Genomic DNA, 115,343 nt, shown 5'->3' on the forward strand with positions numbered 1-115,343 from the left:
GTTCCACAAATGTAATCATTATTTTTAAAATTGGCAACTTAGTTGCTCTATTTGTTATGCACTTTTTTAAGAGGCTAAAAAATGAAAAAACCTTTAAAATTGTATTGACTTCATATAGTTAGTCTCTGTACTTTAAATTAATAATGTAATTATAGCACTGCATAAGAATTTAGGCCAATAGACATTGTAATAAGAGCAGCATCTATTATATAGTTTCGTTTTATTTCCAGTAAAATTATTTGTCTGATGGCTACCTACTGTAATACTCCCACTTCTATCAAAGTGGGAGCTAACATTAGCTACGCCCCTAGATAATTCATCTAAACTTAGTGGGAGGAACAAAACTCTAAAGAGAAAGCGATTCACTTTAAATCGAAGATTTAAGTTCTCTGCTTTTCTCACTAAGTAAGATTCATTGATAATTGAACAAAAAGAATTTTTAGCTTATAATAATATTAGTCCATAAATAGACTAATATTATTATAAACAGTGAAAGAAGGTTTTATAGTTGGAATGGATTTACCTGATTGGAGCTATTATACTTGAAACAATAGGAACAACTTGTATGAAGATGTCTGATGGATTTACAAAATTACTGCCAGCTTTAGGGACAATTCTAACGTATGGCTTGTGCTTTGTACTTTTTTCAATATCATTAAAAAAGATACCTGTGAGTGTGGCATATGCTATATGGGCAGCTGCGGGAACTACTATTATATCAGTAATAGGAATTTTTATTTTTAAAGAAAATATAAGCATTTTAAAAGTTTTGTCTATATTTTTTATTATATTAGGAGTTGTAGGATTAAATCTTAGCGGTGTTAGTCACTAATTTTTTTACTATTAGAAAAGAGTGTATGAAATATGAATGAAGAAAATGAAGTTACTGAGTTATTAAGTGATTATTATGAATCCTGGTTTAAAATTAATGAAATTTATCGTATCTGGTCAAAAAAACATGGTATTCAGGATACGGTTTTGTTTATTTTATATGTAATAGAAGTTTCTCCTTGCTGCAGTCAAAATGAAATTTGTGATAAATTATGCCTGCCAAAACAGACGGTTTCTTTAATATTATCCCACCTTGAGAAAAAAGGATACATTTCTAGAAGATTAGATCCTAAAGACCGCAGAAATAAAGTAGTCAGCTTTACAGAACAGGGAAGTAAATATGCAAAAGGGATATTAGAACAACTTAAAGCATCGGAGATAGAAGCTCTCAGTAATATGTCTCAAGAGCAAAGAAGGACTATGATAGAAAGTTTTTGCTTGTTATCTGATTTATTATCTAAAAGCCTTTCTAAATAATTATAACAATTTATAGTATCAACTTATAAGGCTTCAAAACTCAAGCCAATTGATGCACTCAGATTTGAATAATAAAAAATTCTCTGCATTTTGCAGAGATTTTTTATTGACATTGACGCTGCGTATAAGTTTATAGTTAAATTGTCAGGAGGTGATAGCAGTGGAATATACAGTGCAGAAATTAGCTCATATGGCAGGTGTCAGTGCACGGACCCTTAGATATTATGATGAAATTGGAATTTTAAAGCCGGCAAAAATCAATTCATCAGGATATCGTATTTATGGTGAAAATGAGGTTGATAGGCTTCAACTAATACTCTTTTATAGGGAATTTGGCATAAAGCTTGAAAATATAAGAGAGATCATAACCTCTCCTGATTTTGACAGGGTTAAAGCACTGAGAGAACATCGCAAAAAGCTTCTTGAAAAAAGAATTGAACTGGATTTATTGATTTCTAATGTTGAAAATACAATTAAATCCATGGAAGGGAGAATTGTAATGAGTGATAGAAAAAAATTTGAAGGATTCAAGAAAAAACTTATTGATGACAATGAAAGAAAATATGGAGAAGAAATTAGAAAAAAATACGGAGATGAAATTGTAGATAAAGCAAATAACAATCTTAAAAATATGACACCTGAGAAATATGAAGAGCTAACTGGACTTGAAAATGAAATACTTGAAGCACTGAGTAAAGCTTATAAAACAGGTAATCCTGCAGGTGAACTGGCTCAAAGGGCTGCTTCTCTTCATGCAAAGTGGATAAGTCTTTATTGGGGAAATTATAATAAAGAAGCTCACGCAGGCCTTGCTAAAATGTATGTAGAGGATGAAAGATTTAAAGCGTATTATGACAAAAAGCAGCCAGGAACAGCAGAATTTTTAAGAGATGCAGTTTTAGTTTATACTGGAATGAAAAAATAAATTTAAATATAATATATAAATTGTAGGAGTTATTATAAAAAATACTCCAAAAGGAGTATGTTCAAAAAAAAAAGTTCTTTGATACAATTCTAATGTATCAAGGAGCTTTTTTAATAGTTTGATATCCTATTTGAAACAACTTGTTTCTATGGTACAAATCTCAAGAAATAAATATTAAAAAACATATTATGCAAACTTTGTAATAATAGTATAAATAAAAAGTAATTTATGCTTTTTAAAATTTAAATATGCAAAAATTATTGATTTTCTAAAAATATCGTAGTATTATTACATATAATACAAAAATATAATGCAAAAAATATAATAATGATAAAAACTATGCAATGGAGGGGTTATATGTTAAATTTTATTGCCAATTTGAGGATAAGACATAAAATTTTTGCAATGATAAGTTTATTCATAATAGGATTTATTGTTTTTGGAACTTATGCCTTTTATTCACTTTCTAAGATAAAGATAAATGGGACTACCTATAATAATATTATAGAGAAAAAAGATCTTGTGTCAGATGTACTGCCGCCGCCAGAATACATAATTGAGTCATATCTTATATCATACCAGCTTGTGGGAGAGAGTAATTCTGCTAATGTATCTGACCTTATAAAACAGGGAGACAAACTAGAAAAACAATATTACGAGAGACATAAATATTGGGAACATACTCTTTCTCAAGGTCAATTAAAACAATATCTTGTATCAGATTCCTATAAGTACGCAGATGAATTTTTTAAAACAAGGGATAGCGACTTTATTCCACAAATAAAAGTAGGAAATAAACAAAAAGCAGAGAGTATTCTGAATGGTTCCATGTCAAAAGCATATAGAGAGCATAGACAAAGTATAGACAAGGTGGTGAACTTAGCTGATAAAGATAGCCAACAGATTGAAAAACAAACTTCAAGTTACGTATATAAAATGACTGTTATTTTAATTTTAGTTGCAGTTTTTGTAAGCATAATTGTAATCCTATTTTCTATAATTATAAGCAAAAACATAACAATTCCACTTAAATCTGCTGTAAGTAAATTAAAAATTATCTCGCAAGGCGATTTTTCCAAGGACATTTCTAAAGTATCATTAAAAAGAAAAGATGAAATAGGTGATATATCAAGGGCAATATATACTATGCAGTTATCCTTGAAATCTTTGATAAATAGTATAAAGAAAAAGTCACTGCTCATTGAAAATGTAGTACAAACTGTTTCTAAAAATATGGGAGCTTTAAACATAAATGTAGAAGAAATATCTTCAACTACAGAAGAAATTGTAGCTCAAATGGAAGAAACATCAGCATCTTCTGAAGAAATTTCTGCAAGTGTTCAAGAACTTACTAAGGGAACTAAATTTATAGATAATAAGGCATTAGAAGGAAAAAATTCTGCAGCTGAAATAAGCAGCAGGGCTGACAAGATAAAAGTAAATATTACTGGTTCCAGGGAAAAGGCAAATGAAGTTTTTATAGAGACAAAAGAAGAACTTGAAAAGGCAATAAAGGATTCAAAAGTGGTAGATAAGATAAGCATTTTGTCTGATACTATAATACAAATTACAGATCAAACAAATTTACTGGCTTTGAATGCAGCTATAGAAGCTGCCAGAGCTGGTGAACAGGGTAAGGGGTTTAATGTAGTAGCAGATGAAATAAGAAAACTAGCAGATGAGTCAAAAACTACTGTAGTAAAAATACAGAATTTAACTGCAAAAGTAGTGGAATCTGTAAATAAATTATCTTTGAGTTCCAATAAGTTACTTGATTTTATGCTTACAGATGTGAATGGTGATTATAATAAAATGTTAAATGTATCTGGAAAATATGATGATGATGCAAAGTTTATAGATACACTTGTATCTCAGTTTAGAATTACTACAAGTAATCTTTTAAATTCAATTGAAGATGTTTCAAATACTATAGAACAGGTAGCAAAAGCAAATAATGAAGGTACCCTTGCTACTACTAACATAAGTGATAGAATACTTGACATAATAGAACAGGTAAATTCCATAGTTGAGAGTACAAAAGTATCAAAGGAAATTTCTAAGGATTTAAAACAGGATATAAGTAAATTTAAAATATAAGCGGGCAAAATAGATAAGTAACAAATCCAAATTTACACGCATAAAAAACGCCGTAAGTTTTTTATTACAGCGTTTTATAAAATGCTTATTTAATGATTTTCCTTAATATATGAAGCAGCTTTTCCTATATCTACAACATTAGAACACTGGAAAGTATTTAATCTAAAAGGATCTTTAAAAGTAGTTTTATAACTGGTCTTCTTCAAAATCTGCCTATATTCATCCGGCGTAAGCTTATTATTTATGCTTTTCAATATAGCTATAAAGCCTGCTGTAACTGGTGAAGTTGATGAACACGAATAATATGGAATATCATCGCCATCAGCATTAGAAACATTATTTTTTAATTTCTGATATGTAGTGTAAGTCTCTATCATGAGATCACTATAGTCATAAGGAAATATACTAAAGTCTGGTTTTCGCTGACCTTTTTCTATAAATTTAGGATCAGACATTTCTTCTGGCCAAATATTATTAGGATTATCATAATGTATAAAAGTAGTTACAATATTATTTTTTACTGCCTTATTTACAGCATTATCAAATCTTTTACGATTTTTATCCGATATAGGCATTTGAGAATAGGTTAAAATATCAATGTGATTTTTTATTGCCCAATCTATTGCCTTTATCATGGCAGTAACTCTTTTATCTTCATTCATGCTATCTGCAGTATTTAATGCATATACTTGACATTCTGGAGCAATTTCTTTTAAAGTGCTCGCCATCCAGTAACCATGTTCACTTGATTTATTTAAAGCATAAGGACTATTCATAAAATCAACAGCGCCAGCATATAAATCTTTATGATATTCATATCCGAAACAGTGATCTAAAATTCCTACTTTAATTCCCTTTCCTTTACTTATGCTCTGAGCTTGTTTTACATTGTGTATTGTAAAATAATTATCTCTTGAATTTGCATTTGTAAAATGAATATTCCATGGCTGATTGTGCACTTTTAATAGTAAAAGCACATTGAGCGTTATAGAAACTATGAGTATAGTTATTAAAATTTTTTTAGGTTTACTTTTCATGTTTTAATGCCTCCATATTATAAGTAAAATTAATTTTAAATGTCAATTACAATTGTAATCCTAATTTTTTAAAAAAGCAAGATAGTTTTAAAGTGTTAAGGCTTGTACTTAATGAATTAAAAAGATATAATGGAGAAAATTTTAAAATAATTGGTGTAAAATATATGAAATTAGATGTTTTAAGTGAGGCGTATAGATTATGAAAAGTCATGGATGTCCCCTGGACTGTTTTGGATGCTGCAAATTAAATGTATATGTGGAAGATAATAAAGTAGTTAAAATAGAGGGGGATAAAAACCATCCTTATACAAAGGGTATAGTATGTGAAAAAGCAAAAAATCATTTGAAGAGGTTAAATGCCAGGGATAGATTGTATTCACCTATAAAAAAACAAAATGGTAAGTGGGTAAATATAACTTTTGAAGAAGCAATAAATATAATCTCAGATAAATTGAGATATTACAGAGAAAAATATTCTTCAAACTCTGTAATTCATTATGGTTCATCTGGAACGGGAACTATACTAAAAGGTATAGAAGATATATTTTTTAATTTTTATGGTGGCATAACTAAAATAGAAAATGAAATATGCTGGAGTGCAGGTAATAAGGCCCAAAAGTATGATTTCGGGGATAATAAATCCAATTCCATAGAAGACATTTTGAACGCAAAAAATATAATACTGTGGAGCAAAAATCCAGCAAATTCTCATATTCAGCTGCTGCCATTTTTGAAAAGAGCAAGGCAAAATGGGGCAAAAATAATAGTTATAGATCCTATTTCTACTGACAGCACAAATTTTTGTGATATTCATATAAAGATAAATCCAGCATCGGATGCTGCTATGGCTTTAGCTATGGCAAAAGTAATAATAGAAGAAAATCTGCAGGATGCAGAATTTATAAAGAAAAATGTAGTAGGATTTAAGGAATATAAAGCTTATTTAGATACTCTTAGTATGGAGTATTTGTCTAGAGAATGCGGCGTTAGCATAGACACTATAAAAGAAATTTCTCATATTTATGCTGAAGAAAAGTATAGTACTATATGTATGGGATATGGACTTCAAAGGTATAAAAATGGAGGAAATTCCGTAAGGAGCATAGATGCTCTTGCTGCTATAACGGGAAGCATAGGGAAAAGAGGTGGTGGAGTAAATTATTCCAACAAAGTGTATCCTAAAGTATTAGATTTGGACCCCTATGGCAGTTATAAATATTCATTAAAGGATAGAAACTGGAATTTTAATAAATTACTTAAATGCTCGAAAGATATTAAGGCTATATTTGTAAGTAAGGCTAATCCACTAAACCAATGGCCTGATTTAAATAATTTTGTAAAGGCTTTTGAAAATATAGAGTTCAAGGTGTGCATAGATATGTTTATGACCGATACGGCTAAACACTGTGATTTGATTATTCCATGTACTAATACCCTGGAGAGCGAAGACCTGCTATATTCTTCTATGAGTAATCCCTACATAATATATAATGAAAAGTGTGTGAAACCAAGGCATGAATTAATGGATGAATACTATTTTTTTATGGAACTTGCAAAAAAGATGGGGATGAAAGAGTACCCTTACGTACCTAAAAGGGAATACTTAACCCAAGTAATAAAACCTTTGGAAAAGAAGGGAATAACTCTTGAAAAAATAAAAAATGGATATGTAACCATACAGGAAAATTCTATTGCCTGGAGTGATCTAAAATTTAAAACACCATCAAAAAAAATAGAGATATATTCTAAAGATGCTGAGAAAGACGGATTGAGTCCAATACCAGTTTATGTTAACGACAAAAAAAGTGATAGATTGAGACTTTTGACTACTCATCCTAAAAAATCACTTATGTCTCAAAGCTTTAAAGACGTAGATACCATGGCTGCAGCTAATATAAGTAAAAATACAGCAGAGAAACAGGATATACATAATGGTGATATTGTTAAATTAAGATCTCCAAGGGGAGAAATACGCGTAAAGATAAATATAACGGATAAAGTGCCAGATAACCTTATCCATATGAATGTAGGTTGGTGGGAAAAAAGTTCAAATCCAAATTTTCTAACGGAAAATCAAATTGCTGATATGGGTAAGCAGGCAGCTTATTATGATACTTTTGTAGAAATTAAAAAAAGGGGGAGATAAAAACAAAATGGTTCAAAATAGGAACGTTACTAAAGTACTAAAGCCAAAGATTCAAGACAATCTACCAGAGTTTGATTTATTACAAGGAGGAATATCTGATTATGATTCTATTTCATCTGTATTGGTGAATGAATGCTTGGTGGAAAATTTTAAGGCAAGAAGAGTATGCTTTAATGAAGTAATATTCAGAAATGTAAAGTTTATAAATATATCGTTTGAGCAGGCAGAATTTTTAGATGTAAGATTTGAAAACTGTGACTTATCTAATGTTAATTTGAATGAATCCTCAATACATAAAGTAGAGTTTATAAACTGTAAACTCACAGGAAGTAATTTTACGGAAGCAGTTTTTAGAAATGTTATGTTTAATCAGTGTAGTGGACAATATACATGTTTTAGATTTACAGATTTAAAGCAGACAATCTTCAGTAATTGTCAGCTTCCATATGTTGATTTTTACGAGAGTAAATTTTCTAAATTGGAGCTTAAAGATACTGATATTACGCAGGGGCAATTCTTCAATACTAAACTAAAAGGAATGGATTTTACAAGCTGCAGAATTGACGGTATTGCTGCAGGTGTGGAAGATATTCGCGGCGCAATAATCTCATATACTCAGGCTGTTTCGATTATTAGCCTACTTGGAGTTGTGTTAAAGGAATAGTGTTTTTGTTTATTTTATGGAGTTAGGAGATATCCATATGAATATAAAAAATAAAAGCATAATAGGTATATTGGCAAAAGTTTAATAGGAGAGGTTATATAAGTTTCCCATACTTTTAATCAAAGTTATATTTGGTTAGAAGTATGAGAAAAGAATGCAGATGCAATACGGTTTAAACTTAAAAATAGAAAGATAAATTTAAACAATCAGTTGCATATTACAACAGTTTTATGTTACAATTAATTTGAGGTGATCAAATGAAAAACCAAGGAAGTAGCTATTTGCGTGAATTAATAAGAATATTGGTGAGAGATTTAGGTATATTAGAAAAATCAGATACAAGCTGCTGTGGTGTAACAATTTCTCAATGCCATGCTATTGTAGAAATTGGAAGATCAGAAGAAATTTCCTTAAATGAACTTGCTAAGACACTGAATTTAGACAAAAGCACAATGAGCAGAACAATAAATAATCTTGTAAAAAGTGGATTGGTAATTAGAGAGATGCATCCAGAAGACAGACGATATGTAACTATAAAACTTACTGATGGGGGAATGGATACATTCAAAAATATTGAATCCAGAATGAAAGAATATTACAAAAACATATTTCAATCTATTCCAGACAATAAAAGAGAACAGGTACTTGAAAGTTTGAAATTGCTAACTGAAGCTGTAAATAAAAATAAATGTTGTTAGGAGGATCAATTATGGGAAAAAATATTAAGGGTCAAGTTAAGGCATATTATGGAGGTATAGCTAAAAAAGTAAGTGCTAAATCTGAAACTAGCTGTGGTTGCGGTACATCTTGCTGTGGTGATGCTGCAGGTAATTCAAATTTATATACAAAAGAATTTATAGAGGGACTGCCAGAGGAAGCTGTCAATGCATCTCTTGGATGTGCTAATCCTGTTGTACTTGCAAATCCTCAAAAGGGTGAAATTGTTTTGGATTTAGGAAGTGGTGGAGGAATAGATGTATTTATTTCATCTAAATATGTTGGAGACAGTGGAAAAGTCTACGGACTTGATATGACTGATGAAATGCTTGAGTTAGCAAATAAGAATAAAGAAAAAATGGGAGTTAGGAATGTAGAATTTCTAAAGGGATATATAGAAGATATTCCCCTTAAAAATGAAACCATAGATGTCATTACATCAAATTGTGTAATAAACTTGTGTGAAAGTAAAGAAGCAGCATTAAAAGAGGCCTATAGAGTGCTTAAAAATGGCGGCAGGTTAGCAATAGCAGATGTTGTAGTGCTTAAGGATATACCATTAGAAATGAAGCAAAGTGTGGAAATGTGGGTTGGATGTATTGCAGGTGCATTGCCAATTAGGAAATACAAAGAAATATTAGAAAGAGTCGGATTTAAGAACATTGAAATAACGCCGGTAAATATATATACCAAAGAGGTTATAGAAGACATTGCAAAGCAGAAAAATTTAGGTGATGTATATAGTAAAATAGATGCAGAACTTGTTGACGGTGCTTTTGCAGGAGCACATGTAAAAGCATACAAACTTTAAAAAATACATTATAAATAAGTGGGGGGTAGAGAAAGATGGACTATAAAATTGAAGATATGAAGAAAGAAGATTGGGAAGAAGTATCGAAAATATATTTAGAAGGTATTAATACAAAAAAGGCTACATTTCAGACACAGGTACCTACATGGAAGGATTGGGACAGCAGCCACCTTAAATCTTGCAGGTTAGTAGCTAGATTAGGAAATGCAGTGTTGGGGTGGGCAGCTTTAAGTCCAACATCAAGCAGATGTGTTTATGCAGGTGTTGCAGAAGTCAGTATATATATAGGAGAAGAATATAGGGGAAAAGGTATAGGAACCTCCCTTTTAGATAATCTAGTTAAATTATCTGAAAAAAGTGGACTTTGGACTTTACAATCTGGAATTATAAAAGAAAATTTACCAAGCATAGCACTGCATAAAAAATGTGGTTTTAGAGAAGTAGGTGTAAGAGAGAAACTGGGAAAGATGTGCAATAAGAAATGGTATGACGTAGTTTTAATGGAACGAAGAAGTGATACTGTAGGAATAGATTAGCTGTTTTGTGAGATCTATTATAAATAATAAGGGGGTTATAATGTGAATAAATTACAAAATGTTGCTGTTAATTTTAAAGAAGGATTTCACTGCTCTCAATGTGTCCTAGAAGCTTTCAGTGAGGAATTAGGAATTGACAAAGAGTTAGCCTTAAAGATTTCCTCATGTTTTGGAAGAGGAATGTGCTTTGGTGAGACTTGCGGTGCTGTAACTGGTGCTGTAATGGCTTTAGGCCTTAAATACGGAAATATTAAAGCAGATGATAAGGCGGCAAAAGAAAAAACGTATGATGTTACAAGAGATTTTTGTGAGAAATTTAAAGAAATTAATGGTTCCATAATATGTAGAGAGCTGATGGGAGTTGATTTTGCTCATAAAGAAAATAGAATGGTGGCAAGAGAAAAAGGGTTATTTAAAGAAAAGTGTCCTAAGTATATTAAAGATGCGATCAATATAGTGGAAACTATGCTGTAGGAAAGTTCATATATAGATTGTTAAAACTCCCAAGATTGGTATTGGGAGTTTTATACTAAATGGATTAATTATTTCACCTTTAGGTTTAATTCTCTAGCTATTATTTTCGCTGATTCTTCTGCAACCTCTCCTGTAAAGTAAATGCATTGTTTCATATGTTCTTCAGAACCAAGGGTCATATCTTTTGTTAAAACTCTGCAGCATAAGCATTTATGTTTATCTTTAAAAATATCATGCAGTTCTTTAGATAAAGCCATAGCTTTATTAACCCTTTCATCTTTGGGTTCGCATCTTCCGAAAAATAAGCCTATTGCCATAATGCCTCCGGTTACTGCACCACAAGTACATCCAGATCCACCTATACCTACTGGAAAACCCGAAGCCATTTTTATAATGTCATCGGATACTGGCAGGTTAAATTCATCCTTAATTGTTTTTACTATTGATTCAGAACAATAAAAATCCCCATTACGGTAATAATTTTCTGCCGTAGTTTTTATTTTATGTAAGTCAATAATCTTATTCAATGTAATTTCCTCCTATAGTATTTTTATAATATTAAAACTGCCATGTAATTGTAAGCAGTTTGATATAACTCCCCCTAATTATATATTAAATTCAATAAATTTATCTTGCAATAATTATTATTTATATTAATAAAAGGGCACTTTTGTATAAGCAAATATTATAGGATTGCTTAGATATAGTACAATAAATAAAATCGTATTTGGAAAATGATAGGAACACTTTGCAATTAAATACATAAAATGTGTGTATAGATTATCATTTATATATGAATACTAATTTTAATTGATAATGTTACATGTTTATTGACTATATATAGATTATAGTTTATATTATATATAGATAATTGTCTATACACGAGGTGATACTATGGATAAAAACTATGAAACTAATGCTAAGATATTTAAGGCATTATCAGATCCCAGCAGATTAAAAATTCTTGATATATTATCCTGCGGTGAAGAATGTGCTTGTGACATACTAGAATATTTTGAGTTTACACAGCCTACTTTATCTCACCATATGAAAGTTTTGATGGAATGCGGACTTGTAGAATCTAGAAAAGAAGGTTTATGGAGTCATTACCGTTTGAATAACAATAATGCAAACAGATTAATGTTATTTTTAATGAATATCATCACTGATACAGATGATTGTATTTGTAAAGGAAAAAGTAAATCTAATTGCTGCAAATAATAATAAAATATTACTTTAATTAAAGGGGAGATTAATTATGAAACCAAAAGTGGCATTTATATGTGTACACAATTCCTGCAGATCACAAATGGCAGAAGCCCTGGGAAAGTTATTTACAAGTGACACCTTTGAATCCTATTCTGCTGGTATGGAACTTAGAGATAATATAAATCAGGATGCAGTTAGAATTATAAAAGATTTGTACAGCATTAATATGAATGAAACTCAAAAATCAAAGCTGCTAAAGGATTTACCCAAGATGGATGTTGTAGTAAAAATGGGCTGTAATGTAGTTTGTCCTTTTCTTCCTGCAAAGCATACAGAAGATTGGGGGCTTGAAGACCCTACAGGTAAAAGTGATGAAGAGTTTATAAAGACAGCAAAAACCATTGAAGAAAAAGTTAAGAATTTAGCTAGAAGAATTAAAAATAATGAAATTAAATTATAGGGAGTGCGATATTAAATGAGTAAAATAGAGATTTTTGATCCAGCTATGTGCTGTTCAACAGGTGTTTGTGGACCAAGTATAAATAAAGAACTTTTAAGAGTTGCAGCAGTTATAAATAACATGGTTAAAAAAGGTGCTAATGTAGTAAGGCATAATCTTTCAAGTGAGCCGCAGGCATTTATAGACAACAAGAAAATCAATGAATATTTAAACTCAAAGGGTGCTGATATACTTCCAATAACCCTTGTTGATGGCGAAGTTAAAAAAATTAAGGAATATCCAACAAATGAGGAATTTGCGGAATGGTCAGGACTGTCTAAGAAAGAAATATCTAATGTAGCAATAAAAAAACCTACTAAAAGTTGTGGCTGTAACCATAAAGGCTGTTGCTAGAAAGAAGGAAGGGATTAACCCATGATGAGGACTTTTAACTTGAATGATATACATTTAACCAAATATATATTTTTTACAGGAAAAGGTGGCGTTGGAAAGACGTCAGCAGCATGTGCAGTTGCAGTTAACTTAGCAGATCAAGGTAAAAAAATCATGCTTGTAAGCACAGATCCAGCTTCAAATCTGCAGGATGTATTTAACACAGAGTTAAATAACAAAGGAACTGTTATTAAGGAAGTACCAAATTTAGTTGTAGCAAATTTTAATCCAGAAGATGCTGCTAAAGAATATAGAGAAAGTGTTATTTTACCCTATAGAGGAAAACTTCCAGATGCAGTAATAAAAAATATGGAAGAGCAGCTATCAGGTTCTTGTACTGTAGAAATTGCAGCCTTTAATGAATTTTCTAATTTTATAACTGATGGAAAAATACAAAAAAAATTTGATCATATTATATTTGATACAGCACCAACAGGGCACACACTGAGAATGCTGCAGTTGCCGTCAGCATGGAGTAATTTTATAAGTAAAAGCACCCATGGAGCATCTTGTTTGGGACAACTGGCAGGGCTTGAAAGCAAAAAGGAAGTGTACAAAAATGCTGTAAAAACTTTAGCAGATGTAGAAAAAACTACGCTTATACTTGTATCAAGGCCTCAAAGTACACCTTTAAAGGAAGCAGAAAGGGCATCTAAGGAATTACAGGATATAGGAATAAATAATCAGATATTGATTATAAATGGAGTCCTAAAAAAACATGATGACGGTCTTTCAAATGCAATTTATGAAAAGCAGCAAAATGCTTTGAGATATATACCAGAATATTTAAAAAAACTAGAGACTTATGAGATTCCACTAAGGCCCTATAATGTAACAGGACTTGAAAATGTAAGAGCTTTTTTAAAGGAAGATAACATTGAATATAGTAATGAAACTTTAAATGATGAAAAGATATCTAAATTAAAGGATGTTATTGACGATTTATACAATAGAGATAAAAAGGTGATTTTCACAATGGGAAAAGGTGGCGTTGGGAAGACCACTGCAGCAGCAGCTATTGCTTTAGGAATTGCAAAGAAAGGCAAAAAGGTACATTTAACTACTACAGATCCAGCAGCGCATTTAAAGTTTGTTTTAGATGACAGCTTTGGTATCACTTTAAGTCATATTGATGAAAAGAAGGAACTAGAAAAGTATAAAAAAGAAGTTTTGAGTAAAGCTAGAGAAACTATGGGTGAAGAAGATATAGCTTATGTAGAAGAGGATTTAAGGTCTCCATGCACTCAGGAAATAGCTGTATTTAGAGCTTTTGCAGAAATAGTTGAAAAATCTGAAGAAGAAATAGTAGTTATTGATACTGCACCAACAGGGCATACACTACTGCTACTGGATTCTACTCAAAACTATAATAGAGAAATAAAAAGATCACAAGGTGATGTGCCAGAATCAGTTAAAAAACTTTTACCAAAGCTTAGAAATGCTGATGAAACAGAAGTCATCATTGTAACTTTAGCTGAGGCTACACCTGTATATGAAGCCATGAGATTAGAGAAAGATTTAAAGAGAGCAGGAATCAATAGTAAGTGGTGGATTATAAATTCAAGCTTGTTTGCCACTAATACTACTAACAATATCCTCAAGGTAAAAGCAAACAGTGAGATATTCTGGATAAATAAAGTAAGTGAAATTTCTAAAGGAAACTTTGCGGTTATCGAATGGAAACCAGAAGAAGTGAAAGGTGATAAGTTGTTAGATCTGATTAAATAAAGACTAAGTTTGATAAAAAGATATACATTCTCAATGAGATATTAAATGGTATTAATGATTAGGAAAATTTAGGAGGAATTATTATGAGTAATCAATCATCAAGATTATCATTACTTGATCGTTATTTAACATTGTGGATTTTTATAGCAATGGCCCTGGGAATATTTTTAGGATGGGCTTTGCCTGGTTTGTCTAATACACTGTCAAATTTATCAGTTGGAACAACATCTATTCCTATAGCTATAGGTCTTATAGTTATGATGTATCCACCACTTGCCAAAGTTAACTATAAGGAACTTGGAAAGGTTTTTCGTAATCCTAGGGTATTAACTCTTTCATTAGTTCAAAATTGGGTTATAGGACCTTTATTAATGTTTGCCTTAGCAGTTATATTTCTTAGAAATTATCCGCATTTCATGGTGGGGTTAATTCTCATAGGACTTGCAAGATGTATTGCTATGGTAATTGTATGGAATAGTCTTGCAGATGGCGACAGCGAATATGCAGCAGCGCTAGTTGCATTTAACTCTATATTCCAGGTGGTATTTTATTCTATATTTGCGTATATATTTATTACTGTGCTGCCAAAGGCAATAGGATTACAAGGTATGCAGGTTCATGTTTCTATGGGTGAGGTGGCCTCTTCTGTGGCAATTTATTTAGGCATTCCTTTTATTGGAGGTATGCTTACAAGGCTACTTTTGGAACCTAGGAAAGGGACAGAATGGTACACTAAAACTTTTGTACCTAAAATAAGCCCTTTAGCACTAATAGCATTATTATTTACTATAGTTATAATGTTCATGTTTAAAGGAAAATACATTATTGAGCTTCCAATGGATGTTGTAAGAATTGCTGTTCCTTTGATTATATACTTCATAATTATGTTCTCTGTATCTTTCTTTATAAGTTATAAGTCAAAAATAGATTATCACAAAACAGTTAGCTTATCATTTACAGCTGCAAGTAATAATTTTGAACTGGCAATTGCTGTAGCAGTAGCAGTTTTTGGCATTCAGTCCCAGGAAGCTTTTACTGCTGTTATAGGGCCATTAATTGAAGTACCTGTTATGATTGGACTCGTTAATGTAGCTTTGTTGTGGGGAAGAAAGTATTTTGGTTTAAAACAGGAAAAGTAAATATTGAAGACTATGCAGCTTCTTTTGCTAATGCTGGTATATTTGGCTGGGTTAAAGGTGCAGTTTTATCATGGTTAAGTGCAATGGCATGTACTGCATTTTGAGATATCTTTTAATTTACTAAAAAGCTGCTAAAAAATTAACTGATATATGGTTTATTTTTAGCAGCTTATTTGTTTTAATATGTTATCATATTAATATTGTAATTTTATTGTTTTTCTCAAAGATTCTAAAGCAAGTGATGCTATAGCAAATTTAACGATAAATTGATAAATATAGGGACAAACCTTAGATTTAAAAATTAAAGAACATTGTTACCTTTGTTGAAATCACTTTCATTTTTTGAAGGAATCATGGATAGTTGTTCAGATTGGTGCCAGAGGTTTTTTAAATTATTTTTTTCAATAAAAAGATCCATTTCTTGTTTGGTTTGAAAATCTTTAAATTGAAATTCTCCTTCTTTGTCCATAAATCTTAATCTGTAAATCATTTTTCAATCTCCAGTGTTATTTTATCAAACTTCTGACATATCTCATCTGCAACCTTGTCAACCATTTGGTAGTGTTCTTTTTTTAAGTCTTTAGAAGAAACAATTTTACTTAAAGCAGCATCTTCGCCTAATACATCAGAAACAATTACAGTATCACTTACTTTTCCGCTGTACTTTTCTGTTGCTCTTTTAGCACAGCATTTGCTGCATCCATCTACAGTAATTACAGGATAATCTTTTGCAAAAGACCTTTCTTCTTCTCCACCAGCAAGATATAAAGGCAGGCATAGAGTAACAGTTTTATCCTTACGGAGTTTTTCTAACATTTTCCTAGTAGCTAATCTTGCAATCGTACCTCCCAAACATTCTTCACCACTACAGGATAATACTCCAATTTTTAAATCTGACATATTATTCATCCTCCTTTAATATTTCATCAACTTTTGTACAAACTTTTTCGGATAACTCATCAATTATTTTCCAACCATCCTCTGTTAGTGCTGTGGCAGTACCAGCATCTACACCTTTGTGGTTTCTCATTTCATCAACAGTTCTATACTTAGCTTTTACTATTCCTCCGGCTAGAGATACATTTTTAGCAGAGCAAAGTCTTGGACACCCATCTATAGTTATACAGGAATGGCCCTCTATTTTTTCTTTAGCATCAGCATCACCTGTTACTATATGGCCAAGACAAAGGATTTCAGTTTCACCAGTTTTTAACTCGTTTGTAATCTTTAGAGCAGTTTCTCTTGCCATAAGGCCAAAAACCTTACCTATACCACTACATGGAATAACTTTTACTTTAGACATGAAATTCATCCACCTTTCTTTTTAATACTTCAAAATATTTATCAAAATCATAAAGAAGATCTTTATCACTTTCAAAATCACTTAATTCTATTTCCGCAATCCAGCCTTTTTCATAAGGACTTTCATTTATTAGTTCAGGGGATTCAATTAAATTTTCATTTATTGCTGTAATTGTACCGCTTACAGGACATACTACTTCAAAAACAGCCTTTCCTGATTCTATGGTACCTGCTTCGCCAAATTGTTCTATTTCACTGCCTGTTTTAGGAGGTTCGAAGAATATTATATCCGATAGACTATGTTGGACATAATCAGCAACACCTATTCTTGCTCTGTTACCTACAACATATACCCAACAATCATTTTCGTTAAACAAAAAACCTTCTTTTGGAACTTTGAATGTAAATTTATCTTTTTTATAAATTTCATATTCAAAGGTTTGAGGAAATACAGTAGAACTAGCTCTTTTAACTTTTTCTTTTTCTTTTGTAAGTTTATCTGTGATAATGTCTACAAGTTTAAGTTCATCTTTGCCAAGTCTCAGATTATTTTCAATAGTGATGTTATTTGATTTTGCTTCATCGCTTATATTAATTTTTTGATCAACTTTTAAGTTCTTTTCAGAGGCAATTTTACTGGCACACCTTGTACCGCAGCCATCAATTACAAGAAGAGGTTTTTCTTTAACTATTTTATTGTATCTTATATCAACTGTTCTGTATAAAACAGGACATATAATTTGGCTATCTGTAGTTTCCGTAAGTTTTATAGCTAATTCTTTTGTAATACATCCAGCACATTTATCAAGACCATTACAAGGGAGAATGGCATAAGATTTACTCATCACCTTCCATCACCTTTCGTATTTCTTTTATCTTTTTTGTCGTTTTTCCCTTATTAGGAAAAGTTAGTGCATCAACACCACAGGTTTTACCACAAGCACGACAGAAGACAACGCAGTTATTAGGATTTTTTACAATAAGTTTTTTATCATTATTTTCTCTAACTTCATAAACGTTGTGAGGACAAAATTTTACACATTCCATGCAGTAATTGCATTTATCATAATCTATTCTAGGGCTCCAATCTATTTTTTCCCTTGGAACTCCCATAAAAGTTGATTCACTCATAACTTATTCCTCCTCAATACCTAATTCTTTTAAAGCCTTTTCAACTATTCCAAAGGCTTTTTCATTAGTCATGTCTCTTATGTCCAGCATAACTGCATCCTTTTTAATATCAAGGCCTGCATCTTTAAAAGCTTGTTTAAACATTTTTCTTTGCATATTTGGAGCACAGGCACCAATTATTAATTTTCTATGAGATTTTAAAAAATCAGCAAGAAATCTATCACCATCTTCTTCACAAAGTTGTGGATGGATAAATCCATATTCTACAGGTAATTCTATTCTAACCTGATTAATAAAATCCCAGATATCCATTGCCTTAAAGCCTGGGCACTTTCCAGTGCATACACACATAATAAAACCTGGTAATTGCCTTTCTTCCATAATAAAATCCTCCCTAATATTGGTTTATTTCTAGTCTTCCTTATTACATACAATAATAATTTAATTAAATAGTTATATAATTATAATACTACTACAAATTTTTGTAGTCAACATTGAAATTTTAATCAAGATGATTTAATGATAAAAATATTTAAGATGATTGGACATCCAATAAAACTTGAAATAATGAAATTAAAAAAATCTATAAGAATGCTGAAAGTTTATAAAAAAAGTAGAATGTATCAAATTTTAAGAAAATAAATGTTATTAAATATATTGACATAAAAATGTGTTAAACTATATAATTAAATTATAAAATAGTTATAAGCTATTTAATGAAAACTAGTTATTTTTAAACGCTATTGTAAATTATTAGACTTGTCAAATAGAGGTACTTATAAGTACTATATAAGAGAGGTAGTGTTTTATTGGGTATATATTTAGATAATGCAGCTACATCTTTCCCAAAACCATATTCAGTAATGAAAAAGATGATGGAATACATGCAAGATATTGGGGCAACATCTGGGAGAGGTGCTTATAAAACTGCTATTGAGGCAGATAGACTTATTTATAACTGTAGAAAAATGATATGTAAGCTATTTAATGGTAGTGATCCAGCAAAAGTAATATTTACTTCAAATATTACAGAAGCGCTTAATGTGGTGATTAATGGCTTTTTAAAAGAAGGGGATCATGTAATAACAAGCAGCTTAGAGCATAATGCCGTGTGGAGACCATTAAAAACTTTAGAGAGAGACAAAAATATAGAAATATCAACAGTTTGTTGTACTGATGAAGGAATTACTGATTATAATGATGTAGAAAAACTTATAAAATCTAATACAAAACTTATAATTTTTACTCATGCGTCTAATGTATTAGGAGCAATTCAACCAATAAGAGAAATTGGTAGAATAGCAAAAAAACATAAGGTGAAATTTCTAGTAGATTCAGCTCAAACTGCAGGGGCCTATCCTATTGATGTTGAAAAAGATAACATAGATATTTTAGCTTTTACAGGTCACAAAGGTCTTCTTGGTCCAACAGGAACAGGAGGATTTATAGTGAATTGTTACATTGATATAAATCCTTTAAAATCTGGTGGAACAGGTGGAGATTCTAAATATCCATACCAGCCTGACTATTTTCCAAATAGATATGAAGCTGGTACTCCAAATGTAGTTGGAATTGTTGGATTAGGGGAGGCATTAAACTTCATATATTCCGTTGGAATTAAAAATATAAGAAAAAAAGAAGAAGAGATTATTGAATATGCAATTGAAAGACTTAAAAGTGTTAAGAAAATAGAGATATATGGACCTAAAAAGTCAGATAAAATAGTAGGTGTAGTATCATTTAATATAAAGAATATAAAGGCTGAAGAAATATCATATGAACTTGATAAACAGTATGATATTATGGTTAGGTCTGGATTACATTGTGCACCTACAGCACATAAAATTATGGGTACAGAAAATATCGGAGCTGTTAGAATTGGCATAGGATATTTTAATGAAAAAGAACACATAGATACTCTTGTAGAAGCTTTAAATAAAATACAAAATAAGTATATGTAATTTGTCAAATTATACATAACTTATTGGATATGATTAAAATAAAATGGAAAGGGTAGTGATGATGTGTATCTAAATAATATAAAACTTTTATTTATACAACCCTGCGTAGCTGAAAGTAAAAAAATAAGATTTAAAGCAGAGTTTTCATCAGATGTTTCCAACATAATGCCATATCTAAATTCAGTTGTGAAAAGTGGAAGTTACAATAGTAATATGCCTAGCTTTACATTTAAGAAAGATAGTAGACTAATAAATATTTACGCCAATGATATGACTGTTGCAAAAGCAATTAATGAAACCGATGCATATTCTATAATGGATTTTGTAAAAGATTTAATAAATGAAACATATGATAATAAGAATAGTATAGAACCAAATTATGAAATGAGAAAAAAACCATCGGCTTTTAAGATTTATTCATATTTACCTAAAAAAAATTGTAAAAAATGTGGGGAAACTACTTGTATTGCTTTTGCATCAAAGTTATTAACAGGAGTAAAAACACTAAACCAGTGTGATGTTCTAGAAGAAGAACAATATAAAGAAAAACTAAAAAGTTTAAATGATTTATTAGAACTTGTATAGTAGCGAAACATGAGAATAAGAATCTATACATTTTCTATACTAAAACGGAAAGCTCCTATAGAAGATCCCATTAACTAAAGAATGAGATCTTCTATAGGAGCTTTTACAGTTAACATTGAAATTTTAATGAAAATAACCTATACTATATAAAGTATATTAGTATTTAATTAAAAGAAATTATTCTTTATAGTTTAGTGTGAAAAAAGATAAATATAAATAGAAGATATTAGGTGGATAAGGAGGAGAAATTTTGAATCAAGACGATTTAGCAGTAAAAGTGTTTAAGGCATTGGGCCATCCAGTAAGATTTAAAATAATGAAGTTTTTATGTGATGGACCTAAATGTGTGTGCAAACTAAATGAGAAGTTTGAATATAGTCAGGCAAATTTGTCTCAGCATTTGAGAATTTTAAAAGATGCAGGATTAGTTAAGAGTGAAAAGGTAGGACTTGAAATGCACTATGGATTATATAGCAATGACGTTAAAAATATTATTGAAGATGTTGGAAAGTATGTATTAAATTATATAAATGGTATTAAGGAAACAGAATCGTTGTAAAGTTAAGAAAATTAAATTAGAATTGCATAGATAAACATGGTTAAAAAGGGTTAGTTTAATACATATTAAACTAACCCTTTTTAATTGAGCATTTAGTTTAACTAAAAAATTTGTAAATTGAACCTTTTAGGCGCAGCATGTGTCTTATATGTTGAAGGATGCTGTACTAAAAAGTACTTAAGAAAAACAAAAGTTGATATTTTAAAATAAAAGGAGAAGAAAGATGAAGATTAAATTTGATAAAACCAGGTTGTTAAAAGTAGTAATGGGAATTTTATTTATAGCATATATTGCTGCTTTGTTTAAAGTTTTAATATTTAGATATCTTTCAATAAGTCAATTATTCAGTGGAAGTTATGGAAAAATGAGGTCAATTAATTTAATTCCATTTAAAACAGTTATTCAAGATCTTGTTAATAGTAGGACAATGGGATATATGAGTGCTGTATCTAATACTTTTGGCAATATAATAATATTTATACCATTTGGTTATTTTATACCTTCTTTAAATGAAAAATATTCAAAGTTAAGTAATGTGTTAATATCTACAGCCTGTTTTAGCTTATTTTTTGAAATTTCTCAGTATATTTTAGGTGCTGGAAGTAGTGACATTGATGATGTTATTTTGAATACTATTGGAGGAATTATAGGATGTATTTTATATAAATACATCAATAAGCTGATACCAAAAAGAAATACTTTTTATGTGAGCATAATAATAACAACCTTTATATTCTTTATTGGTGGAGGTATTGTTGCTGTAGATCAATTTGGGACATACCTAGGAATTAGTAAATTGCATGAACAAGTTATTGGTGGAGAAAATGTTCCAAAAGGCAAGGCTGATATATTTGGAAAATTGGTGAATAGTAGTGGTGATTTAGTTACTGTAGACAAAATTATTAGAAATAATAAGAACGGCAGTACTGCAGTAAGTTCTAATTATACTAAAAATGCTAATGAAGAGAATGTTCAAGTAATGTTAAGTAAATCTACTAAGGTTTATTTGGAAAAAGGTGTTTTAAAGAAAAAATTTTTAAAAGGATATAGTTTAACTGTTACCTACAGTAAAATTCCTACTGAGAATATAAGTAAGTTATCCTCTGGTACAAAAATATCTGTATGGGGAAAATATGATAAAGGGAAATTTATTGCAAATGTAATTAGTATTCTCGATGAATCTAGGGAACAGCAAAAATTTTGAACCTTTTTTGTATATGATGTCTCTTAAATAATAGAGTTCTAAAAAATAAAAGGGGGATTAAAAATGAGATGAATAAATATATTTTAGCATCATTAAAGTATATAGATACGCTGAGGGATCCTGAAGGTAAAGCTTCTGCAGCTGATGATATGTATATCATTGGTATAACACAGGAAGATGTTCAAAAGTATCGTGATGAAATTCTTTCAACTACAGCAGATGATATACGAAATTATGCGCCTATGATGGATGGCATCATGAAGCAAAATAATCTGTGTGTAAGTGGAAATGAAAATATAATAAATTCAAATAAAGCATTGTTTCAAAGTATAAAAAATTTATGTAATAATTAAAAGGACTAGATAATTGGATGAGAGTATAATTAGAAGTGATATAATAGTATGTGTAATTAAAAATTATTTATATAAGGTTTATCCGTTTTTAATTGGGGGGAATTTATGTGGTTAAATCAAAAGTGTTTATACCGGTTTTAATTTCAATTATACTTGCAACCGCAGGTTCTGGATATTATATGCAAAAGGTAAAAGCTAGTGATGCAGCGGGAAATGTAAAACAGTGGACAGAGCAAAAGGATGTTAGTACAGAAAAAGTGTGGAAATTAACTTTTAAGCAGGGTTTGTTAGTTGATTGGCCATCTTTGGACAAGGCTATTACTGTAACAGATTCAAAGGGTAACATAATTGATGTAGAAATTAATGAGGCAAACTATGGCAACAGTATTTTAATATATCCTCCGAAGGATGGATATAAGGCAGGAGAAACATATTATTTGAATGTTTCTAAAGACTTAAAACTTTATAGTAAAACAGGTTCATCCACAAGTAATCTTAAGCAGCCAATTACTATGAAGTTTACGGTTAATGGTATTAAAACAATAGATATAAATAAGGATAGTTTAGTAAGTGTATCAAATAATAAGTTTGCATTTGATTTAATGAACCAATTGACAAATAAGGACAAGGATAAAAATATAATAATATCGCCCTTAAGTATAGGAACCATATTAGCTGAGACACAAAACGGAGCGGTAGGAGATACAAAAAATGAAATGTTAAGGTCTATAGGATTAAGTAATGCAGACGATAAAACTATAAATGAACAATACTATAGTTTATTGGATTATTACAATAATTTGAAATCAACAAAGCTAAAAACAGCGGATTCCATATGGGTTGATAAAGACACAATTTTAAATAAGCAATTTGTTGATACTTCACAAAAATATTATAATTCAGAAGTAAGCACGTTAGACTTCAAAGATAATAATTCAGTAGATATTATTAATAATTGGGTAGATAAAAGTACAGATGGACAAATAAAAAAGATAATAGATAATATTAATAAAGAAGATGTGGCAATTTTAATCAACTCTGTAAACTTTAAAGGAACCTGGTTAGATGAATTTCCTAAAGATAATACAAAACCAGAAGAATTTAATTTATCTAGCGGTCAAAAAATAAAAGTAGATAATATGGAAGATATACGTGTAAATAGTTATTTAAAAGGAAATAATTTTGCAGCTGTAAAAATTCCATACTATGATGGGTTAGAAATGGATTTGTTTTTACCGGATAAAGGAGTAGATATAAATAAATTTGTATCAAGCTTTAGTAAAAGTAACATGGATAAATGGATGAATGACTTCTATGATGCAAGAGTTACTATGAAAATACCTAAATTCAAGCTGGAATATGAAGAAGACAACATGGTTGATATACTTAAGAAGTTAGGTGTAGTTACAGCTTTTGATAGAAATAAAGCTGATTTTAGTGGAATTTCACAGCAAAAGCCGCTATTTATAAGTAAAATTACACACAAAACTTCTATCAATGTAGATGAAAAGGGAACGGCAGCAGCAGCAGTAACTGCTGTAGAAATGGGTGCTACAGCATCTATGCCGCCAGAATACAAGAATGTTGATTTTACTATTGACAGGCCTTTTGTTTTTGCAATAAGAGATTGTAATACAGGAGCAATAGTATTTATGGGAAAAGTTGAAAATCCACAAAAGTAGTTAAAATATATCATATATAAAAGAAGTAAGTTCGAGAGAGCTTGCTTTTTTTACGTAGACAACTTATACACTACAAGTTGTTTTAGAAATTTTTTTAAATTTGTGTAATGAAATTAGGGGTTATACGTATTAACATATGATGAATTACTTAGCTAGGTAAAAAAATCAGAGAAAGGGGTGGTTTTAAAATATATGGAACAAACTACATTAATTAATGCTTTAGATGAAAAAAAATCTAGAGATAAAGATTTTACTTATATTTTTGAAACCTACTATAAAAGAATTTACAACTATATATATTACCGGATTAATTGTAATGAAGAAGCAGAAGACTTGGCAAGTGAGATATTTGAAAAAGCAATGATTAAAATCAACACATATAGTGAAGATAAATCTCCTTTTGAAGTATGGCTTTTCGCTATAGCAAGAAACGTGATAAATGATTATTTTAGGAGATTAAAAAAGCATAAAGTGCTTTCTATGGATAAATTGCAAAAGTTAATATCTACAGAAAAGAATCCGGAAGATGTATTTGTAAAATCAGAGACTAATGATGAACTTGTAAAAGCACTAAATATTTTGAATACGAAAGAAAGAAATATTATAGCATTTAAATTTGGAGCAGATTTAAAAAATAAAGAAATTGCAGAAATTATTGGCATTACAGAAAGCAATGTGGGAGTAATACTCTATAGAACAATGAAAAAGTTAAAAAGAGAATTGGAAAGAGAGGTATAGATATGAACAAAAAAAGTATTGAGGATAAATTTTCTATGAATATGGATGCTTATCTTAATGGAATACAAAATGTTGATGAATCAAACAGTGAAGAATTCAATGAACTTTTAGAAATCGGAAAAACTTTAGCAAATAGAGATTTCAGTGAAAATAGTAATAAAGAAGCTGTTTTTAATAAAACGTTGAAAAATATAAATAAATATAAGGGAGATAATATTATGAAAAAATCAAATAGAATAAAAAAGACAGTTGCTGCAGCAGCAGTATTTTTAGTAGTAGGCGGTGTGTTTATCCAGACTTCTTTTGCTAAAGGTTTAGCAGAAAAAGTAACAAATAGAATATCTCTTGGTCATATAACAGTGGAACAAATACAAGAACCTTCGCAAGTGGTAATTCCAACCGATTTAAAAGGCAAAATCTTTGATAAAAATAAAAATCCTGTAACAGTAGTTACAAAAAATACTGGAAAATTATATACAAAATCAGGTGAAGAAATTGCTACAATTTTAAACGGAAAGATAGTAACAGTAAGTGAGGCAAAAGTTGAAGATGAAAAAATTCAGAACAATATGCTAATAGTTAAAAATTCTAGCAGTTTAAATAAATATACTTGTTTTAATGTTAAGCTGCCTGCCTATTTACCAGAAGGTTATAAATTTGATAGGGCAGAATTTTATAAAGATAACGATGGAAGCGTAAGTAAAAAATATATTGATTTATATTTTACTAATGCAAAAACAGGAAAGTATATTCACATGCAGCAAAGGTTTGCTTGCAAAGAAACTAAATATGAAGATGGAACAGATGGGAAAATTGAAAAAGTAAAAGTTAATGGAAAAGATGCAATATTATCTGATAACAAAAACATGGACTGGGAGAATAATGGGGTACTTTATAGTTTATCAGGCAGAGGAGCATTTGGAAAAACTGAATTAATAAAAATTGCAGATTCTATTAAATAAACAGGTTTTATAAGAATAAGCATAATACTGAAGTAGTTCAGTATTATGCTTATAACATTTTTAATTGAACCTTTTTTGTATAAGATGTGTCTTACATAGTAGAGTTAACAAAATAATTAAAAGTTGTGGAGGTATATAAATTGAAAAAGTTAGTTGTAATACCACTATTGTTGGTAGCTGCAGTAATAATTTACTCAGTATGTAATTTAAGTCAAGCTAAAAGTGATCATGTATACTCAAATAATCAAAGTTCAAATAAATTTTTAATTTTAGTAAATAAAAATCATCCTCTATCATCAAGTTATATACCTGAGAATTTAACAATGCTCAATGTGGAATTTTCACCAAGTGCATCTCATGAAGAAAAGATGATGCAAGATGAAGCAGCTGAACAGTTGGAAAATTTATTTAAGTATGCTCATAAAAAGGATATGAATTTATATGGTGTATCAGCTTATAGATCTTATAAGTCACAAAAACAAGTATATGATGAGAGAGTTCGACGGGTAGGCAAAAAGCAAGCTGATGAATATGTAGCACATCCTGGTACAAGTGAACATCAAACAGGTCTTGCTATAGATGTTACAAATGAAGCTGGTTTCAAAGGCATGTTAACAGTAGATTTTGGACAAACAAGAGAGGGAAAGTGGTTAAAGGCTAATGCCTATAGATTTGGATTTATTATGAGATATCCAAAAGAAAAAGAAGCTATAACAGGTTATAATTATGAGTCCTGGCATATACGATATGTTGGAGCAAAAGCAGCAAAAGAAATATATGGTAAGAATATGGTGCTGGAGGAGTATTTAGGTGAAAAATAAATTTGATATAATTGATGAATCTAGCAATAATTATTTTAATCAGTAGATTATCAATAAAAATTATACAATTTGTTGAAAAAATAGATTTGTAAACCTAAGCATAATGCTGTAAAATTACAGTGTTATGCTTATGGTATTGCTTTTAAATAAAAGGTAGACACAAAAATTGGAATAATGTAAAATAAAGAAGAGAAGTTTTCCTGAGATGTGTTTATAACTTTTTATTTGAATTAGCTATAATTTTAGAAGTTGCTATATGATTTTGAGCTGAATAAATAGTTAATATCCGTTCTTTTAGTTTATTTATTTTTTCAGTTTTATAAAATAATAATTGTTTTAATTATGAGTTTTATTACACAAAATATAATGTAGCCTTTATCTATATAAGTTAATTAATATTAAAGACTATAAAGCCTTAATTTTTAAATTTTTATTGTAATTATAGAAGGGATGGGTATTATGGAAAATGATGCAGAAAAGGAAAATGAGAAGGAGGGACAAAGTAAGCGCAATAAAATTATCAAAGGTACTATCATTTCTATTTGCATTTTACTTATTATATATTTTGGGATGGCAGCGTACTTCACAAAGCATTTTTATTTTGGATCTGAAATTAATGGTGTGAATGTTTCAGGTAAAACTGCGGAGCAATTAAATACGGAATTGATATCTCAGATAAAATCATATAAGTTAAATTTAAAAGAGCGAGGTAGTAAAAGCGAACAAATTAGTGGATCTGACATTAAGTTAAAGTATAATTCAGATGATGAATTTAGGAAACTTAAGGATAAGCAAGGCAATTATAAATGGATTATAGCATTTTTAGATACAAATGATACTAAAATGACAGCTGAAGTTTCATATGATAAGCAGATATTGGAAGATAAAATAAATAAACTGTCTTGTCTTGATAATAAAAATGTAATTGAACCTAAAAATCCTAGCTTCAAATACTCAGATAAAGGTTATAATATTGTAAGTGAAGTATATGGAAGTAAAGTAGATAAAACTGCATTATATAATAATGTAGTAAAGGCAATATCTAAAGGTCAAACTACGTTGGATTTGGAAGCAATGAATTGTTATGTAAATCCAAAGTATACTGTAAAATCAGCAAAAACTACCCAAATTAGGGATCTTCTTAATAAATATGTATCTTCTAAAATTATCTATACATTTGGAGATAAAAAAGAAACTATAGATGGTTCTAAGATAAATAATTGGCTTACAGTTAATGATAATTTCGAAGTTGAATTTGACAAAGACAAAATAAAAAATTATATGCTTGATCTTTCAAAAACTTACGATACAATTGGTAAGACAAGAAGTTTTGTTACAACTTCGGGAAGAACAATAAATGTTGGCGGCGGTGATTATGGTTGGGACATTAATTCCGCTAAGGAAACAGAAAATTTGATCACCTACATTAAACAAGGTGGAACTGTAAAAAAAGAACCAACATATAGTCAAACTGCGGCATCTCATGGAGCTAATGATATAGGAAATACCTATGTAGAAGTAGATTTGAGTGATCAACATTTATGGTTTTATAAAAATGGTTCATTAGTAGTACAAGGGGATGTTGTTACAGGTAATGTAAGTCAGGGACACCCAACACCAGAAGGCGTTTATTGGGTGAAATATAAAGAAAGACATGCTACTTTAAAAGGTGAAGGATACAGTTCACCAGTTGATTTTTGGATGCCATTTAATGGAGGTATTGGAATTCATGATGCAAGTTGGAGAAGTGAATTTGGTGGAAGTATATACATGTCAAGTGGTTCACATGGTTGTGTAAACTCACCGTATTATTTGGCAAGGACAATATTCCAGAATATTGATAAAGGTACTCCAGTTGTTTGTTATTATTAGTATAATACTATACGATTTTAGAAATATGTGTGATTAAATAATAATTTATATGATTAACATAGGATGAATTAATTGAAAAGGTGATAATTAAAAAAGTTATCACCTTTTTTAATTTTTTGATATAATGTAGTTAAAGAATTTTTGTTGTATTTTATCGAAATAAGCAGCATATAAGGGGATATTAAAATATAAATCCAATAATATTTTAATGTCAATAAATTGAGCGGAATTGTAGAATTATATTACAGATGGGGGTATAGTATGCTTGTATCAATAAGAAAAAAAATCTACTCAATTTTTAATAAAGACAATAAGTTGTGGAAATACGAAAGTATAAGAATATGTTTAATATTTTTAGGGATTAGTTTACCTTGGGTTTACTTTTCTGATAGAATTGTAATTAAATTTGCTAGTGATGATAATATGCTCCTAGCTATAAATATATATAAGGGATGTCTATATGTTGGTATAACTACATTTGTTTTATATTTATTAATAAGCAATCTTTTAAAAAAGGTTGATCTGGTAGAAAAGAAACTTAATGAAAGCTATAAAGAAATATCATTAGTTAATGAAGAACTTAAAACATATGTAAAAAAATTGATTGATTCCAAGGAAAAGTTAGGACTTCAATATAATAAAATCATTAAAAGTGAAAAGAAATTAAGTAAAAGTGAAGAAAAAAACAGGGCTATTATTAAGGCATTACCCGATGCATTATTTGTTGTTAATGATAAAGGGTATCTGATAGATTGTATGTCAAGTGATAAAAAATATGTGCTCATGCCGAAAAAAGATTTTATAGGAAAGAATATTTTAGAAATTTTTCCTAGAGGGATGTCAGAAAAACTCTATGAAAAAATGAAGGTAGTGCTTAAAAAAGGAATACTGGATAGTTTTGAATATAAGGTGTGGATTCGTAATAAGGAATATCATTTTGAAATTAGAATGGTAAAAAATAATGAAAAAGAAATACTTGCCATATCGAGAAATGTTACTGATGAAAGACGAAACGAAATGGAATTGAAATTAAGTGAAGCCACTTTTAGAAACCTCTTTGAAAACTCATCGGATGCTATATTTATAATTTCAGACGGAAAGATAGTTGATTGTAATCTAGCCATGATTAAAGCATTAGGATATGATTCAAAGACATTTATACTAGGTAAGAATCCACTTGAGTTTTATCCTGAAAAACAGCCAGATGGAGAAATAACCAGAGAAAAAGTTATTAGAATGCGTAAAAATACTATAGAAAATGGAAAATGTAAATTTGAATGGTGGTATAAAAAGGCCGATGGGAATGTATTACCAGTAGAGGTTATGTTAACAACTATTTTTCTTAATGGAAAGAAAGTTTTTCATTCCCTATGGAGGGATATTAGAGATAGAAAGGAAATGGAACTTAAATTGGAATATTTGAGTTACCGTGATCAATTAACAGGGTTGTATAATAGAAGGTTTTTTGAAGCAGAATTAAATAGACTAGATGTGGAAAGAAGTTTACCACTCACAATTGTTATGGGAGATGTAAATGGCTTAAAACTTGTGAATGATTCTCTTGGACATGTTATGGGAGATAAACTCCTTAAAAAGGTGGCAGAAGTCATAAAAAAGGGGTGTCGGAAGGAGGACATTGCTGCTAGATGGGGAGGGGATGAATTTGTAATCTTATTACCTAAAACAGATGCTTTTCAAACAGAACAAATTCTTAAACGTATTAAATCCATAGCATCAAAAGAAAAGATAGGTGCCATTGACATATCTATTTCCTTTGGATATGAAACTAAGAAGAGTAGAAAAGTAAAAATTCAAGAAACTTTCAAAAAAGCTGAAGATTACATGTACAAAAAAAAGCTTTTTGAAGGGCCAAATATGATAGGAAAAACCATAAGTGCTATAATTACTGCACTTCATGAAAAAAATAAAAGAGAAGAAGAACATTCTCATAGAGTTTCAATATTATGCGAGGATATGGGTGAGGCTCTCGGTTTACTTGAACACGAAATTAGGGAGTTAAAAACTGTTGGATTGCTTCATGACATAGGAAAAGTAGCTATAGAGGAAAATATACTTAATAAGCCTGGAAAACTTACAGATGAAGAATGGCAGGAAATAAAAAGGCATCCGGAAATAGGATATAGAATACTTAATACAGTAGATGATATGTCAGAAATGGCATACTATGTATTGGCTCATCATGAGAGGTGGGATGGAAAGGGATATCCAAAGGGTTTGAAGAAAAAAGAAATACCACTTCAATCGAGGATTATAGCTATAGCAGATTCTTATGATGCTATGACAAGCGAAAGAAGTTATCGAAGTGCTTTGCCAGAAGAAGTTGCTATAGGGGAACTAAAACTTAATGCAGGCACTCAGTTTGATCCAGAACTTATAGGTGTATTTATTGAAAAAGTATTAGATAAACTGCATTGTTAGAAGGCATAATACTAGTATGCAAATTAAAAATGATTTGTAAAAGAAGGTATGGCAATGAAAAAGGTTGTAATTTGGGGTGTAGGACAAGGCGGACAAATGATGAAAAATCTCTTAAGTCCAGATATGAAAGTTGTGGCGTATTGTGACAATAATAAAAAAATGCAAGGGACTAAGATTGACAGTGTACCTGTTATTAATGAACAGCAACTTTTGGATATAGAACCAGACTATGTTTATGTAGCAATTTTAAACAAGGATGCCTGCAAGGAAGTAAAGCTACAAATTGAAGCATTAGGACTCAAATGCAGTATTATTAGTATTACTGAATATCGACAGCAGTTAGATATTCGTCTTGCAGTTTTAAAATTGATTGCTAGAGAAGTGAATCAGAGAGATATTCGAGGGGATGTAGCAGAATTAGGAGTATATCAAGGCAAATTTGCAGCTGAAATAAATGCTTTATTTCCAAAGAGAAATATATATTTATTTGATACTTTTGAGGGATTTGATGGGCGTGATATAGAAATTGAAAAGAAAAATGAATTTTCCCGTAGCGAAATTGGGAAATTTAATGATACCAGTATTGACATGGTATCCAGTAGGCTGCCTTATAAAGAACAGGCTATATTTAAGAATGGATACTTCCCTGATACTGCACATGGAATAGACGTAAATTTTGCAGTGGTTAGCTTAGACGCAGATTTGTATCAGCCAATATATGAAGGATTAAAGTTTTTTTATCCCCGTATGAGTATAGGCGGATATATGATCATACATGACTATAATAATACTCAATTTTCTGGAGTAAGGAAGGCAGTACAACAGTTTTGTGGGGAAGAAAATGTCTTTGTAGTTCCAATATGCGATTTACATGGAACTGCTGTAATAGTTAAACAGTAGATATAAACAAATTTTATATAGAGTTCTAGGAAAAAAATAACCTTATGTTCCGAATAATTTTTACAACCACAAGTCCAGTTAAATATTTTGATAAGCCTAAGTGAAAAATTTTAAAAAATCTAAGAACTTTTGAAAACTCGTACCTCAAACAATTCAAAAATTCTAAGATTTTTATGAATTTTTCACTAAGCCTTATACACAAAATATTTAAATGTTCTTGTTTATTGTAAAAATATTTCTACACATAAGGTTATTTTTAAGCTACAAAATCCATATAAGGTTTTTTATAATTAAAACTTGAACTCATATGCAAATCTGTCTATATTCTTGCAACTAAAGTTAAAATCACTTTAAAAAGCAGCTGTCTAATATGCAAAATTGCCATTTATAAATACGGGAATTTCTCTTCCATCTTCTGTAATTCCTGTTATATCTAGATCCTCTGTTCCAACCATAAAGTCAACGTGCTCTAGAGAAGAATTTATACCTGCATTTTTTAAATCTTCTTTACTCATATTTTGACTATCTTCTAAACAGGTAGGGTAACCTTCACCTATAGCTAAATGGCAGGATGCATTCTCATCAAAAAGTGTGTTGTAAAATAATATATTTGAATTGGAAATAGGTGAATTAAAAGGTACTAATGCAACTTCACCTAGGTAATGAGAACCTTCATCTGTTTCAATAAGATTTTTTAGTGTTTCATAACCTTTTTCACAGGTAAAGCTTATAATTTTGCCATCCTTAAAGGTTAAAGAGAAATTTTCTATAAGATTTCCATTGTAATTTAGAGGTTTCGAACTTACAACTTTTCCGTTTACACCCCATTTTAATGGAAAAGTGTACACTTCTTCTGTAGGTATATTTGCCATGAATTCTATACCTTCAGGTGTAGATGATGAACCACCAAGCCATATGTGATCTTTTGAAAGTTCAATCTTTAAATCAGTACCTAGTGAATTTTTGTATATTAGATATTTAAATTTATTTTTATTGAGAAAATCCATACTTTTTTTAAGATTTGCTTTATGGGTATCCCATGCCTTTATAGGATTTGATTCATCTGCCCTTACAGTCTTAAATATAGTATCCCACAGTTTTTCAACTGCTTTTTCTTCTGAAAGGTCTTCAAAAACTTTTTTTGCCCAAGATTTAGTTGGAACTGATATAACACACCAAGAATTTTTATCTGTCATAATCCTTTCTCTATATTCAGAAAGTGCAATATTTTGGGCTTTGCTTGCTCGCATTAATCTTTTGGAATTTACGTCTTTCATAAGTTCTGGATCTTGGGCATAAATACTTAAGAATGCAGCTCCGGATTTAGCATAGGATGTATATAATTCCTTTTTCCAATTTGGAAACTCATCAAAAATTTCGTCTTTTCCATTTAAATATTTAATCTTTGTTGAAAGTTCATCACTCCAATTTATTATTACATCTCGTGCACCTTCTTTGTAGGCAGCTTCAGAAATTAATCTGGTAAATTCAGCACATTCTATTGGTGAATTTATAACTAATATTTGATTGTCTTGTATATTAAGACCTGCGTTTACAACTATTTTTGAATAATTTTCTAAGTAATTTTTATTCATGTCTATATCTCCTTTATCTTCATAATTGTTCTGAGACAATTAATTCTATAGAACTTTTTTCAATTAATTGGTTATACGCTTCAGGTGGAAATTTATCTGTTATTAAGTAATCTATATCATCTAAATTACAGTAAGTTACTAGAGAACAAATATCAAATTTTGAATAATCTGCAAGTATAAATACCTCACTGCTTTTTTTTACTGCAATTTTTTTAATTTCACTTTCAAGTGGAGAAGAATTTGTAACCCCATTAGTTAAGGATATTCCTGTGGCATTCATAAAAGCTTTATTTATATTATAATTTTTAAGCAGGTTTAAAGAATCTATTCCTGAAAAAGAGTTTGTCTTTCGATTTAATGTTCCTCCAGTTGAAATTATGTTCAAGTTAGTATATTTTAAGCAGTTTATGATAAAGTTTAGATTATTTGTTACTATAGTAAGGTTATTTTTATCCTTTAAAAAATCGCCCATATTTAAAGTTGTTGTACCTGAATCTATAAATATTATATCTCCATCTTTAACGAAACGTGAAGCAGCTTTTGCTATTAAACCATTAGTGTAGGTATTTTTTATTTGATTTTCATTAAATGGTGATAACAGTTTAGAATTTGATGCAACACCCCCGTATACTTTTTTTATGTTCCCTCTTTTAATTAGTTCCTGTATGTCTCTACGTATAGTGTTTTTGGATACATTAAAAACATCAGTTAAGGTATCTAAGGTTACAGTATTTTTATTTAACACATATTCCTCTATCTGGTTTATTCTCTTTGATTTCATAATACCATACCTTTCAAAAATCTAAATTTAATATATTCATATTCTAAATATAATTATATATAAAAATTATTAAAAGTAAATAATTGAGAAGATGTTATTTATCCGATTGCTACCATTGCTAATACACCCAGCTTCTTCAAAGTGGGGTATAAGCACTGCTACGCACCTGGATAAGTTCTTCTAAGGTTCAGATGGAGAAAAGGTATTCCTTATAAGCAAACTCCACCTGAACCTAAGAATAACTTGATAAGTTAAGCAGAATAAATCTAGTTATGAATAAATAAAAAGGATATAATGGGGAAATGTTGACTAAGTTATAAGAAAAGTGATAATATTTAATCAAAAGGTACTCAACATATAATAAATAAATGACCATTCAAAAATGATAGGAGAGATGATTTAAAATGATACAAGCTTCTAATATACAAAAATCAAGGTTTTTGAAAAAAATATCTATTATATCAACATTCGGAGGACTTTTATTTGGATATGATACAGGAGTTATAAATGGTTCACTTACTTTTATGTCAAGAAAAGATCAATTGAATTTAACAGCTGTTACCCAAGGTGCTGTTACAAGTTCTCTAACTTTAGGAGCAGCTTTAGGGGCGGTGTTTACAGGACGTTTATCTGACAAATATGGAAGAAGAAAACTGCTTAGAACACTTGCGGTAATTTTTTTCTTTGCAACTTTAGGATGTGCGCTTTCACCAACTGCATCAGTTATTATTATCTGTAGATTTATACTGGGATTAGCAGTAGGTGGAGCATCAGCTATTGTACCAACATTTTTATCAGAAATGGCTCCTTCAAGTATTAGAGGAAGTATTGTTTCACAAGATCAATTTATGATTGTATTAGGACAGCTGCTAGCTTACATATTTAATGCTATTTTAGGAAGTATTTCTGGGAATCCTGGAATATGGAGATATATGATAGCAATAGCTACTATTCCAGCAGTTATCTTATGGTTTGGAATGTTATTGGTTCCAGAAACACCAAGATGGCTTGCTGCAAAAGGAAGAACTGCTAAAGCACTTGAAGTTTTAAAAATGATTCGCGATGAAATGGAAGCACAAAAAGAACTTAAAGTAATACAAAGTAACATAAATAAAGAGGAAAATTTGAAACGAGTAACTTTTAAGGATTTAGATATTCCGTGGATTCGTCGTCTTGTATTAATTGGAATTGGCATAGGTGTAGCACAGCAGATTGCTGGAGTAAATATAGTTATGTATTATGGTACAACAATTTTAGAGAAGGCTGGATTTGGAGTTAAAGCAGCTTTAATTGCCAATATAGGAAATGGAATGGTGTCTGTTATTTCGGCATTGGTTTATATGAAATTTTTGGCAAATAGGTTTAATCGTAGGACTATGTTATTATTAGGGTATACTGCTACTACTTTATCAATGGCTGCATTGTCTATAGTTACGTTTAAGTTAACAGGATCGGCATTACTTCCTTTCATAGTTATTGCTTTAACTATGATTTTTTTGGCTTTCTTTCAAGGAACCATTGGTCCTGTAACGTGGTTAGAAATGTCTGAAATTTTCCCACTAAAAGTAAGAGGCTTAGGTATGGGAATTGCAACATTCTTTTTATGGATAGGTACGTTTTGTATTGGGTTTATGTATCCTATATTATTGAAGACAGTTGGATTAACTTGTTCATTTATTGTATTTGTAGTATTTGGCATTATTGATATATTGTTTACTTATAAATTTGTACCAGAAACGCGCGATAAATCTTTGGAAGAATTAGAAGAATCCTTTAGAAACTATAATATGAAAAATTGTAAGGAGGCATATGTACAAAGTTAATTTTTATAATTTTACAAGAAGGATTTATGGAAAAGGTTGCAATGTTTTATCAAAATATATTATAGAAAAATTGTTTTTAATGCTTATTAATTATTTTGTATAAGGGAGCATAACTTAATTTTATAACAATTTTTATTTAAGGTGTATAAAAATCCTTATCTTGTAATCCTGAATGCACCTGCTGCATATAATTATGCCAAATTTGTCCCGGGTATGTTCCACCATATAAGTTATCAACATACCTTGGTATATCATATCCAACCCATACTACTGTAGTATAGTAAGCAGAATATCCGCATAACCATCCATCCTTCTGGTTACTTGTTGTACCAGTCTTAGCAGCACTAGTAATTCCATTAAGCCTTACATTATATGCAGTACCCCAAGTATTTTCTAAAGTACCTTTTAAAATATCCGACATTAAATAACTTGCATCATAAGTATATACCCTTCTCTTTCCTAAGTTATTTTCATAAATAGTTTGTCCCTGGCTATTTACAATACTACGTATGCATGTAGGAGCAATAAATTCTCCTCCCCTTGCAAGTGTTGAATAAGCAGAGGCCATTTCTATGGGAGTTACTCCATAAGTTAAACCGCCTAATGCAGCAGATAGAGTGTAATCTTTTTTTACAATTTTATTAAAATCCATATCCCTTACGAAGGATAATCCATAAGTAGGCGTTATGTCATTAAATACTTGGTATGCAACACTATTTAATGACATTTGCACAGCTGTTCTTATAGATATATCTCCCATATAAACATCACCATCATTATGAGGACCTCCATTTATATAATGGTCATTTATAATAGTTGTGTCATCATATCCTTTTTCAAAGGCAGGGGTATAAACTGCCAAAGGTTTAAAAGATGAACCAGGCTGTCTAAAGCACTGAAATGCCCTATTCAAATAATCTTTCTCAGGACTTGTTCTACCACCCACTATTGCTATAACATATCCAGTTTCATTATCTATTGAAACAGATGAACCCTGCAGAGAATATATTCCTTTATTTTGCTCTGTAAAATCTAGGAGCCCAGTATCTAAGGAATCTTGTAAAAGTTTTTGTTTATCCATATCTATAGAAGTATAAATTTTATATCCATTAGTGCGGATGTCATTTATACATTCGTTATATACATTAGAATAATCTTTATCATAACTAGCCATATCCTGCTGTGTATCAAATGTATTTTTAAATTGGAACCCATTTAGCTTCATAAGCACCCTTGAAGCACAATTAAGGGCATAGGATTCAACCCATACATTTCCATCATATTTTTCTGGATTTAATACAATTTTATAGTTAATTGCTGTAGTGTATTGATAATCTGTAATATAATTATTTTCCCTCATTGATAATAGGATAAGATCTCTACGTTTTAATGTATTGTTTATATTCTTTATAGGGTTATAGTAAGTAGGATTATTAGGTATTGCAGCTAAAAAGCATATTTCTGATAAATTAAGTTCATTACAACTTTTGTTAAAATATCTCCTTGAAGCTCCCTCAATTCCATAAGCATTATTGGCAAAATTAATATTATTAATATAAAATTCTAGGATTTGTTGTTTAGTATATTTTTGATCTAATTTTATAGCAATTAATATTTCTTCTAATTTTCTTTTATAAGTTTTGTCAAAATTTAAAAACACAGTCCTTGCTAGCTGCTGTGTAATTGTACTTCCACCCTGTGTAATTTTTCCCTTGTTTTTTATAATAGAATATAAAACTCTAAGATTTGCTTTTATACTAAGAGCACCATGATTAAAATAATCTTTGTCCTCTATAGATATAAAGGCATTTTTTACAGCTTGAGGTATATAAAAAGATGTTAAATATAGAGAATTTTTTGAACCATATAGTTTATTTATTACAGTGTTCTTTGAATCGTACAAATAAGTTGTTTGATTTCCATGAAAAGTACTATATGATATAGAATTTACTTTAGCTGACGCATCATTATAGAGTGATACTGCTATAAATAAATACTTAATACAAAAGAGTAATATAACTATTATAAATACAGAAAAAACTTTGAGTAGTGTATGCTTTTTTACTTTATGAGTTCTTTTGCTTTTTTGCTTTTTTCGCAATTGAGTCACTTCCATTTTTAATTGTGTACTTATAATATCCCCAGTAAATTTTTTATATATACTTTATCTTGGAACTGCAATGTATTTAAAACATCTCCTTTTCTTGAACTCCTAAGCACACTAAAAGTTTAAAGTCATATACTAAAAAGGAAAGAATAAAAAAGGGGACTATGCATGACATTAATTTTATCTGCATTATTGTTTAGTTTATCCTCTAACCTAGATAATGTAGTTGTAGGTATTGCTTATGGAATAAAGAAAATAAAGATAGGAGTAGTTCCTAACCTTGCAATAGCAGTTATAACTTGTACAGGAACATTTCTATCAATGTCACTTGGGGTGTATATATCAAAATTTTTACCTCCCAATATAGCAAATGCATTAGGTTCTATAGCCATTGCTATATTGGGAGTATATTTTATAACACAAAGTATAATAAAACTTATAAATAATAAAAAATCAAATGAACTTGCTTTAAAAGACATTACTGATATGATTGAATATGCCGAAAAGTCAGATTTGGACAACTCCGGTGATATAAATATAAAAGAAGCTCTTCTTATAGCATTTGGGTTGACCTTTAACAATTTAGGTACTGGCATAGCAGCTAGTATAACAGGAGTTAGTATTCAATTTACAGTCATATTTACATTTATATTAAGTATTCTTACAATTATAATTGGTGAAGTTGTAGGTAATCATGTATTGGGTAAATTATTTGGTAAATATGCACCATTAATTTCAGGCATATTGTTAATAGCACTTGGTATAATTGAATTCTTTAATTGATATTATTTTACTAATTGTTATATAAAAGTAAATTAGAAGAATTAGATGCTGTCTCAAAATACATTTTGAGGCAGTATATTTTCTAAGTAACATATTTTTAACATTTGATTTCTTAAAAAATATTTACAACTAAGGAATATATGTATATAATAAGAAACGGATTATTACTAATTAAAAATATAATTTAATAACATTGTTAGGTGAGATTACTGTACAGACATACGCTACTGCCCAGAAATGTCGAGAGACGCCAATGGGTGAGCAGGTACTACCGGATTAAGGTTTTACTTAATGTAGCTGACAACATTCATAGAAATATGAATGCTTATGATCTAAGCTTTACAGAGTCAAAGCTCAACGAGTGAAGATGTACTATTTTTTGTCTTGGAATTTATTAAGAATCCAATCTCTTCATTTTGTTGCGAAGAGATTTTTTTATTGGATAAATTACCAAGTTAAGGAGAGTGATGAATTTAATGGACGGTGACCCGTGTCATAAATGCAATGATATAAAACTTAAAGATTTATTGGTAAAAATATTATAGGGGATGTACTTGCATTAAAAAATTTGCATTGTGCATCCTGAAAGCAAAGGAGTGTATACAATGCAATTTACAAGCGTTTATTTAAGCAGAATATTGGGTAATAAAATTTATACGACTAGTAAAGAAGTAATAGGAACTTTAAAGGATGTAGCTGTTGATGTGAATTTTCAAAATCCAAAAGTTACCATAGCTGTTGTTAAAACAAAAGAAGGAATAAAATTTATTGGTTTTGATAATATCAGTGTTTCTAAGGAAAAAGGACAGTATGTTTTAATGTGTAGTGAAGTTCAAGATAAAGATTTAGGTGACTGTATGTTACTGAAAAAGTATGTTTTGGACAAACAGATTGTTGATGTTAATGGAAGAAAGGTAGTTAGAGCTAACGATGTTAGGTTAGTTATATTACCATCAGGTATGTTTATTGCAGCAGTAGATATTGGTATGGATGGGCTATTAAGAAGGATTGGAATTGCTAAACCATTAAAGAGATTAGGATTTAAAATATCAAGTAAACTAATGTTATGGGATGATATTCAAACGGCTTTTACCTCAAAAGACATTTTACTTTCAAAAAGTTATAATAAACTATCCACAATTCATCCTTCAGATCTGGCAGATATAATTGAGGACTTTGATGTAAATACAGGTGCAATTATTTTCTCTAACTTAGATGCTGCATCAAAATATAACCTATGTTCTATACCCGTAATTGATGAACAAATGCATATCATAGGGATTGTTAATATAAATGATATTTTCTATGAAATTACTAAGTCCAATAAAAGGTATAGATAATGGAGGCACTAATGATGAATGCAAAGAGAAAAACATGGATGGCAAATTTATTAATATTTTTAAGTGTTTTAGGTCCTGGAATTATAACAGGTAGTGTAGATAATGATGCAGGTGGTATTACAACATATTCTGTAGCAGGTGCTACCTATGGTTACAAATTACTTTGGTCATTAATCCCATGCTTTATTGTGCTTCTTGTAGTGCAGGAAATGAATGCTAGAATGGGAATAGTTACAGGTAAAGGGCTGGCAGATTTAATTAGAGAAAATTTTGGTGTTAAGGTAATTTCCTTTATGTTTATTGGGCTAGTAATTGCAGATATAGGAAATACAGCTACAGAGTTTGCAGGTATAGCAGGTAGCATGCAGATTTTTGGAGTAAGTAAATATATATCGGTACCACTAGCTGCTGTTGCAGTATGGATTTTGGTAGTAAAAGGTACATATAAGACTACTGAAAAGTTATTTTTGGTTTTTAGCATATTTTTATTATCCTATGTTGGCTCTGCATTTTTCGCTAGACCAGACTGGCATGAAATAGGACATGCATTAATTCATCCTGCTATTGAAACTAATTATGACTATATAAGTACGGTTATTGGTATGGTGGGAACTACTATTGCACCCTGGATGCAGTTTTATATGCAGTCAGCAGTTATAGAAAAAGGACTTAAGATGGAAGAATTTAAATACGAATTTTGGGATGTTGTTGTTGGAAGTGTTATTACAGTAGTAGTTGCTTTCTTTATAATCGTAGCTTGTGGGGCAACACTTCATAAAAGTGGAATCCAAATAAATGAGGCTAAAGATGCTGCATTAGCGTTAAAGCCACTTGCTGGAGCCTTTGCTTCTCAAATTTTTGCTTTTGGATTATTTATAGCTTCTATTTTTTCGGCTGCAATACTACCTTTGGCTACAGCATTTTATATTTGTGAAGCTTTTGGGTTTGAAGCTGGTATAAATAAAACATTAAAAGAAGCACCACAGTTTTTTACACTGTTTACTATAATAATTATTATTGGGATTGGTATTATATTAATTCCAGGAGCACCTTTAATTCAGATAACATTATGGTCACAAATAATAAATGGTGTGTTACTTCCCGTAGTTTTAATTTGTATGATGCTTATGGTAAATAATAAAGATATTATGGGCGAATATGTAAATGGTAGAACTAAAAATGTAATAGGATGGGTAACTATTATAGTGTTAATTATATTAACAGTTATTTTAACTTTTGAACCTATTTTAACTGCTTTAAAAAAATAGAGTAAAAAAATAAAAGCCATCATTGGAGAATGGCTTTTATTTTTAAGTAATACTTACTTTTTAATTTATGCCATCTGTTTCGTTCTGTGCTGGTTAATAAGTGCGATAATGCATCCTATTGCGGCAATCAAAAATATTATTGCCAATACACCTATGCCAACAGAATAGCTGTATATGTCGCTGATCCCGCCAATAACCGGAGGACCGAAAGTTTGACCGACATCCATAAGAGTACTCATTATCCCAAGAGAGGCCCCTAGTTGTCCCTTGTGAGCAACATCTGCAGCTAGTGCACTGGTACTTGCAGTGATTAAGGCAAAACCAAGTCCATATATGAATATTAAAGGAATAATGGCAAATGTGGATTTCAAAATGGCCAGAAGAAAGAAGGATATACTGCATGTTAGCAGACCTGTAACCATCATAGGCAGACGTCCCAATTGATCTGATGCTCTGCCAAACAGTGGTTTGAACAGAATTATTCCAACTAATTGTATACCCAGCAGAATACCAATTTCACCTGTAGACATATAAAGTTGTTTTGCATATAGTGGAAATATCATTTCAAATGCACCGTAGGCAAAGTACGTACAAGCTTCAAGTATTCCCACTAGAAGAAGTGGACGATAGTTAAGCAATCTCCATAATTTTTTAAAGAAAGAAATATTTTCTGACTTATATTTTTTTACTTTAGCAGTTTCTTTATTTTCGGTATCTTTTGATTTATGAAAAAACCGAATTGCAAAGGTTAAAGCCAAAATACCTGCAATACCTGCAATAAGATAGACACTTACATATCCACCATTTTGATAGGCTGTACCACCAACAGTTGGAGCCAAGGCACGGCCAATTATTGTTGCAGAGGAATAAAGAGATAAATTTTCTCCAGTATTCTTACTGCTAAAGGCGGCAATAGTAGCCATGGCCACAGGACCAAATGCAGCTGTTGCAAAACCGTGATAGAAACGAACAACGCCAAGCTGCAAAGGATCATTCACCAGTAGATAAAGAAAAGGTGCACTGGCAAATATTAATAAGGAACCTATAAGAATTTTCTTGTATCCAAAACGATCAGCCAAATCTCCTGCGAGATAGCTTATCAAAATTCCGGGTATAGTCGATGCTGATGCAATCCAGCCAATTTGTATACCAGTTGCTCCTAAACTTTTTGCAAATATGGGTAAAATAGGAGATTTTGATATGGTAGAACTAAATATTGCCAGAGCTCCACAGCATCCAATCATAAGAATCATGCGAAGCCCGTTTGAAATGTTTTTCAAAATTCATTCCTCCTAAAATTTAATATGAAGGTATCTCCTTCTGAGTTGGTTCTAACTTATAATCCTCACGTAAATTTCAAAAAATTTTAAACTGCAGTTTTTCAATATCTCTTTGCTGTTTATAGCTGATGCGAAGAACAGCATTTTCAGGAATTCCAATATCCTTGTCTATGCCATCCCAAATATATTTTAAGTATACTACTTTCTATAGCTAAATTAAATATAAGACAGCAATTGATTGATATTTAATACACATTTAACAGTATTTAATAGTCATATAATAGTTTAATACTTAAGCCATTGATGTTACTATGATTAAATTATTATTTGTAAGTACTGTTATTAAAATTTAGTTTAAATATTGATTTATTATATCACTATGATATAATAAATAGCATAATATATCATAGTGATATAAAAACAGAGGTGAAATTAAATTGTCAAAAGTAAATAAAACAAAATATGCTATTTTGGGGGTACTTAGTCATATATCAGGATCTGGATATGATATTAAAAAATTTTGTGATTCTTCTATAAACTATTTTTGGAATGAAAATTATGGACATATATATCCTGTACTAAAGAAAATGGAAGAAGAAAAACTTATAACAAAACAAGTTGAGCAGACAGAAGGAAGACCAAGTAAAAATGTTTATTCCATTACAGAAAAGGGCAAAAAGGAACTAAAAGAGTGGATTATGCTTCCTGTGGAAAGTATTCCTAACAGGTCAGAGCTTTTGCTTAAGATATCTCTTTCAGGAAATGTACCTACACAAAATGTTATTCAAAAAATTGAGAGTGTAAAAGAAGAGTGCGAAAAAGAATTTGAGGAATATTCGAAAATTGAAGATGCATTTAACACAGGAAAGATAAAATTGGATGAAAAAAATTTAGCTTTGTGGAAGTCGACTGTTAGGTTTGGAAAATATATTGAAGAGGCAAAATTAAAGTGGTGTGATGAAACACTGAAAAGTTTAGAAAATATAAAAGATTTATAGATTAAGGAGATGTATAAAATGAAAGTGTTAGCTTTAAATGGAAGTCCAAGGGGAGAACAGGGAAATACAGAGGTTATTTTAGAAAATTTCCTTAAAGGATGCTTGAAAGCAGGAGCAGACGTAGAAACTATATATCTTAAGGATAAAAAGATAAATCACTGTAGAGGCTGCTTTACATGTTGGACAAAGACTCCTGGAAAATGTGTTTATAAGGATGATATGAGTGAATTGCTAGACAAAATAAAAGAAACAGATGTAATGGTATATGCAACTCCTCTATATTATTTTACTGTAACTGGAATAATGAAAGATTTTATGGATCGTATGCTGCCTATGAATAAGGGTGAAATGGTTAAAAAAGATGAAAAATATTCTCATATTCGTCGATTTAGAAAAGATCCAGTAAAGACTGTTTTAATCTCAAATTGTGGTTTTCCCGGCAGATATAATTTTTCCGGTTTACTTGAAACTTTTAAAGTTATGACTAAGGGAAATCTTGCAGCGGCAATTTTAAGTGATAAAGGTGGAGTACTTGCAGCTTCTAAAGATAACGATATGTTGAAAAAATTGTATGAACCTTTCTTTAAGGCTGTAGAAAAAGCTGGAGAAGAAGTTATAAAGTGTGGATATATAAAAGATGATACACAAGCTATACTTGACAGGGATGTTATTGATACTGAAATGTATTTAAAGAATGCAAATAGAAGTTGGAATGAATAAATTGGAGGTTAGCTATGCAAAAGTCATATGCCAATGGTGTGAAAAATAAAGGTTCAATATTGAAAAATATATTAAATAAGAATTTTATTGTAAGTGCTATAGTACCTGTTGTAATATTTTATGTCTTTGATAAATTTGAAATGACTCTTAGTGGAATCATATTTTCTGGTTTGTGGAGCATAGGTGTTGTTATAGTAAATTTTATTAGAACAAGAGAACTTAATGCTTTAGCAGCAATTGCGGCAGCTTTCTCAGGAATTGGTTTGGTGGGAAGTGTTATTTCTAAAAATGCTGCCTTTTATTTTGTATCTCCTTTAGTCGGAAACGCCTTGGTTTCTTTAATCTTCTTTTTGTCCTTATTGTCTAGGAAATCTTTGATTGAAGTAATAGTAGATCAAAGTTATTTAAAAAATGCTCCAGAAAAGATAAAAAATGATAAAGACCATAAATTTGTTTGGAGATTTCTTAGCGCAATATGGGGATTTGGTAATTTAGGTCAAGCAATTTTGGGAGCTGTACTTCTTAAAGTTGTATCCATGAGTTTATACTATGCTGTAATTAATATATATGGAAATATTTTAACTATTTTGCTCTTGGCATTTTCCATCACATTCCCAAAAATATATTTCAAAAAGAAAAGGCAAAAGATTTAAAAATTAGTATTGACAACGGGGAAAAAAAGCTTTAATATATAAAACAAGTTAGTAATATAAAACCTGTGAAAAGAAATAGTAAATATAGAAATTTAGTTTAAGCGAATTTGGGGTAGTGTAAGCCAAGTACTGTAGTCTGTATTGAATGGGTCTTGGAGGTGTAATGCAAAATTATAGTAGCAAAAACCGGTAGTCTACCGTTAAAAGGACAGGGTATCGAGTAAATCTGTACCTGGAAAAGATAGTTTGTATTTAGGTGGCATAACGAAATTTAACATTTCGTCCTTTAAGGATGAGATGTTTTTTATTTTTCAAAAAATTTACCATAAATAGAGGCTAATTTGGGTGGCAACGCGGTCATTTCGTCCCAGTTTAAGGATGAAATGGCCTTTTTTGTATAAATTTAAATCAAAGAGGTGGTATTTTGTGATCAATCTTAAAAAGGAAGAATTTTATTATTATAAAAATTTGAAAAAGACCTTCCCCTTATTTATAAAGATAAATGGAGATGAGATTACCCCTATAGGTATTTACTACAGCTTGGAAGGAAAAAATAAATTCTTATTTGAAAGTATATATTCTGAAAATGAAATAGGAAGATATTCTTTTGTAGGAATGAATCCCTATAGGAAGATAAAAAGCTGCGGAAATGAAATATGTGTAGAAGATGAAAGTGGAGTAAGAAACGTTCAGGGAAAAGTGTTGGATTATATAAAGAAATATTTAAATGTACCTTATGATAGCCTTGGACTTTCCATACCATTTACAGGAGGAGCTATAGGTTATGCAGGATATGATGTAATAAGACAGTATGAAAAGCTGCCAGTGGAAAATGAAGATGTTTTAAAAATACCGGAAGCATATCTCATGTTTTATAGATCTTTTGTGTGTTATGACCATTTTAAACATGAAGTTTATTTTATTTACAATGTGGCAGAAGAGGATGAAAGTTCTTACAAAAGTATTGTAGACTCTCTGGAAAGTTTGAAAGATATGATATGTACAAGTAATGTTATTCATAAACTTTCAGAAGTTAAAGAACGTAAAGAATTTGCATCAAATGTTTCAAAAGAAAAATACTGCAGTATGGTAGAAGAAGCAAAAGAATACATAAAAGCTGGAGATATATTTCAGGTAGTTTTATCACAAAGGCTGAAATTTGAAAGTACCTCAGAACCTTTTGAAGTGTACAGAAGATTAAGAGCTAAAAATCCTTCACCTTATCTTTTTTATATAGATTTTGAAGAATTTAAATTAGCAGGTTCCTCACCGGAAAGCTTAGTAAGTGTAAAGAATGGGCGGGTTATGACTAATCCTATAGCAGGTGCAAGACCTAGGGGAAAAACTTTAAAAGAGGATTTAGAATTAAAAAAGGAATTATTAGAAGATGAAAAGGAAAGAGCGGAACACGTGATGTTAGTGGATCTTGGGAGAAATGACATAGGGAAAATAAGTGAGTTTGGAAGTGTAAAACTAGATAGATTTATGGATGTAGATTTTTATTCTCATGTTATGCATATAGTTTCCAAGGTTTCAGGAGATTTGAGAAAAGATTTGGGATACTTAGATGCATTAATATCTTGTTTGCCTGTAGGAACCGTATCTGGAGCACCTAAAATAAGGGCTATGGAGATAATTGATGAGCTTGAAGACACTAAAAGAGGTATATATGCTGGTGCAGTTGGATACTTTTCACTTAATGGAAACATGGATACTTGCATTGCAATAAGAACCATACTCTTTAAAGATGGTCATGCATATGTTCAAGCTGGTGCAGGCATTGTGTATGACTCTGTTCCGGAAAGAGAATATGAAGAAACATTAAATAAAGCTATGGCTATGATAGAGGTGATATAAAATGATACTTTTAATAGATAATTATGATTCATTTACTTATAATCTTTACCAGTATATTGGTGAAATATATGAGAATATAAAAGTTTTTAGAAATGACAAAATATCACTGGATGAGATAGAGGAGTTAAAACCTGAAGGAATAATACTTTCTCCGGGACCAGGTATTCCTGAAAATGCAGGTATATGTATAGAGGTTGTAAAAAAATTTGGAGGTAAAATTCCTATTTTGGGAATATGCCTTGGTCATCAGGCTATTGGATGCGCTTACGGTGGAAAAGTAGTGAGAGCAAACAATATAATGCATGGAAAGACATCAGAAGTAAGCATAGTTCCAAATGAATTATTTAAAAATTTGGAAAATTCTATAAATGTCATGAGATATCACTCTCTTATAATAGAAAAAGCCACTTTACCAGAAGAACTTGAGGTGACTGCAGAAAGTTTGGATGACAAAGAGATAATGGCTGTGAAGCACAGAAAATATGAAGTCTATGGACTCCAATTTCATCCGGAATCAATTCTTACAGAGAAGGGAAAGCAAATAATAAAAAATTTTTTGGGGGGGATTTGTAATGTTACAGCAGACAATAGAGAGAATCATATGTAAAAGTAATTTGGAGGAAAGTGAAGCCTATGAAGCTATGAATGAAATAATGCAGGGAAATGCAGAAGATTCCCAAATAGGAGCTTTTCTAGCAGCCTTGAGAATGAAAGGTGAAACTTCAGAGGAAATAACAGGATTTGCAAGGGCGATGAGGGATAATGCGGAGGATTTAAAACTCAAGTCCGAGTATGTTATTGATACTTGTGGAACAGGAGGGGATGGAGGAAGAACATTCAATATATCAACGGCAGTATCATTTGTAGCTGCAGCTGCAGGAGTGAAAGTGGCAAAACACGGCAACAGAGCAGTATCAAGTAAAAGTGGAAGTGCAGATGTACTTGAAAAGCTGGGTTTCAATATAAACTTAGAACCAAAATATGCTTCCAATTGTATTGATAAAAATGGTATGGCATTTTTGTTTGCTCAAAAGTATCATCGTGCAATGAAAAATGTAGCCGGTCCAAGAAAACAATTGGGTATAAGAACTGTATTTAATTTACTAGGCCCTCTTACAAATCCAGCTTTTGTAAAAGGTCAGGTACTTGGAGTATATGATAAGAATTTAACTCATACAGCTGCAAAAGTGCTTTCAAACTTAGGCTGTGAAAGAGCTATGGTAGTTTGCGGAGAAGATGGACTTGATGAAATAACTACTACTTCTAATACCTATGTGAGTGAATTAAAAGATGGAAAAATATCAGATTATAAAATAAATCCAGAAGATTTTGAAATTAATGTATGCAGTATGGATGCCATAAAAGGATATACTGCTGAAGAAAATGCAGCACTTATACGCAAAATTTTTCAAGGAGAAAAAGGTGCCAGAAGAGATATTGTAGTTTTAAACAGTGCAGCAGCTTTATATGTTGGAAAAGCATGTGAAAGCATAGAAAAAGGAGTGAAGATGGCAGAAGGTATTATAGATTCTAAAAAAGCTTATGACAAAATGAATGAACTCATAAAGTGCAGTAATAATTTTTAGGAGGCATGAAAAAATGATACTTGATGAAATAGTGAAAGCTAAAAGACCTCAATTGGAACTTGAAAAACAAGATATGCCTCTTACTAAAATAATAGAAGGATGCAGTAGCAAAGTTACAAGAGATTTTAAAAAAGTACTTGGCAAAAAGGAAATGTCTATTATTGCAGAGATAAAGAAAGCATCACCTTCAAAAGGTATTATTGTAGAAGATTTTGATCCTGCCAGCATAGCTAAAATATATGAAAGCATAGATATAGATGCGGTGTCTGTACTTACAGAAAAAAATTTCTTTAAGGGAAGTGATAAATATATAAGTAAAGTAAAAGGGGTAAATTCAAAGCCCATTTTGAGAAAGGATTTTATAATTGATACCTATCAAATATATCAATCCAAATTTATAGGTGCAGATGCTATTTTGCTTATAACAGCCATCTTAAAAGATAAATTAAAAGATTATTACAATTTAGCACAAAGTATTGGACTTCAATGTCTGGTGGAAGTCCATGATGAAGAGGAACTTGAAATTGCACTTGAAGCTGGATGTTCCATTGTAGGAATTAACAATAGAAACTTAAAAGATTTTACAGAAGACTTGAAAAATACAGAAAGAATTATAAAGAAAATACCGAAGGAAGCTTTAGTAGTTTCTGAAAGTGCCATAAAGTCTCCAGAAGATATAAGATATTTAAAGGGATTAGGTGTAAATGCAGTGCTTATAGGAGAAACTTTTATGAGAAATATTAAAGATGAGTACAAGTTAAGAGATTTTGTAAAACAGTCCAAGTTTTGAAAAGGGTGAATTTATGACTTTAGTAAAGATATGTGGTATAAGGCGAATTGAAGATGTAGAAATTTTAAACAAGCTCCTTCCAGATTACGCCGGATTTGTGTTTTGTAAAAGCAAAAGGCAGGTTACTTTAAAATTAGCAGAAGAGCTTATTAAAAATTTAGATAAAAAGATAAGGCCAGTGGGAATTTTTCAAAACAATAGTTTGGAAGAAGTGAAAAATACAGCAGAAATGTTGAAGTTAGATGTAATCCAGCTTCATGGAAGGGAAGATGAAAGTTATATAAAAAGCTTGTATCCATTTAAAATATGGAAAAGTGTAAGTGTTGATGGAAAAGATATATTAGATAATGTAAAACACAAGATAGATAAAATATCAAATTATAATGTGGAAGCAGTGCTTGTAGATAGCAGTGTAGGAGGAAAGACTGGAGGAACGGGCATAAACTTTAATTGGAATGTATTGAAAAACTTAAATATAAATAAGAAATTGGTACTCGCAGGAGGTCTTAATCAAGATAACATAAATACTGCTTTAGAATGTGTAAAGCCCTATGCAGTAGATGTATCCAGCGGGGTTGAAGAAAATGGTATAAAGAGTTTTGAAAAAATAGATGAATTTATAAAGAAAGTGAGGAATTTTTAATGGATGGAAGATTTGGAAAATTTGGAGGACAGTATGTACCAGAAACAATAATGAATGCAGTTATGCAGCTTGAAAAGGAGTTTAACAAAGCAATAAAAGATGAAAAATTTATAGAGGAATATAAGTACTACCTTAAAGATTATGTGGGAAGAGAAAATCCACTGTATTTTGCAAAGAATTTTACTAAAAAATTAGGTGGAGCAAAAATATATCTTAAAAGAGAAGACTTAAATCATACGGGAGCACATAAAATAAACAATGCACTAGGACAGGTGCTCCTTGCAAAGAGAATGGGTAAAAAAAGGGTTATAGCTGAAACAGGAGCCGGACAGCATGGGGTAGCTACGGCTACGGCAGCTGCTATCTTTGGCATGGAATGTGAAGTATTTATGGGTGAAGAAGACATAAGAAGACAAGCCCTTAATGTATTTAAAATGAAAATATTAGGATCAAAAGTAACTTCTGTAACTTCGGGGACTGGAACCTTGAAGGATGCTGTAAATGAAGCTATGAGAAATTGGGTGTCAAATATAGAAGATACCTTTTATGTAATAGGTTCTGTAATGGGACCGCATCCTTATCCAACTATGGTTAGAGATTTTCAAAGGGTAATTGGAGATGAAGCTAGAAAGCAGATTTTGGAAAAGGAAGGAAAACTTCCTGATTATATCATAGCTTGTGTAGGCGGCGGGAGTAATTCTATGGGAATTTTTTATCCATTTGTAGAAGATACTTCTGTAAATTTGGTAGGGGTAGAAGCAGCAGGAAAAGGACTTGATACGGATGAACATGCAGCCACTATATCAAAGGGCTCTGTAGGGGTAATTCATGGTATGATGACTTATGTACTTCAAGATGAGGATGGTCAAATACTTCCTGCTTATTCTATATCAGCAGGACTTGATTATCCGGGAATAGGACCGGAACACGCATATTATCATGATATAAAAAGGGCAACTTATGAATCGGCCACAGATAAAGAAGCAGTGAATGCATTTACCTACTTGTCGCAGGTTGAGGGAATAATTCCAGCACTTGAAAGCTCTCATGCCCTGGCTTATGCAATGAAGCTTGCTCCAAAACTCAGCAAGGATAAAATAATCATTGTAAATTTATCTGGAAGAGGGGACAAGGATATAAATACTATAGCTAATATAATGGGGGTGGAACTATAATGAATAGAATAGACTTAAAGTTTTCAAAACTAAAGGAAAGAGGAGAAAAAGCTCTAATACCGTTTATAACTTCCGGAGATCCAGATTTAGACACTACTGTAGAATTAGTAATTGCAATGGAGGAGGCAGGAGCAGATATAATAGAACTTGGAATACCTTATTCAGATCCTCTGGCAGATGGACCTACTATACAGGCATCTTCAAATAGATCACTTAAAGGCGGAACTAAAATAGTAAATATAATGGATACGGTGAAAAGGATAAGAGAAAAAACAGAGGTACCTCTAGTGTATCTTGTTTACTATAACTCCATATTCAAGTATGGCATGGAAAAGTTTATAAGAGAGTGCAGTGAGTGCGGTGTGGATGGAATTATAATACCAGATCTTCCTATAGAAGAGAGAAAGGACATCGCAGCTATTGGAAAAAAATATAATGTACATCTTATTCCACTAGTAGCACCTACTTCAAAGGAGAGAATAGAAAAAATAGTAAAAGATGCGGGTGGGTTTGTATACTGTGTTTCCGTAAATGGTGTTACAGGTACGAGAAGCAGCATAAATACTGATATTGAGGAATATATGAATATAATTTCAAGCTATACGAATGTTCCAAAGGCACTTGGATTTGGAATATCCTCAGCAGAAATGGCTGCAAAATTCAAGCCTTATTGTGAAGGGATAATTGTGGGAAGTGCAGTAATTAAAAAAATAGAAGCTGGAAAAAGTAAAGAAGATATAATTGAAAATGTAAAAAAGTTCATTAGAGAATTAAAATTAGCTTAGAATGAAAAAAATGCTATTTTCACATTGTTAATAAATTTGACACTCAAATAACATATTTGTAATGTAAATTTAATTAGAATAAATTAGAATTAGATTATTTATATTTGCTTGGAAGAAGGTTGGTATAGTGAATAAAAAAATTAAATTTACAAGAGAAAGCATTTTTTTATCATTAATTTTAATATTATCTGCAGTGTTGAATTTTGCCAATTTGGGTATAGAAGGAAATGCAAATACTTTTTATGCTGCAGGTGTGAAAAGTATGATGATGAATTTTAAAAATTTCTTTTTTGCATCCTTTGATCCAGCAGGTTTTGTAACCATTGATAAACCACCGTTAGGCTTTTGGATTCAAACTATATCTGCAAAAATATTTGGATTTAGTGGATGGAGTATAATTCTTCCACAGGCTCTTGCAGGAGTAATTTCTGTTGCAATTATATATTATCTTGTTAAAAAATCTTTTGGAGCTTCGGCAGGACTTATTGCAGCATTGTGTCTTGCAGTAACACCAATATCTGTAGCATCAGCTAGAAACAATACTATTGATAATTTGCTTGTTATGTTTTTATTGCTAGCATGTTTAACTGCACAAATAGCTGCTGAAAGAGGCAAAATTAGTTATCTTATATTGAGTTTGGTTCTTATAGGCATAGGATTTAATATAAAAATGGTTGAAGCCTATATGGTAGCACCTGCTGTATATATAACATATCTTCTTGCTTCTACTATGAGATTTAAGAAAAAAATAAAGGATCTTATTTTAGGTACAGTTGTACTTTTAGTAGTATCACTATCCTGGGCTATAGCTGTGGATTTGGTACCAGCAAGTAATAGGCCTTATATAGGAAGCAGTACTAATAATACAGTTATGCAGCTTATAATAGGTCACAACGGCCTGGAAAGAATTGGAATAAACGAAAAGAATGCTGCTAAAGGTCAAAAACAGCAAAAAATATTAAAAAATCAATTTAATAAAAACAATACTAAAAGAACAGCAGGTTGGGATGACTTTGGAAATAGATCTAATGGATCAAATAAAAACAAGTCATATGTTAATAATGCACAAGGTGGTATGAGATCTAATTCAAAATCCGGTATTTTTAGATTATTTGGTAATGGCAATATGTCAGATCAAATATCCTGGTTTTTATTATTTGCTGTGATTGGGTTTATTGTTGCAGCAATAAAGGAAAAGTTAAAGGCTCCCTTTGATAATAAAAGAAAGTTATCATTAATATTATGGTTTATGTGGTTATTGCCTGAGTTCATATATTTTAGTTTTTCAAAAAATGTAACGCACACATACTATTTAACAACAATGGCACCGCCTATTGCAGCTTTGACTGGAATTGGATTGTCAGCTATGTGGACATTTTATAAGGAAGGTGGCTTAAAATCCTGGATTTTACCAATAGGCCTTATTTCAAATGGCTGTGCTGAGATACTCATTTTATCTTATAATTATAATAGATCAAATGGGTACAAGATTATAATTATAATAACAGGGATTTTATGCATTATATCTTCACTAATATTATGTATAATTAATTTAATTAGAAGTAAAGAGAAAAATTCAGGTTTTAGTAGTAATACAGCATTGAGTAAAATGTTGGTTAGTATTGCTTTTATAGGAATTTTAGTTGCTCCTACAGTGTGGTCATTTACTCCAATGATTTACAAAATGAATGGAAGTAGTCCATCAGCTGGATTGGAGCTTGCAAGGAGTAATCAGCAAAGAGATAAGGGTAACACCAATAACTCAAAACTCATAAAATTCTTAGAGAATAATAAAACAAATGAAAAGTATCTTGTTGTAGTGCCTTCAGCTAATTCTTATGGTTCGGATTTAATACTTAAAACTGGCCAACCTGTAATGGCACTTGGAGGATTTAGTGGATCAGATCCTATACTTACAGTAGACCAGTTCAAAAAATTAGTTAGTGATGGAGCTGTAAGGTATGCTTTGGTAAATACAGGCAATGGCAGAGGCTTTATGGGTTTCGGGGGTTCTGGAAGCAACTCGAATAATGATATTGCCAATTGGATTAAGCAAAATGGAAAGGTTGTTCCAGATAGTAAATGGAATAATTCTAATACGTCTAAGAGCAAGGCTAAAAATCAGAGAACTAATGGATTTGGTGGAGAAAACAATTCTATGAAATTATATGATTTAGGTATATGACGCAAAATAGGGACATTGCAGTAAAATAAACAGAGTTCTTGGCATAAGATAGAGTATCTATAGTATAAAATAGGTGCAGCTGTGTAAAATTAGCTGCACCTATTTTTATTATTTTTGAAAAGTTTTATATGTATAAACAATAAAAGAAAATTTTTACAAAAGTACTTGATAATATTAAGTAGTATGCCTTATAATATAGTAAAGAGCTATATTATACTATGACGTACTTTGTATGATGAACTAATTTAGTTAGGAGTGCTGTTCTAATGGAATTTGAAAAGGAATTATTAAAAGGATATATTGATATAATCGTTTTATCAGTTTTAAAACATAAAGATATGTACGGGTATGAAATTGGAAAAACAATAAAGCAGGCAAATAAAAACTTTCAGATGAAGGAAGCAACTTTATATGTATCCTTAAAAAGAATGGAAAAGAGAAATTACCTGGAAGGATACTGGAATGACGATGAAAATACTGGCGGTGGAAGAAGACGTTATTACAGAATTACACAAGAAGGTTTGAATTTTTTTAGAGAAAAAGTTCAGGAATGGATGGCTCTTAGGGAATTATTAGATCATTTTTTGGGGGTGAATATTAATGAATAAAATTGATTTGTATGTAAAACGTATTTGCAGCAAATTCAATGGATCTGACAAGGATATCCAAATACTTAAGGAGGAACTGACGTCAAACCTGAATGATGAGGTGTCAGAGCTTCAAAATCAAGGTTTCAGTGAAGAAGAAAGTATACAAATCGCTTTAAAAAATTTTGGCGAAGAAAACAATGTTATTTTAGAAATGAACAGCATATGGACAAGAAAAAGTGAGGCTACTTTGAAGATTATAAAAACAGCAATTGCCATTTTTATCATTGGCTGCATTTTTCTTGCCATTCACATCATTTTTAATAATGGCAGTTTCAATTTTCAAAACTTTATTTCTTTGCTTTTTAACATTTCTTGGATTATTGGGTGCATTGCTTTTTACCAATATATTAATATTGAGAACAAAAGCGGATTCTTAACTCTAATAGTCCTATGTGATATCATTTTTAGCGGATTTTTTGTTTCTTGTATACTTTTTCCAGAGCACATAAAAGACACCTTAATCGTTATATTCGCTATTGTATTAATTACAGTTTTAACTATGAAAGTATATTTCATTAAGAATAAACTTCAAAATCTAAATTGAAAGTATGCTAAAATAATAAAATTTAATTTTTATGGGGAGGTTTTATTATGTCTAACTTAAATCCTTTTAAAATTTTATCAAATCTTGAAAATGAAAAATCAGAAGTTAAAAAGCTGAGTATTACAGATGCAGTAGTTGCTGTAATTTCGTATATGCTTATATCGTTGTTTACTTTAGAAATCGGTTTCAGTGTGATTCGTTCATCCAGCAATAGTATATTACAATTGTTACTATCTATTTTTGCAGTAGGAGTTACTTTTTTTGCAGTCACTGCAGTATTTTATGCATATTACATTACTAATCTTAGTAAAGATAAAATCAAAGAAAGACCAGTAAAAAAATTCACTTTAATTAATGTATTACTTTTAATACTAATTGTTTTAGGTTATCTTATGTTATTTGATTCACTTCTGATGCCAATAGATAAAATTCTTCCAGGATTTAGTTCATTTACGGAAGGCATACAACTTATTAGTAAAAATCCTATATTTCTTATTGGATATTTAGGTATTATTGGACCTTTATTAACAGAGTTTGTATTTAGAGGGATTATTGTCGGTGGACTTTCAAAAAAATATTCCAGTTTAAAAGCAATACTGTTATCTTCACTTCTATCCGGGATATCTACGTTTAACCCGGCAGGATTTATGTGCATTTTTATACTTGGAATCTTATTAGGTTATCTTTATATAAAAACTCATTCATTATATTTGTGTATAATTGGAGATATATTTTATAGCGCAATTACAAGCATTTTGCTTCAATACTATCCGCAGTTTTTATTGCTAATTAGTTCAAATACTCTTATTATAGTCCTATTAACTGTCATTGGACTTTTGATAATATATTTTGGCATGAAAAAACTTTTCTCAAATATTGAAAATCAATACAAAATCAATAGTGATTTAAATAAGAAATAAGCATTGTAAAATTCTTATAAACAAAAAGATACAGGCTTTTATTAGCTGTATCTTTTTGTTTGAGTATTTCAATATTACCAAAATGTCACCTTAGATGGCAAAATGTAAGCTAATTCCATGGAATAATATACAAAAATGGATTAAAATAAGTGTATGAATACAGTTATAGAAACAAAAAACTTAAAGAGGTTCAAATTCTTGGACATATAGGGGGTATTTATGAAATTAAAGAAAAGAAAATTAGTGGTTATACTAGTAATAGCAGCTGTTATAATTGCTGCAGCAGGAATATTTGCTTACAACTTGTTTAATAGGAAAGTGAGTTCGCCTGTACTCAATAATGCAAATAGAAATGAGAAGTGGACAGCAGATTTAAAGTTTGTAAAAAATGAATTGCCTAAAAAACATAAAAATCTGTTCTTTTCAAAAAGTAAGGTCGAATTTGACAGGGATATGGATTCACTTATAAATAAAGTTGACAAATACAATGATATGCAAATTAAATGGGAACTCACAAAAATAATAAGTTCTATAAATGACAGCCACACATCTGTTGTTATGCAATCCAAATCAGCGTATCCCGTAAGCTTTTTCCAATTTGAAGATGGAATTTACCTGATAAATTCATCTTTAGCATATAAAGATTTCTGGGGTAAGAAATTAGTGGCAGTAAATGGGTATTCTATAGAACAATTACATTCAAAACTGGATCCCATTATATCTAAGGATAATAAAGCTATTTTGAAAAATCAATTTTGCAGTTTACTTAGGTTTCCTGGTGTGCTTAAATTTGCAGGAATAGCAAAAAATGATGATACAGTTTTTACTTTTGAGGGATCATCAAATACTAGTGTTACTGTAAAGTCTTTAAATAAAGAAGAATTTGATAAAACTAAATTTTTATCTGACGATCCCAAATATATAAATAATATTCCACTTTCAAAACAAAACCCAGATAAAAACTATTGGTTTAAGTACATTGAAAAAAGCAGTACCATCTATGTGAAATACAATAGTTGTTCGAATATGAAAAATTATTCATTTTCAAGTTTTACAAAGGATGTATTTAAAACTCTTGACAGTAAAAAAGCTAAAATGTTGGTTATAGATTTACGTGACAATGGTGGTGGAAATTCTAAAATGTTTGATTCTTTTCTAGATGAAATAAAAAAGAGAAGCAATATAAATAAAAAAGGAAATTTATTTGTCATCATAGGCAGAAAGACATTTTCCTCTGCAATATTGAATACTATGGATTTAAAAAACAGTACAAATGCCCTGCTTATTGGGGAACCAACTGGAGGCAAGCCAAATCATTTTGGTGAGGTTAAGGTGATACATTTATCAAATACAAATGTAGATATACAGTATTCTAGTAAATATTTTAAAACAACAAGTAAAGATACGGACTCCATTTATCCTGACGTAAATATTACTTTAAAAGCATCGTCTTATTTTAATGGTAAGGATGACTTTTTAAACTATATTTTAGATAAACAAAGTATTAAGTAAAAAAAGTGTACCTGCATTTATGAAAAATACGGGTACACTCTTTTTTAACTATTTGAGTCAAGTAAATTCACATTGAGATTATTAAACAAGTTATTATTGTAACTTTTAGTAGCTTGCTTTTGTAAATTTGCTTTCCTAATATCTTCTGCAGCTACTTGTGAGAGCATTCTATTTTCTGCTTTTCTCTGTTCCTTCAGTCTCTTTAACCTTTTTTCTAATAATTCATCAAACTGGGTCATAAGTGATGTGCTGCTTTTTGAAGATGAATTGTCAGTTGCAAGGCTACCAGCACTGCACATATCACCATTTGCATCATAATAGCTGCCAAGACTTGTCACTTTGTTACCACCCATTTTAGCTGCATTTTTCAGCCAATTTAAAGCCATAGGTTCATCGCCAAGGTTTTTCTCAAGTTCTGCTGCAACTTTTGGATCGTTTGCTGCTTTTTTTAGATAAGCTGGATCAATTGTAATGGGTGAATGATCTATGTTGGTACTTGTTGGTATCATTGCTCCCTTTGAAAAATGACCAACCATGATGTTTAAGTTTGGAAATTTAGCACAAAGCTTTTTATAATATTCGTCTACAGAATTACTTGTAGTTTTAGATGTTGAGTTAGACTCAGTAACTGATTTTGAAGCATCAGTTTTTGTATTAATATTTGATTGATTGTAATTATTTAAAGCATAATTAGTATATAGTCCTAAAGACATAAAAATTCCACCTTTCTTTTAAAAATATATCTTTAAAGTTTTTTAACATTGCAGGAAACTTTCTGTGATAGTATTAATGATTTTATGTAATCCCTTGTGCTTTTTTCATCATGGCAAATTGCTATATTTAACATTGTTTTTATGTACTCCCTCTCTTGCACTATCGAAGTAAAAAATATATACTTTAACAAAATGTAATAAATGGATATTTTTTTGTAATGAAATTGTTGATATGATATAAAAAAGTATTCAATCTATATTTAGATTGAATGCTTTTTGGGAGTTAATCGATCTGATAATTTAGCTAACAGCTTTTGAATACAATTTTATATTTTAAATTTTTGAACTAGTTCGCTTAATTTTTGAGATAATTCTGCTTGACCTTGAGCAGTTAATGCAACTTGAGATACTGCTTGTACTGTTTCATCAAGACTTACTTGTATTTCACTTGCATGTTCAGATGAAGTTTGTTCATTAGAAGCCATATTTTGCATAGCACTGCTTATTTGCTCTGTAGTAGCTGATAACTCTTCAGCCATGGATGCTATTTCTTCTGATATGCTACTTACAAATTCAGCATCACTATAATATTGATTTCCCATGTTTTCAAATGATTTAAGTTGAGGAACCACTTTTTCATTCATAAATGCCAAAACTTCATTACTATTATTTGAGAGATTTTTAAAGGCTTCATTTACTTTATCGATAGTAGTTTGAATAGAAGACACTGCATTTGAAGATTCTTCAGCAAGTTGTCTAACTTCATCAGCTACGACAGCAAATCCTTTTCCATGTTCACCGGCTCTGGCAGATTCTATTGCTGCATTTAGGGCAAGAAGGTTTGTCTGATCTGCTATACTTGCAATAGCTTTAGCCATTTCGTCTATATTTTTAACTACTTTGCCATCTTCAATAGATTTAAGTATTTTATTCTTTTTATCTATATATATTTTATTAACTGTTTCTACGGCAGATGCACTTTCCATTTTAGCAGCTTTAGCAGTACCTTTTGACTGATTTGAAGAATTACTTCCATCAGCAGCTTTTTGTGATAACTCATTTATGCTTGAATTAATTTCCTCTATGGATGCAGTTATTTCTTCTGACGAAGCAGTTGATTCCTGTATGCCGGCATTTATAGTTTTTGCTGCGTTATCCATATTTTCAGATTTTGCAGAAAGTTCGTCTGAAGTTGCAGATAATTTCTGACTGGAACCACTTAGTTCTTCTGAATTTTCCGCAATCATTTTGACTAAGTTAATTATATTTTGTTGTGATGTATTGAGAGCTTTTATGGTTTGTCCAAATTCATCTTTACGGGATGTACTTATTTTTGTAGAGATATCGAATTCTGAAAGCTTTTTTGCAAATTCCTTGATTTGGGAAAGAGGATCATTTATATGTTTTGAAATAATTATTCCTAGTAGTATAGATATTATTACGCTTAGTATAATAATTATTATTGCAAATATAATAGCTGAATTATATTTTTTAACACTAGAATTATAGTCATTTGAAGCATAGGCCATATTTAGAGCTATATCTTTATCAAGGCACTTGAACATTTCGTCTCTGCCTTTTGATGCTGCATTAAGTTTTTTTTGAGCATTTGTGTAGTCACCAGCTTGTACTAATTTAATACATTCTTCGTATGAGTTCCTCCATGTTTCCATATATTGTTTAAATTCATCAAATAGCTGTCTATCATTATCTGATATAACTGTAGAAGAACATTTAGATATAATATCATTGTTTTGCTTTTTCAATTTGTTTATGTCATCAATTTTTGTATTTAAGCTATCTTTTTTTGATGAATCTATTATGCCTAACATATCAGCTTTTATATTCATTGTATTTGTCTTTAATTCCTGTAGATAGTTTGTACCTTTTAAATCCATATTATAAATATTATTTAGATTGTTGTTTATAATTCTCATGTTATTAAGAGAAAAAATACCGACTATAGAGCAAAATAGAGCTACTATAGTAAATGATAACAATAATTTTTTTAAAATGTTTAAATTTGACAATGCTTTCATAAATTTTATCACTCCAACTATTAAATTTTGCAATGCTGATTATAACATAAGATGTATTAAAATCCAAATTTCGACAACGTTTTCAAATAAAAAATATGAAATTCAATATAAAATTACATTTTATGTAATAGATTTTTAAACTATGCTTTTGATAAAATGAAAAATTATTACCCACCAATGTTATCCCAGTGCTCGTAGGCTTCATTGAGCTCCATAAATGCATTTGCTTTGTTTCTGGTAGCAATTGCACCCTGCAGTCGTGCTACGTTCATGGTAAATGCATCAATCTCATCTTTTTCTGCACTAAATTGAACTCTAGTGACTACTTTCTTCCATGCATTTGACAATTGATCACTTTTCTTATATGCATCATCCCATTTATTATTTTTTACATCATCCATAACTAGCTGAATACACTTAGGTACGTTATCATTTTTGGTCAAAGGCTTTTTTAAAAAATTATCGCTAATCATCACTAATACAAATAAAGTTAATGTTACTATAGGAATGGTTTTAACTAAAAAATTTCTCATATAATAGCTCCTCCTTAATAAGGTCCCTTATAATCACCGATATCGGTTATCTTGACCATATGGTCATCGTATTTATCTACATAAAGAGATCCACCAGGGTTTAAAGTAGCTAGAAAAACATCAGAGATATTATTGATTTTTTGTAATTTTAATTGGTGCATAAGCCATTGCTTGGTTTTATTTAGTTGTTTAAGATTTTCTTCAATAAGTATTCCATCATAAATGAGTTCTGTACTTATACCTGATGCTTTTTTAGAAATATTCATGTCTTTAGTTGTTACAGGTTCACATTCAGGCTTTTTAAGTACAGAAAGTTGTCCGTTAGGTTCAATAATGGCAAAGTCTACATCTGATAAATCAAATACATCTTTATTTCTTAAAAGTTCCATAAGATCAGATACTGTATACTTCATCTGTCTCAAAGTATCTTCCATTATTTTGCCATTCATTATAACTATAGTGGGTTCACCGCCTATATATTTTGCCGCATATCGCCATTTTATTGTTATATACTCCATTAAATAACTTAAAGCTGCCCAACAAAATAGACCTACCCAATGAGGCCAAGCTCTGCTTGATAAGTCTGTAGTGAGGCTTGCAGCAATAGATCCTATTGTAATACCTACTACATAATCAAAAAACGTTAACTGACTTATTTGCTGTTTCCCTAATATTTTGGCAAAGATAAGTAAAGTAAAAAAAGCGATAATGGAACGTACTAAAACAACTAATCCTTCATTCAATGTTATTTTCCTCCTGTGTTACTATTGTTTATACAGTAGTTATTATCCGATATAAGTTGAATTTTATTCTGTTTCTGTGGAAAAAGGTTTATTGTATTTTAGATATAGTTGTACTCGTAATTATTAGATTAATTGTTTATTAGTTGACTTTTTTCAATATTTATCATATTATATACTTAATAGCTAACAATTAATAATTAAACTTAATTTTCAGTTAATGAGATGATTTTATGTATATGGAAAATACGGTATATGTAGTTGGAAATGCCAAAACTAATGAGGATAATGCTATTACCATTAAATTTAATTCTTTTTACATAGGTTTTGTAGTAGATTTAAGTACAGATAAAATAATTGATTTAAATTCATCTTCTACACTAAGAACTACGGATGAATTTATAAGATCTCTTTTAATAGGTAGAAACCTTAGAATATTTGATGATAAACTAAAAGAAGAAGTTATAAAAAGATATCACGGTTCATCTCAAAAAGCTATTATTGTAGCTTACAGAGATGGAGTTAAGAAATATAATGAAGTGAAAAAAAAATATTTTTAAATTACTGTTTTGTTTATGGTAAATAAGTTACCCTTATTTTAAAGTGAATGAAAGCCAGTAAAAGCAATATTAATGTGCTTTTGCGGGCTTTTTTTGTATTAATTTCAAGGAGGTTCTCTAAATGAAAATAAGAGATATAAAGATAAAAAGAATATCCGTTCCGCTGAAGACACCATTTAAAACAGCACTCCGTACTGTGGAAAGGGTAGAGGATATTATAGTTGAAATATACACAGATACAGGAAATATTGGCTTTGGAGAAGCCCCGCCTACTGGAGTCATAACAGGAGATACTACTGGATCTATAATAGGAGCCATAGAAGATCATATAAAAAAGTCTATTATAGGCATGGATATGGAAAACTTTGAGACTGTAATACAGAAATTAAATAAGTGTATTGTAAAAAATACTAGTGCAAAAGCTGCAGTGGACATAGCACTTTATGATTTATACGGTCAGTTATATAAAGCACCATTGTATAAGCTTTTGGGTGGGTTTAGAAAAGAAATAACAACAGATATAACTATAAGTGTAAATGAACCTGAAGAAATGGTAAAAGACAGTATAGATGCTATAAAAAGAGGATATAAAACTTTAAAAATAAAGGTAGGTAAAGATTCTAAAAAAGATCTGGAAAGAATGAAAGCTATAAGACAGGCTATAGGATATGATGTTGACCTTAGGATAGATGCAAATCAAGGATGGAAGCCTAAAGAAGCAGTAAAAGTATTAAGAGAAATGGAAGATGCAGGGCTTAATATTGAGTTTGTGGAGCAGCCTGTTATAGCACATGATATAGATGGATTAAAGTTTGTTACAGACAACGTATCTATACCAGTTTTAGCAGATGAGAGTATATTTTCACCAATGGATGCCCTAAATGTTCTAGAGAGAAGAGCAGCAGATTTAATAAATATAAAACTCATGAAAACAGGCGGAATATACAATGCATTAAAAATATGTTCTTTAGCAGAAATACATGGAATTGAGTGTATGATAGGGTGCATGTTAGAAGCAAAAGTAAGTGTAACAGCTGCAGTGCACCTAGCTTGTGCAAAGAGTATCATAACTAAAATCGATTTGGATGGACCTGTTTTATGCAGAGAAGATCCAATAAATGGTGGGGCAATATTCAATGAAAGCAAAATAACGCTTACAGATAAACCTGGACTTGGAATAGAATCTATCAATTATTAATAAGTTAAAATGAAGTCCTTAGGCTAAATCCCTAAGAACTTCTATATAAATATTATATTTTAATAAATTTAGGAGGGGAAAAATGGGTACAAACAATTTAAAAAAACTGTCACTTGTAGCACTAATTTTAATGATTTTTACTGAAGTGTTTGGCTTTGCTAACATGCCAAGAGCATTTCTCCTTATGGGATATTCATCTATTCCATGGTATATAATATCGGGAATAGCATTCTTTATTCCATATGCATTTATGATGGCTGAATTTGGTTCTGCATTTAAGGATGAAAAAGGTGGAATTTATTCATGGATGAATAGATCTGTAGGACCTAAATATGCTTTTGAAGCAACATTTATGTGGTATGCTTCATATGTTGTCCTAATAGTTGATATGTGTTCTCTTATATGGATTCCACTTTCAAATCTAATATTTGGGAAAGATGTAACAGCTACTTGGGGATTTTGGGGACTTAAATCTACCCAAGTTATAGGAATTTTTAGTATTATTTTTATAGTAGCCATAACATTTATAGCTAGTAAGGGATTGAAAGACATTTCAAAAGTTACCTCAATTGGAGGTACTGCAGTTATGTTGTTGAATGTTTTTTTGATTATAGGAGCTGTAATTGTGCTCATAGCAAGCCATGGACATCTTGCACAGCCTCTTAGTTTTACAGTATCTCCTAATCCCAAATATGGTAGTTCTCTTTCAATTTTATCATTTATAGTATTTGCTATATTTGCTTATGGTGGAATTGAAGTTGTAGCAGGACTTGTAGATCAGACTGAAAAACCTGAAAAAAATTTCGCAAAAGGAATGGCTATATCTGCAATAGTCATAACACTAGGATATTCTATAGGCATATTTATGTGTGGTATATTCACAAATTGGAAACAGGTACTTTCAAACCCGGATGTTCATTTAGCTAATGTTGCATATGTTATAATGCAAAACCTGGGGTACCAGTTAGGAGTTAGCTTTAATTTAAGTCAATCTGCAGCACTTACATTAGGTGCCTGGATAGCAAGATTTGTTGGACTATCAATGTTCCTTGCACTGACAGGAAGCATCATAACTGTATTATATGGTCCGCTTAAACAGATAATAGAAGGTACTCCAAAAGGGTTATTTCCTGAAAAACTGACAGAAATGAAAGATGGTATGCCTAAAAATGCAATGTGGGCGCAGTGTATTATAATCGTTTTATTTTTAATATTGCTCACAGTTGGTGGAGAAGGAGCATCCAAGTTCTTTAATATAGTTGTAAGTATGACAAACGTAGCATTGACAATTCCCTATATGTTTATAGCAGGAGCTTTTGTTCCGTTTAAGAAGAAAAAGGAAATTAATAAACCATTTATAATTTTTAAAAGCCACAGATCTTCATTGATTTGGGAAATAGTTGTTGTATTTACTATAGGTTTTGCAAATTTATTTACAATAATTGCTCCAGCATTTCAAGGTGATATGCAAAGCACCATATGGATGGTTGTAGGTCCTATATTTTTCTCAATTGTAGCATTTATACTGTACTCCAATTATGAAAAAAAGAATAAGGTTTCAAAACAAAAAGTAGAATCTTAAAGAGTTAGGAGGCATAAGACATGCTGTATGAAAAAATATTAGATGTAATAGATTTAAAAAAATTGAATTGTGCATTTGTCATAGAAAATCTTAAGACAGGAGAAAAAATTGCTTATAATGAAAATGTGGTAGTACCTTCTGCAAGTCTTATAAAGATACCTATAATGATGGAGATATTGAATCAAGTTAAAGAAGGAAAACTTTCACTTAAACAGAGAATAACGGTAAACGATAATGTAAAAGTACCTTTTAGCATACTTAATCTTTTGGAAAGTGGAAACAGCTATACTCTAAAAGACATAATAACCTTAATGATAATTCAAAGTGATAATACGGCTGCAAACATACTGATGGATCTTGCAGGTATGGACAATGTAAACAATTATGTTAAAAATTTAGAAATAAAAAATACAGTACTTCAGAGAAAGATGATGGATTCACAGGCAAGAAAAGAAGGCAGGGAAAATAAGACTACTGCTGCTGATATGGCAAAATTTTTTGAAATTATCTATAAAGGTGAAAAGGCTAAGGAATCCCACAGTGTCATTATGAAGAACATATTGACTGCTCAATTGGATAACAGTGTTATGAGACTTAATATTCCGGATGATACACTTATTGCCCATAAGACGGGGGATTTAGATGGAATAAGCCATGATGCAGGTATAGTATATCTTCCTAATGTTGATTATATTTTTTGTGGACTTACCTGGGATGCTGTTACAAATAATTTTGCTAGAGAAACAATTGGAAAGATTTCTAAAATAGCTTATGATTATTTTATATCTTTATAATAGAATGTTAAATGATAATGGACTGTCTATGAAGGCAGTCCACTTTAATTGTAAAATTTTAGTTTCTAACTACCTAATTTTCTAGCCCAGGCTATGATAAAGGAGATAGAAGGAAATAAGATTATATATGGGATAACATATATAGGATATATAGAAGACGCTACATATGCATGATCTGCTGGTGAACTGAACATGATAATTGAAAATATAATGCTTATAATTCCAACAGGAGTAACTAAAGGTTTATAAGACTGTAATTTGAAAAATTGGGCTATGGATAGAACTGTTGCATAATAAAAGATACATGTTTTTACAAATTCATTAAATAATAGTATTAGTGCAATTAATATTTCCATTCTCGTAATAATTTCTCCCACATTTATTGATCTTGCTACTTGATAAGATGGAAGAAAATGAATAGAACTTATATTCCCAAGCATTGCTATATTTCGCAAGATAACACTTAAAAAAAATATACTTCCTGCAATTAAACCTATAAAAGCATATTTTTTTACTTTTTTTATATCATTAACGTGTGGAAAAATCATTAGAAATACAACTATTTCACCAAAAGGAATAGATATCATAAGATTGGTTCCTTGAACAAATTCTTTTAAGTTTATTTGAAAAAGAGGTAAAAAATTTGATAAATGCATATCTTTAATAGTAAGTATTGTAATAAATACAGCCGTAATAATTGATACTATACCTAAGATGAAACTAACCCTAGCTATAACTTCCAATCCTTTTTTTAGAGTATATATGCAAGTTATTGTAAGTATTACTATAAATACACTAATATCTACTTCTGTAAAAAGATATGTAGAAAAAAAGTCTGCAGTAAATCTGAAATTAGCTGAGACTACATACCAAAAGTAGGAAATATATAATATAGATATAATTTTTCCTAAGCAGGGCCCATACAATACATTGTTTATCTCTATCAAATTTTTATCAGGAAATCTTTTATTTAAAGATGTATAAATTAATAAGAAAGGCAGCATTATAGTAAAGCCTGCTAATAAGACTATCCAAGTATTTATTTTTGTTATTCCGCTTATAAAAGCTGCAGTAAGTGTAGAAGCTTGAAGTAAACCAATAATTAAAAATGATAATTGGGAGCCTGATATTGTACCTTTTTCAATTTCCATGAAAAGTCACTACCTCTATAATAAAAATTAGTTTTATTTATAATTTAAATGCAATAAATCTTTCACTACAAATTCCATGCCTTTTACAGGATTAGGAATAGGTATGCCTAAGATATAGGATAGGCTTAGTATAAAAGCTATAATTAAGAATATAGAAAATATTTTTAATTCACGCCAATATTTATTTTTAATCATCTCCGGAACTTCGTAAAATGTCATACTTATAAAAATGATTATCAATAAAAATATCATTTTTTATACCTCATTATAATTAGTAATGTTAATCTTTAGACATAATGGGTTTAGTAATTCTGCCTGTTCGTCTCAATTTTGCATCTACATTTATGCTTACAGGAATGTTTTGAAAAGTTTCTTCCCAGTTTTTTTCAATCTTAGTCCAATGACCAGGATAATGTTGATATATAGCATCTCCAAAACCCAATATATCTGCATTTAATCTTCGAGATTTTTTTAATGCAAGCATTATTTCTTTTTTTATAGTATCTTCCTCACGTTTTTCAAGAATTGAAAAAGCTTTTGGATTTGATAAGTCTTCAGAAGAGAGTTGCTCTTGCAAATCTCCTTCTTGCTTAATTTTTATTTGTATACTTAGGACGCCCTCTTTTACTTGTGGAATTATTTTACCTGTTGCGTGAGTTGTTATTATGTTTACTTTGTCATTGATGTTCTTATTTGATGCATCTATACTGACAATTCCATCCTTCATTTTATTAGTACACCATAAGAGTCCCCGGGTTTCTTTTTCATTAAGGCTTCCAACCATCTTGCCTTTTTTAAATACTGCTGTTTCTGAAAGGTATGCTATTTTTCTATTATTGTCATTTGAAATTTCAACTATAGGTGCAGTGGGCGCTGTAGTTTTACTCATCAATTTAGATGAAAAGTCTTTTAAATTTACAGCTGGTATCTGAGATACTTGCTGTTGGTTTTTAATCAATTCTCCTATATTTCTTCCAGGAGTGGCTTCAAGTTCTGGTTTTACATTTAATATTTCACTAGCAGGCTGTTTAGATACTAAAATCCATGTCAAGAGACGAGTTTCACGATATCGCAAGAAGAAATCCATGTAATTTTCAATACTCTCTTCTGCAAAGTCTTTTCCGAATATAACCACTTGATTATGTGAAAAAAATAAATTACGATTTAGTTTACGATTAAAAGCTTTTGCTGTATCGGAGATACTTTTCCCCTTTTCTTTTAAATTTAAGTAACCGGTATTATTTGATCCAGCATCCTTTCCTTTTGAAGAACTTTTAATACCTGATACATTAGCTAGTTGAACAGTCATTTCTACAGGATAGCCATCTTCTTTTCCTTTGTCAATTCCCATTCCTATTACTATGGCTAATTTATTTAACTCATGGGCACTCCAACAAGAAGTTAAATTTAAAGATACCAAAATACATATAATTATTTTTATTACTGCATTTATGTATTTTTTCATTAGATTCACCTCATAAAAATGTGATGGTATTTCTAATTGCTATTTTCTTTTAATGGTGGTTCTGGTTTTGATCCTGGTTTTTGTCTTCTCAAATTGTGCCACCCTATAGTTTTAGGTCTAGTAGACATATTCCACAAGTTAGTTCTTATGAAACTATCTTTTAAGTCTTCTTTGTTTAATGGGGCAAGAGGAGCTAAATATGGGGTGCCAAAAGATCTTAAAGATGCGATGTGTACAAGTAAAATCAATATGCCAATACCAACCCCAAATATACCTAGCATTCCAGCTAATATAAGAAATATCATTCGTAAAATAGCAGCTACATCTGTATACACAGGAACTACAAAACTGGATACAGCTGTTAATGCTACTACAATAACCATAAGGCCTGATACTAATCCTGCTGTTACGGCAGCTTCACCTATTACTAAAGCACCTACAATGCTTACTGCCTGACCTACTGGACGAGGTAATCTAACGCCTGCTTCTCTTAAAATTTCAAAGGTTATTATCATAAGGCCAGCTTCCATAACTGCTGGAAAAGGAACTCCTTCACGACCTGCTGCCATAGTAAATAATAAAGTAGTAGGTATTAATTCTTGATGAAAGGTGGATAACATTACATAAGTAGCCGGAGAGAATATACTTATGAAAAAGCATAAAAATCTTAAAATTCTTAAAATACTTGCAAAATAGGTTCTAGAATAATAGTCTTCTGAACTTTGAAATCCTTCAATAAAGAGCATTGGTATAGTAAGTACAAAAGGAGTACCATCAACTAAAATAGCAGCTCTTCCTTCTAATATTTTGGCAGCTGCTGTGTCTGGTTTTTCCGAATTGCCTATAGTAGGGAAAATGGAATAAGGGGCATCTTCTATAAATTGCTCAATATATCCTGACTCCAAAATAGCATCTGTATTAATTTTATTTAATCTTTGCTTTATTTCTTTTATAAGCTTAGGATTAACAATTCCCTTTAAGTAAACAATGCATATACTGGTGTTTGTTTGAGTTCCAATTTCCATTGTTTCAAAGGTTAAATTAGGATTTTTGATTTTACGCCGCAAAAGTGTCATATTTGTGGCCATAGTTTCACAAAAACCTTCCCTAGGCCCTCTTACTACAGCTTCAGTTTTAGGTTCTTCTACACCGCGGGTTTCCCATCCCTTTGAATGAATAACTAAAGCTTCTTCACAGCCGTCCATCAGAAATATGGTATCACCAGATAAACAACCATCTATTATTTGATTTACTAATGCAACTTGTTTAACATTTCCAACAGAAAGCATACAGTTTTTTATAACGCTCATACTGTCTAGCTTTAATTTATTTTCTAAATTGCACAGCTTGCTGTCGTACATAAAAGGTTTAATTATAAGTTCATTTATAGTTGCTTTTTCTGTCATACCTTCTAAAAATATAATTGCAGCATTTATTTGAAGTTTAGAACCAAAGGAAAATTGACGGTAAATTATATCACTGCTTGAACCTAAAATATTTTTTAAAACATTTAGATTATCTTCAAGGCTAGTAGAAAGTTTTGGTTGTGGAATTTTCCCCTTTGAATTTTCACCGCTTACATTAGTATTTTTAAGCTGCATGAATTTAAACTTTTTATATATATAATTAAACACTTTATTTACCTCTATTTTTATTTTATAGCATTAGTATTTGTTTACTGACAGGACATTATTCATTGTTCCTTTTTCTTCTCAGATGTCTCTTTGCCGAAGGTATCATTATTGTATTTTATTCCTAAGAGGTAGAGAAAAAGCTGGCAAAGTAATATTCCTACTACCACAACAGTATACGACCAAGAAAGTATAACCATTAAGGTAGGATAAAACCCTCTTCCTTCTAATGCTTTTTTAAAAAATTCTATAATCCACATATTTTTACCACCTTGAAATAATATTTATACTTATAATTTAGCTCTTTTCTTTTTTATCCAATAAATCATTAATAGCAGAAGTGGAAATATATTAGAATAAATTATGGTAAAATAATGAACATCAAAGGGAAACATCCATATATGATAGGCATAACTAGGTTCAAATGCAACAGAAAACCAGAGCAAAAAAATACTAAATAAAATAAGAGTTAATTTATAAGTTTTTAGTTTAAATATAGTAGTTAACATTGTAATAATGGCATATAGGTATATAGACATTTTGAAAAATCCCCCAAAAAATATAATAATTATACCTATAGTATCTATATTGGTTATTATATTTCCTATATTAATTAACCTTAAGGTTTCTACAAAAGGTATGGTTGCAATGGAAGTAAACTTAGGACCCAATACTGTAATATCGATTATTAAAGAAAAGCAAAGAAGCATTCCTGAATATAAAACTGCTTTTGCTGTAGTTTTTCGTACAGAACTTTTATCATTAGAATAATGCCAATACATTAAGAAGATAAAGATTTCTCCAAAGGGGAACATTACTACGCTGGGTAGGGTTTGCAAAATAGGTTTAATGCCATTTCCTAAAACTGGTGCTAATTTTTTAAAATCTACATCTCCTGATATATAAATCAATATGTATATACTTAGCATAAATATTATAAGAATAGGAAATATTATTTCACTTGCACGAGCTAAAGTTTCAACCCCTTTTAATAGAGTATATACACTAACAGACAGGAATAGAGAAAGTATAATCCATAATGGAGTTTCAGGAAGAGTTGTCAAATTTATTAGTTCACCAAATTCTCTAAGATTACGAGCTGTATGCCAAAGGCAATCTAATATGTAAAATAAAATAAGAGGTATGCCAAAAGATTTCCCTAATATGGAGATAATTATTTCAGCATAATTTTTATCAGGAAATGCATTTTGAAGTTCTGTGTAGATCCATACAAATACTAAGCCAATCAATAATGCAATTAAAATGACAATCCATGCATCTTGTTTTGCATTGATACCTAGAGCAAAGAGCGTAGTACTTCCCACTTCAAATATAAACATTAATGTAAATAGTTGGTGGTTACTTAAGTTTGTCATGGTAACTCCTCTAAAAAAATTCTTCATATTACATGTTTTTAGTTATATATATCTTAACCAATGAAATTTTTAGTATGTATAATAAACAGAATTCTAAGCATCAGATGGAGTTTTAACTCCACCTGACGCTTAGAAATCGTTATCCAGGGACGTAGCTGCTCTTTACTCCCACTTGGAGAAGTGGGAGTATTAGAGCAGCTAGTCATCGGATAAAGTGCTTTTTAAGTATTTTTGATATTGTATTTTTAAATTAAGTGAACTGAACCTATATTATAAGTCCAGTTCACTTAATTTAAATCTATATAATAGCTAAATTATAGAGGTTCCTCCCACCAGCCTAAGGCAACATCAGTTTTAATATGCTGACTACCAGGAGAATGCAGATATACGATGAGTGATCCTCCTGAAGGTATGACAATTTTACCATAATAATTTCCCACTACTGTGGAATTTGCTTCCACAATTCTGTTAAATAAACTTATTCCACTGGAAGGTGAGTGTTTTACATGCTGCGCAAAACTCAATAAAATGTTTTCATTTTCCATAAATATGACCTCCTAGCATTTAGTATTATTTTATGTGAATATAGCTGTAGGAGTGTAACATTTGTGCAAGATTTCCATAAACGGTGTAATGTATTTATTTCTTTTAGGATAAAAAGTGCAAAAAATATGAACAAAAGTAGAGTTCCTATGTATTAAATTGTAAGATATCCACTAAAAAATAAAATTATAATAAAAAAATGCAAAAAAATAATTGACAAGATATAAATAATTATGCATAATTATATCATGATAACAATTAGTTAAGCATAATTACATATATATGAATATAATATGACATCTTAGAAGCATATCTTTCGTTAGTAATAATATAATTTCCTTTAGAAGAAAATGATTTATTTAAAATAAATAGTGTAATGTTTTTATAATTTTCGGAAAATTCCCAAATTTAGCATACTAGGCACGGTAAAAATAGCTGGAATAAGTGCCTACTATTATTTATTGATACATAGAGAATTCCGCTCTTTGCATTTTATCTAACATCAAGGGGTTTATTTGTCACAAAAAATGTAAAAATAAAACAAAGATGTAAGGAAATTCTATGATATAAATTTTGTAAACATAATAAATTGACTTTGATAAGATTGGAAGAATGATAGTTAATACTTAGAACTGCTAAAAATTAGAAAAGAGGTGTCGTTAATTAATGAAAGTTACAAACGTGGAAGAATTAATGAAAAGACTAGAAGAGATAAAGGATGCTCAAAAGAAATTTGCTACATATACTCAAGAACAAGTGGATGAAATTTTTAGACAAGCAGCTATGGCAGCCAATAGTGCTAGAATAGAACTAGCTAAAATGGCAGTGGAAGAAAGCGGAATGGGAATTGTAGAAGACAAGGTTATTAAAAATCACTTTGCCTCAGAATATATATATAACAAATATAAGGATGAAAAGACCTGTGGAGTTTTAGAAAGAGATGCAGGCTTTGGTATAGTTAGAATTGCGGAACCTGTAGGGGTTATTGCAGCAGTAGTTCCAACAACTAATCCAACATCTACAGCAATCTTTAAATCACTAATAGCTTTAAAAACTAGAAATGGTATAATTTTTTCACCGCATCCAAGGGCAAAGAAATCAACTATTGCAGCAGCTAAAATAGTACTTGATGCTGCAGTTAAAGCTGGTGCTCCCGAAGGAATTATAGGATGGATAGATGAACCTTCCATTGAACTTTCACAGGTGGTAATGGGAGAAGCAAATTTAATTCTTGCAACTGGTGGCCCGGGTATGGTTAAGGCTGCCTATTCTTCAGGAAAACCTGCTGTAGGAGTTGGCCCAGGTAATACACCTGCTATAATTGATGAAAGTGCCGATATTAAAATGGCAGTAAATTCAATATTACTCTCAAAAACTTTTGATAATGGTATGATTTGTGCCTCAGAGCAGTCAGTAATAGTTTTAGACTCAATATATGAGGAAGTTAAAAAAGAATTTGCTTATAGGGGAGCTTATATATTGAGTGAGGATGAAACAGATAAGGTTGGAAAAATAATTTTAAAAAATGGAGCCTTAAATGCTGGTATTGTAGGACAAAGTGCTTTTAAAATAGCACAGCTGGCAGGAGTGAACGTACCAGAAAAAGCTAAAGTACTTATAGGAGAGGTAGAATCAGTAGAACTTGAAGAACCATTTTCTCATGAAAAGTTATCTCCAGTTTTAGCTATGTACAGGGCAAGAGATTTTGAGGATGCCATTGCAAAAACTGATAAACTGGTTAGGGCAGGTGGATTTGGACATACATCTTCATTATATGTAAATCCAATGACAGAAAAAGCAAAAGTAGAAAAATTTAGTACTATGATGAAAACATCAAGAACTATAATTAACACACCTTCATCTCAAGGTGGTATAGGTGACATATATAACTTTAAGCTAGCTCCTTCGCTGACGCTAGGCTGCGGATCTTGGGGAGGAAACTCTGTATCCGAAAATGTTGGGCCTAAACATTTATTAAACATAAAAAGTGTTGCTGAGAGGAGAGAAAATATGCTTTGGTTTAGAGTGCCTGAAAAGGTTTATTTCAAATACGGTAGTCTTGGAGTTGCATTAAAAGAATTAAAAGTTATGAATAAGAAGAAAGTATTTATAGTAACAGATAAAGTCCTTTATCAATTAGGTTATGTGGACAAAGTTACAAAAGTTCTTGAGGAACTAAAAATTTCCTATAAAGTATTTACAGATGTAGAACCAGATCCAACCCTTGCTACAGCTAAAAAAGGTGCAGCAGAATTGCTGTCATATGAACCGGATACAATTATATCAGTTGGTGGTGGTTCAGCAATGGATGCAGCCAAGATTATGTGGGTAATGTATGAGCATCCAGAAGTAAAATTTGAAGATTTAGCTATGAGATTTATGGATATAAGAAAGAGAGTATATGTTTTCCCTAAGATGGGAGAAAAAGCAATGATGATTTCAGTAGCAACATCCGCAGGTACAGGATCAGAAGTTACTCCATTTGCAGTAATTACAGATGAAAAAACAGGAGCTAAATATCCATTAGCTGATTATGAGTTAACTCCAAACATGGCTATAGTTGATGCAGAACTTATGATGGGAATGCCAAGAGGACTTACGGCAGCGTCAGGTATAGATGCATTAACTCATGCACTGGAAGCTTATGTATCAATAATGGCTACAGAATTTACCAATGGATTAGCCCTTGAAGCAGTAAAGTTGATATTTGAATATTTACCAAAAGCTTATACAGAAGGTACAACTAATGTAAAGGCAAGAGAAAAAATGGCTCATGCTTCATGTATTGCTGGTATGGCTTTTGCAAATGCATTCTTAGGGGTATGCCACTCTATGGCACATAAATTAGGAGCACAGCACCACATACCACATGGAATTGCTAATGCACTTATGATAGATGAAGTTATAAAATTCAATGCTGTAGATGATCCAATAAAACAAGCTGCATTTCCTCAATACGAGTATCCAAATGCCAAGTATAGATATGCTCAGATAGCTGATTGTCTCAACTTAGGAGGAAATACAGAAGATGAAAAGGTGCAATTATTAATAAATGCTATAGATGATCTAAAAGCTAAGTTAAATATTCCAGAAACGATTAAAGAAGCAGGAGTTTCAGAAGAAAAATTCTATACTACTTTAGATAAAATGTCAGAATTAGCTTTTGATGATCAATGTACAGGAGCTAACCCAAGGTATCCACTAATAAGTGAAATAAAACAAATGTATATAAATGTTTTTGATAAAACTGAACCAATTGTAGAAGATGAAGAAAAGTAATTATTAAATAAGATAGAAATGGTGTTCAAATAAAATTTGAACACCATTTTTATTTTTAAAGAGCAATTATGAATAATAATAACATAGAAACAAACAATAAAAGTGAGAATCTTGTTTATCCGATGACTACTCGCTCTAATACTCCCACTTCTGCAAGTGGGAGTAAAGAGCGACTACGTCCCTGGATAACGATTTTTCCTAAAGGATAACGTCTTCTAAGTGCTGAAGCACTAAGAATACTGTTAATAAGCATCAGGTGGAGTTAAAACTCCATCTGATGCCAAGAAATCTGTTTATATTTAACAGCATGAAAAATAAGAAAGAGGTGTCATTAATGAAGGTAACTAAGGTAACTAACGTTGAAGAATTAATGAAAAAGTTAGATGAAGTAACGGCTGCTCAAAAAAAATTCTCTAGTTATAGTCAGGAACAAGTGGATGAGATCTTTAGGCAGGCAGCTATGGCAGCCAATAGTGCTAGAATAGATCTAGCTAAAATGGCAGTGGAAGAAAGCGGAATGGGAATTGTAGAAGACAAGGTTATTAAAAATCATTTTGTTTCAGAATATATATATAACAAATATAAGGATGAAAAGACCTGTGGAGTTTTAGAAGAAGACCAAGGTTTTGGTATGGTTAGAATTGCGGAACCTGTAGGGGTTATAGCAGCAGTAGTTCCAACAACTAATCCAACATCCACAGCAATCTTTAAATCTTTAATAGCTTTGAAAACTAGAAATGGTATAGTTTTTTCACCACATCCAAGAGCAAAAAAATCAACTATTGCAGCAGCTAAGATAGTACTTGATGCAGCAGTTAAAGCTGGTGCTCCTGAAGGAATTATAGGATGGATAGATGAACCTTCCATTGAACTCTCACAGGTGGTAATGAAAGAAGCAGATTTAATTCTTGCAACTGGTGGCCCGGGTATGGTTAAGGCTGCCTATTCTTCAGGAAAGCCTGCTATAGGAGTTGGCCCAGGTAACACACCTGCTGTAATTGATGAAAGTGCTGATATTAAAATGGCAGTAAATTCAATACTCCTTTCAAAAACTTTTGATAATGGTATGATTTGTGCTTCAGAGCAGTCAGTAGTAGTTGTAAGCTCAATATACGATGAAGTCAAGAAAGAATTTGCAGATAGAGGAGCGTATATATTAAGTAAGGATGAAACAGATAAGGTTGGAAAAACAATTATGATTAATGGCGCTCTAAATGCTGGCATTGTAGGGCAAAGTGCTTTTAAAATAGCACAGATGGCAGGAGTGAGTGTACCAGAGGATGCTAAAGTACTTATAGGAGAAGTTAAATCAGTAGAACCTGAAGAAGAGCCCTTTGCTCATGAAAAGCTGTCTCCAGTTTTAGCTATGTACAAAGCAAAAGATTTTGATGAAGCACTTCTAAAGGCTGGAAGATTAGTTGAACGAGGTGGAATTGGGCATACATCTGTATTATATGTAAATTCAATGACGGAAAAAGTAAAAGTAGAAAAGTTCAGAGAAACTATGAAGACTGGTAGAACATTGATAAATATGCCTTCAGCACAAGGTGCTATAGGAGATATATATAACTTTAAACTAGCTCCTTCTTTGACGCTAGGATGTGGTTCCTGGGGAGGAAACTCTGTATCAGAAAATGTTGGACCTAAACATTTATTAAACATAAAAAGTGTTGCTGAGAGGAGAGAAAATATGCTTTGGTTTAGAGTACCTGAAAAAGTTTATTTCAAATATGGTAGTCTTGGAGTTGCATTAAAGGAATTGAGAACTTTGGAGAAGAAAAAGGCATTTATAGTAACGGATAAGGTTCTTTATCAATTAGGTTATGTAGATAAAATTACAAAAAATCTCGATGAATTAAGAGTTTCATATAAAATATTTACAGATGTAGAACCAGATCCAACCCTTGCTACAGCTAAAAAAGGTGCATCAGAACTGCTTTCCTATGAACCAGATACAATTATAGCAGTTGGTGGTGGTTCGGCAATGGATGCAGCCAAGATCATGTGGGTAATGTATGAGCATCCAGAAGTAAGATTTGAAGATTTGGCTATGAGATTTATGGATATAAGAAAGAGAGTATATGTTTTTCCTAAGATGGGTGAAAAAGCAATGATGATTTCAGTAGCAACATCCGCAGGAACAGGATCTGAAGTTACTCCATTTGCAGTAATTACGGATGAAAGAACAGGAGCTAAATATCCACTGGCTGATTATGAATTGACTCCAAACATGGCTATAATTGATGCAGAACTTATGATGGGAATGCCAAAAGGGCTTACAGCAGCTTCGGGTATAGATGCATTAACCCATGCACTGGAGGCGTATGTATCAATAATGGCTTCAGAATATACCAATGGATTGGCTCTTGAAGCAACAAGATTAGTATTTAAATATTTGCCAATAGCTTATACAGAAGGTACAACTAATGTAAAGGCAAGAGAAAAAATGGCTCATGCTTCAACTATAGCAGGTATGGCTTTTGCCAATGCATTCTTAGGGGTATGTCACTCTATGGCACATAAATTGGGAGCACAGCACCATATACCACATGGAATTGCCAATGCGCTTATGATAGATGAAGTTATAAAATTCAATGCTGTAGAGGCTCCAAGGAAACAAGCGGCATTTCCACAATATAAGTACCCAAATGTTAAAAGAAGATATGCTAGAATAGCTGATTACTTAAATTTAGGAGGAAGCACAGATGATGAAAAAGTACAATTGCTAATAAATGCTATAGATGACTTAAAAACTAAGTTAAATATTCCAAAGACTATTAAAGAGGCAGGAGTTTCAGAAGATAAATTCTATGCTACTTTAGACACAATGTCAGAACTGGCTTTTGATGATCAATGTACAGGAGCTAATCCAAGATATCCACTAATAGGAGAAATAAAACAAATGTATATAAATGCATTTGATACACCAAAGGCAACTGTGGAGAAGAAAACAAAAAAGAAAAAATAAACATATAATAAATTGAATATAGTAAACTAAAAAGGACATATTTATAATATGTTCTTTTTAGTTTAATACTCAATTTTTGCACATAAGAAATTAACTTAATATAAAAAAATTTGCGAAGCAATAGTTTTAATTAATAGTTAAAAATGAAGAATTAATAGTTAATGTGGATTTTTTCCGTTACACTACAAAAAATCTTTGATTAAGCTTTTCACCACTCGTTTTGCTAAAGCGAAACATTGTTGATTTATATAAATTTAAAGATTTTTGCGAGAGCTAAAAATCATCCTTTACTATTAATTTTTCATTATTAATTCTTAACTTGCGAAGCTTAACTTCGCAGTTTAATATTGTTTAGGTGGTTAAATTATGAATCTGGAAATGTTAAAAATAGAGTTTAAGTATTTGAGAGATAAAATACTTGAAAGGCAATATGAACATCTTGATCCTATGCAAAGAAAAGCGGTTTTAAATGGTGAAAATAACTGTATTGTCATTGCTTGTCCTGGAGCAGGAAAGACCCAGACTATTATTAATAGAGTGGACTACTTGTGTAGATTGGGACCTATATATAATACAGATTATGTTCCCAATTGTATAAAGACTGATGATTTACAGATTATGAAGAAATATTTAAAGGATGGTTCCTTTAAAGACGTGACTGCAGTAAACAAAATTGAGCATTTGTTAAATGGCAATAAAATAAATCCACAGAACATAATTGTTATAACTTTTACTAGGGCAGCGGCCCTCAATATGAAAAGCAGATACATATCTATAGGAAATAAAGAAAAATCACCTTTTTTTGGAACATTTCACTCCCTATTTTATAATATATTGAAAAAACACAATAAAGAAATAAATATTATAGATCCTTACAAGGCACATGAGATAGTTAAAAGTGCACTTATGTATTATCTGGACTTTATAGGAGAAGAGAAAGTAAAGGAAGTTTTAAATGACATATCTCTTTTAAAAAATAGTGAAACTAACATAGATTTATTTAAAAGTAAAATTGACAAAAGTGTATTTTTAAAATGTTTTAATGAATATGAAAATTATAAAGCTAGAAATAAGCTTATGGATTTTGATGATTTACAGTTAAAAGTTAAAGATATGTTTCTAAATCAAAAATGTATTCTAGAGAGTTATCAGAATTTGTTCAAGTATATTTTAGTTGACGAATTTCAGGACTCGGATAACCTCCAAATAGAACTTTTACAACTAATAGGAAGTAAGGGCTTTATATTTGCAGTAGGAGATGAAGATCAGTGCATATATTCTTTTAGGGGATCTAAGCCAGAGTGCATGGTAAATTTTGATAATTATTTTAAAGATGGAAGAAAAATTTACCTAAAAATAAATTACAGAAGTGTTAAAAATATAGTTGAATTGTCCAAAAAGATTATATGTAATAATAAAAATAGGAATGTAAAACTTATTGAAAATAACAAAAAAAATGAAGGAAATATAAGGTTTAAGATATTTGAAAGAGAAAAAGAACAGGCCGTTTTTGTATCAAATTTAATCAAAGAAATTATAAACAAAGGAAAATATCAATATAGTCACATAGCTGTATTTTATAGAACTAATCTAGAATCAAGAAGTATAATAGATGCTTTTTTAAAATACAATATAAAGTTTAAACTTTTGGATGGTCAGTATAACTTCTACGAACATTTTATATGTAAGGATTTAATAGCATATCTTAAATTGGCTGTAAATATGTGTGATAAGAACAGTTTTATGAGAATAATAAATAAGCCTTTTAGATATATTGGGAAAGTAAATATAAAAAAAGTTATAGATAATAGAATAAAAGAAAATTGCTTTGATATTTTAAGGCAAGTAGGTGATTTACCCATTTTTCAGCTTAAAAATATAACTGTGCTTGAAAGAAATATTAAAAAATTAAACAGGATGAAGAAGCAGGATAGAGTAGATTATATATTGGACAAATTAGATTACATGGATTATTTAAAAAATTACTGCATGAAATTAAATAGGGATATGGATGAACTTCAAGATATTATAGGAGAGTTTAAGGAAGCTTGTGAGGAATTTGATAGTATAGAATTATTTCTAGATAATATTGAAAAGGTGGGGCAAACTTTAGAGAAAGTTGAGAAGAAAGATAATGCAGTTACTTTGAGTACTATTCACGGCGTGAAAGGTATGGAGTTTGAGAATGTGTTCATAATAAACTGCAGCGAAGGATTAATTCCTCATGCAAATAGCATACAAAATAATCTGGAAGAAGAAAGACGGCTTTTTTATGTAGGGGTTACAAGAGCCATAGATAATTTGACTTTATGTTATTCAAGTACTATTAGGAAAAAGGCAGTAGATGTATCCAGATTTATAAATGAATGTGATTTGCTAAATTCGGGAGAGCTTATGAAAAATTGTGGTTTAGAAGTAGGGGATTATGTGGTGCACAAAGTATTTGGAAGTGGAAAAATAATAGATAAGGGAGATAATTGCTTAAAAGTATTATTTTCAGATAATAGAGAGATAGGATTTGACTTTTCTGTTCTTTATAATGGACAGTTGATGAAGGATGCTGCTAGAAAATGTTTGTGATTAAAGGTAAATGTATCCTAAATAATTCGTTCCATACACGTAACTACTAAAAAAATGGTTGGGGGTATGGAATAAAAATGGCTAAATTAAAGTTAAAAAACATTAAAAAAACAACAAATAAAAATATAAGGGAAATATATAAAGATTATTTAGAATATTGCATAAGCATAGGTCAAAGGGAAATGACAATCAAATCTAAACAAAGATTTGGAACATATGTACTAAATAAAGTTGTTAATTTAGAAGATAAAATAGAAACATTAACAAAAGATAAAATAGAAAATTATGTGAATAAAATGCGTAGAGAAGGATATAAAGGGAATACTTATCAATCTTTTGTAATAAAAACGAGAGCTTTTTTAACTTATTGTTTTAATCAGAATTATTTAAAAAGATTTGATGTAAAAATACCAAATATTTTATTAGAAAAAAAGCAAATTTATATGGAAGAGGAAATATTAAAATTATTAAAAAAACCTAATATAAATGATTGCTTAGTAGGGGATTTTAGGTCATGGGCTGAAATAAGCTTTCTATTAGGTACAGGATGTAGAGCTGAAACTTTATTAAATGTACATGTAGAAGATGTAGATTTTAACACAGATAGTATATTATTTAGGCATATGAAAACAAAAAGGCAAATTACAGTACCATTGTCTAATACTTTAAAAGTAACGTTAATAGAATATATACAAAGAACAGGGTTAAAAAAAGAAGATTACTTATTTCCGCTACTAAATGGAGAAAAAATGAATTATGATACTTGCCATCAGAATTTGCTTAATTATTTTAAACATAGAAAGGTAAAATTTCATGGTATTAATACTTTTAGGAATACCTTTGCTACTATGTTCATTAAGAACGGCGGCGATATCTACCGATTAAAAATTATATTAGGTCATTCTGAGATAAAAACCACAGAAAGATATATAAATCTATTGCCCCTAGAAGTAAAAAATGATATACAAAAATTTAATCCTCTCGATGTCCTTTCTAAAAAAAATATAAGAATGTCCGTTATGAGAGGAGGTAAAAGATAATGATTAATTATACGGTTATTGATAATGCTACTATTACCTCTAGCATCTCGGATAACAGTTTTAGAATTTATAATTTTCTTTTATCTATGTGCTATGGAAAAGACAAGGATTATTGTTATCCATCTCAAAAATATATTGCTGAAGAGCTCCATAAAAGCGTCAGAACCATACAAAGAGGTATACAGGAACTAGTCAAAGCCAAACTTATTAAAGTACGTAGAAGGGGCAGCATATCTAATGTATATACTATGCTGAAGAAAGCATTGCTTAATACTATAGATAAAGCAAAATCTGCCGTAAATAAGATTAAAAAGAATTATTCTAGTAAAAAGAAAAGTTTGTTCAATGACTATCCACAAAGAAACTACAATGTTAATGAGTTAGAAAGTCAGCTACTTGGGAAATCTGGTTATGATCCTGAAAAATTATTAATAGAATAAAATGAAAAGTAAAAGTCCCTCAAATATCTTGCAGGATATTTAAAGGACTAACAAATAAAGATCAAGAATTACTATCTACTTATATTGTACACCCAAATTTTGAAAATATAAATATATTGGGTTTATTAAAGTCACACTTTTTTAGATGCTTTTTTAGATGGATATTTTTGTAGGGCAATTAATTATTAAATCATTTTACAAAAATATCTTATTTTTTATATTCACAATTCTAAATTGAACCAATGGATATCAAATACATAGGTTAATACGACAAATCAAAAATTTCTAATACGAAATTAATAACAATTCTTAAACGACATGAATTATTTACAAATAAATACAATATAAGAAATATAAACTTAATAATATATATTTGAAAATTTTATATAAATAATTTACATTTTAAATATTAGATATTGATTCAAATATAGAATTATATGGATGCTTTTTTCTTATATTTTCAGCATTACCTTTCTGTTTAATCTCATCTTTTAAATAATCATCTATTGTTGATAAAGATAAACCAGTGAATTTTACAAGATCTTCAATCTTAATACCATTATGAAATAACTTTTTAATTAAAGACCATTTTATAAAAGAAGGAGTTAGCATTTTTTTCCTTTCATCAGATATCTCTTTTATATTATTAAATTGTTTACTTATTAAGTTATTAAATCCAGATTGATCCATTGATGAATATTCATCATGATATTTGCAGCAAATTAGATAGTTACTTTTAATATTTTCCTTTTTCCTTTTATCAATATATTGTTTAATAAGTTTAGATAGATTTTCATGTATGGGTATACACCTATCTTTAATACAAATTTGAGATTTCTCAAAATTTATATTTTGGATCTCAAGTTGTTGTATCTCTTTCAAATCTAATCCAGTATAAACGAGTAAAAGTAAAATTATTTCATTTCGTAAATAATTACGTTTATTTTTATAGCTTTTTAATAGTAAATATATTTCTTCTTTTGTTAAAGGTTCAATACTTTTATTATGTTCTATTTTTTTTAGTTCAAGGTTTAAGTCACATAATATACTTTCTTTATTTAATGACTTAAATGGATTTATATTATTTCCTTTAGCTAAAATCTTATCATAAAATCCTCGTATATAAGCATATTTATTAGTAAGTGTTGTAAGATAGTTTAAATTTCTTTTGCAATTATCAACTTTTTTCTTCTTAATTGTTTCTATTATAAACTTTTTAAAAGTGTTAGGTCTTATATTTGCTAGGTCAAAATCAATACCTTGCTCAGATAAATAATCAAAGTAATTATATAAAACGCTGTCATACTGTCTAAAGGAGTGAAAATTATCAAAAGTTAATCTATATTGTTTTAAATATCTAAAGTAATTAGTAACTTTTGTTTTAAATAAATATTTGTAAGAAAAGTACTTCAAATTATTTTTATTTCTAATTTTTGAATAATGTTCATCTTTTTTAATGGGTTGAAATAAATAGAATCTTAGAACTTCTTTTTGGTAACAATCACCATCTATATTATTATTATATAAAATGAATAAAGTTCCGTTTGTAAGTATACCCCATTCTATATTTTTACTATGCATATAAGATGTTAGTTGGGAACAATTTATATCTGTTAATTTATCATAACCATTTTTAACTTCTATATAAAATAATTTTTTGAAATTTTTATTTATATATATTGATATGTCTATTTTTTCTCTTGTCTTTTTATTGGCATTATCCTCATTTTTAATCCAATCTTTTTTATAACCTAATCCTTCTAAAAGTGGAAGCACAATTTGATGTCTTATATCTTCATGTCCTTTACTTAACATATTATTGTAATCATTTTTTACAACCTTTAAAGTTTGTTCTAACATATATATCAAGTCCTTTCTGTAATAATTTTTATTGATAAGCTATAGTATATTTGAATTTAAGATAAATTATGTATTTTATCGAAAAATAATTAGTGGAAATGTAGTTAAATATATGTAAAAGTATGTAGAGGATTTTTTCTGTGATTTGTAGAATAATTACAGAATGAAGAAGATGTTTTTATGGAATTAAAATTTAACAGCTTAGATGATATAAATAACTATTATAAAACCTTAAATATAAAACCTTATTGGGTAGAAGAATCGCTAGGATTCAATATTATAAGAGAGATAATATTAATATTTAATGATTTACATAATATATATCCTGATGTTGTAATTAAAGAAATTGGAGATTGTTATTCTTATGATAAAATTAGTAATCGGATTTGTATAAATAATATAAAAAATGTTATAGACAATGATAAATTATCAGATACTTATGAAAATGATACTGATGCAAAATTAAAAGCTAAGGAATATTTACTAAAGCAATTATCTATATATACTAACGTTAGAATTACAAAAAATTTGATGAAAATGGAAACAAATATTATGATTTGGGATATTGTGCTGTATATCATGCAGATAAGCAGAGTATAATTTTCAATCATGCAACATTATGAGATCATAAAGAAGATACTATACACGAATTTAGTTATGCATATTTGGTATATACTAGGTCGCCAAATTATGCAGTTTACAATTGCCGAAAACAGGGCGGTGCTTATAAGTGAATAGGTGGCTTCTTTATTGTGAACCGATAGTTTCAATAATATGAACAACCTATGGTTCTAATGGAGCGTAATATTCAATAGTCAAGTGTTTAATCAAAATTTAGTAATAATTCCTTAATAAATTTATTAGAAATCAAAGTAGCAAATCTGATATAGGTATAGTTGGTATATTGGATGGTTAGTGTAATGACTTTATATGAACTATTGTAAAAATTAATTATGTAGTATGTACATGAATTGTAAATCAAGGTAAAATAATAATTACAAGGATATCTATTATATTTTATACAAGGTTTAGAAAAAATTTAATTGGAGAAATATAAATGACTATAAAAAATAAATTGTTACAAATAAGATTACAAAAGGGATACAAGAAACAGAAAGATTTTGCAGAGTTTTTAAGTTTAGACAGTAATGATTATAATAGAATTGAGAATAATAAAAAGCAAGTGAATTTAGAAACAGCTTTTAATATTGCGCAAAAACTAAATATGAAAATAGAAGATATATTTTATAAGTCCCAAGACGAGAATTAGGGCTTATTTTTTATTATAAAAAAACTTAATATAAATACAATTTTACATAGTACAAATAAAGTTTTGCTTTATGGACATGCAATATTTAATATCTTACACATATATTTATATTATAAGAAACAGGTATATGTAGGAGGTATTAAAAATGGTACAAAAGATTATCAATCTATTATTAAGAAAGGTTGTTCCAAAACCAACAGACAGTAGGTATGTGGAGGACATTTTATATAATCAAATGGTTTACCCTATTTATTCAGAAGTCCAACATAAGCTTATTTATTGTTTAAAAAACAAACAAATTACAAGAGATCAATTAATAACTTTTAAGAACATGCTAAATGCGTGTGTCAGAAATCCTTATACTTATAAAGATAGAGATTGGAAAAATGATGCTCATGAAATATTTACAAAACTTAAAAGTCATTATATCAAACCAAAAGAAATGAAAAAGCTACTGAAATATATCAACCAATTTTACGCTGATATTCCAGAGCCAATACAAGAATTCAAAACAGTACCTTATTTAAAGGTAATTAAGTAAGCATATCATAGCTTATTGTTATTGAGGAAGAACATAGATTATAATATTGCATATCATAGCTTTATTTTTCTGTTCTTTCTCTTTATCTCTACATAGTATAAACAATTTCAGGGAGGTTTATTCAATGCTAGAAATTTTAGATTATTATTTATTTTATTCAGATCGATTATTAATTAATTTTCTTATACAGCATATATCAGCACAACAATTTTTTATGGGAACATTATTTGTTTCATTAGCAATGGATTGTACTTTAGGAAATAGTAATAAAAAGAAGAAGGTAAGTAAATAATGTTTGTAGAAATGGGTTTAATTGGTGGAGGTTGGTATTGTTACGATAGGATAAAAAATAAAGATATATATTATGTAAAAAGTAAAATTAAAAAAATGTTTGAAAAGAATAATATTGGTTATTACCCTATTTATAAAGTTAATCGTAAATTACCTTGGGGATATGAAGTATTAATAACATTAGGTGAACATGGATTTAATAAATTAAATAATTTGCAAGATGAAATACAAACTTCTATAGGCTATCCAATTATTATAGAACAAAGCTTAAATTATGAGTTGGGAATTATAAAAGTAATTGTAAATCAACCTGATACAGAGACAGTATTTGTACCAGTTAAAGTAAAACCTTATGAAATATTTGTATCTTTAAATAATACTAATCAAAATCTTATCGTTAATCTACAAAAATTCCCTCATGTCTTGGTTAGTGGGCAAACTGGTTGTGGCAAAACCGAAGAAATTAGATCTATACTTACTAATTCAATTTATTTTCATACTGCAAGAGATTTAAATTTATATTTTGCAGATTTAAGTGATATGTGTGATTTTGATATATTTAAGAATTGTAAACAGACAAAAGGTTATGTAAAAAATATTAATGACTCGTTAAAACTATTTGAATATTTAGATCATATGTACACTAAGAGATTAAATATATTCGAGAAAAATAATTGTAAAAATATCCAAGAATACAATAGTAGATTTTATGGTAAAAGAATGGCTTACAATTTTATCGTACTAGATGAATTTGCAGATTACTTTCCAACGACAAAGTTAGATAAGAATTATGAACAGAAGGTATTGTGTTACAACTATTTAAAGGAATTCTCACGTAAGTTTAGGAAAGTAGGTAGTTTCCTAATTATAGGAATACAAAGACCAGATACAACAGTTCTTGATCCAAATTTAAGAAGCTGCTTATGTACAAAACTAGGATTCTCACAAAATTCAGATGCTTCAAGTTTAACTGTATGTGACACCGCAGAATTAACCAATATAGAGAATAGGAAAGGATTATTGATGTATGGTAATAAGAGAGAATGGTTTTATAGTTTAGCTATAGATGATAATTTAATAAAAGAAAATATTAAAAATAGCATACTTGAGAATAGGAGTTCTTATACAGATTACAATAAATTTTTAAATACAAATAATAATGTAGTACCAATGAAAACCAAAAAATGTGAAAAGGATGATAATCCAGGTATTAAGAAAGATAGACCTAAAACTAAAATAAAGTTAAAGGTGAAAAAGAATGTTAAGTAAGCATAAAAGGGAAATATTAAATTTTATACAAGAGGAAGGAAGCATAACCATTCACCAATGTGCTAAAATTATATATCATGGACGGAAATATGGCTACGACATGGCAAGAAAAACACTAAGAAGTTTATATCAAGATAAAGCAATTGCACGTTATAGATATAATATGACAGCAGAAACAATTTATTATATTAACCAACGGTTAGGTATTCATGCACTGAAACTGTTAGATGTATATGCAGAATTTATTAATTTAGGTTGTACAATTGAAACTTTTAAAAAGAAATATAGAATTTATACTAATGGTAAAAAGTATAGAGAAATTGATGCACTACTAGAATTGAATTACCAGGAATATTTTATACCAATTATATTAGAAATAGATTATAGTCATATGACTTCAATTGAAAAATTAAAAGAGATATATAATTGTAGATATTTTCAAGAATTATATAAGCAGCAAATAGGAGAAAGTATATATCCACTAACTATAATTGTACGACCAGTTGTGGAAAATAGATTATTAAATGATAATGATTTTTCAATTTTGTACAGTGATTTTGATTTACCCAATTTGGCAAAAGCATTAGAGTAGACAAGTGTCTTTCAGTTCGGGTTGCCACCTCACTATTACATCTCATTTCATTATTTTATTGTCTTGTAAGAATCTCATAAAATCAATAAGTTAGAGTGTTAAAAAGTACCTTAGTAATAGTAATTACATTGGTACTTTTTTTAGGTATTATATTTAGTATAAAATAAATAGAATTTACCCATAATGTTTAATAAGAGGTGGTAAAATGTTTTTAGTAGATATATTATTTTTTATTATAGATAATTTTACTTTAATATTAATTGGTATTGGATTAATAATAATAATATATAGTTGGATTACCATATTTGTAAATAAAGATTATAAGTTTATAGCAGATTACAGTAGAAAGTATAAAAATAGAGTTTTAACTATAAAGGACTTAGATAAAATTAAACATGAAATTGAATATATGGAAGGTAGACAATTTGAGAGATTTTCTGAATGGCTATTTAAAAATATAGGCAAATATAAATCTGTTACTCTAACGCCAGCAGCGAATGATAAAGGCAGAGATTTAATTTTAATTGATGCTGACGATAACACTATATTTGTTGAGTGCAAAAGGTATACAGAAAATGCAACAGTTACAGAAGATTTTATGATTGGTAGAGAGATATGCCAAAAGTTAGTTGGAGCAATGGTTGCAGATACTATAAAGCGAGGAATTATAATTACTACAGGAAATATACATCAAAATGCATGGGATTATATAGTTAAATTAGAGAAGAATAGTGATATTAGAATAGAAATTATAACGTTAAATGATATTATGAGAATGATTAAAAAAATAAACAGTCCAGAAGTTTTACATGTTGTCGGGGCTTGAATATTAATTTTATTTTATAGATATTTAATAAAAGGTAGCGGGATCACCGAATGACCAATACAGCAAATCTATAATAGATTCTATAGCAGGTTCTTCTTTACATAGGAATGTAAAATATCCATTTTTATATCTGTTATATATAAATTTTGCATATTCATAATAACAAACATAATTAATATTACATTGTGATAGAAGTTTATATAACTCTTTATCATTTTTCTGAATATTTTCTTTAAGAATAAAATCGTTTAACATGGTAGCTTCTAAAAAGGGCATTGTTTGTTTTTTAGTAAATGTTCTTGGTCTACAAATATCTTCTTTTAATAAGAAACTATTACATGGCATAATATTATCTCCTTTAAATTGATCTTATAGCATTTTATGTTTAAAAGGATAAATTATTCAAAATTATTCAGTTGTTTAGCAGAGGAGTCTCCCTTAATTTATAGAATATTTACAGTAAAAAGGGAAGATGAGAACATGGAAGACGAGATAATTAAATTATTGAAGGAAATTAGTAGTAAATTAGATGATATTAAAAGTGAATGCACCAGTATTAACCTGAATACGTATGATATTGACAAAATTAAAGAAACTACAGAAAAGATTCAAGAAAAAGTAAAACATCTTTAAGAATTAATGGAACATAAAAAGTAAGGTAGAGGATTATTCTTCTACCTTTTCTTCTACAAATTCAACTAGGTTTTCTACTTTACAATTAAAAAATTTGCACAATATATCTAAATGTTCTCTAGATATCATTTTAAATGTGTTGTTGCAATAAGCAGAAATAGTTGCCTGTCGTATTCTTGTTAACTGAGATAATTCTCTTTGAGATAGGTTTTTTTCAACCATCTTTGAAAGTAGATTCATTTTTATCAATAGTATCACCTCCTGCAAATATTATACTATAGATGATACGAAAATAGTATTGACATTGTGATACGAAAATAGTATCATAAAATTATAAGATAAATAAAAAAGTACCTAACCCGAAGGTGAGATACTAACTTAGACAATTAGATTATATCACTTTTATGGTTGGAAAATCAATAATAGGAGGCGAAATTATGTGTTTGGCATTAGAGTATACAGAACAAATCACTAATATATTACGAGATGCTTCAAATGAAAAAAAGCGACTATATAATCTTGTACACAAATGTGATTTAAAAACTTGTGATTTACTGCATGAAATAGAATTAACTGATATAAAGGGAATGTATCATGCATGGCTAATTATCAAGGAAATTAAACAAGTTCGTAAAATTAGGAGAAAAGCTAAAGATGACCTTGAAATTATAAGTCAAATAGATTCTTTTACACGTTCTCAAAAGAAGAAATTTGAACATATGGCGGGAAGTATCAATAATAAAATTAAAAAGTTGGAGAAAAGGCAGTATCACGTAAGGGTTCAAGAAAAAATACAAGATTATGTTTAGGGAGGAGGAGTAATATGAGCAATATATTTGAAGTTAAAAAAGAGCAGTTACAGGACAAGCTTGGAGAAATTGTACCGTTTGATTATGTACCGCAACAAGGAGAGGATAAGCAGCACGTATTTACTGCTTACATTGAGGGAACAATACCTGTAAGGGTAAGAAGTAAGCTAACCTATGAAGAATTTTGTAGAATATGTTAATTGAATAATAAGAGGAGGAATTATTTAAATGAATGCAGTGATGAATAAAGTTAGAGAGTATGCTGAAAATGAAAAAAATGAATTTAAGGATATAAAGGTATATGAGGCAACACAGAGAGTACAAGTAGAAATTAATAGAAAAGAATTAAAAAAACAACTAAAAAAGTTTGAAGGTAAAGATGTAATGGTTGATCTAATTGGAGAGGTTTCAATTCCGTTATTTATGAATGAATTAGAGATAGGAGAATTTAAGGATATAAAAGGTAACTATAGAATGGAATTATCATCTATAGATGAAAAACCTTATACTTTTATAGATGTAGAGGACGTTTACTGTATATATGAAAACCTGTTACTTGGTGGAGTAAGCGTATTTTTTAGAAGTGGAACTGAATTGGATATAGCTGTAAATGAATAAAACTAACAATATGACAAAATAATAGTTATTGAGCTAAAGTAGTAGCATTTTATGAAAATAAGATAGAAATTAGAAAAAATGTGTTGACATGGATATGATTAGGTAATATAATAATAACCGTTAAGTAAATAAAGAAATTATTGCCATGTGGCGTTTTTATAGTCGTAAGTGCTATTACATAGAGAAAAATAGAATAGTTTCGTGATTAGAATTAATTTGATGTTAATTCTATTAGGTGAACTATTTATATTATCTCTATATAATAGCACTTTTTTTACTTAAAATTGAATAGGAGGGAGATAAACAATATAAAAAATACCAATAAAATAATTTTTGAAATATTTTCTGAAACAATATTGACTGAAACAATATATCGTGGTAATATTTAATTAAACAATAAATATTGTTTGAAACAATACAGGAGGAATGAATTAGGTTGATAGGATTAGAATATATTTTAAATCTTTATAATATGCAACATCAAGAATTGGCAAAAAAATTAGGTATAAAAAAGCAAAATATTAATCTGTGGATTAAAGGAAAACAAAATGTATCTAAAAAATATTTACCTGTTCTTTCAAAAATATTTAATATTCCAGAAAAATATTTTCAAAAGGAACTGGATGAAATAGATAGAATGGAAATTCAAAATATAAAATTGAATAGTGAACTTAAAAATTCGGAATATGAATATGAGGACACAATTACAGATCCAGACACAGGAGAAGAAATAATTGTAACACAAACTAGTATAGATGAAGGTGCATTATTTGATTTTAGCTTAAATAGTTACAATTTGAATCAAAAAAAACTTTTAATAGCTATAAAAGATTCAATGGATAGGCAATTTGAAGAAAATAATGATGAATATAGGGATTATGGATTAGGTCACGCTAATGAAATATTAGAATTATATGAAAGGTTTTTAAAATTAGTGAATAATACAGATATAGATAATAACACTATAAAAAGAGTATTAATGGGTGTACAACTTGCTTATGGAAAAATTTTTGATTCCGAGAAATTTGTTAGAAAAATTGCTAAAGATATAAAAGAATATAATAAGGAAAGTAAAACATGGTGAAGGTTAAAAAATATATGCATTGAAAGAAGGTGAAAAATTATGGATAGAAAAGTAAAAAGGCATGGAAAAATACCATACCCCCAATAAAAATATAATTTTAAATGTAGAGTTGAGTTTGGCGACACTACTCTACTATATGTAATTTAAAAATCATTTATATTATATCACAATAACTAAGTTTTAAACACAAAATTAAAGATGAAATTCAAGGAGGAAAATGAGTATGAAAAAAGTAAGTGTAAGTGGATATGCAGTATGCGAGGTAATACAAAAGGTAGAAGTAGAGGACAATGCAACCGAACAGGAAATAAGGGAAAAGGCAGAAGAAGAATTTAAAGGATTAGAAGAATATAGCGATGGTAGTGTAGGTGTCTCTGGTAATGCAACAATACATGATATAAGTGATGGAGAAGTAAATTTTACAGAAAGTTATAACGAACTTGTACCTGCACCAATGATATTAGATGATGCTGATTTTGATATTAAAACTAAGTATAAGAGTAAAGAAGCAAGGGAGCATTTTTATATTAATAGTTGGAAAAAGCAATATCCAGGGCGACAGTATCCAACAACATCCAAAACTGCAACTTTAGGCCAAGCTATTAAGTGGAATAAAGATTATATATTGCAATTGGTACATCTTGTACAGAAGGAATATAAGGATTATCCAGAAGGATGGTATTGCCAAATTTGCATAGATAATCAGAACCATGATATATACTCTACAACTTTTATAAAAGAAGGTACTGATATAAAGGTATTTTATAAAAAAGCTACAGAAATTATGAAATTGTATACGGAACAATTAGAACATATTACTGATGAAAATGTTGAGAAGCAGATAAACCATGTATTGGATGAAGTACATTAATTACTTATAAAAATATTAAGAAAGAGAACATATTATGAAGATGTAGCAGGGAGTGAAGATTATCTTCATTTCCTTACTACAACAAAATTAGAGAGTATACAGGAGGACTTTATATGGGGCGAAATAAAAATTTTTTCTTTCAAAACCGTTATTTCATTTCAGGTGTTAGATTTTCGACGGCTTTGGAAAAACCTGAGAATATGGGGAAAACTGCAATAAGTATAACTAAAGAATATGGAATTGATAGCAATATAAGTTGGAGGTTTAAAAAACCCAATAAAGATCAAAATGAAAAAGGAAATCTGCAAATTGATTTAAGTAAGGTAAATGTATCAAATTCAAATACTGAACCAATATGGATGGATGTAGATCTTAAAATAATACAAATTACAAAACAAATGATAAATGAAGGTATGAGTGATGAAGAAATATCTAGTAAAATTTATTCAAGATTAGTGGAAGGTGGGGTAAATATGGAAAATAAAAAAATAACTAAAAATATAAGTGCAGATATTGGAAATAACTATGCAAAGGGAAGTATAGATGATAAGGTTCTTAGTTTTGTAAATAAAGTAAGAAAAGAAAGACAAGTTAATAAATTAGCAGATAATGATTACATTCAATTAAGTGATGAACAAGGATATTATGTTATAGCTAATGATGATGATAAATTTGAAGAAAGTCAATCTAAGAAGGATAAAAATTTTATACCAACTCTTTACTATTTGATTTGCAGAGCTTTATTTTTAGATAAAATAGATGCAGATGAAGTTGATGTGAATTTATCTATGCTTACACCAATTAACCAAGCTAATGAAACGCAAGAATATATTAACAAAATAAAGGAAAAAGATAGCTACATGTGTACTTATAGAATAGATAAAAATGAAAATACTTTAATCATAAATATAAAAAATGTAGAAATGTTTTTAGAAGGAGTTGCAAGTATACCATTAATTGAAAATCACAATGGAATGCAAAGTATCTGTGACGTGGGATCTAAAACGATAAACCTGATAAAAACAAGGAATAATCGTATTCTTACAGTAGATACAATAGATGATTTAGGTACTTTTGAATATTATGACAAGCTTATAAACAAGATTGATAACAGAACGGTAAACATATCTAATATACAACAATTAATAGAAGATGGGATTTGCAGTCATGATAAAAGTTTATTAAAAGAATATCTAAAAAAAGTATTAAGTGAAACAAATAAGGTTGTAAAATTTGATACTTGTGTCAATGTTAATTTTACAGGTGGTGCTATGGAATTATTTAAATCACAAGGGCTTAATTTTGAAAAAGGTAATATTAAAGTAATGGAAGATCCAGTATTTACAAACGTAAGAGGTTCTAAGAAGTTTTTAGATACTAAATATAAAATAGCAGCAGGTGAATAATAATGGCTGATGATAGAAGAGTTAATATGTATTTTTCTGAAAGAAAATTTATTGATGATGCTATATATCAGTATTTTAAAGATATGCCAAATAAACAAGATATTATGAAGATGGTTTTATATGAGTATGTTAAAAGTAAAAATGCTGCATCTCAAAATTCCGTTACGGAAACTACAAAAAAAGTACATGAAAATAGCACTAATACTACACATAAAAGTGTAAATCCAGTTACTAATAATTCACGTAAAAAACACAAAGATGTTACGAAAGAGACACAAGAATCACACAATAGTGTTACTAAAGATACACCAATTAGTGAAAATATGGTTACTGACAATACACAAAATAAACACAAAAAGGAAATTAAATCTACCCAAACTGGTGATAAGTTTAATGCTGCCGATCTTATAACTGAAGAAGAAGTTGAGAATAAAGATATAAATAATAATGAAGTTGATTTAATGGCTATATGGAAATCACAAGATAGTTTTATGAATAAGTAAATTATTAGAAAATTGAAAGGTTAAAAGGTGAAAAATTATGAATGGATTAATAAAATTAAAGGAAATTGGATTAAATTCAAATGAGATTGTTATTGCTGATGCACCTAGATGTAAAAATGATGATGCGTCAATGGTTTTAATGGGTAGTAACTTTAAATCAAAAGATGATTGCATAGGATGGGCAATTAGTACATGCAATGATTTTAGTGATCCGAATAGATTTTTCTTTATCAAGTGGAAAGATAATACAATTACTGTAGGAATTAATAATCCAATTTTTAAAGAAGAACCAGAATATAAATGGAAAATATACAATTGGGACAATACGAAAACAAAGTATGTGAAAGAACTTAATGAAAAGTATATTGATGTACATTATGCATTAGTTATTCAAGAAAATGAAGATGGAGATTTTAATTTAATTACAGAATAATACAAGAAGGTCATAGAGGGACAAACTATCTTGTCCTTCCTGAATCTTATTATAAAAATGGGTTAAAAAATTTAAAGGGGGATAATGAATGGCAGAAGATAAAATGTATAAAATTTTAAGATTAAAACTAAAGAATTGTAAGAGAATGGTTAATAAAGAAGGAAAGCAAACAGGTGTAGAAATTAGAATTAATGAGAATAAGTTAAAGAAGTCATTTACATTAGTAAAAGAACCTGAAACAATTAGAATTATTAAAATTTTAGCACCTGATAGAAATAGTCAAGATTTGAGTGGATTTACTTATGTTAAAGATTTAATTACTATGTCAGTTAATATTGATAAATATAGAGATATTATAAAATCTGATTCTGGATTGGTTAATATAATATTTACACGAAAACCGAAGCTAAATTATAAAAAATTTAACGGCAAAATTAAAAATAATAAGTTTAATCGTACACGCAATAAATCTTTAGAAAAATACAAATATAATATGGATATAGAATATAAAAATGAATTGTTTAAAAGGTTAATGGCTAGTTCAGGTAACGTTAGGAATAAAAAAGTGGTATTTATAAGAGAAGGATTATTTGATAAGATGAATAAAATTCTATTGTGCGGTCTTCCAGAAGATATGGAGCATCCTGCATTTAGTAAATTTAATTCTTATTATGCTATGGCTTCTACAGACAGTACACCAGTTATAACTCCCAATTTTGTTGTTATAGATGATTATGCAAGGAAAATTGAAGAAGTTTTTGATTATGTTAAAGAAAAGGAGAAAGTAAATAATAAAGATAATTATGAAATTGAAGAAGGTACTGAAAAAAGTAAAATTGAAATAACTCCTTTTGATGGTGCGGGATTGGTTGATGTACGTTTAGCTGAACAGTGGAAGGAAAATTTAGGACTTGATTATTTACCCTCTAGTTGGCAATTTAGAGCTATCCCAGGGATTAAAGGCAATGTATATACTTTTGATTTGAAGAAGTTTGCAAAGGAATTCAAAAGCGAAATTAAAGACGTATTTGGACATACATGGGACTTATTTAAAGATAATATTAGCATGATTCTGACTAAGAGCCAGTTTAAATTTTATAAGCAGTATGATGAAAATTTTGGTCAAGAAGAAGCTTTTACAATATGGAAAAGTAACTTTGATAAAGAATTACATGGATATAAAAGGACGTTTAATATATCTAAATATTCAGAAAAAAATTTAAAGCATGAAGTTTTATTGAGTTATCAACCAATTCAATCATTAGAATTATCAGACGATGATATTAAAAATTTATGCAGTAGAACGGCTAAAAAGATTAAAGAGATAAGTACGGATGTAAATGAATTTTTAAAGTATAGAGGTGTAATTAATTCTCAAGAAAATGAAATAGGAGAACTTATATGTCAGAAAAGGATACCTCCATATTATAAGGCATTAAATGAAAATAAAGATTTATTTTATGATAATTATATTCAACAAAAAATCAAAGAGGATATAAAAGGTTTTAAAAAAAGAACACTTAAAGGATGTATTTTTGTGCCAGGTAATTATCAAACTTTAATACCAGATGTGTTTGCACTAGCACAATATGCTTTTGGACTAGAAGTTACAGGTGGATTAAAAGCTAATACAATATATTCTAAATATTGGGTTAATGAGTATATAAATTATTTTACTAAAAAATTAAATGATAAAAAAGAAAATATGAAATGTGGATATGATTATAATAAATATTTATCAATGAAAGAAAAACTTAAAGAATTAAATATGAAGATTGATGTTATAAGATTTCCTCATGTTAGCAATGAGCATTTTCCAGTTACCGTTGTAGAGCAACCTAATGACTATTACAAATATATGACTGAAGGAATAGTTACTTCTATGTATGATAGTTTAGCTTTACATATTGGGGGAGCTGACTATGATAACGACCATGTACTTAGTACAAATGATAAAACACTTGTAAGATGTTCAGTAGAGCAAAAAACAAATACTATAGTCCCAATATCATTAAAAGATCAAGAAAATGATGAAAATAAGATGCATAAAATAACTGATATGGATGAAATAATAGATACAGATATTAGGGGTATGAGCAATAATATAGGAAAAGCCGTAAATAAAATAACTAAGTTATGGAGTGTAGTTCCTAAAGATGATAATGAAAGAACTAAAGTAAGAAGATATATTAAAATTATGAGTGTTGTATGCAGTAAAATAATAGATTTTGCGAAAACTGGTAAAGCTGCAACTATCCCTTGTGAAATTGAAGAATATTTAAAAAATATTCAAAAGCCATATTTTCAAAGATATATATACAACCATGAAGTTAGTAGAGAAAAAATAATGAATGAAAATAGAGAGCTATATGGTGAAGATAAGAAGTTTATATTTTCTGATACCAATTGTGTAATGAATAGATTATGTCACTATATGGAAAAGGAAATAGCTAATATAGATGATGAATTAAAAAAGAATAAAGAAGAACAACTTGAAGAAAAAGCAGAAGATATTACTTGTTTCTATAGTGAGGAAAATACAGAGCAATTTAAAGATAAAAAATATGATAATAGTGTGTCATACACAAAATATATAAAACCTTTGTTAAAAGATTTAAAGAAAGAATATGATGAAATATCTAAGTATAATAGTCAGGAAAATAATAATATATTTTGTAGCAGCGATATAAAACAAGAACACGATGATAGATATAAAATATTTTATACTTATGCAAAGATGGAACTGATGAATATTTTAGAACATAAAGAATTAAAATTGACTAAAGAAAAGTTACTTGATTTTATTGTATTTGCTTTTTACAGAGATAAGGATTTTAATAAATTAGATAAATCTCTATTATGGAATTGTTTTGGTAGTGAACTATCTCGCAGGATAAAAGGAAAATCTCTTGTAGTAAAAAAATCTAAATTAGGTTATGAAGATAGAAAAGAGAAAATATCAAAACTTAAGAAGATCAATAATAAAAAGAATAAAATTTATATTAGTATATTTAAGAATGAAGAAAAAGATAAACAAGTAGAAATTTTTGATAGTGAATTAGATGTTTTCAAAAATATAGGAAATAAAGATGAAAGAAATCTTCTTAAAGCATTATATATTATAAGCAAATTCAATAAGGTCTTTAAGGGAGAATTTTGTTTTGAAATTGAGCAAAATAAGAAGGGTGCAATTACTAAAATACATATATGTAAGTTGGCAGATATTGATAGTAGAAAATATTTTGATATATTAAAAAAAGTTATTATTAATCACAATGATATTATTACTGTAGAACATAGTACAGATTTTTCAAAAATTATTTGTAAATTTAAAAGAGGCAAATTCAAAGAGGAAGGTCAGAGTAAGAAATATATGGATATTAATGAATGTAGAAATAGGTTTAAATAGTACCCTAAAAAACGTTGGAATGTAAAACTTAAACAAGCCCTTTAATATTAGGGGTTTGATGGGATATTTGCAAATATTACTATAGGAGATAGGTACACCCTATACTATCAATATTATACACCTATAATTATATAATATCAAGTGATTTTGTACTTTTATTTTTTTACAACTAAAAATAGATATGAATTCTAAGAAAATAAGTAAATGAGAGGTGATGAAAAGTGCTAAAAAATGAGCTTATAAAACAAATTAAATATTTAAAAAATTTCAAGGGTATAACGTATACTTGGATTGGTAAACAGGTAGGGCTTACAGGAACACAAGTATCACATTTTATAGGTGGAGGTTATTTGTCTAAAGAAAAAGCAAATAATTTAAATGAGTTTATTGAAGGATTTTTATATGAAATAAACTCAATAAATAAAAAATTAAATTAAGGAGAGTGAACATTTTGAAGTTAGAAGAAAAAAGAAAAGCAAGAGAAGAAGAATTAAAAAAGAAGCCGACAGATGAATTATATGATTATGTTTTTAAGAAAAAGTATACTGAAAGCCAACTGGATTTATATTTTGACATAATTGAAAATCAAAAATACTTTATTAATGAACTAAACAATGTTTGCAATGAAGAAAATAAGATGATAAGAGATATTTTTGATGCTAAACATTGTCAGGATAATATACTTGAAGCTGAAGCAAAAGCCGAAAATATTCAAGCAAAATTGCAAGAGATTTCGAATGAAATGAATAACAGAGAAGGAGAGGAATAATTTTGAAAATAAGTGATTTTAATCAGGATAGAGAACTTCAATTTTACATTGATAAACAAGGTAAGGAACAATCAAAAATAGTGGAACCTGGATTAATAGGTAAAATTAAATTTCATACTTTAAGTAAAGAACTACTAAATAAAGTAAGTGCTGTAATTAATACGGGGAAAGCAATTGAATATGATGAGTTGACTTATAAGGTAATTCCCATAATTACTAATGTAGAAATGGATATATCACTTCAGGATTTTAAAGCATTATTAAGTTTGCCACCCAACAACCTATTTATCCAATTTATAGATCAGATTAACAATCAGTTTATAAATTTAGTTCAAAGAGTCAATAAATTTAAACAAGATATAAGCAAGGTAAATAATGAAATTAATGAAAGTATCAAGAATTTACCAAAAGATATTAAAGATAAAGTTGAGGAAGCACAAATGACTGATGAGGATAAACTTAAAAAGTTGGAACAATTATATTCTGAAGAAAAAGATTCTAAAAAGAAGCATGATCTATTATTGCAAGTAGCTAAGTTGCAGCTTCTCATAGAAAATAAAGATAAAAAAGAATAACTTATGGAAGGAAGAAATTATATGAAAAATTATGGTACATATGATTTAAATGGTAATAATGCAATTTTTGAAGATAAGAATGGTAATACATTAAATATTAGAACAAAACATGCAAAAGGAGATGATTGGATATCTATTGATGAAGCAGAAAAATTAGCATACTGGGCTATTAAAAATGGAAATCCAAAGGGATACAATCTACTGGAGATAGTTACTAAATCACGAATTAAATATAATTGTAAAAAGAAATAAAAGGATCTTAGTTTAAGGATTATAAAGATTATAGGAGGTTTTGGAGTAATGAGAGATATTAGAGGAAGTACAAAATTGAAATATGAAAGGGATGAAAAGATGGGAAATAATACATAAATCTACTCTTCTTTAGAGTAGATGAGAGTAGATTTAAGAAATAATATATAACTAAGAAAAAATTATGAGTAAAATACAGAAGAGTTAGAGAATGTAATATATTCCTTAACGAAAATGAACAAATACATAGAACAAATACCTAAATGGTGGACTGAAGAAGGTGAGTATGACCTTTGTCTTTCGGATGATATTGACAGTTTAATGTCTTGTTATTATTTATCTTTATATAAAAAATGGAATATTAAATATTTTTATGATTTTTATAAAACATATAAAAGCAAAGATTATACAGGTGATAAATTAATCGGTGTAGACATGGATATTTTAAAAGGTCGTTGTCTTGGAAACCACGTAGTCTACAATGATAATGAAAATTGTATTAATTTGAATAGGTTTGCAGGAATTGGATTTACAAACTATACAAAGAAATTTGCTGGAAACAGCATTATCACTGTCTTATCATTATTAAATATCAGTGCAGATAATTTTACACAGGAGCAATTAGAAATATTATTAGCAATAGATACCATGTTCAAAAGCTATTATTTTGATAAAGACATAGCAAAATACTACATAAGCGATGTCCTAGGTTATCCACAATTAATCCATATACTAGAAAAACATACACAAGAATATTTTTATAGGATAATGGATGAATACTCTTTGTATTCAGATATTAAATGCAAAGATGGATACCTACATACAAATATAAAACTAAAAGAATTAAAAAAAATATTTAATATTCGTTTAGAACTCCCTAAGCAGGAGTTTTTTGTTTGCCAAGAATTCAAACAAGGCAAAGGAATACCAATAAATAATACAAATTTATTTAGTTTTGCACGTACATATCGGAACAGTGGTATATACAGCTACTACATATAAAATTTAAATTAAAATATAGAAAAAGGAGAGATTTATATATTATGAAAAAGAAATTAAATGATGTATTACAAAATATGATGGGTGCTATAAATATAGGACAGCAGATTTATCTAGGAGAAGAAGGTTTAGATGTAACTGAATTATCACAAAACAACGGATATATTGTATTGAAAATAACAGATGGTGAGGACAAATACCAGTATACATATAAATTAAAGCAAGACGATACAGAGGAAACAATTATTCGTGGCCTTATTGATTCAGTATATCAGCAGAATTTGTTGCCCCTAAAACGTGAAATAAAGAAAGCAAAAAAATATCTCAATAGGAAAATACAAGAAATATATCAATGTGAATATAAACTGGAAAATTTACGAAACAACCAAGATTATGATCTAGTGAAAAAATCACAATTATTGGCTGAAGAAGATGTAATCAATCATGAGATATATCTTAAATATAGAGAATTAGATTCAAATAAAGTTGATATGGAACAATTTAGCATATATAAAAACATATTATTTGAATCTCTTAAGGAATTAAAGAGGGCTGCATAAATACATATAAAGGAATAAGGATATTGGAGGGGGATGGCCAATAGATAAAGGTTATTCTCCTCTAGTACATAAGGAGATGATTTTAATGAATGCAACTTATAACATACAGAAAAAATATATGGCTCAAGCAATGAGCTATTTGGGATATAGATATTATAAATTCAATACAGAAAATGGAGTTATCTATTCATTTGAAAGAACTCCAGAATTTATGGATGCATTGCATGAACTGGTTAATTTAAAGAAAAATTATGGAAATAAGTATGAAGGATAAATTACGAAAGGGTGTATAGATTATGAAAACAATAACTGATTTAGTAAAAGAAGATTATAAAAACTGGAAATTTGGACAAGGTGCAATTATATTAGATGGTGCTACAGGTAGCGGAAAAACGTCCTTTATACTAAATACCTTAGCAAAATATTTGCAATCAAGAAATGAAAGAATTTTATATTTAGTTAGTAGAAAAAAATTGCAGGATGATTTATTAAGATTTGTAGATAATTTAGATTTAGATGATACCATATACGTTACTACATATCAATCAATTCAAACAAGATTAATAAAGCATAAACCGCTTCAGTATAATTATAAATATATTGTTTATGATGAATGCCATTATTTCACATCAGATGGCTGGAACCGCTATACTGATAAAATATTTGATTTTTTTAAAATGGAACAAAATAGTGCTGTCAATATATTTATGTCTGGTACTGGAGAAAATATATTTAATTGGTTAAAAAATAAAGGATTTACTACTAGAAAAGAAAACATATATACTATTCCATATAACTATGATTATGTTGAAAAAGTAGTATTTTATTATGATGATAGTACAGTTGAAGACATATTTAATAATTTAAAGGATAACGAAAAATGCATATATTTCAGTAAAACATTAGATAGAGCTAAAAAATTGTTTGATAAATATAAGAATAAAGCAAATTTTATTTGTAGCAGGTTTTGTAGATATAGAAAATACAATCAGGATTGTATAAAAACCTATAGTAGGGATTTAATAACTTTTGAAAAACCTATATTAATTACTACTACAGCACTAGATGTTGGAGTATCCCTTATAGATAGAAATATCAAATACATAATAACTGACTTAAATAATATAGACCAGTTACAACAATGTTTAGGAAGAAAAAGGATTATTGATACTACAGATACCTGTATATTTTATATTAAAAATCATAGTAAAAAAAGTTTGAATGGTTCTATACGTACAATTAAAAATGCAGTACTGGAAGATGCTAATAAATATTACTATGACCGAGAAAATTTTGTTAAAGATCATACTAGAGACATAGAAAACAACCCTTGCTTCTATTATGCTAGACCAGAAGAAATTGATAATACTCAAGAACAGAATAGTAAAGCAGGAAATTTAATGTTTAATTATTATACATATATTTACTATTTGATACAGCTTAAGAATTTAAAGAAAGCGGAAAAGATTGGATTTGATGAATTTGTATTAGAACACTTAGGTTCAACTATTAGAAAAATTGAATATCTTGAAGAAATTGAAAAACAACAGAAACAAGATGAATTATTAGTGTATTTAGATAGTATTGTAGGTGAGAGATTATTTAAAGATAAGCAAAAAGAATTAATTAAATTAATAGGATTAAAAGATAGTAGAGGTAGGATACAAAAATCTATTAAACAATTTAATGCTTATTTTGAAGCAAATAAGATGGATTATATTATTAAAAGTAAGAGAGTTAAAGTTGAAGGAAAATTACATACTGTATGGATAATTGGTAAAATTGATTATGATAATAGCAGCGGTATCAAAAATGTGGAGTGACCTATATTATATAGGATAATCCACAAAAGTGATACCGCTTTAATATAGCTTTAAATAATCAAAATAGATTTAAAAAAATAAAAAATAATCTATATGGAGGACGCTAGTCCGACAAAAGGTGAATTGCGGTTCTTTGCAATTTACCTTTGCTCTTGATCTTCAACTCAATATAAAAATAATATTTATTATTGTCTCCGACGGTTTTTTCGATTTATTAAACTTTATTCAAGTTCCACGCCTTTAAGGGCGTTCCACTTTCACAAAGATTTAATAAATCGAGGATAGAATTTTTTGATTTTTATAGAAAATTACACTAATATTATATGTGTAAATATTTTCTATAATAGATGGAGATGAATTATGAATACAATAACAAGTAATGATGATTTACAAAAATATAATTATACAAAAATATTCTGTGTAATTGAACTTAAAAATAATATAAATAATAATTGTGAAAATTATAAATCGTATTTTGATATATGTATTGATAAATTTCAACAGGAAAATTGTTATATTGGACTTATACACATCGAAAAATTTAATATGGAAAAAATAAAAAAACTTAATATAGAAAAAAAAGATTATTCACAATGGAATTTAGAGATAGCGATTAATGAAGCTATTAAATGGACTAAATGCTATGATCTTGTTTGTGATTATTGTAAATGTTTATCTTTCTTTACTTCTTTAGAATTAGATATTAATAACTCTGGAACGGCAATATTTACTTGTGATTATTTTAATTTAGATGTTTCATATGGTATAAATGAAGGAATATTTATAGCAAAAGCTTTATGTGAATATGCGAAAATATATGGATCTGAAACTCTTACAATCAAGCAAGTAAACACTACATTACCTAAACAACAATTTGATATTGATAATATTTCATTTTTTATAGAAGCCACTTCTAAGCATGATGACATATCTAAATACATATTGCTTTATTATTTCTTTGAAAAAATTTATGAATCTAAAGATTTTAAAAAAGCAAAGTGTGATTTGGAAAAAAAATTAGGACATGAATTAAAAGTAACTAAATATAGGGCAAAAATATTATTTTATTATCTACAATCAAAACGTATTTATGATTATAAATGTCATTTTCAGACAAAAAACATATGTGAAAAAGATATAGAAGATATAATTATCACAAGAAATAATATTGTACATGATTTAAATACTAAAGAAATGCATACTGTGTTATATGAAAAGTTGTTACCGATTATTAAAGCAATTTTAGAAAATTCATTTCAACATAATTTATAAAGGATAAGTTTAAAATTTTATATTAAATATAGGAAGTGTAGAATATATGAGAAATTATTTGTTTTATACTAAAGGAGATTTACGCAGTACAATTGAAGCACATAAGCAAAATATTAAGAAAGATATAGAAGGCCAGGAATCTAATTATATATTAAATGTTAATGAGGATGATTATATTGATTATTTATATAATAAATATATAATTAACCAATTAATTTTGCATGATGAACAAATAAGCATAGTTGATCAAAAAGAAAGGAATATAGATGTTTCACATGAATGGGATCGAGTAATATTTGATAGAAGTCAACCTTATTATGTGAAGGGAAATTCTATTACTATTGGAATACCTTATGAAGGAGATAGAGATTTATTTTATTTAAGACCTTCTACATTTTCAACTGTTTTTCCTATAGGAGTTATTACAAATAGTGATTTGTTACTTGTTTATGAAGGAGCAAATTTAACAAGTAAGGGAATAAAAGATAATTTAAATAGTGACATTAGAACAATAAAAGATTATATATCATGGACTAATACAGATATAAAACCTTTTAATGATAATTTAAAAAGTTACTTGCAAGAATTATTTACTAATAGGAAAAATAAGTTATTAAAAGATTTAAATTTAGTATCATCGTTAGGGATTCCTTTAAGAAAGAATACTGAATACGTACAAACATATGTGATTCCAACAAATAAGAAAACTGTAAAAATAGCAAAACCTTTAGTAAATAAAAAGACATTTGTACCTGAACCAAGTATTGATATGTCAACATATGAAGATATTCTTGGTACGTTGAATAATATGAGTATGGTTATGGAAAGGTGTCCTGAAGCATTTAGTAAAATGGATGAGGAATCTTTAAGGCAGCATTTTTTAGTTCAATTAAATGGTATATATGAGGGCAAAGCTACGGGAGAGACATTTAATGCAAATGGTAAGACAGATATATTGCTACGAGAAAATGGTAAAAATGTATTTATAGGAGAATGTAAGTTCTGGAAGGGCGATAAAGTATTTATTGACACTATAAATCAAATTTTAAGTTACATGTGTTGGAGAGATACTAAAGGAGCTATACTAATATTCAATAGAAATAAGAATTTAAGCAATATTTTAAACAAAATACCTAAATTAGTACAAGCACATCCTAATTTTAAAAAAGTAGTTAACATACAGCGAGAAACACAGTTCAGATATATTTTTACTCAACCAAGTGATAATAATAGAGAAATATTATTATCTATAATGGTATTTGATATTCCTGCAAAAAATGAAATTTAGAAGATTATATAAAATTTGAATTTTATTGCAACTTATCTACTACATATGGTATATGGATTATAACATACATACAATATATAGTATGTTTTTACTGTAAATTAAATTTACATTTGTAGTTGACAATAGAGAAGATACTCCAAAATAAGCGTACAGGCATACCAGTAGATTTTAAATCGACTACTTATATTTATATTATCTATACATTCAAAGTACTGTAGTAGCTTTATATGTTTAATATAACCATATATCTATGTGAAAGGGTAATTATATAAGAGATAGGTATATTAGAAGTTCCATGTAATATAGTACATTATCCTGAATTTGATGAAAAGACAGGAACTCCAAGAGAGGATATGATATTAGAAGATTTAATAAGTACAAATATCATGCAACGTGGAATAGGGAACTGCAATCCTATGAAAATGGCTAAATGTATTATGGAGCTTGAAAGGATTTATGGAATTAGACAAGGTAGTGCATCTGATGGAAGTAATCAATATATAAAAAAAGCTGACCCGAATAATTCGGCTGAGCAAAAATCTCAAGAACAATTAGCAAAACAAATAGGTATTAGCGTGGATACATTACAAAATTATAAAAAACTTACAACATTAATACCAGAATTACAATCAATGGTTGAACATAATGCTTTAAAATCAACTACAGCATATAAGATATGGGCTAAATTATCTCAAGAAGAACAAGAAAATTTTTTTAATATACCTCTATACGGCTTATATAAGTGTTTTAAGATGTTTTATCACGTAAAGGTATAATTTTTAGTATAATATAGAATTATGTGGCTTATTAATGGATAACTATAACGTGTCGCTGATATCGTTACACCTGAGAGTATTACAAATATATAATAGTAAGGTTCTCAAAAGGACATTATTAAATACAGCGTTCCCTTGCCATGGGTTTGCATATAAAATTAACTGGTATTCATTTAAAGGTCAGTTATAGGTATATTCATAATAAGGATACCTAAGTTTGGTAATCTATTAAAGCATATTGCCAAAATGGCATCACGTTTAAAACAGGTCGGTTCAAACGGTATGTTTTCTTATAAGAATAATCCCCAGAGTTGGGGAAAACAGGTGATATTTATAGGGAGTATTACTACCTAAGTTTAATTTAGTCAGTTTTTTATCATCCTAATTTGATATCATTTTCAGTGATAACGGATTTTAAATCTATCAGTAGTGTCATAAGTTTAATTTAGGATATAGGAAAATTAATTATATTCGTTACCGTTCCAAACGTTAACGAATACCTAAGCATATTAAATGCAGCGGAACTTCTCAACATATCAGGAGAAAAAAATGGATGTCCTTCTCAGGGATAACCAATTATATGTTATCACAGAGTCAACAGCTTCTAATGGTTCATGCAGGATAATCACTATGTGTGATCCTAATTCCCTATAGGGGGAATTTTCACTTATCCAATTAATTTTGATAAGCAATCATTGAGTATGAGATATTTATTAATCGGGGGACGAAATTTAGTCCTCCCTACAAAAGGTGGAAGTATAATATGAATACCTACAGTCATTATGGCTATACCTTTAATTGTAAATATCAAGTTGACGAGTACAAATTAGTGTCCCACTCTAGGACATAAGAATATAGAGTTGTCCATGGGTGGAAATTATTTGATCTCATGTCAAATTTACCATAATCCAAAATTGGATTGGGATAGAAACTATCCACTTCATGAAGCAAAATTAACCCGTTACATTTTGTGACACTTAGTTGCATAGAGGTACTTAATGTCCTATCATATAGCATCCTCTATATTTACATTTAAATTAATCTACAATGTTATTATGTATAATTAGTCATATACTGCATATAGGATTGATTTATTTGATGATATAGGAATTAAAGTGACTAAAACCCTTATATATCAATGGCTATAGAGGTTTTATCTATAAGAGCGGAAAGTGTTGGTATATAAGGACTTTGAAGATGTTATAAATTTAGTAGATAAATTATCAAGTAACGGTAACAAATGGGTTAGTTATTTTTACTTAATATTGTGCTCAGGTATGATAATATCTAGTTTCAGAGTGAAGTTTTTTCCTTCACATTTCTTTTTCTATGTGCTATAATAAAGAAAATTAAAAGAAAAAATTAAAAAAAATTCCATAAATTTTTAAAAAAATTTTGTTGAATTTGTAAATGAATTTAAAAGATTTATTTAGAATATAAAATAATTTAAAAAGTAAAAATGTATTAAAAGTAAATTATATTCTATCACGTATTTTTTATATGGACAATAAACATTAAAGATATTTAATGGAGGTGTTGATATGAGTAAGGTTATTAAATTAGATGAATTTAAAAGATGTAATTATAATAATAAATTAATATCAGATATGAAAAATGAGCGTGAAAATACTAATATAACAATTAATAAAGATAAAGTTGAGATATATGAAAAAGATATTTTTTTTGATGATGATGATTTCATATCAAAATTTTATTCAAAAGAAATGTAAGGTGAGAAATTTGGAATTGGATGAAATAAAAAATTATAGTGTTGTTCTAAATGGTTTTCAATTTATTGAGAAAAATCCATTGGGCTTTTTTGAATTTGACGATTATGATGATCTAGATAAATGTTTTGAACAGAGTAAAAAAATTAATGGTTTTCAATCCACAGGTAAAATAGTTGTAAAAAGTAATGGATTTATTCCTAGCAGAAATGAAAATGGAGATAATAAAGCGAAAAAAGATTTGTTTGTTGTAACTAGGGCTAAAACAAGGCCAGTGTTGATATTTCAAGACATGGAGTTTTGTAAGCAATATCATAATAACGTATTTATAATACCAATGGAAAGCTTAAAAAAGCCAGAGAGAGAAAAATTTAATACAGATGAAGAATACAATGAAAGAGTGCAATATTACAATAATATTAAGGCAAGATCAAAAAAAATACCACATCGATATTATGTAAAAACTACTGTTGATGATAAAAAGACAGATAGTGTTTTATTTTTAGATGATGCTAGATTTGTTCATGTATCAACTTTATTTGGACAAGTAAAAGAAGATGCAATTGATAAAAGGGATTTATGTGAAATTATTAATAGATTAAGTAGAATGCTAAATATAAAAAATATACATGAATGTAAGGATTGTGAATATTTAAATATGTTTAATTCAATCAAAAAAATTATGGGGAGAGTTGAACGTTTAGAAAAAACACCTTAATTAATAATGACTATTAAAATAAAAAATATTGTTTAATTTTTTTACATAGATAAGTATGAAAAAATATGTATTATAAAGTAGGAGCTTATAGAAATATAAGTTCTTTTTTTATGCAAAAATTAGGGGGAATTATATGGGTAAAAATAATAAAGATGTGTTAAAAAGTGTTAATTATAATATGGAAATTATTAAAAAAATAAAGGAGAATCAACCTTTTACAATAGATCAAAAAGAAGAAATGTTAAATGTTTATACAGGAATAAGCAAGGATAATAATAGTTATTTCACGCCTTATGAAATATGCAATTTTATAAAACAATTATTAGATATAAGAAAAAGTAAAGTTACTGATTTAAGTGCAGGTATAGGGAATATGGTAAGACCTTTTATTAAAGAATATGGAAAGCTAGATGATGAAATCCAATTTGATTGTTTTGAATTGGATGAGAATAATTCTTTAGTTGGTTCTACAGCATGGGAAGATTATAAACAAGTTAATTTTCATACTAATTTTAATAGTTTAGATAGAGCGGATGAAATTCAAGATAATTATTATGATTTTATTATTGGTAATCCGCCATTTACAGGTACTACAAAGTATATGTGTGAATGGAATAATAACAAGGGTAAAGCTAAAAATAATAAATTGGTTGATTGTTTTGTTGATTTATGTATTAAGAAATGTAAGAATAAAGGATTTATAGCATTAGTGCTTCCAGGAGGACATTTATTCAACGGCAATGGTACTGCAAAATTAAGACAATGGATGAGAAGTAAAGTGGCCTTAAAAGGATTATTTCCTTTAGATTCTAAAACCTTTGAAAATGCTGGTATATTAGGTACAAGTGTTGGCACAAACTTGATTGTATTTCAAAAAGGTGTGAAGCAAGAAACAATATTTGTTGGTGAATTAACTGATAAAGATGATATAAAGCTTGAAATGAAAAGTTTAGCAATGCAATTCAGGTTATTTTTAAGTGGGGACTATCACTTAAATACTCTAAGTGATAGTTATAATGGACTTCATGCTTTACTGAAAGAAGGTGCTGCTTAATTGAAATGCTATTGTTGTGATAAAGAAATAAATAATGGTGAATATTCAGAATATCAATTAAAGGAGGATAAGAGTAAAGTTTATGTTTGCTTTGAATGTGAAAATACTTATGAATATTACCTTGATAAAATTAAAAGAAACTGCTTAATTGATGGTAAAGTATATGAAGTAAGCAAGAAAGATGAAAAGGTAATTGAAAAAGAAAGATCTTTAAGAATTGAAGAAGAAGAGGAAATAAGATTAATGGATTGTAACAAGTCCATTTTTTATTTTACAAATAAACAAGGTAGAGTAGCTGGAATTTATGATAATAATTATCAACTATTAAGATATTGCAATGAATTTTTAGGTGTAGATGATAATTTTAATAATGACAATATACAAAGGTTTACCTTTAATTTTAGTATTAATAAGCACTGGATTATTCCTGAAGATTGGGATAAAAGTTTAGGCAGAATTGATATATACATAGATGATTTAAAAAAAGATACATATAAATCAAAAATACATAATGAAAAGAATTGGAATGAAAAAACACGTTTATGGTGGTATGGAAGAATTGTTTGTAAAGAAGAATTCTATAATACCACTTTTTCTTTTTGTACGGAAAATAACATATTTGACAGAGTGTATGTAGATTACAGTTTCATATGTAGTAAAAGTTACAAGCTGGAAAGAAAAATTGAAGAATTATTAATAAAAGATAATTTTAAAAAATTAGAGGGGAGTAAATAGTATATGGCAGATGGTATAAAAATTGGATGGAAACTTGAAAACATCCAACAAATGATAAATCAGATTGAAGAAATAAAAGCTAAAGTCACAGCAGATAAAGTAAATATATCTGTAAATAAAGATGCGGTACTTAATCAGCTAGATAGTATGTTAACTGGAATCAAAAGTATACAGAAGGAAGCTTCAAAACCAATTAATTTACAAATAAATACAATACAAAGTAAGCAGGATTTAGCGGGAATAAAGGGTAGTTTTGAAGATATAATTAATACATATAAGCAACTAGGTCAGATTAATGTAACTCCAACTTTTGATAGTAATGGTATGTTGAAGGATTTCGCAATTCAACTTCAACAGGTCAACGGGCTAATAGAGAAAGTAAAATATTCAGCTAAAGATTTTGTAGATGGAAAAGATTCAATGACTCCATTGACCTTTAAGGTAGACAATATCAAAGAAATTAACAATCTTGATAAAACTATAGATAAATTAGAAAATTTCAAAAATAAATATAATGATGCAATTAAAGATTTACAAAATAATGGCAACATTAAAGACAATTCTATAAGTGAATTCCAGAAACAATTAGATTCTTTAAACATAACTAATTTCAAAGAAAAAGTTAACGAAATAAAAAATACATATAGTAGTTTATTGAATGAGCAGAAACAATATACTAATGAGTTAAAACAACAGGAACAATTAAGTAATTTTGTTACTGCTCAGAAGAATAAATTAAATAATACAAGAAGTGGATATAACGGTAAATTAGATATTGGCAGTACACAGTATCTTGAATTAGAAGTTACATATGGAAAATTAATAGAGGAATTAAATACATATAAAAAAGCAGGAAAGGCACTTACTACAGAGGAAGCCAATGATATTAAAGGGAGAATAAATAATTTTGGCAGAGAAAAGAATTCTATTATTGAAGTTACAAATACTATAAAACAGCAGGAGAACGCTTTAGATGGATTAAAAAATAAATTTGGTAATATTATACCTACTATCAAAATAAATCAAATAAAAGAAGCGTTACAAAGTTTATATAAGTCAAACGATTTAAAAGGAGATAGCAATGTTATTTCCCAAGAAATAGAAAAATTAAAACAATTAGCAAATGGAGTTCAAAGAGTAAAAGGATTTGGTTCTAATGTAGGTACTTTTAGTGGTACAGGAATAAATATGGGTTCTAGCATACAAGACATAGAACAATTTATTCAAAAGACAGTAAGTGCTAAAGCTAGTATAGATAATATAAAAGAAAGTATGGATTCTTTAGGAAATAAGGTTAAGACGGTTAATTATAGTGTTAATGAGGGTAATGGAGCAATCAGTAAACATAAAATGACAATAGATAGTGATACAAGCTCTCTATATAATTTGACTACTGGATTACAAAATGCAAGTTCAAAAAATAGTTCTTTTAGTTCTAGTATAGGAAATGCAGTTAAGAATTTAGCACTCTACGCAACGGGAGCAGGGCTTGCTTATGAAGCTATCAATAAAATTAAAGATGCTATCGACAACGTTAATAGTGTAAATAAATCACAGGCAAATTTGCAGATGGTAACTGGAATGAATCAAGATCAGGTTAAAGGGCTTACTAAACAATATACAGATTTAGCAAATCAGCTTCATGTTACCCAAAGTCAAGTGTTATCAAGTGCTGAGAATTTCCTTAGAGCAGGTCATAGTGTACAAGAATCTATGGGACTAATAAAAGCTACCAATATAGGGGCAGCATTAAGTGGTCAAGACGCAAAGGATGTAGCAGATCAATTAATAGCTATTTCCAATGGATTTAGGATGGATACATCTAATGCAAAAGAATTAAATGATGTAGTTAGCAAACTCACCGTTGCAGATAATGAAAGTGCTACCAGTTTTAAGGAAATAGCAACAGCAATGCAGGGATCAAGTAATATGGCACAATCTGTAAAAGTAGATTTTAATCATCTATTAAGTTATATAAGTACAGTATCTAGTGTTAGTAGGAGAAATGCAAGTAGTATAGGTCAATCTTTTGCTGCTCAATTCGCAAGATATCAAAATGTAAAGGGCGGACAAAAATTTGATGCTGACAATCAGGACTTATCAAATGTAGAAAGAGATTTACATAAATATGCTGATATAAATTTAAGGTCTGATTCTAAAACTTTTAAATCATATGAAACGGTTATAGATGAGCTAACTAAGAAGTGGGGAAAACTCGATGAAGTGTCTAGGGCTGCCATATCAAAAGCCATGGCGGGAACGACACATGCTGAAGATTTTCAGGTATTGATGAACAATATGGATAAAGTCAATGGTATGATGAAAGATTTAGGTACTGCTTCAGGTTATGCAGAAAAACAATATGAAAAAGTATTTGCTAAAAGTACACAAGCAAGAATTAATGATTTTAAAAATAGTGTTTCTAATTTATATCAATCAATGATTTCTAGTGAATCTATAAATAAGGGTTTAAATGCTTTAACAGGTTTTATAAAAACATTGGATACATTAGCAACTACGAGTAAAGGTTCTGGTGTTGCATTAGCTGGATTAGCAGCAAGTATGGTATTAATAATAACTAAAGGAAAAGCTATTACAGGATTATTTACACAAATAGGAATAGTATTAAGTAATTTTATGATCGTAGCTAGTAAAGCAGGAATAGTGACTGGATTAGCAGATACATTCAATATATTGGCAACTTCTATAAAAGGTGTAACATTAGCACTACTTACTAATCCACTGACTTATGTTGCAGTAGGAATCGGAATAGCGACAGCAGCAATAATAAAGCATGTGGAACATCAAAAAGAATTAAAAGAACAAACAGATAGTTTGAGGGATTCTTATGTTACGTTAACTCAAGCAATGAAAGATAATGATAGTGCTAGTATAAGTTCATCTTCTAAAAATTTACAATCTTCACAGGAACAGTTACAAAATTTAATTAAACAAAGAAATGAATTACAAAAACAAATGAATAGTTCTCCTAATACAGGAGATCCAAGGGTAGATGCTCCAATAAAAAATATGAATGATAATCAGTTGGATGATGTAAATAAAAAAATAAAAGAACAGGAGCAAGTATTAACTGATGCAGGAGTAGCTTTTAATAAAACCACTGGAGAAGTAATGGCTTTAACTGTTGCAGAAAGTAGAATAGAAACAAATGATGTTGTAGATAAAATTAAAGATACTACTCAAGCTGAAATAGACCATAAAGCCGAAATTATAAAATTAGGTAACGAATATAATAATTTAGCTCAAATACAAAAACCTAATATAGATCAACAGCAACAAATGAGCGATTTAGCACAAACTTTAAGTACTGATGTTTCTGGATTAACAACAGTAAAGGATAAAGATGGTAATATAACTATAAAGAATAGTGGTTTATTAAATGCTGAAATAGGTATATTAGGCGATGAAGGAGTTTCTGTAAATAAATTAAAGCAAATTAAATTAGATGCTGCGAAATCCAATGAACAGGTACAAATTGGAGAAACAACTACTACATATGAACAAGCTAAAGCAAGAGTTCAAATATTAAATGATGAAGCAAAA

115 protein-coding genes, 1 riboswitch and 1 other annotated feature (1 of these 117 running past the window's edge) are annotated in these 115,343 nt (G+C 29.4%); of the genes, 89 read left to right on the plus strand and 26 right to left on the minus strand.

Translation table 11 applies throughout. The features are described 5' to 3' along the window. Nucleotides 1–508 precede the first annotated feature (508 nt). From CLRAG_RS16185 to CLRAG_RS16200, 4 genes are all read left to right on the plus strand, one after another. Entirely contained in the window at nucleotides 509–832 is a 324-nt protein-coding gene (locus CLRAG_RS16185; RefSeq protein WP_065079342.1) for a DMT family transporter, read from the plus strand. A 32-nt stretch (nucleotides 833–864) separates the two neighbouring features. Then, nucleotides 865–1,308: a MarR family winged helix-turn-helix transcriptional regulator gene (locus CLRAG_RS16190; RefSeq protein ID WP_065079343.1), complete on the plus strand. Its 444-nt coding sequence runs from the start codon at nucleotides 865–867 to the stop codon at nucleotides 1,306–1,308. Nucleotides 1,309–1,468: 160 nt separating this feature from the next. Next, nucleotides 1,469–2,233: a MerR family transcriptional regulator gene (locus CLRAG_RS16195; protein WP_065079344.1), complete on the plus strand. Its 765-nt coding sequence runs from the start codon at nucleotides 1,469–1,471 to the stop codon at nucleotides 2,231–2,233. A gap of 357 nt (nucleotides 2,234–2,590) precedes the next feature. Beyond that, nucleotides 2,591–4,330: a methyl-accepting chemotaxis protein gene (locus CLRAG_RS16200; RefSeq protein ID WP_065079345.1), complete on the plus strand. Its 1,740-nt coding sequence runs from the start codon at nucleotides 2,591–2,593 to the stop codon at nucleotides 4,328–4,330. Between the two features lie 89 nt (nucleotides 4,331–4,419). Here the strand turns inward: CLRAG_RS16200 and CLRAG_RS16205 are convergent, their stop codons facing one another. Then, nucleotides 4,420–5,367 (minus strand): S8/S53 family peptidase, encoded by a 948-nt coding sequence (locus CLRAG_RS16205; protein WP_065079346.1) that lies wholly within the window; start codon nucleotides 5,365–5,367, stop codon nucleotides 4,420–4,422. 199 nt (nucleotides 5,368–5,566) lie between these two features. Between CLRAG_RS16205 and CLRAG_RS16210 the strand changes: the two genes are divergently transcribed. From CLRAG_RS16210 to CLRAG_RS16235, 6 genes are all read left to right on the plus strand, one after another. After that, the gene (locus CLRAG_RS16210; protein WP_065079347.1) at nucleotides 5,567–7,513 is read left to right on the plus strand and encodes a molybdopterin-dependent oxidoreductase; all 1,947 of its coding nucleotides are present in this window, start codon (nucleotides 5,567–5,569) and stop codon (nucleotides 7,511–7,513) included. Between the two features lie 7 nt (nucleotides 7,514–7,520). Continuing rightward, nucleotides 7,521–8,177: a pentapeptide repeat-containing protein gene (locus tag CLRAG_RS16215; protein ID WP_065079348.1), complete on the plus strand. Its 657-nt coding sequence runs from the start codon at nucleotides 7,521–7,523 to the stop codon at nucleotides 8,175–8,177. A 257-nt stretch (nucleotides 8,178–8,434) separates the two neighbouring features. Continuing rightward, complete coding sequence (locus CLRAG_RS16220; protein WP_065079349.1) at nucleotides 8,435–8,875, plus strand: MarR family winged helix-turn-helix transcriptional regulator; 441 nt, start codon at nucleotides 8,435–8,437, stop codon at nucleotides 8,873–8,875. A gap of 11 nt (nucleotides 8,876–8,886) precedes the next feature. Next, the gene (gene arsM / locus CLRAG_RS16225; RefSeq protein ID WP_065079350.1) at nucleotides 8,887–9,705 is read left to right on the plus strand and encodes an arsenite methyltransferase; all 819 of its coding nucleotides are present in this window, start codon (nucleotides 8,887–8,889) and stop codon (nucleotides 9,703–9,705) included. Nucleotides 9,706–9,740: 35 nt separating this feature from the next. Then, nucleotides 9,741–10,241, plus strand: coding sequence for a GNAT family N-acetyltransferase (locus CLRAG_RS16230; RefSeq protein ID WP_065079351.1), 501 nt, complete (start codon nucleotides 9,741–9,743; stop codon nucleotides 10,239–10,241). 42 nt (nucleotides 10,242–10,283) lie between these two features. Continuing rightward, a complete protein-coding gene (locus tag CLRAG_RS16235; RefSeq protein ID WP_065079352.1) occupies nucleotides 10,284–10,715 on the plus strand; it encodes a C-GCAxxG-C-C family protein in 432 nt (143 codons plus the stop codon). A 68-nt stretch (nucleotides 10,716–10,783) separates the two neighbouring features. Here the strand turns inward: CLRAG_RS16235 and CLRAG_RS16240 are convergent, their stop codons facing one another. Continuing rightward, nucleotides 10,784–11,242 (minus strand): C-GCAxxG-C-C family protein, encoded by a 459-nt coding sequence (locus CLRAG_RS16240; RefSeq protein ID WP_063554728.1) that lies wholly within the window; start codon nucleotides 11,240–11,242, stop codon nucleotides 10,784–10,786. A gap of 367 nt (nucleotides 11,243–11,609) precedes the next feature. On the opposite strand from CLRAG_RS16240, the gene CLRAG_RS16245 reads away from it, so the two are divergent. The 6 genes from CLRAG_RS16245 (at nucleotide 11,610) to CLRAG_RS20975 (ending at nucleotide 15,787) form a co-directional block, all read left to right on the plus strand. Beyond that, nucleotides 11,610–11,936 carry an ArsR/SmtB family transcription factor gene (locus CLRAG_RS16245; RefSeq protein ID WP_065079353.1) on the plus strand — a complete coding sequence of 109 codons (327 nt, stop codon included), beginning with the start codon at nucleotides 11,610–11,612 and terminating at the stop codon, nucleotides 11,934–11,936. Nucleotides 11,937–11,973: 37 nt separating this feature from the next. Beyond that, the gene (locus CLRAG_RS16250; RefSeq protein ID WP_065079354.1) at nucleotides 11,974–12,384 is read left to right on the plus strand and encodes an arsenate reductase/protein-tyrosine-phosphatase family protein; all 411 of its coding nucleotides are present in this window, start codon (nucleotides 11,974–11,976) and stop codon (nucleotides 12,382–12,384) included. Nucleotides 12,385–12,399: 15 nt separating this feature from the next. Further along, nucleotides 12,400–12,777: an arsenite efflux transporter metallochaperone ArsD gene (gene arsD, locus CLRAG_RS16255; RefSeq protein ID WP_065079355.1), complete on the plus strand. Its 378-nt coding sequence runs from the start codon at nucleotides 12,400–12,402 to the stop codon at nucleotides 12,775–12,777. 21 nt (nucleotides 12,778–12,798) lie between these two features. Beyond that, nucleotides 12,799–14,544 carry an arsenical pump-driving ATPase gene (gene arsA, locus CLRAG_RS16260; protein ID WP_065079356.1) on the plus strand — a complete coding sequence of 582 codons (1,746 nt, stop codon included), beginning with the start codon at nucleotides 12,799–12,801 and terminating at the stop codon, nucleotides 14,542–14,544. A gap of 83 nt (nucleotides 14,545–14,627) precedes the next feature. After that, nucleotides 14,628–15,683 carry an ACR3 family arsenite efflux transporter gene (gene arsB / locus CLRAG_RS16265; RefSeq protein WP_065079357.1) on the plus strand — a complete coding sequence of 352 codons (1,056 nt, stop codon included), beginning with the start codon at nucleotides 14,628–14,630 and terminating at the stop codon, nucleotides 15,681–15,683. Further along, nucleotides 15,644–15,787 (plus strand): hypothetical protein, encoded by a 144-nt coding sequence (locus tag CLRAG_RS20975; RefSeq protein WP_207644828.1) that lies wholly within the window; start codon nucleotides 15,644–15,646, stop codon nucleotides 15,785–15,787. The genes arsB and CLRAG_RS20975 overlap by 40 nt, the downstream gene beginning before the upstream one ends. Before the next feature lie 197 nt (nucleotides 15,788–15,984). On the opposite strand, the gene CLRAG_RS16270 is transcribed toward CLRAG_RS20975, so the two are convergent. The 6 genes from CLRAG_RS16270 to CLRAG_RS16295 are packed head-to-tail and all read right to left on the minus strand — an operon-like array spanning nucleotide 15,985 to nucleotide 18,497. Next, entirely contained in the window at nucleotides 15,985–16,173 is a 189-nt protein-coding gene (locus tag CLRAG_RS16270) for a hypothetical protein (protein WP_065079358.1), read from the minus strand. Next, nucleotides 16,170–16,583, minus strand: coding sequence for a putative zinc-binding protein (locus CLRAG_RS16275; protein WP_065079359.1), 414 nt, complete (start codon nucleotides 16,581–16,583; stop codon nucleotides 16,170–16,172). Before CLRAG_RS16275 ends, CLRAG_RS16270 begins: the two co-directional genes overlap by 4 nt. Nucleotide 16,584: 1 nt before the next feature. After that, a complete protein-coding gene (locus CLRAG_RS16280) occupies nucleotides 16,585–16,986 on the minus strand; it encodes a putative zinc-binding protein (protein WP_065079360.1) in 402 nt (133 codons plus the stop codon). Next, nucleotides 16,979–17,830, minus strand: coding sequence for a putative zinc-binding protein (locus tag CLRAG_RS16285; protein ID WP_065079361.1), 852 nt, complete (start codon nucleotides 17,828–17,830; stop codon nucleotides 16,979–16,981). Before CLRAG_RS16285 ends, CLRAG_RS16280 begins: the two co-directional genes overlap by 8 nt. Next, nucleotides 17,823–18,116 (minus strand): 4Fe-4S dicluster domain-containing protein, encoded by a 294-nt coding sequence (locus tag CLRAG_RS16290; protein ID WP_065079362.1) that lies wholly within the window; start codon nucleotides 18,114–18,116, stop codon nucleotides 17,823–17,825. Before CLRAG_RS16290 ends, CLRAG_RS16285 begins: the two co-directional genes overlap by 8 nt. 3 nt (nucleotides 18,117–18,119) lie before the next feature. Further along, nucleotides 18,120–18,497, minus strand: coding sequence for a hypothetical protein (locus tag CLRAG_RS16295; protein WP_065079363.1), 378 nt, complete (start codon nucleotides 18,495–18,497; stop codon nucleotides 18,120–18,122). Between the two features lie 428 nt (nucleotides 18,498–18,925). Here CLRAG_RS16295 and CLRAG_RS16300 point away from each other — a divergent pair, with 428 nt between their 5' ends. The 12 genes from CLRAG_RS16300 (at nucleotide 18,926) to CLRAG_RS16355 (ending at nucleotide 32,192) form a co-directional block, all read left to right on the plus strand. Further along, the gene (locus tag CLRAG_RS16300; RefSeq protein ID WP_065079364.1) at nucleotides 18,926–20,077 is read left to right on the plus strand and encodes an aminotransferase class V-fold PLP-dependent enzyme; all 1,152 of its coding nucleotides are present in this window, start codon (nucleotides 18,926–18,928) and stop codon (nucleotides 20,075–20,077) included. A gap of 63 nt (nucleotides 20,078–20,140) precedes the next feature. Continuing rightward, nucleotides 20,141–20,662 (plus strand): (Fe-S)-binding protein, encoded by a 522-nt coding sequence (locus tag CLRAG_RS16305; protein WP_065079365.1) that lies wholly within the window; start codon nucleotides 20,141–20,143, stop codon nucleotides 20,660–20,662. Nucleotides 20,663–20,912: 250 nt separating this feature from the next. Continuing rightward, nucleotides 20,913–21,221, plus strand: a complete 309-nt coding sequence (locus tag CLRAG_RS16310) for an ArsR/SmtB family transcription factor (protein WP_065079366.1) — start codon at nucleotides 20,913–20,915, stop codon at nucleotides 21,219–21,221. Nucleotides 21,222–21,444: 223 nt separating this feature from the next. Continuing rightward, the gene (locus CLRAG_RS16315; RefSeq protein ID WP_065079367.1) at nucleotides 21,445–22,425 is read left to right on the plus strand and encodes a VanZ family protein; all 981 of its coding nucleotides are present in this window, start codon (nucleotides 21,445–21,447) and stop codon (nucleotides 22,423–22,425) included. A 68-nt stretch (nucleotides 22,426–22,493) separates the two neighbouring features. Beyond that, nucleotides 22,494–22,778: a hypothetical protein gene (locus CLRAG_RS16320; RefSeq protein ID WP_065079368.1), complete on the plus strand. Its 285-nt coding sequence runs from the start codon at nucleotides 22,494–22,496 to the stop codon at nucleotides 22,776–22,778. Nucleotides 22,779–22,885: 107 nt separating this feature from the next. Next, the gene (locus tag CLRAG_RS16325; RefSeq protein ID WP_065079369.1) at nucleotides 22,886–24,460 is read left to right on the plus strand and encodes a serpin family protein; all 1,575 of its coding nucleotides are present in this window, start codon (nucleotides 22,886–22,888) and stop codon (nucleotides 24,458–24,460) included. Between the two features lie 192 nt (nucleotides 24,461–24,652). Then, nucleotides 24,653–25,198: an ECF subfamily RNA polymerase sigma factor, BldN family gene (locus tag CLRAG_RS16330; protein WP_065079370.1), complete on the plus strand. Its 546-nt coding sequence runs from the start codon at nucleotides 24,653–24,655 to the stop codon at nucleotides 25,196–25,198. Nucleotides 25,199–25,200: 2 nt separating this feature from the next. Further along, a complete protein-coding gene (locus CLRAG_RS16335; protein ID WP_065079371.1) occupies nucleotides 25,201–26,160 on the plus strand; it encodes a DUF4367 domain-containing protein in 960 nt (319 codons plus the stop codon). A 140-nt stretch (nucleotides 26,161–26,300) separates the two neighbouring features. Beyond that, the gene (locus CLRAG_RS16340) at nucleotides 26,301–26,981 is read left to right on the plus strand and encodes a M15 family metallopeptidase (protein ID WP_065079372.1); all 681 of its coding nucleotides are present in this window, start codon (nucleotides 26,301–26,303) and stop codon (nucleotides 26,979–26,981) included. Between the two features lie 459 nt (nucleotides 26,982–27,440). Further along, entirely contained in the window at nucleotides 27,441–28,853 is a 1,413-nt protein-coding gene (locus CLRAG_RS16345; protein WP_154105009.1) for a L,D-transpeptidase family protein, read from the plus strand. Nucleotides 28,854–29,114: 261 nt separating this feature from the next. Further along, entirely contained in the window at nucleotides 29,115–31,292 is a 2,178-nt protein-coding gene (locus CLRAG_RS16350) for an HD domain-containing phosphohydrolase (RefSeq protein WP_154105010.1), read from the plus strand. A 54-nt stretch (nucleotides 31,293–31,346) separates the two neighbouring features. Continuing rightward, nucleotides 31,347–32,192, plus strand: a complete 846-nt coding sequence (locus CLRAG_RS16355; protein ID WP_065079374.1) for a TylF/MycF/NovP-related O-methyltransferase — start codon at nucleotides 31,347–31,349, stop codon at nucleotides 32,190–32,192. Between the two features lie 365 nt (nucleotides 32,193–32,557). On the opposite strand, the gene CLRAG_RS16360 is transcribed toward CLRAG_RS16355, so the two are convergent. Next, a complete protein-coding gene (locus CLRAG_RS16360; protein ID WP_065079375.1) occupies nucleotides 32,558–33,787 on the minus strand; it encodes an aminopeptidase in 1,230 nt (409 codons plus the stop codon). Nucleotides 33,788–33,806: 19 nt separating this feature from the next. Then, nucleotides 33,807–34,568 (minus strand): DeoR/GlpR family DNA-binding transcription regulator, encoded by a 762-nt coding sequence (locus CLRAG_RS16365; protein ID WP_065079376.1) that lies wholly within the window; start codon nucleotides 34,566–34,568, stop codon nucleotides 33,807–33,809. A 404-nt stretch (nucleotides 34,569–34,972) separates the two neighbouring features. On the opposite strand from CLRAG_RS16365, the gene CLRAG_RS16370 reads away from it, so the two are divergent. Continuing rightward, nucleotides 34,973–36,391, plus strand: a complete 1,419-nt coding sequence (locus tag CLRAG_RS16370; protein ID WP_065079377.1) for a sugar porter family MFS transporter — start codon at nucleotides 34,973–34,975, stop codon at nucleotides 36,389–36,391. A gap of 136 nt (nucleotides 36,392–36,527) precedes the next feature. Here the strand turns inward: CLRAG_RS16370 and CLRAG_RS16375 are convergent, their stop codons facing one another. Beyond that, a complete protein-coding gene (locus tag CLRAG_RS16375) occupies nucleotides 36,528–38,492 on the minus strand; it encodes a transglycosylase domain-containing protein (protein ID WP_065079378.1) in 1,965 nt (654 codons plus the stop codon). A gap of 174 nt (nucleotides 38,493–38,666) precedes the next feature. Here CLRAG_RS16375 and CLRAG_RS16380 point away from each other — a divergent pair, with 174 nt between their 5' ends. From CLRAG_RS16380 to CLRAG_RS16390, 3 genes are all read left to right on the plus strand, one after another. Further along, on the plus strand, nucleotides 38,667–39,281 hold the full coding sequence (locus CLRAG_RS16380) for a manganese efflux pump (RefSeq protein WP_065079379.1): 615 nt from the start codon (nucleotides 38,667–38,669) through the stop codon (nucleotides 39,279–39,281). Between the two features lie 185 nt (nucleotides 39,282–39,466). Continuing rightward, a riboswitch (M-box (ykoK) riboswitch) is annotated at nucleotides 39,467–39,654 on the plus strand. Nucleotides 39,655–39,886: 232 nt separating this feature from the next. Then, a complete protein-coding gene (locus CLRAG_RS16385; RefSeq protein WP_065079380.1) occupies nucleotides 39,887–40,621 on the plus strand; it encodes a PRC-barrel domain-containing protein in 735 nt (244 codons plus the stop codon). A gap of 14 nt (nucleotides 40,622–40,635) precedes the next feature. Beyond that, the gene (locus CLRAG_RS16390; protein WP_154105011.1) at nucleotides 40,636–41,889 is read left to right on the plus strand and encodes an Nramp family divalent metal transporter; all 1,254 of its coding nucleotides are present in this window, start codon (nucleotides 40,636–40,638) and stop codon (nucleotides 41,887–41,889) included. 65 nt (nucleotides 41,890–41,954) lie between these two features. Here CLRAG_RS16390 and CLRAG_RS16395 read toward each other — a convergent pair whose 3' ends face one another. Next, entirely contained in the window at nucleotides 41,955–43,169 is a 1,215-nt protein-coding gene (locus CLRAG_RS16395; protein WP_083985779.1) for an MFS transporter, read from the minus strand. Nucleotides 43,170–43,606: 437 nt separating this feature from the next. Here CLRAG_RS16395 and CLRAG_RS16400 point away from each other — a divergent pair, with 437 nt between their 5' ends. The 15 genes from CLRAG_RS16400 to CLRAG_RS16470 all read left to right on the plus strand — a co-directional run bounded on the left by CLRAG_RS16400 (nucleotide 43,607) and on the right by CLRAG_RS16470 (nucleotide 58,187). Continuing rightward, nucleotides 43,607–44,167, plus strand: coding sequence for a PadR family transcriptional regulator (locus CLRAG_RS16400; RefSeq protein ID WP_065079382.1), 561 nt, complete (start codon nucleotides 43,607–43,609; stop codon nucleotides 44,165–44,167). An 18-nt stretch (nucleotides 44,168–44,185) separates the two neighbouring features. Beyond that, a complete protein-coding gene (locus CLRAG_RS16405) occupies nucleotides 44,186–44,887 on the plus strand; it encodes a flavodoxin family protein (protein WP_065079383.1) in 702 nt (233 codons plus the stop codon). A 14-nt stretch (nucleotides 44,888–44,901) separates the two neighbouring features. Further along, entirely contained in the window at nucleotides 44,902–45,540 is a 639-nt protein-coding gene (locus CLRAG_RS16410) for a VC0807 family protein (RefSeq protein ID WP_065079384.1), read from the plus strand. Between the two features lie 56 nt (nucleotides 45,541–45,596). After that, nucleotides 45,597–45,830, plus strand: a binding site (T-box leader). A 136-nt stretch (nucleotides 45,831–45,966) separates the two neighbouring features. After that, nucleotides 45,967–47,397, plus strand: coding sequence for an anthranilate synthase component I (gene trpE / locus CLRAG_RS16415; RefSeq protein ID WP_065079385.1), 1,431 nt, complete (start codon nucleotides 45,967–45,969; stop codon nucleotides 47,395–47,397). 1 nt (nucleotide 47,398) lies between these two features. After that, nucleotides 47,399–48,004: an anthranilate synthase component II gene (locus CLRAG_RS16420; RefSeq protein WP_065079386.1), complete on the plus strand. Its 606-nt coding sequence runs from the start codon at nucleotides 47,399–47,401 to the stop codon at nucleotides 48,002–48,004. Continuing rightward, nucleotides 47,970–48,983 carry an anthranilate phosphoribosyltransferase gene (trpD, locus tag CLRAG_RS16425; RefSeq protein ID WP_065079387.1) on the plus strand — a complete coding sequence of 338 codons (1,014 nt, stop codon included), beginning with the start codon at nucleotides 47,970–47,972 and terminating at the stop codon, nucleotides 48,981–48,983. The genes CLRAG_RS16420 and trpD overlap by 35 nt, the downstream gene beginning before the upstream one ends. Nucleotides 48,984–48,996: 13 nt before the next feature. Beyond that, entirely contained in the window at nucleotides 48,997–49,773 is a 777-nt protein-coding gene (trpC, locus tag CLRAG_RS16430) for an indole-3-glycerol phosphate synthase TrpC (protein ID WP_065079388.1), read from the plus strand. Between the two features lie 13 nt (nucleotides 49,774–49,786). Then, entirely contained in the window at nucleotides 49,787–50,416 is a 630-nt protein-coding gene (locus tag CLRAG_RS16435) for a phosphoribosylanthranilate isomerase (RefSeq protein WP_065079389.1), read from the plus strand. Beyond that, complete coding sequence (gene trpB, locus CLRAG_RS16440) at nucleotides 50,416–51,591, plus strand: tryptophan synthase subunit beta (protein WP_065079390.1); 1,176 nt, start codon at nucleotides 50,416–50,418, stop codon at nucleotides 51,589–51,591. Before CLRAG_RS16435 ends, trpB begins: the two co-directional genes overlap by 1 nt. Beyond that, the gene (trpA, locus tag CLRAG_RS16445) at nucleotides 51,591–52,376 is read left to right on the plus strand and encodes a tryptophan synthase subunit alpha (protein WP_065079391.1); all 786 of its coding nucleotides are present in this window, start codon (nucleotides 51,591–51,593) and stop codon (nucleotides 52,374–52,376) included. Before trpB ends, trpA begins: the two co-directional genes overlap by 1 nt. Nucleotides 52,377–52,503: 127 nt before the next feature. Then, nucleotides 52,504–54,561 (plus strand): glycosyltransferase family 39 protein, encoded by a 2,058-nt coding sequence (locus CLRAG_RS16450; protein WP_065079392.1) that lies wholly within the window; start codon nucleotides 52,504–52,506, stop codon nucleotides 54,559–54,561. Between the two features lie 266 nt (nucleotides 54,562–54,827). After that, nucleotides 54,828–55,169, plus strand: coding sequence for a PadR family transcriptional regulator (locus CLRAG_RS16455; RefSeq protein WP_065079393.1), 342 nt, complete (start codon nucleotides 54,828–54,830; stop codon nucleotides 55,167–55,169). Further along, nucleotides 55,162–55,755, plus strand: a complete 594-nt coding sequence (locus CLRAG_RS16460; RefSeq protein ID WP_065079394.1) for a permease prefix domain 1-containing protein — start codon at nucleotides 55,162–55,164, stop codon at nucleotides 55,753–55,755. Before CLRAG_RS16455 ends, CLRAG_RS16460 begins: the two co-directional genes overlap by 8 nt. Before the next feature lie 47 nt (nucleotides 55,756–55,802). Next, nucleotides 55,803–56,675 carry a CPBP family intramembrane glutamic endopeptidase gene (locus CLRAG_RS16465; RefSeq protein WP_065079395.1) on the plus strand — a complete coding sequence of 291 codons (873 nt, stop codon included), beginning with the start codon at nucleotides 55,803–55,805 and terminating at the stop codon, nucleotides 56,673–56,675. Between the two features lie 219 nt (nucleotides 56,676–56,894). Further along, the gene (locus CLRAG_RS16470; protein WP_065079396.1) at nucleotides 56,895–58,187 is read left to right on the plus strand and encodes a S41 family peptidase; all 1,293 of its coding nucleotides are present in this window, start codon (nucleotides 56,895–56,897) and stop codon (nucleotides 58,185–58,187) included. A 44-nt stretch (nucleotides 58,188–58,231) separates the two neighbouring features. On the opposite strand, the gene CLRAG_RS16475 is transcribed toward CLRAG_RS16470, so the two are convergent. From CLRAG_RS16475 to CLRAG_RS16490, 4 genes are all read right to left on the minus strand, one after another. Continuing rightward, nucleotides 58,232–58,900 (minus strand): DUF6033 family protein, encoded by a 669-nt coding sequence (locus CLRAG_RS16475; protein ID WP_065079397.1) that lies wholly within the window; start codon nucleotides 58,898–58,900, stop codon nucleotides 58,232–58,234. A gap of 326 nt (nucleotides 58,901–59,226) precedes the next feature. Then, nucleotides 59,227–60,939, minus strand: coding sequence for a HAMP domain-containing methyl-accepting chemotaxis protein (locus CLRAG_RS16480; RefSeq protein ID WP_065079398.1), 1,713 nt, complete (start codon nucleotides 60,937–60,939; stop codon nucleotides 59,227–59,229). Nucleotides 60,940–61,106: 167 nt separating this feature from the next. Beyond that, nucleotides 61,107–61,472 (minus strand): DUF4363 family protein, encoded by a 366-nt coding sequence (locus tag CLRAG_RS16485; protein WP_065079399.1) that lies wholly within the window; start codon nucleotides 61,470–61,472, stop codon nucleotides 61,107–61,109. A gap of 14 nt (nucleotides 61,473–61,486) precedes the next feature. Continuing rightward, nucleotides 61,487–62,215 (minus strand): DUF421 domain-containing protein, encoded by a 729-nt coding sequence (locus CLRAG_RS16490; protein ID WP_065079400.1) that lies wholly within the window; start codon nucleotides 62,213–62,215, stop codon nucleotides 61,487–61,489. Nucleotides 62,216–62,445: 230 nt separating this feature from the next. Between CLRAG_RS16490 and CLRAG_RS16495 the strand changes: the two genes are divergently transcribed. The 4 genes from CLRAG_RS16495 (at nucleotide 62,446) to CLRAG_RS16510 (ending at nucleotide 66,346) form a co-directional block, all read left to right on the plus strand. Then, a complete protein-coding gene (locus CLRAG_RS16495) occupies nucleotides 62,446–62,772 on the plus strand; it encodes a DUF3870 domain-containing protein (protein WP_065079401.1) in 327 nt (108 codons plus the stop codon). A gap of 121 nt (nucleotides 62,773–62,893) precedes the next feature. Then, nucleotides 62,894–63,970, plus strand: a complete 1,077-nt coding sequence (locus tag CLRAG_RS16500) for a dipeptide epimerase (RefSeq protein WP_065079402.1) — start codon at nucleotides 62,894–62,896, stop codon at nucleotides 63,968–63,970. 82 nt (nucleotides 63,971–64,052) lie between these two features. Further along, complete coding sequence (gene yjeM, locus CLRAG_RS16505; protein ID WP_065079403.1) at nucleotides 64,053–65,552, plus strand: glutamate/gamma-aminobutyrate family transporter YjeM; 1,500 nt, start codon at nucleotides 64,053–64,055, stop codon at nucleotides 65,550–65,552. 20 nt (nucleotides 65,553–65,572) lie between these two features. Further along, a complete protein-coding gene (locus CLRAG_RS16510) occupies nucleotides 65,573–66,346 on the plus strand; it encodes a serine hydrolase (RefSeq protein ID WP_065079404.1) in 774 nt (257 codons plus the stop codon). A gap of 65 nt (nucleotides 66,347–66,411) precedes the next feature. Here CLRAG_RS16510 and CLRAG_RS16515 read toward each other — a convergent pair whose 3' ends face one another. From CLRAG_RS16515 to CLRAG_RS16545, 7 genes are all read right to left on the minus strand, one after another. Then, nucleotides 66,412–67,497 (minus strand): GerAB/ArcD/ProY family transporter, encoded by a 1,086-nt coding sequence (locus CLRAG_RS16515; RefSeq protein WP_065079405.1) that lies wholly within the window; start codon nucleotides 67,495–67,497, stop codon nucleotides 66,412–66,414. 33 nt (nucleotides 67,498–67,530) lie between these two features. Beyond that, complete coding sequence (locus CLRAG_RS16520; protein WP_065079406.1) at nucleotides 67,531–67,749, minus strand: hypothetical protein; 219 nt, start codon at nucleotides 67,747–67,749, stop codon at nucleotides 67,531–67,533. Nucleotides 67,750–67,777: 28 nt separating this feature from the next. Next, nucleotides 67,778–68,962 (minus strand): Ger(x)C family spore germination protein, encoded by a 1,185-nt coding sequence (locus CLRAG_RS16525; protein ID WP_065079407.1) that lies wholly within the window; start codon nucleotides 68,960–68,962, stop codon nucleotides 67,778–67,780. A 32-nt stretch (nucleotides 68,963–68,994) separates the two neighbouring features. Beyond that, on the minus strand, nucleotides 68,995–70,596 hold the full coding sequence (locus tag CLRAG_RS16530; protein WP_065079408.1) for a spore germination protein: 1,602 nt from the start codon (nucleotides 70,594–70,596) through the stop codon (nucleotides 68,995–68,997). 59 nt (nucleotides 70,597–70,655) lie between these two features. Continuing rightward, complete coding sequence (locus CLRAG_RS16535) at nucleotides 70,656–70,853, minus strand: hypothetical protein (RefSeq protein ID WP_065079409.1); 198 nt, start codon at nucleotides 70,851–70,853, stop codon at nucleotides 70,656–70,658. A 30-nt stretch (nucleotides 70,854–70,883) separates the two neighbouring features. Next, nucleotides 70,884–71,969 (minus strand): GerAB/ArcD/ProY family transporter, encoded by a 1,086-nt coding sequence (locus CLRAG_RS16540; RefSeq protein ID WP_065079410.1) that lies wholly within the window; start codon nucleotides 71,967–71,969, stop codon nucleotides 70,884–70,886. Between the two features lie 314 nt (nucleotides 71,970–72,283). Beyond that, nucleotides 72,284–72,514, minus strand: coding sequence for a DUF6143 family protein (locus tag CLRAG_RS16545; RefSeq protein WP_065079411.1), 231 nt, complete (start codon nucleotides 72,512–72,514; stop codon nucleotides 72,284–72,286). A 664-nt stretch (nucleotides 72,515–73,178) separates the two neighbouring features. On the opposite strand from CLRAG_RS16545, the gene adhE (CLRAG_RS16550) reads away from it, so the two are divergent. The 5 genes from adhE (CLRAG_RS16550) (at nucleotide 73,179) to CLRAG_RS16570 (ending at nucleotide 82,819) form a co-directional block, all read left to right on the plus strand. Beyond that, the gene (adhE, locus tag CLRAG_RS16550) at nucleotides 73,179–75,791 is read left to right on the plus strand and encodes a bifunctional acetaldehyde-CoA/alcohol dehydrogenase (RefSeq protein WP_065079412.1); all 2,613 of its coding nucleotides are present in this window, start codon (nucleotides 73,179–73,181) and stop codon (nucleotides 75,789–75,791) included. A 334-nt stretch (nucleotides 75,792–76,125) separates the two neighbouring features. Continuing rightward, nucleotides 76,126–78,759 (plus strand): bifunctional acetaldehyde-CoA/alcohol dehydrogenase, encoded by a 2,634-nt coding sequence (gene adhE / locus CLRAG_RS16555; RefSeq protein ID WP_065079413.1) that lies wholly within the window; start codon nucleotides 76,126–76,128, stop codon nucleotides 78,757–78,759. 366 nt (nucleotides 78,760–79,125) lie between these two features. Next, nucleotides 79,126–81,339, plus strand: coding sequence for an ATP-dependent helicase (locus CLRAG_RS16560; RefSeq protein WP_065079414.1), 2,214 nt, complete (start codon nucleotides 79,126–79,128; stop codon nucleotides 81,337–81,339). 77 nt (nucleotides 81,340–81,416) lie between these two features. Then, nucleotides 81,417–82,379, plus strand: coding sequence for a tyrosine-type recombinase/integrase (locus CLRAG_RS16565; RefSeq protein WP_065079415.1), 963 nt, complete (start codon nucleotides 81,417–81,419; stop codon nucleotides 82,377–82,379). After that, nucleotides 82,379–82,819 (plus strand): helix-turn-helix domain-containing protein, encoded by a 441-nt coding sequence (locus tag CLRAG_RS16570; RefSeq protein WP_065079416.1) that lies wholly within the window; start codon nucleotides 82,379–82,381, stop codon nucleotides 82,817–82,819. Before CLRAG_RS16565 ends, CLRAG_RS16570 begins: the two co-directional genes overlap by 1 nt. A gap of 402 nt (nucleotides 82,820–83,221) precedes the next feature. On the opposite strand, the gene CLRAG_RS16575 is transcribed toward CLRAG_RS16570, so the two are convergent. Next, nucleotides 83,222–84,679 (minus strand): tyrosine-type recombinase/integrase, encoded by a 1,458-nt coding sequence (locus CLRAG_RS16575; RefSeq protein ID WP_065079417.1) that lies wholly within the window; start codon nucleotides 84,677–84,679, stop codon nucleotides 83,222–83,224. Nucleotides 84,680–84,859: 180 nt separating this feature from the next. Here CLRAG_RS16575 and CLRAG_RS16580 point away from each other — a divergent pair, with 180 nt between their 5' ends. The 7 genes from CLRAG_RS16580 to CLRAG_RS16605 all read left to right on the plus strand — a co-directional run bounded on the left by CLRAG_RS16580 (nucleotide 84,860) and on the right by CLRAG_RS16605 (nucleotide 89,468). Continuing rightward, on the plus strand, nucleotides 84,860–85,279 hold the full coding sequence (locus CLRAG_RS16580) for a hypothetical protein (RefSeq protein ID WP_065079418.1): 420 nt from the start codon (nucleotides 84,860–84,862) through the stop codon (nucleotides 85,277–85,279). 457 nt (nucleotides 85,280–85,736) lie between these two features. Further along, nucleotides 85,737–85,949 carry a helix-turn-helix transcriptional regulator gene (locus CLRAG_RS16585; protein WP_065079419.1) on the plus strand — a complete coding sequence of 71 codons (213 nt, stop codon included), beginning with the start codon at nucleotides 85,737–85,739 and terminating at the stop codon, nucleotides 85,947–85,949. 145 nt (nucleotides 85,950–86,094) lie between these two features. Next, nucleotides 86,095–86,490 (plus strand): hypothetical protein, encoded by a 396-nt coding sequence (locus CLRAG_RS16590; RefSeq protein WP_065079420.1) that lies wholly within the window; start codon nucleotides 86,095–86,097, stop codon nucleotides 86,488–86,490. Nucleotides 86,491–86,614: 124 nt separating this feature from the next. Then, nucleotides 86,615–86,782, plus strand: coding sequence for a hypothetical protein (locus tag CLRAG_RS20670; RefSeq protein WP_154105012.1), 168 nt, complete (start codon nucleotides 86,615–86,617; stop codon nucleotides 86,780–86,782). Continuing rightward, nucleotides 86,782–88,050, plus strand: a complete 1,269-nt coding sequence (locus CLRAG_RS16595; RefSeq protein ID WP_065079421.1) for an FtsK/SpoIIIE domain-containing protein — start codon at nucleotides 86,782–86,784, stop codon at nucleotides 88,048–88,050. The genes CLRAG_RS20670 and CLRAG_RS16595 overlap by 1 nt, the downstream gene beginning before the upstream one ends. Beyond that, nucleotides 88,040–88,642, plus strand: a complete 603-nt coding sequence (locus tag CLRAG_RS16600; protein ID WP_065079422.1) for a hypothetical protein — start codon at nucleotides 88,040–88,042, stop codon at nucleotides 88,640–88,642. Before CLRAG_RS16595 ends, CLRAG_RS16600 begins: the two co-directional genes overlap by 11 nt. Nucleotides 88,643–88,847: 205 nt before the next feature. Next, on the plus strand, nucleotides 88,848–89,468 hold the full coding sequence (locus CLRAG_RS16605; protein ID WP_065079423.1) for a restriction endonuclease: 621 nt from the start codon (nucleotides 88,848–88,850) through the stop codon (nucleotides 89,466–89,468). Nucleotides 89,469–89,492: 24 nt separating this feature from the next. Here the strand turns inward: CLRAG_RS16605 and CLRAG_RS16610 are convergent, their stop codons facing one another. Further along, nucleotides 89,493–89,813 carry a hypothetical protein gene (locus CLRAG_RS16610; protein WP_065079424.1) on the minus strand — a complete coding sequence of 107 codons (321 nt, stop codon included), beginning with the start codon at nucleotides 89,811–89,813 and terminating at the stop codon, nucleotides 89,493–89,495. Between the two features lie 135 nt (nucleotides 89,814–89,948). On the opposite strand from CLRAG_RS16610, the gene CLRAG_RS20675 reads away from it, so the two are divergent. After that, a complete protein-coding gene (locus CLRAG_RS20675; RefSeq protein WP_154105013.1) occupies nucleotides 89,949–90,101 on the plus strand; it encodes a hypothetical protein in 153 nt (50 codons plus the stop codon). 33 nt (nucleotides 90,102–90,134) lie between these two features. On the opposite strand, the gene CLRAG_RS16615 is transcribed toward CLRAG_RS20675, so the two are convergent. Further along, nucleotides 90,135–90,341 (minus strand): helix-turn-helix domain-containing protein, encoded by a 207-nt coding sequence (locus CLRAG_RS16615; RefSeq protein WP_338030892.1) that lies wholly within the window; start codon nucleotides 90,339–90,341, stop codon nucleotides 90,135–90,137. Nucleotides 90,342–90,538: 197 nt separating this feature from the next. Between CLRAG_RS16615 and CLRAG_RS16620 the strand changes: the two genes are divergently transcribed. The 25 genes from CLRAG_RS16620 to CLRAG_RS16740 form a co-directional block, all read left to right on the plus strand. After that, on the plus strand, nucleotides 90,539–90,910 hold the full coding sequence (locus CLRAG_RS16620) for a hypothetical protein (RefSeq protein WP_065079426.1): 372 nt from the start codon (nucleotides 90,539–90,541) through the stop codon (nucleotides 90,908–90,910). A 14-nt stretch (nucleotides 90,911–90,924) separates the two neighbouring features. Next, nucleotides 90,925–91,110, plus strand: a complete 186-nt coding sequence (locus CLRAG_RS16625) for a hypothetical protein (protein ID WP_065079427.1) — start codon at nucleotides 90,925–90,927, stop codon at nucleotides 91,108–91,110. Between the two features lie 28 nt (nucleotides 91,111–91,138). Then, a complete protein-coding gene (locus tag CLRAG_RS16630; RefSeq protein ID WP_065079428.1) occupies nucleotides 91,139–91,528 on the plus strand; it encodes a hypothetical protein in 390 nt (129 codons plus the stop codon). 436 nt (nucleotides 91,529–91,964) lie between these two features. Continuing rightward, the gene (locus tag CLRAG_RS16635) at nucleotides 91,965–92,612 is read left to right on the plus strand and encodes a helix-turn-helix domain-containing protein (RefSeq protein ID WP_065079429.1); all 648 of its coding nucleotides are present in this window, start codon (nucleotides 91,965–91,967) and stop codon (nucleotides 92,610–92,612) included. A 223-nt stretch (nucleotides 92,613–92,835) separates the two neighbouring features. Next, nucleotides 92,836–93,483, plus strand: a complete 648-nt coding sequence (locus CLRAG_RS16640; RefSeq protein WP_065079430.1) for a hypothetical protein — start codon at nucleotides 92,836–92,838, stop codon at nucleotides 93,481–93,483. Between the two features lie 113 nt (nucleotides 93,484–93,596). Beyond that, nucleotides 93,597–94,889, plus strand: a complete 1,293-nt coding sequence (locus tag CLRAG_RS16645; protein WP_065079431.1) for a ParM/StbA family protein — start codon at nucleotides 93,597–93,599, stop codon at nucleotides 94,887–94,889. Between the two features lie 2 nt (nucleotides 94,890–94,891). Continuing rightward, nucleotides 94,892–95,392, plus strand: coding sequence for a hypothetical protein (locus CLRAG_RS16650; RefSeq protein ID WP_065079432.1), 501 nt, complete (start codon nucleotides 94,892–94,894; stop codon nucleotides 95,390–95,392). A 37-nt stretch (nucleotides 95,393–95,429) separates the two neighbouring features. Then, the gene (locus CLRAG_RS16655) at nucleotides 95,430–95,825 is read left to right on the plus strand and encodes a hypothetical protein (protein ID WP_065079433.1); all 396 of its coding nucleotides are present in this window, start codon (nucleotides 95,430–95,432) and stop codon (nucleotides 95,823–95,825) included. A gap of 88 nt (nucleotides 95,826–95,913) precedes the next feature. Beyond that, complete coding sequence (locus CLRAG_RS16660; RefSeq protein ID WP_065079434.1) at nucleotides 95,914–99,234, plus strand: hypothetical protein; 3,321 nt, start codon at nucleotides 95,914–95,916, stop codon at nucleotides 99,232–99,234. 221 nt (nucleotides 99,235–99,455) lie between these two features. Next, nucleotides 99,456–99,671, plus strand: a complete 216-nt coding sequence (locus CLRAG_RS16665) for a hypothetical protein (protein ID WP_065079435.1) — start codon at nucleotides 99,456–99,458, stop codon at nucleotides 99,669–99,671. A 14-nt stretch (nucleotides 99,672–99,685) separates the two neighbouring features. Continuing rightward, on the plus strand, nucleotides 99,686–100,003 hold the full coding sequence (locus CLRAG_RS16670; RefSeq protein ID WP_065079436.1) for a hypothetical protein: 318 nt from the start codon (nucleotides 99,686–99,688) through the stop codon (nucleotides 100,001–100,003). 2 nt (nucleotides 100,004–100,005) lie between these two features. Continuing rightward, nucleotides 100,006–100,578, plus strand: coding sequence for a hypothetical protein (locus CLRAG_RS16675; protein ID WP_065079437.1), 573 nt, complete (start codon nucleotides 100,006–100,008; stop codon nucleotides 100,576–100,578). Nucleotides 100,579–100,599: 21 nt separating this feature from the next. After that, on the plus strand, nucleotides 100,600–100,830 hold the full coding sequence (locus CLRAG_RS16680; protein WP_065079438.1) for a hypothetical protein: 231 nt from the start codon (nucleotides 100,600–100,602) through the stop codon (nucleotides 100,828–100,830). A 231-nt stretch (nucleotides 100,831–101,061) separates the two neighbouring features. Then, on the plus strand, nucleotides 101,062–101,829 hold the full coding sequence (locus CLRAG_RS16685) for a hypothetical protein (protein WP_065079439.1): 768 nt from the start codon (nucleotides 101,062–101,064) through the stop codon (nucleotides 101,827–101,829). 41 nt (nucleotides 101,830–101,870) lie between these two features. After that, nucleotides 101,871–102,386: a hypothetical protein gene (locus CLRAG_RS16690; protein WP_065079440.1), complete on the plus strand. Its 516-nt coding sequence runs from the start codon at nucleotides 101,871–101,873 to the stop codon at nucleotides 102,384–102,386. 85 nt (nucleotides 102,387–102,471) lie between these two features. Next, the gene (locus CLRAG_RS16695; protein ID WP_083985780.1) at nucleotides 102,472–102,660 is read left to right on the plus strand and encodes a hypothetical protein; all 189 of its coding nucleotides are present in this window, start codon (nucleotides 102,472–102,474) and stop codon (nucleotides 102,658–102,660) included. A 22-nt stretch (nucleotides 102,661–102,682) separates the two neighbouring features. Next, entirely contained in the window at nucleotides 102,683–104,209 is a 1,527-nt protein-coding gene (locus CLRAG_RS16700; RefSeq protein ID WP_065079442.1) for a DEAD/DEAH box helicase family protein, read from the plus strand. Nucleotides 104,210–104,569: 360 nt separating this feature from the next. Next, nucleotides 104,570–105,481, plus strand: a complete 912-nt coding sequence (locus CLRAG_RS16705) for a hypothetical protein (RefSeq protein WP_065079443.1) — start codon at nucleotides 104,570–104,572, stop codon at nucleotides 105,479–105,481. A 46-nt stretch (nucleotides 105,482–105,527) separates the two neighbouring features. Continuing rightward, the gene (locus tag CLRAG_RS16710) at nucleotides 105,528–106,769 is read left to right on the plus strand and encodes a hypothetical protein (RefSeq protein WP_065079444.1); all 1,242 of its coding nucleotides are present in this window, start codon (nucleotides 105,528–105,530) and stop codon (nucleotides 106,767–106,769) included. Between the two features lie 353 nt (nucleotides 106,770–107,122). Beyond that, nucleotides 107,123–107,545: a hypothetical protein gene (locus CLRAG_RS16715; protein WP_083985781.1), complete on the plus strand. Its 423-nt coding sequence runs from the start codon at nucleotides 107,123–107,125 to the stop codon at nucleotides 107,543–107,545. Between the two features lie 1,541 nt (nucleotides 107,546–109,086). Then, a complete protein-coding gene (locus tag CLRAG_RS16720) occupies nucleotides 109,087–109,275 on the plus strand; it encodes a hypothetical protein (RefSeq protein WP_065079446.1) in 189 nt (62 codons plus the stop codon). 16 nt (nucleotides 109,276–109,291) lie between these two features. Then, complete coding sequence (locus tag CLRAG_RS16725; RefSeq protein WP_154105015.1) at nucleotides 109,292–109,990, plus strand: hypothetical protein; 699 nt, start codon at nucleotides 109,292–109,294, stop codon at nucleotides 109,988–109,990. Between the two features lie 133 nt (nucleotides 109,991–110,123). Further along, entirely contained in the window at nucleotides 110,124–111,044 is a 921-nt protein-coding gene (locus tag CLRAG_RS16730; protein WP_065079448.1) for an N-6 DNA methylase, read from the plus strand. Beyond that, entirely contained in the window at nucleotides 111,045–111,779 is a 735-nt protein-coding gene (locus tag CLRAG_RS16735; protein WP_065079449.1) for a hypothetical protein, read from the plus strand. It abuts the gene before it with no gap. Nucleotides 111,780–111,782: 3 nt separating this feature from the next. Beyond that, on the plus strand, nucleotides 111,783–115,343 hold the 5' portion of the coding sequence (locus CLRAG_RS16740; protein WP_065079450.1) for a phage tail tape measure protein. Its footprint extends 4,776 nt past the window's final position; only the first 3,561 of its 8,337 coding nucleotides appear in the window; the start codon lies at nucleotides 111,783–111,785; its stop codon lies beyond the right edge, outside the window.

This window comes from Clostridium ragsdalei P11 (genome assembly GCF_001675165.1).
GTDB lineage: Bacteria > Bacillota > Clostridia > Clostridiales > Clostridiaceae > Clostridium_B > Clostridium_B ragsdalei.

What these genes read in the sequence shown, in the direction of transcription:
- CLRAG_RS16200 (WP_065079345.1), top strand. Translation starts at nt 2,591, where the DNA reads ATGTTAAATTTTATTGCCAATTTGAGGATAAGACATAAAATTTTTGCA.
- CLRAG_RS16330 (WP_065079370.1), top strand. Translation starts at nt 24,653, where the DNA reads ATGGAACAAACTACATTAATTAATGCTTTAGATGAAAAAAAATCTAGA.
- CLRAG_RS16500 (WP_065079402.1), top strand. Translation starts at nt 62,894, where the DNA reads ATGAAAATAAGAGATATAAAGATAAAAAGAATATCCGTTCCGCTGAAG.
- CLRAG_RS16565 (WP_065079415.1), top strand. Translation starts at nt 81,417, where the DNA reads ATGGCTAAATTAAAGTTAAAAAACATTAAAAAAACAACAAATAAAAAT.
- CLRAG_RS16655 (WP_065079433.1), top strand. Translation starts at nt 95,430, where the DNA reads ATGAATGGATTAATAAAATTAAAGGAAATTGGATTAAATTCAAATGAG.
- CLRAG_RS16285 (WP_065079361.1), bottom strand. Translation starts at nt 17,830, where the DNA reads ATGAGTAAATCTTATGCCATTCTCCCTTGTAATGGTCTTGATAAATGT.
- CLRAG_RS16355 (WP_065079374.1), top strand. Translation starts at nt 31,347, where the DNA reads ATGAAAAAGGTTGTAATTTGGGGTGTAGGACAAGGCGGACAAATGATG.
- CLRAG_RS16605 (WP_065079423.1), top strand. Translation starts at nt 88,848, where the DNA reads ATGTTTTTAGTAGATATATTATTTTTTATTATAGATAATTTTACTTTA.
- CLRAG_RS16380 (WP_065079379.1), top strand. Translation starts at nt 38,667, where the DNA reads ATGACATTAATTTTATCTGCATTATTGTTTAGTTTATCCTCTAACCTA.
- CLRAG_RS16485 (WP_065079399.1), bottom strand. Translation starts at nt 61,472, where the DNA reads ATGAGAAATTTTTTAGTTAAAACCATTCCTATAGTAACATTAACTTTA.
- CLRAG_RS16230 (WP_065079351.1), top strand. Translation starts at nt 9,741, where the DNA reads ATGGACTATAAAATTGAAGATATGAAGAAAGAAGATTGGGAAGAAGTA.
- CLRAG_RS16685 (WP_065079439.1), top strand. Translation starts at nt 101,062, where the DNA reads ATGAACAAATACATAGAACAAATACCTAAATGGTGGACTGAAGAAGGT.
- CLRAG_RS16595 (WP_065079421.1), top strand. Translation starts at nt 86,782, where the DNA reads ATGTTTGTAGAAATGGGTTTAATTGGTGGAGGTTGGTATTGTTACGAT.
- CLRAG_RS16575 (WP_065079417.1), bottom strand. Translation starts at nt 84,679, where the DNA reads ATGTTAGAACAAACTTTAAAGGTTGTAAAAAATGATTACAATAATATG.
- CLRAG_RS16365 (WP_065079376.1), bottom strand. Translation starts at nt 34,568, where the DNA reads ATGAAATCAAAGAGAATAAACCAGATAGAGGAATATGTGTTAAATAAA.
- CLRAG_RS16460 (WP_065079394.1), top strand. Translation starts at nt 55,162, where the DNA reads ATGAATAAAATTGATTTGTATGTAAAACGTATTTGCAGCAAATTCAAT.
- CLRAG_RS16630 (WP_065079428.1), top strand. Translation starts at nt 91,139, where the DNA reads ATGAATGCAGTGATGAATAAAGTTAGAGAGTATGCTGAAAATGAAAAA.
- CLRAG_RS20670 (WP_154105012.1), top strand. Translation starts at nt 86,615, where the DNA reads ATGCTAGAAATTTTAGATTATTATTTATTTTATTCAGATCGATTATTA.
- CLRAG_RS16580 (WP_065079418.1), top strand. Translation starts at nt 84,860, where the DNA reads ATGGAATTAAAATTTAACAGCTTAGATGATATAAATAACTATTATAAA.
- CLRAG_RS16615 (WP_338030892.1), bottom strand. Translation starts at nt 90,341, where the DNA reads ATGAATCTACTTTCAAAGATGGTTGAAAAAAACCTATCTCAAAGAGAA.
- trpB (WP_065079390.1), top strand. Translation starts at nt 50,416, where the DNA reads ATGGATGGAAGATTTGGAAAATTTGGAGGACAGTATGTACCAGAAACA.
- CLRAG_RS16345 (WP_154105009.1), top strand. Translation starts at nt 27,441, where the DNA reads ATGGAAAATGATGCAGAAAAGGAAAATGAGAAGGAGGGACAAAGTAAG.
- arsD (WP_065079355.1), top strand. Translation starts at nt 12,400, where the DNA reads ATGAGTAAAATAGAGATTTTTGATCCAGCTATGTGCTGTTCAACAGGT.
- arsM (WP_065079350.1), top strand. Translation starts at nt 8,887, where the DNA reads ATGGGAAAAAATATTAAGGGTCAAGTTAAGGCATATTATGGAGGTATA.
- CLRAG_RS16545 (WP_065079411.1), bottom strand. Translation starts at nt 72,514, where the DNA reads ATGGAAAATGAAAACATTTTATTGAGTTTTGCGCAGCATGTAAAACAC.
- CLRAG_RS16455 (WP_065079393.1), top strand. Translation starts at nt 54,828, where the DNA reads ATGGAATTTGAAAAGGAATTATTAAAAGGATATATTGATATAATCGTT.
- yjeM (WP_065079403.1), top strand. Translation starts at nt 64,053, where the DNA reads ATGGGTACAAACAATTTAAAAAAACTGTCACTTGTAGCACTAATTTTA.
- CLRAG_RS16295 (WP_065079363.1), bottom strand. Translation starts at nt 18,497, where the DNA reads ATGGAAGAAAGGCAATTACCAGGTTTTATTATGTGTGTATGCACTGGA.
- CLRAG_RS16710 (WP_065079444.1), top strand. Translation starts at nt 105,528, where the DNA reads ATGAGAAATTATTTGTTTTATACTAAAGGAGATTTACGCAGTACAATT.
- CLRAG_RS16360 (WP_065079375.1), bottom strand. Translation starts at nt 33,787, where the DNA reads ATGAATAAAAATTACTTAGAAAATTATTCAAAAATAGTTGTAAACGCA.
- trpC (WP_065079388.1), top strand. Translation starts at nt 48,997, where the DNA reads ATGATACTTGATGAAATAGTGAAAGCTAAAAGACCTCAATTGGAACTT.
- CLRAG_RS16420 (WP_065079386.1), top strand. Translation starts at nt 47,399, where the DNA reads ATGATACTTTTAATAGATAATTATGATTCATTTACTTATAATCTTTAC.
- CLRAG_RS16525 (WP_065079407.1), bottom strand. Translation starts at nt 68,962, where the DNA reads ATGAAAAAATACATAAATGCAGTAATAAAAATAATTATATGTATTTTG.
- CLRAG_RS16215 (WP_065079348.1), top strand. Translation starts at nt 7,521, where the DNA reads ATGGTTCAAAATAGGAACGTTACTAAAGTACTAAAGCCAAAGATTCAA.
- CLRAG_RS16470 (WP_065079396.1), top strand. Translation starts at nt 56,895, where the DNA reads ATGAAATTAAAGAAAAGAAAATTAGTGGTTATACTAGTAATAGCAGCT.
- CLRAG_RS16600 (WP_065079422.1), top strand. Translation starts at nt 88,040, where the DNA reads ATGTTAAGTAAGCATAAAAGGGAAATATTAAATTTTATACAAGAGGAA.
- CLRAG_RS16495 (WP_065079401.1), top strand. Translation starts at nt 62,446, where the DNA reads ATGTATATGGAAAATACGGTATATGTAGTTGGAAATGCCAAAACTAAT.
- CLRAG_RS16435 (WP_065079389.1), top strand. Translation starts at nt 49,787, where the DNA reads ATGACTTTAGTAAAGATATGTGGTATAAGGCGAATTGAAGATGTAGAA.
- CLRAG_RS16405 (WP_065079383.1), top strand. Translation starts at nt 44,186, where the DNA reads ATGAAAGTGTTAGCTTTAAATGGAAGTCCAAGGGGAGAACAGGGAAAT.
- CLRAG_RS16585 (WP_065079419.1), top strand. Translation starts at nt 85,737, where the DNA reads ATGACTATAAAAAATAAATTGTTACAAATAAGATTACAAAAGGGATAC.
- CLRAG_RS16280 (WP_065079360.1), bottom strand. Translation starts at nt 16,986, where the DNA reads ATGTCTAAAGTAAAAGTTATTCCATGTAGTGGTATAGGTAAGGTTTTT.
- CLRAG_RS16520 (WP_065079406.1), bottom strand. Translation starts at nt 67,749, where the DNA reads ATGATATTTTTATTGATAATCATTTTTATAAGTATGACATTTTACGAA.
- CLRAG_RS16700 (WP_065079442.1), top strand. Translation starts at nt 102,683, where the DNA reads ATGAAAACAATAACTGATTTAGTAAAAGAAGATTATAAAAACTGGAAA.
- CLRAG_RS16245 (WP_065079353.1), top strand. Translation starts at nt 11,610, where the DNA reads ATGGATAAAAACTATGAAACTAATGCTAAGATATTTAAGGCATTATCA.
- arsA (WP_065079356.1), top strand. Translation starts at nt 12,799, where the DNA reads ATGATGAGGACTTTTAACTTGAATGATATACATTTAACCAAATATATA.
- CLRAG_RS16620 (WP_065079426.1), top strand. Translation starts at nt 90,539, where the DNA reads ATGTGTTTGGCATTAGAGTATACAGAACAAATCACTAATATATTACGA.
- CLRAG_RS16290 (WP_065079362.1), bottom strand. Translation starts at nt 18,116, where the DNA reads ATGAGTGAATCAACTTTTATGGGAGTTCCAAGGGAAAAAATAGATTGG.
- CLRAG_RS16680 (WP_065079438.1), top strand. Translation starts at nt 100,600, where the DNA reads ATGAAAAATTATGGTACATATGATTTAAATGGTAATAATGCAATTTTT.
- CLRAG_RS16730 (WP_065079448.1), top strand. Translation starts at nt 110,124, where the DNA reads ATGGGTAAAAATAATAAAGATGTGTTAAAAAGTGTTAATTATAATATG.
- CLRAG_RS16190 (WP_065079343.1), top strand. Translation starts at nt 865, where the DNA reads ATGAATGAAGAAAATGAAGTTACTGAGTTATTAAGTGATTATTATGAA.
- CLRAG_RS16590 (WP_065079420.1), top strand. Translation starts at nt 86,095, where the DNA reads ATGGTACAAAAGATTATCAATCTATTATTAAGAAAGGTTGTTCCAAAA.
- CLRAG_RS16210 (WP_065079347.1), top strand. Translation starts at nt 5,567, where the DNA reads ATGAAAAGTCATGGATGTCCCCTGGACTGTTTTGGATGCTGCAAATTA.
- CLRAG_RS16315 (WP_065079367.1), top strand. Translation starts at nt 21,445, where the DNA reads ATGAAGATTAAATTTGATAAAACCAGGTTGTTAAAAGTAGTAATGGGA.
- CLRAG_RS16690 (WP_065079440.1), top strand. Translation starts at nt 101,871, where the DNA reads ATGAAAAAGAAATTAAATGATGTATTACAAAATATGATGGGTGCTATA.
- CLRAG_RS16540 (WP_065079410.1), bottom strand. Translation starts at nt 71,969, where the DNA reads ATGACAAACTTAAGTAACCACCAACTATTTACATTAATGTTTATATTT.
- CLRAG_RS16625 (WP_065079427.1), top strand. Translation starts at nt 90,925, where the DNA reads ATGAGCAATATATTTGAAGTTAAAAAAGAGCAGTTACAGGACAAGCTT.
- adhE (WP_065079413.1), top strand. Translation starts at nt 76,126, where the DNA reads ATGAAGGTAACTAAGGTAACTAACGTTGAAGAATTAATGAAAAAGTTA.
- trpD (WP_065079387.1), top strand. Translation starts at nt 47,970, where the DNA reads ATGTTACAGCAGACAATAGAGAGAATCATATGTAAAAGTAATTTGGAG.
- CLRAG_RS16515 (WP_065079405.1), bottom strand. Translation starts at nt 67,497, where the DNA reads ATGGAAATTGAAAAAGGTACAATATCAGGCTCCCAATTATCATTTTTA.
- CLRAG_RS16705 (WP_065079443.1), top strand. Translation starts at nt 104,570, where the DNA reads ATGAATACAATAACAAGTAATGATGATTTACAAAAATATAATTATACA.
- CLRAG_RS16715 (WP_083985781.1), top strand. Translation starts at nt 107,123, where the DNA reads ATGATATTAGAAGATTTAATAAGTACAAATATCATGCAACGTGGAATA.
- CLRAG_RS16650 (WP_065079432.1), top strand. Translation starts at nt 94,892, where the DNA reads ATGGCTGATGATAGAAGAGTTAATATGTATTTTTCTGAAAGAAAATTT.
- CLRAG_RS16695 (WP_083985780.1), top strand. Translation starts at nt 102,472, where the DNA reads ATGAATGCAACTTATAACATACAGAAAAAATATATGGCTCAAGCAATG.
- CLRAG_RS16370 (WP_065079377.1), top strand. Translation starts at nt 34,973, where the DNA reads ATGATACAAGCTTCTAATATACAAAAATCAAGGTTTTTGAAAAAAATA.
- CLRAG_RS16385 (WP_065079380.1), top strand. Translation starts at nt 39,887, where the DNA reads ATGCAATTTACAAGCGTTTATTTAAGCAGAATATTGGGTAATAAAATT.
- CLRAG_RS16645 (WP_065079431.1), top strand. Translation starts at nt 93,597, where the DNA reads ATGGGGCGAAATAAAAATTTTTTCTTTCAAAACCGTTATTTCATTTCA.
- CLRAG_RS16570 (WP_065079416.1), top strand. Translation starts at nt 82,379, where the DNA reads ATGATTAATTATACGGTTATTGATAATGCTACTATTACCTCTAGCATC.
- CLRAG_RS16535 (WP_065079409.1), bottom strand. Translation starts at nt 70,853, where the DNA reads ATGTGGATTATAGAATTTTTTAAAAAAGCATTAGAAGGAAGAGGGTTT.
- CLRAG_RS20675 (WP_154105013.1), top strand. Translation starts at nt 89,949, where the DNA reads ATGGAAGACGAGATAATTAAATTATTGAAGGAAATTAGTAGTAAATTA.
- CLRAG_RS16275 (WP_065079359.1), bottom strand. Translation starts at nt 16,583, where the DNA reads ATGTCAGATTTAAAAATTGGAGTATTATCCTGTAGTGGTGAAGAATGT.
- CLRAG_RS16350 (WP_154105010.1), top strand. Translation starts at nt 29,115, where the DNA reads ATGCTTGTATCAATAAGAAAAAAAATCTACTCAATTTTTAATAAAGAC.
- CLRAG_RS16640 (WP_065079430.1), top strand. Translation starts at nt 92,836, where the DNA reads ATGAAAAAAGTAAGTGTAAGTGGATATGCAGTATGCGAGGTAATACAA.
- CLRAG_RS16320 (WP_065079368.1), top strand. Translation starts at nt 22,494, where the DNA reads ATGAATAAATATATTTTAGCATCATTAAAGTATATAGATACGCTGAGG.
- arsB (WP_065079357.1), top strand. Translation starts at nt 14,628, where the DNA reads ATGAGTAATCAATCATCAAGATTATCATTACTTGATCGTTATTTAACA.
- CLRAG_RS16390 (WP_154105011.1), top strand. Translation starts at nt 40,636, where the DNA reads ATGAATGCAAAGAGAAAAACATGGATGGCAAATTTATTAATATTTTTA.
- CLRAG_RS16465 (WP_065079395.1), top strand. Translation starts at nt 55,803, where the DNA reads ATGTCTAACTTAAATCCTTTTAAAATTTTATCAAATCTTGAAAATGAA.
- CLRAG_RS16205 (WP_065079346.1), bottom strand. Translation starts at nt 5,367, where the DNA reads ATGAAAAGTAAACCTAAAAAAATTTTAATAACTATACTCATAGTTTCT.
- CLRAG_RS16410 (WP_065079384.1), top strand. Translation starts at nt 44,902, where the DNA reads ATGCAAAAGTCATATGCCAATGGTGTGAAAAATAAAGGTTCAATATTG.
- CLRAG_RS16335 (WP_065079371.1), top strand. Translation starts at nt 25,201, where the DNA reads ATGAACAAAAAAAGTATTGAGGATAAATTTTCTATGAATATGGATGCT.
- CLRAG_RS16480 (WP_065079398.1), bottom strand. Translation starts at nt 60,939, where the DNA reads ATGAAAGCATTGTCAAATTTAAACATTTTAAAAAAATTATTGTTATCA.
- CLRAG_RS16560 (WP_065079414.1), top strand. Translation starts at nt 79,126, where the DNA reads ATGAATCTGGAAATGTTAAAAATAGAGTTTAAGTATTTGAGAGATAAA.
- CLRAG_RS16510 (WP_065079404.1), top strand. Translation starts at nt 65,573, where the DNA reads ATGCTGTATGAAAAAATATTAGATGTAATAGATTTAAAAAAATTGAAT.
- CLRAG_RS16250 (WP_065079354.1), top strand. Translation starts at nt 11,974, where the DNA reads ATGAAACCAAAAGTGGCATTTATATGTGTACACAATTCCTGCAGATCA.
- CLRAG_RS16220 (WP_065079349.1), top strand. Translation starts at nt 8,435, where the DNA reads ATGAAAAACCAAGGAAGTAGCTATTTGCGTGAATTAATAAGAATATTG.
- trpA (WP_065079391.1), top strand. Translation starts at nt 51,591, where the DNA reads ATGAATAGAATAGACTTAAAGTTTTCAAAACTAAAGGAAAGAGGAGAA.
- CLRAG_RS16610 (WP_065079424.1), bottom strand. Translation starts at nt 89,813, where the DNA reads ATGCCATGTAATAGTTTCTTATTAAAAGAAGATATTTGTAGACCAAGA.
- CLRAG_RS16270 (WP_065079358.1), bottom strand. Translation starts at nt 16,173, where the DNA reads ATGATTTACAGATTAAGATTTATGGACAAAGAAGGAGAATTTCAATTT.
- CLRAG_RS16660 (WP_065079434.1), top strand. Translation starts at nt 95,914, where the DNA reads ATGGCAGAAGATAAAATGTATAAAATTTTAAGATTAAAACTAAAGAAT.
- adhE (WP_065079412.1), top strand. Translation starts at nt 73,179, where the DNA reads ATGAAAGTTACAAACGTGGAAGAATTAATGAAAAGACTAGAAGAGATA.
- CLRAG_RS16720 (WP_065079446.1), top strand. Translation starts at nt 109,087, where the DNA reads ATGAGTAAGGTTATTAAATTAGATGAATTTAAAAGATGTAATTATAAT.
- CLRAG_RS16475 (WP_065079397.1), bottom strand. Translation starts at nt 58,900, where the DNA reads ATGTCTTTAGGACTATATACTAATTATGCTTTAAATAATTACAATCAA.